This window comes from Streptomyces sp. NPDC002588, from assembly GCF_040295925.1.
Classification (GTDB): domain Bacteria; phylum Actinomycetota; class Actinomycetes; order Streptomycetales; family Streptomycetaceae; genus Streptomyces.
In genome coordinates, this window is the sequence record NZ_JBEOWF010000026.1 from 1 (window position 1) to 115,343 (window position 115,343).

79 protein-coding genes, 1 tRNA gene and 3 pseudogenes (1 of these 83 running past the window's edge) are annotated in these 115,343 nt (G+C 69.7%); 37 read left to right on the forward strand and 46 right to left on the reverse strand.

All coding sequences use genetic code 11. The features are described from left to right. Positions 1-339, forward strand: a 339-nt coding sequence (locus ABT057_RS27670) for a cyclase family protein (RefSeq protein WP_502973970.1), incomplete at its 5' end; no start/stop codon positions are given. Positions 340-400: 61 nt separating this feature from the next. Continuing rightward, positions 401-1,984 (forward strand): GMC oxidoreductase, encoded by a 1,584-nt coding sequence (locus ABT057_RS27675; protein WP_352346315.1) that lies wholly within the window; start codon positions 401-403, stop codon positions 1,982-1,984. 13 nt (positions 1,985-1,997) lie between these two features. Here the strand turns inward: ABT057_RS27675 and ABT057_RS27680 are convergent, their stop codons facing one another. The 4 genes from ABT057_RS27680 to ABT057_RS27695 all read right to left on the reverse strand — a co-directional run bounded on the left by ABT057_RS27680 (position 1,998) and on the right by ABT057_RS27695 (position 6,743). Next, the gene (locus tag ABT057_RS27680) at positions 1,998-3,038 is read right to left on the reverse strand and encodes a cytochrome d ubiquinol oxidase subunit II (protein WP_352346316.1); all 1,041 of its coding nucleotides are present in this window, start codon (positions 3,036-3,038) and stop codon (positions 1,998-2,000) included. Continuing rightward, positions 3,038-4,525 (reverse strand): cytochrome ubiquinol oxidase subunit I, encoded by a 1,488-nt coding sequence (locus ABT057_RS27685; protein WP_352346317.1) that lies wholly within the window; start codon positions 4,523-4,525, stop codon positions 3,038-3,040. Before ABT057_RS27685 ends, ABT057_RS27680 begins: the two co-directional genes overlap by 1 nt. Before the next feature lie 76 nt (positions 4,526-4,601). After that, positions 4,602-5,930 carry an NAD(P)/FAD-dependent oxidoreductase gene (locus ABT057_RS27690; RefSeq protein ID WP_352346318.1) on the reverse strand — a complete coding sequence of 443 codons (1,329 nt, stop codon included), beginning with the start codon at positions 5,928-5,930 and terminating at the stop codon, positions 4,602-4,604. A gap of 6 nt (positions 5,931-5,936) precedes the next feature. Then, positions 5,937-6,743, reverse strand: coding sequence for an SDR family oxidoreductase (locus ABT057_RS27695; RefSeq protein WP_352346427.1), 807 nt, complete (start codon positions 6,741-6,743; stop codon positions 5,937-5,939). A 479-nt stretch (positions 6,744-7,222) separates the two neighbouring features. Here ABT057_RS27695 and ABT057_RS27700 point away from each other — a divergent pair, with 479 nt between their 5' ends. The 6 genes and pseudogenes from ABT057_RS27700 (at position 7,223) to ABT057_RS27725 (ending at position 12,682) form a co-directional block, all read left to right on the forward strand. Further along, positions 7,223-9,205, forward strand: a complete 1,983-nt coding sequence (locus ABT057_RS27700) for an ABC-2 transporter permease (RefSeq protein ID WP_352346319.1) — start codon at positions 7,223-7,225, stop codon at positions 9,203-9,205. Between the two features lie 378 nt (positions 9,206-9,583). Then, positions 9,584-9,919, forward strand: coding sequence for an ArsR/SmtB family transcription factor (locus tag ABT057_RS27705; protein WP_352346320.1), 336 nt, complete (start codon positions 9,584-9,586; stop codon positions 9,917-9,919). Further along, positions 9,919-10,632 (forward strand): cation efflux transmembrane domain-containing protein, encoded by a 714-nt coding sequence (locus ABT057_RS27710; protein ID WP_352346321.1) that lies wholly within the window; start codon positions 9,919-9,921, stop codon positions 10,630-10,632. The genes ABT057_RS27705 and ABT057_RS27710 overlap by 1 nt, the downstream gene beginning before the upstream one ends. Positions 10,633-10,902: 270 nt before the next feature. Further along, a pseudogene (locus tag ABT057_RS27715) lies at positions 10,903-11,133 on the forward strand (low molecular weight phosphatase family protein); the annotation flags it as partial. An 875-nt stretch (positions 11,134-12,008) separates the two neighbouring features. After that, a complete protein-coding gene (locus ABT057_RS27720) occupies positions 12,009-12,263 on the forward strand; it encodes a type II toxin-antitoxin system VapB family antitoxin (RefSeq protein WP_062697603.1) in 255 nt (84 codons plus the stop codon). After that, the gene (locus tag ABT057_RS27725; protein WP_352346322.1) at positions 12,263-12,682 is read left to right on the forward strand and encodes a PIN domain nuclease; all 420 of its coding nucleotides are present in this window, start codon (positions 12,263-12,265) and stop codon (positions 12,680-12,682) included. Before ABT057_RS27720 ends, ABT057_RS27725 begins: the two co-directional genes overlap by 1 nt. A 205-nt stretch (positions 12,683-12,887) precedes the next feature. On the opposite strand, the gene ABT057_RS27730 is transcribed toward ABT057_RS27725, so the two are convergent. Continuing rightward, on the reverse strand, positions 12,888-15,173 hold the full coding sequence (locus ABT057_RS27730; RefSeq protein ID WP_352346323.1) for a 2OG-Fe(II) oxygenase: 2,286 nt from the start codon (positions 15,171-15,173) through the stop codon (positions 12,888-12,890). 163 nt (positions 15,174-15,336) lie between these two features. Between ABT057_RS27730 and ABT057_RS27735 the strand changes: the two genes are divergently transcribed. Next, the gene (locus ABT057_RS27735) at positions 15,337-16,506 is read left to right on the forward strand and encodes a hypothetical protein (RefSeq protein WP_352346324.1); all 1,170 of its coding nucleotides are present in this window, start codon (positions 15,337-15,339) and stop codon (positions 16,504-16,506) included. Positions 16,507-16,513: 7 nt separating this feature from the next. On the opposite strand, the gene ABT057_RS27740 is transcribed toward ABT057_RS27735, so the two are convergent. From ABT057_RS27740 to ABT057_RS27760, 5 genes are all read right to left on the reverse strand, one after another. Next, entirely contained in the window at positions 16,514-17,800 is a 1,287-nt protein-coding gene (locus tag ABT057_RS27740; RefSeq protein ID WP_352346325.1) for a hypothetical protein, read from the reverse strand. Positions 17,801-18,715: 915 nt separating this feature from the next. Next, positions 18,716-19,555: a hypothetical protein gene (locus tag ABT057_RS27745; RefSeq protein ID WP_352346326.1), complete on the reverse strand. Its 840-nt coding sequence runs from the start codon at positions 19,553-19,555 to the stop codon at positions 18,716-18,718. A gap of 194 nt (positions 19,556-19,749) precedes the next feature. Then, the gene (locus ABT057_RS27750; protein WP_352346327.1) at positions 19,750-20,253 is read right to left on the reverse strand and encodes a hypothetical protein; all 504 of its coding nucleotides are present in this window, start codon (positions 20,251-20,253) and stop codon (positions 19,750-19,752) included. After that, positions 20,250-20,717, reverse strand: coding sequence for a hypothetical protein (locus ABT057_RS27755; RefSeq protein WP_352346328.1), 468 nt, complete (start codon positions 20,715-20,717; stop codon positions 20,250-20,252). The genes ABT057_RS27750 and ABT057_RS27755 overlap by 4 nt, the downstream gene beginning before the upstream one ends. 51 nt (positions 20,718-20,768) lie before the next feature. Next, entirely contained in the window at positions 20,769-26,951 is a 6,183-nt protein-coding gene (locus tag ABT057_RS27760) for a ricin-type beta-trefoil lectin domain protein (protein WP_352346329.1), read from the reverse strand. 183 nt (positions 26,952-27,134) lie between these two features. Here ABT057_RS27760 and ABT057_RS27765 point away from each other — a divergent pair, with 183 nt between their 5' ends. From ABT057_RS27765 to ABT057_RS27780, 4 genes are all read left to right on the forward strand, one after another. After that, complete coding sequence (locus tag ABT057_RS27765) at positions 27,135-31,100, forward strand: ricin-type beta-trefoil lectin domain protein (protein WP_352346330.1); 3,966 nt, start codon at positions 27,135-27,137, stop codon at positions 31,098-31,100. 475 nt (positions 31,101-31,575) lie between these two features. After that, a complete protein-coding gene (locus ABT057_RS27770; RefSeq protein ID WP_352346331.1) occupies positions 31,576-33,294 on the forward strand; it encodes a hypothetical protein in 1,719 nt (572 codons plus the stop codon). Between the two features lie 391 nt (positions 33,295-33,685). Further along, positions 33,686-35,605, forward strand: coding sequence for a hypothetical protein (locus ABT057_RS27775; RefSeq protein ID WP_352346332.1), 1,920 nt, complete (start codon positions 33,686-33,688; stop codon positions 35,603-35,605). Between the two features lie 253 nt (positions 35,606-35,858). After that, positions 35,859-36,131, forward strand: a complete 273-nt coding sequence (locus tag ABT057_RS27780; RefSeq protein WP_352346333.1) for a nuclear transport factor 2-like protein — start codon at positions 35,859-35,861, stop codon at positions 36,129-36,131. Positions 36,132-37,318: 1,187 nt separating this feature from the next. Here the strand turns inward: ABT057_RS27780 and ABT057_RS27785 are convergent. The 11 genes from ABT057_RS27785 to bldG all read right to left on the reverse strand — a co-directional run bounded on the left by ABT057_RS27785 (position 37,319) and on the right by bldG (position 54,218). Beyond that, positions 37,319-37,395, reverse strand: a tRNA-Thr gene (locus tag ABT057_RS27785). 107 nt (positions 37,396-37,502) lie between these two features. Beyond that, positions 37,503-39,104 carry an alpha/beta hydrolase gene (locus ABT057_RS27790; protein WP_352346334.1) on the reverse strand — a complete coding sequence of 534 codons (1,602 nt, stop codon included), beginning with the start codon at positions 39,102-39,104 and terminating at the stop codon, positions 37,503-37,505. Between the two features lie 120 nt (positions 39,105-39,224). Then, positions 39,225-40,430, reverse strand: a complete 1,206-nt coding sequence (locus ABT057_RS27795; protein WP_352346335.1) for a DNA polymerase III subunit delta' — start codon at positions 40,428-40,430, stop codon at positions 39,225-39,227. Positions 40,431-40,634: 204 nt separating this feature from the next. Then, positions 40,635-44,018 (reverse strand): dTMP kinase, encoded by a 3,384-nt coding sequence (gene tmk, locus ABT057_RS27800; protein WP_352346336.1) that lies wholly within the window; start codon positions 44,016-44,018, stop codon positions 40,635-40,637. A gap of 171 nt (positions 44,019-44,189) precedes the next feature. Continuing rightward, positions 44,190-47,033, reverse strand: a complete 2,844-nt coding sequence (gene topA / locus ABT057_RS27805) for a type I DNA topoisomerase (protein ID WP_352346337.1) — start codon at positions 47,031-47,033, stop codon at positions 44,190-44,192. Between the two features lie 434 nt (positions 47,034-47,467). After that, on the reverse strand, positions 47,468-47,665 hold the full coding sequence (locus tag ABT057_RS27810; RefSeq protein WP_352346338.1) for a hypothetical protein: 198 nt from the start codon (positions 47,663-47,665) through the stop codon (positions 47,468-47,470). A 655-nt stretch (positions 47,666-48,320) separates the two neighbouring features. After that, complete coding sequence (locus tag ABT057_RS27815; protein ID WP_352346339.1) at positions 48,321-49,859, reverse strand: DUF7059 domain-containing protein; 1,539 nt, start codon at positions 49,857-49,859, stop codon at positions 48,321-48,323. A 35-nt stretch (positions 49,860-49,894) separates the two neighbouring features. Further along, on the reverse strand, positions 49,895-50,497 hold the full coding sequence (locus tag ABT057_RS27820) for a small secreted protein (protein ID WP_352346340.1): 603 nt from the start codon (positions 50,495-50,497) through the stop codon (positions 49,895-49,897). A gap of 193 nt (positions 50,498-50,690) precedes the next feature. Continuing rightward, positions 50,691-53,096 carry a sodium-translocating pyrophosphatase gene (locus tag ABT057_RS27825; protein WP_352346341.1) on the reverse strand — a complete coding sequence of 802 codons (2,406 nt, stop codon included), beginning with the start codon at positions 53,094-53,096 and terminating at the stop codon, positions 50,691-50,693. Positions 53,097-53,337: 241 nt separating this feature from the next. Continuing rightward, the gene (locus ABT057_RS27830) at positions 53,338-53,769 is read right to left on the reverse strand and encodes an ATP-binding protein (RefSeq protein WP_352346342.1); all 432 of its coding nucleotides are present in this window, start codon (positions 53,767-53,769) and stop codon (positions 53,338-53,340) included. A gap of 107 nt (positions 53,770-53,876) precedes the next feature. Beyond that, positions 53,877-54,218: an anti-sigma factor antagonist BldG gene (gene bldG / locus ABT057_RS27835; RefSeq protein ID WP_352346343.1), complete on the reverse strand. Its 342-nt coding sequence runs from the start codon at positions 54,216-54,218 to the stop codon at positions 53,877-53,879. Between the two features lie 80 nt (positions 54,219-54,298). Between bldG and ABT057_RS27840 the strand changes: the two genes are divergently transcribed. Beyond that, positions 54,299-56,806, forward strand: coding sequence for a DEAD/DEAH box helicase (locus ABT057_RS27840; RefSeq protein ID WP_352346344.1), 2,508 nt, complete (start codon positions 54,299-54,301; stop codon positions 56,804-56,806). Here ABT057_RS27840 and ABT057_RS27845 read toward each other — a convergent pair. The 4 genes from ABT057_RS27845 to ABT057_RS27860 all read right to left on the reverse strand — a co-directional run bounded on the left by ABT057_RS27845 (position 56,718) and on the right by ABT057_RS27860 (position 58,427). Continuing rightward, the gene (locus ABT057_RS27845; protein ID WP_352346345.1) at positions 56,718-57,203 is read right to left on the reverse strand and encodes an Rv3654c family TadE-like protein; all 486 of its coding nucleotides are present in this window, start codon (positions 57,201-57,203) and stop codon (positions 56,718-56,720) included. The genes ABT057_RS27840 and ABT057_RS27845 overlap by 89 nt on opposite strands. Before the next feature lie 49 nt (positions 57,204-57,252). Further along, the gene (locus tag ABT057_RS27850) at positions 57,253-57,687 is read right to left on the reverse strand and encodes a TadE family type IV pilus minor pilin (protein ID WP_352346346.1); all 435 of its coding nucleotides are present in this window, start codon (positions 57,685-57,687) and stop codon (positions 57,253-57,255) included. Then, complete coding sequence (locus tag ABT057_RS27855) at positions 57,674-57,772, reverse strand: DUF4244 domain-containing protein (protein WP_352346347.1); 99 nt, start codon at positions 57,770-57,772, stop codon at positions 57,674-57,676. Before ABT057_RS27855 ends, ABT057_RS27850 begins: the two co-directional genes overlap by 14 nt. Before the next feature lie 352 nt (positions 57,773-58,124). Further along, positions 58,125-58,427 carry a helix-turn-helix domain-containing protein gene (locus ABT057_RS27860; RefSeq protein WP_352346348.1) on the reverse strand — a complete coding sequence of 101 codons (303 nt, stop codon included), beginning with the start codon at positions 58,425-58,427 and terminating at the stop codon, positions 58,125-58,127. Positions 58,428-58,456: 29 nt separating this feature from the next. Here ABT057_RS27860 and ABT057_RS27865 point away from each other — a divergent pair, with 29 nt between their 5' ends. From ABT057_RS27865 to ABT057_RS27885, 5 genes are all read left to right on the forward strand, one after another. Continuing rightward, on the forward strand, positions 58,457-59,587 hold the full coding sequence (locus ABT057_RS27865; protein WP_352346349.1) for a DNA methyltransferase: 1,131 nt from the start codon (positions 58,457-58,459) through the stop codon (positions 59,585-59,587). Between the two features lie 125 nt (positions 59,588-59,712). Next, the gene (locus ABT057_RS27870; RefSeq protein ID WP_352346350.1) at positions 59,713-60,837 is read left to right on the forward strand and encodes a hypothetical protein; all 1,125 of its coding nucleotides are present in this window, start codon (positions 59,713-59,715) and stop codon (positions 60,835-60,837) included. A gap of 42 nt (positions 60,838-60,879) precedes the next feature. Further along, complete coding sequence (locus ABT057_RS27875; protein WP_352346351.1) at positions 60,880-63,093, forward strand: ATP-binding protein; 2,214 nt, start codon at positions 60,880-60,882, stop codon at positions 63,091-63,093. Between the two features lie 29 nt (positions 63,094-63,122). Further along, complete coding sequence (locus ABT057_RS27880; RefSeq protein ID WP_352346352.1) at positions 63,123-63,455, forward strand: winged helix-turn-helix transcriptional regulator; 333 nt, start codon at positions 63,123-63,125, stop codon at positions 63,453-63,455. Positions 63,456-63,961: 506 nt separating this feature from the next. Next, positions 63,962-64,117 carry a hypothetical protein gene (locus ABT057_RS27885; RefSeq protein ID WP_352346353.1) on the forward strand — a complete coding sequence of 52 codons (156 nt, stop codon included), beginning with the start codon at positions 63,962-63,964 and terminating at the stop codon, positions 64,115-64,117. 114 nt (positions 64,118-64,231) lie between these two features. Here the strand turns inward: ABT057_RS27885 and ABT057_RS27890 are convergent, their stop codons facing one another. The 4 genes from ABT057_RS27890 to ABT057_RS27905 form a co-directional block, all read right to left on the reverse strand. Next, positions 64,232-65,698, reverse strand: a complete 1,467-nt coding sequence (locus ABT057_RS27890) for a UvrD-helicase domain-containing protein (RefSeq protein ID WP_352346354.1) — start codon at positions 65,696-65,698, stop codon at positions 64,232-64,234. A gap of 77 nt (positions 65,699-65,775) precedes the next feature. After that, a complete protein-coding gene (locus ABT057_RS27895) occupies positions 65,776-66,246 on the reverse strand; it encodes a hypothetical protein (RefSeq protein ID WP_352346355.1) in 471 nt (156 codons plus the stop codon). Then, the gene (locus tag ABT057_RS27900; RefSeq protein ID WP_352346356.1) at positions 66,243-67,124 is read right to left on the reverse strand and encodes a DUF6083 domain-containing protein; all 882 of its coding nucleotides are present in this window, start codon (positions 67,122-67,124) and stop codon (positions 66,243-66,245) included. The genes ABT057_RS27895 and ABT057_RS27900 overlap by 4 nt, the downstream gene beginning before the upstream one ends. Positions 67,125-67,286: 162 nt before the next feature. After that, positions 67,287-67,559 carry a helix-turn-helix transcriptional regulator gene (locus tag ABT057_RS27905; RefSeq protein ID WP_352346357.1) on the reverse strand — a complete coding sequence of 91 codons (273 nt, stop codon included), beginning with the start codon at positions 67,557-67,559 and terminating at the stop codon, positions 67,287-67,289. 617 nt (positions 67,560-68,176) lie between these two features. On the opposite strand from ABT057_RS27905, the gene ABT057_RS27910 reads away from it, so the two are divergent. The 8 genes from ABT057_RS27910 (at position 68,177) to ABT057_RS27945 (ending at position 81,541) form a co-directional block, all read left to right on the forward strand. Beyond that, positions 68,177-68,734: a hypothetical protein gene (locus tag ABT057_RS27910; protein ID WP_352346358.1), complete on the forward strand. Its 558-nt coding sequence runs from the start codon at positions 68,177-68,179 to the stop codon at positions 68,732-68,734. 459 nt (positions 68,735-69,193) lie between these two features. Beyond that, positions 69,194-72,862: a KAP family P-loop NTPase fold protein gene (locus tag ABT057_RS27915; RefSeq protein WP_352346359.1), complete on the forward strand. Its 3,669-nt coding sequence runs from the start codon at positions 69,194-69,196 to the stop codon at positions 72,860-72,862. Positions 72,863-73,079: 217 nt separating this feature from the next. Further along, positions 73,080-73,472, forward strand: a complete 393-nt coding sequence (locus ABT057_RS27920; RefSeq protein WP_352346360.1) for a hypothetical protein — start codon at positions 73,080-73,082, stop codon at positions 73,470-73,472. Beyond that, positions 73,453-74,982 carry a CATRA conflict system CASPASE/TPR repeat-associated protein gene (locus ABT057_RS27925; protein ID WP_352346361.1) on the forward strand — a complete coding sequence of 510 codons (1,530 nt, stop codon included), beginning with the start codon at positions 73,453-73,455 and terminating at the stop codon, positions 74,980-74,982. Before ABT057_RS27920 ends, ABT057_RS27925 begins: the two co-directional genes overlap by 20 nt. Before the next feature lie 71 nt (positions 74,983-75,053). After that, a complete protein-coding gene (locus ABT057_RS27930) occupies positions 75,054-78,248 on the forward strand; it encodes a CHAT domain-containing protein (RefSeq protein WP_352346362.1) in 3,195 nt (1,064 codons plus the stop codon). Between the two features lie 296 nt (positions 78,249-78,544). Next, positions 78,545-79,171 carry a hypothetical protein gene (locus ABT057_RS27935; RefSeq protein ID WP_352346363.1) on the forward strand — a complete coding sequence of 209 codons (627 nt, stop codon included), beginning with the start codon at positions 78,545-78,547 and terminating at the stop codon, positions 79,169-79,171. A gap of 440 nt (positions 79,172-79,611) precedes the next feature. Then, positions 79,612-79,833: a hypothetical protein gene (locus ABT057_RS27940; protein ID WP_352346364.1), complete on the forward strand. Its 222-nt coding sequence runs from the start codon at positions 79,612-79,614 to the stop codon at positions 79,831-79,833. Positions 79,834-80,167: 334 nt separating this feature from the next. Further along, complete coding sequence (locus ABT057_RS27945) at positions 80,168-81,541, forward strand: hypothetical protein (RefSeq protein ID WP_352346365.1); 1,374 nt, start codon at positions 80,168-80,170, stop codon at positions 81,539-81,541. 248 nt (positions 81,542-81,789) lie between these two features. On the opposite strand, the gene ABT057_RS27950 is transcribed toward ABT057_RS27945, so the two are convergent. Further along, positions 81,790-82,245 carry a hypothetical protein gene (locus ABT057_RS27950; protein ID WP_352346366.1) on the reverse strand — a complete coding sequence of 152 codons (456 nt, stop codon included), beginning with the start codon at positions 82,243-82,245 and terminating at the stop codon, positions 81,790-81,792. After that, positions 82,242-84,347, reverse strand: coding sequence for a hypothetical protein (locus ABT057_RS27955; RefSeq protein ID WP_352346367.1), 2,106 nt, complete (start codon positions 84,345-84,347; stop codon positions 82,242-82,244). The genes ABT057_RS27950 and ABT057_RS27955 overlap by 4 nt, the downstream gene beginning before the upstream one ends. Before the next feature lie 516 nt (positions 84,348-84,863). On the opposite strand from ABT057_RS27955, the gene ABT057_RS27960 reads away from it, so the two are divergent. Further along, entirely contained in the window at positions 84,864-85,547 is a 684-nt protein-coding gene (locus tag ABT057_RS27960; RefSeq protein WP_352346368.1) for a hypothetical protein, read from the forward strand. Between the two features lie 25 nt (positions 85,548-85,572). Here ABT057_RS27960 and ABT057_RS27965 read toward each other — a convergent pair whose 3' ends face one another. Both ABT057_RS27965 and ABT057_RS27970 read right to left on the reverse strand, forming a co-directional pair. Beyond that, positions 85,573-88,656 carry a CHAT domain-containing protein gene (locus tag ABT057_RS27965; RefSeq protein WP_352346369.1) on the reverse strand — a complete coding sequence of 1,028 codons (3,084 nt, stop codon included), beginning with the start codon at positions 88,654-88,656 and terminating at the stop codon, positions 85,573-85,575. Between the two features lie 367 nt (positions 88,657-89,023). Beyond that, positions 89,024-89,698 carry a HEPN domain-containing protein gene (locus ABT057_RS27970; protein ID WP_352346370.1) on the reverse strand — a complete coding sequence of 225 codons (675 nt, stop codon included), beginning with the start codon at positions 89,696-89,698 and terminating at the stop codon, positions 89,024-89,026. Between the two features lie 47 nt (positions 89,699-89,745). Between ABT057_RS27970 and ABT057_RS27975 the strand changes: the two are divergent. Beyond that, positions 89,746-90,142, forward strand: a pseudogene (locus ABT057_RS27975) (MFS transporter); the annotation flags it as partial. A gap of 196 nt (positions 90,143-90,338) precedes the next feature. Here ABT057_RS27975 and ABT057_RS27980 read toward each other — a convergent pair. The 8 genes and pseudogenes from ABT057_RS27980 to ssd all read right to left on the reverse strand — a co-directional run bounded on the left by ABT057_RS27980 (position 90,339) and on the right by ssd (position 98,967). Further along, positions 90,339-90,917 carry a DUF6262 family protein gene (locus tag ABT057_RS27980; RefSeq protein ID WP_352346371.1) on the reverse strand — a complete coding sequence of 193 codons (579 nt, stop codon included), beginning with the start codon at positions 90,915-90,917 and terminating at the stop codon, positions 90,339-90,341. Then, entirely contained in the window at positions 90,914-93,010 is a 2,097-nt protein-coding gene (locus ABT057_RS27985) for a tyrosine-type recombinase/integrase (protein WP_352346372.1), read from the reverse strand. The genes ABT057_RS27980 and ABT057_RS27985 overlap by 4 nt, the downstream gene beginning before the upstream one ends. Before the next feature lie 422 nt (positions 93,011-93,432). Next, positions 93,433-94,590 carry a tyrosine-type recombinase/integrase gene (locus ABT057_RS27990; RefSeq protein WP_352346373.1) on the reverse strand — a complete coding sequence of 386 codons (1,158 nt, stop codon included), beginning with the start codon at positions 94,588-94,590 and terminating at the stop codon, positions 93,433-93,435. Between the two features lie 109 nt (positions 94,591-94,699). Beyond that, positions 94,700-94,804, reverse strand: a pseudogene (locus ABT057_RS49260) (DUF4244 domain-containing protein); the annotation flags it as partial. Between the two features lie 180 nt (positions 94,805-94,984). Further along, positions 94,985-95,770 carry a type II secretion system F family protein gene (locus ABT057_RS27995; RefSeq protein WP_352346374.1) on the reverse strand — a complete coding sequence of 262 codons (786 nt, stop codon included), beginning with the start codon at positions 95,768-95,770 and terminating at the stop codon, positions 94,985-94,987. Further along, positions 95,767-96,636, reverse strand: coding sequence for a type II secretion system F family protein (locus tag ABT057_RS28000; protein WP_352346428.1), 870 nt, complete (start codon positions 96,634-96,636; stop codon positions 95,767-95,769). The genes ABT057_RS27995 and ABT057_RS28000 overlap by 4 nt, the downstream gene beginning before the upstream one ends. Beyond that, positions 96,629-97,867, reverse strand: coding sequence for a TadA family conjugal transfer-associated ATPase (locus ABT057_RS28005; protein WP_352346375.1), 1,239 nt, complete (start codon positions 97,865-97,867; stop codon positions 96,629-96,631). Before ABT057_RS28005 ends, ABT057_RS28000 begins: the two co-directional genes overlap by 8 nt. Continuing rightward, complete coding sequence (gene ssd, locus ABT057_RS28010; RefSeq protein WP_352346376.1) at positions 97,864-98,967, reverse strand: septum site-determining protein Ssd; 1,104 nt, start codon at positions 98,965-98,967, stop codon at positions 97,864-97,866. The genes ABT057_RS28005 and ssd overlap by 4 nt, the downstream gene beginning before the upstream one ends. 580 nt (positions 98,968-99,547) lie before the next feature. On the opposite strand from ssd, the gene ABT057_RS28015 reads away from it, so the two are divergent. Next, positions 99,548-100,381: an HAD family hydrolase gene (locus ABT057_RS28015; RefSeq protein ID WP_352346377.1), complete on the forward strand. Its 834-nt coding sequence runs from the start codon at positions 99,548-99,550 to the stop codon at positions 100,379-100,381. Between the two features lie 360 nt (positions 100,382-100,741). Here the strand turns inward: ABT057_RS28015 and ABT057_RS28020 are convergent, their stop codons facing one another. Further along, a complete protein-coding gene (locus ABT057_RS28020; protein WP_352346378.1) occupies positions 100,742-101,566 on the reverse strand; it encodes a Fic family protein in 825 nt (274 codons plus the stop codon). A 100-nt stretch (positions 101,567-101,666) separates the two neighbouring features. Here ABT057_RS28020 and ABT057_RS28025 point away from each other — a divergent pair, with 100 nt between their 5' ends. After that, positions 101,667-102,647 carry an ATP-binding protein gene (locus tag ABT057_RS28025; RefSeq protein ID WP_352346379.1) on the forward strand — a complete coding sequence of 327 codons (981 nt, stop codon included), beginning with the start codon at positions 101,667-101,669 and terminating at the stop codon, positions 102,645-102,647. 68 nt (positions 102,648-102,715) lie between these two features. Here the strand turns inward: ABT057_RS28025 and ABT057_RS28030 are convergent, their stop codons facing one another. Next, on the reverse strand, positions 102,716-104,032 hold the full coding sequence (locus tag ABT057_RS28030; protein WP_502973971.1) for a polysaccharide deacetylase family protein: 1,317 nt from the start codon (positions 104,030-104,032) through the stop codon (positions 102,716-102,718). A gap of 387 nt (positions 104,033-104,419) precedes the next feature. On the opposite strand from ABT057_RS28030, the gene ABT057_RS28035 reads away from it, so the two are divergent. The 6 genes from ABT057_RS28035 (at position 104,420) to ABT057_RS28060 (ending at position 112,944) form a co-directional block, all read left to right on the forward strand. Then, a complete protein-coding gene (locus tag ABT057_RS28035) occupies positions 104,420-107,110 on the forward strand; it encodes a SulP family inorganic anion transporter (RefSeq protein ID WP_352346380.1) in 2,691 nt (896 codons plus the stop codon). Positions 107,111-107,483: 373 nt separating this feature from the next. Then, entirely contained in the window at positions 107,484-109,442 is a 1,959-nt protein-coding gene (gene acs, locus ABT057_RS28040; RefSeq protein ID WP_352346381.1) for an acetate--CoA ligase, read from the forward strand. Between the two features lie 150 nt (positions 109,443-109,592). Continuing rightward, complete coding sequence (nhaA, locus tag ABT057_RS28045) at positions 109,593-111,056, forward strand: Na+/H+ antiporter NhaA (RefSeq protein WP_352346382.1); 1,464 nt, start codon at positions 109,593-109,595, stop codon at positions 111,054-111,056. A gap of 99 nt (positions 111,057-111,155) precedes the next feature. After that, positions 111,156-111,644 carry a phage holin family protein gene (locus tag ABT057_RS28050; RefSeq protein WP_352346383.1) on the forward strand — a complete coding sequence of 163 codons (489 nt, stop codon included), beginning with the start codon at positions 111,156-111,158 and terminating at the stop codon, positions 111,642-111,644. After that, complete coding sequence (locus ABT057_RS28055; protein ID WP_352346384.1) at positions 111,641-112,591, forward strand: alpha/beta fold hydrolase; 951 nt, start codon at positions 111,641-111,643, stop codon at positions 112,589-112,591. The genes ABT057_RS28050 and ABT057_RS28055 overlap by 4 nt, the downstream gene beginning before the upstream one ends. A 170-nt stretch (positions 112,592-112,761) precedes the next feature. After that, entirely contained in the window at positions 112,762-112,944 is a 183-nt protein-coding gene (locus ABT057_RS28060) for a hypothetical protein (RefSeq protein WP_352346385.1), read from the forward strand. Between the two features lie 17 nt (positions 112,945-112,961). Here ABT057_RS28060 and ABT057_RS28065 read toward each other — a convergent pair whose 3' ends face one another. The 3 genes from ABT057_RS28065 to nth form a co-directional block, all read right to left on the reverse strand. Next, complete coding sequence (locus tag ABT057_RS28065; protein ID WP_352346386.1) at positions 112,962-114,161, reverse strand: MarP family serine protease; 1,200 nt, start codon at positions 114,159-114,161, stop codon at positions 112,962-112,964. A 120-nt stretch (positions 114,162-114,281) separates the two neighbouring features. Next, a complete protein-coding gene (locus tag ABT057_RS28070) occupies positions 114,282-115,037 on the reverse strand; it encodes an NUDIX hydrolase (RefSeq protein WP_352346387.1) in 756 nt (251 codons plus the stop codon). Between the two features lie 141 nt (positions 115,038-115,178). Continuing rightward, positions 115,179-115,343, reverse strand: the end of a protein-coding gene (gene nth, locus ABT057_RS28075) for an endonuclease III (RefSeq protein WP_352346388.1). Its footprint extends 654 nt past the window's final position; the window shows 165 of its 819 coding nt (coding positions 655-819); the start codon falls outside the window, past its right edge; it ends in the stop codon at positions 115,179-115,181.

Sequence of the window (115,343 nt, forward strand, 5' to 3'; positions counted from 1 at the left end):
CACCGCCGACGCCGCGCCGAACTGGGCGCGTGGCCCGCGGCGGACGCGCGCGCGGGGCTCCATCCGTCCGCGCTGGAGTTCCTGGCGGACCGGCGCGTCGCCGTGCTCGGCGGCGACGGGAACAACGACACAGCCCCGAGTTCCACCGAGGGCGTCGACTTCCCCGTGCATGTGCTCGCGGTCCACGCCATGGGCCTGCACCTGCTGGACTACCTGCAGTTCGAGGACCTGGCACCGGTCTGCGCGGCGGAGGGACGCTGGTCCTTCCTCTGCGTGATCGCCCCGCTGCGGCTGCCGGAAGCCACCGGCTCACCGGTCAACCCGATCGCCATCCTCTGACCGCGGTGCCCACGGGCGCTGCGGCCAGGACAGCCATCGACTACTGGAACGGGACCCTCTCATGGCCGACGACCAGCACCACTACGACGTCATCATCATCGGTACCGGAGCGGGCGGCGGTACGCTCGCCCACCGGCTGGCCCCCACGGGGAAGCGGGTCCTGCTCCTGGAGCGCGGCGACTACCTGCCCCGGGAGCGGGACAACTGGGACTCCACCGCCGTCTTCGTCAAGGGCAAGTACCGTGCCCCCGAGTTCTGGTACGACAAGCACGGCAAGGAGTTCCCTCCGGAGGTCAACTACTACGTCGGGGGCAACACCAAGTTCTACGGCGCCGCGCTCTTCCGGCTCCGGCCCGAGGACTTCGGCGAACTGCGCCACCACGACGGCATCTCACCGGCCTGGCCGATCCGTTACGAGGACCTGGAGCCGTACTACACCCAGGCCGAGCGCCTCTACCTGGTGCACGGCCGGCACGGCGAGGACCCCACCGGAGGGCCGACCAGCGCGCAGTACGCCTACCCGCCGGTCGAGCACGAGGCGCGCATCCAGCAGCTCAGCGACGATCTGGGCAAGGCCGGCCTGCACCCCTTCCACCTGCCGATCGGCGTGAACCTCACCCAGGACGAGCACGGCCGGGCCACCCATGACAGCGTCTGCATCCGCTGCGACCGGGTCGACGGCTTCCCCTGCCTGATGGGCGCGAAGTCCGACGCCCAGGTGATCTGCGTGGACCCGGCGCTGAAGTACGACAACGTCACCATGGTGACCAACGCGAACGTGCAGCGCCTGGAGACCGACCCCACCGGACGCACGGTCACCAGGGTCGTCGCCGAGCTCAAGAACGGCAATACCGAGGGATTCAGCGCCGACATCGTGGTGGTCGCGGCCGGCGCGGTCAACTCCGCCGTCCTGCTGCTGCGTTCGGCGAACGACAGGCACCCCGGCGGCCTGGCCAACAGCTCGGACGTGGTGGGACGCCACTACATGCGGCACAACAACCTCGCGCTCATGGCGGTGTCGAAGGAACCCAACCCCACCAAGTTCCAGAAGACCCTGGCGCTGAACGACTGGTATCTGGGCGCGGACGACTGGGAGTACCCGCTCGGCGGCATCCAGATGCTCGGCAAGTCGGACGCCGACCAGATCCACGGCGAGGCCCCGCGCTGGGCCGGTGCCGTCACACCCGACATGCCGTTCGAGGTACTCGCCCACCACGCCGTCGACTTCTGGCTGTGCGGAGAGGACCTCCCACTCCCCGAGAGCCGGGTCACCCTCGACGAGGACGACGCCATCCACCTGACGCTCGACGAGAAGAACAACGTGGCCGGGCTGAAGCGCCTCCAGCACAAGCTGCAGGGAATGCTCGGACACCTGGGCATGCACGAGCACCACCTGCTGGATCACAGCATCTACCTGCACAAGGGCATGCCGATCGGCGCCACCGCGCACCAGGCCGGCACCGTGCGGTTCGGTGACGACCCGGCGAGTTCGGCCCTCGACGTCAACTGCAAGGCCCACGACCTCGACAACCTCTACGTCGTGGACACCAGCTTCTTCCCCAGCATCGGCGCGGTGAACCCGTCCCTGACCGCCATCGCCAATGCCCTGCGGGTCGGCGACCACATCGCCGACCGGCTGAGCTGACGGGGGCGCGTGACTACAGGTTGTCCCCCGGTGTTCTGGCGGCACCGGTGTCGGCGGCGGTGAGCTCCTCCAGCTCACCCATGGTGTCGAGCCGGTACAGCAGCACCAGCGCCGGGCCGACCAGCACGATCGCGATGCCCGTGACGATCACCAGCCAGCGCAGGGTGTGGGCGGCACCGGCCGCCTCGGACACTGTCAGCGAGGTGGGCAGCAGGTAGGGCCGCTGCGCGAAACCCCAGGCGCCGACGACCAGGGCGACGCTCGCCACCGAGGTGTAGCGGGACCAGCCGTGGGACCGGCGCAGCAGAAGCAGCACCGTGGCCAGACCGCAGACCGCGGCCAGAATGACCAGCACCAGCCCCCAGCCCCCGGTGAGGCCGTCCCAGACGTACCGGGCGTCGTCGTGGGTGACGGGCAGGCCGATGAGCGCAAGGACCACGACGGCGCCGAAGGCGATCAGCGCCCGCAGGCGGAAGTAGTCGACGAGGTCGGACGCGCCGAACCGCAGGGCATCGGAGCAGAGGAACACCGCCCCGAGGAACGCGGTGGCCGCGATGGCCAGCAGACCCACGAGGACGGAGGTTCCATTGGCCCAGGCGTCCGCGGAGGCGGTCACTCCGACCTTGACCCGGCCGGAGGCGATGCCGCCGAGCACCGCCCCGAGGAAGAACGGCGTCACCAGCGACGAGACGGCGAACATCGCGCCGTAGATGCGTCGTTGGGCCAGGCGGCGGGCCGGCTTGCGCAGGGCGAACCCGGCGCCGCGGAGCACCAGGCCGACGGCGGCGAGGGCGAGCGGCAGCCACATCGCGGTGAACACGGCCTGGAACATCGTCGGGAAGCCGGTCCACATGATGACCAGGACGAAGATCAGCCAGACGTTGTTGGCCTCCCAGACCGGCGCCATGGCCTGGTCGATCAACCAGCGGGGCCGCTTGCCGCGATCCGCGCCCCCGGCCAGGAGGTCCCAGAATCCGGCGCCGTAGTCGGTGCCCCCGGCGCAGGCGTAGGCGGCGATCGCGATCACCAGCACCCATGCGATGAATGCGGCCATTACGACGCACCCCCCGGGGTGTGGTCGGACCCGCCGCCGGGCGCGGCCCCGGCGGCCGCGGGCTCGGGCTCGCTTCTGGGCCCGTAGGGGGTGTCGGTCTCCGGCGGCAGGTCGGCGCGCGCGGTGGCCGAGCCCTCGTCGGCGATGCGCCAGCGGGTACGCATCTTCAGGACAACCGCGAGGAACGCGCCGAAGACGGTCACGTACACGGCCATGACGATGCCGAGCATCGTCCACAGCGATCCGGCGTGGGTGCTGGTCACCGCGTCCGAGACCCTCATGTGGTGGTAGACGATCCAGGGCTGACGGCCGACCTCGGTGGTGATCCAGCCGCACTCAACGGTGACCAGGCACGCGACTCCGGCGAGCGCGGCGCAGCGGTAGAACCAGCGACTGCGTGGGTTGTCCCGATGTCTCCACCAGGACCAGGCGTACCAGAGCGCCAGCAGGATCAGCACGCTGCCGATGGTGACCATGATGTCGAAGGCCCAGTGGGCGATGGTGGCCTGAGTGGCCGTCGGGCGGTCGCTCGCGGGGACCGACGACAGGCCCGTCACCTTGGTGTCCGCGCTGAATCCGGCGAGGATCGAGTCCAGTTGGGGGATCTTGAGCCCGCCGGAGATCGTCCCGTCGGGGTGAAGCCGTCCGAACATGTACTCCGGTACGTGGGTGTCGGTCTTCCAGACGATCTCCGTGGCGGCGAACTTGATCGGCTGCTTGTGGAAGACGGCGCGAGCGGCGGAGTCGCCGAGCATGAACTGGATCGGGGTGAGGATCGCGGCGACCGTGAACGGCACGGTGAAGCCGAGCCGGTGGTAGCGGTCGCGGCGCCCGCGCAGCCAGCCGACCGCGTACACGCCGGCCACCACATACCCGGCGGTCAGGAGCATCGCGACGACGAAGTGCCAGTACTCCGGGCCGAAGATCGGTGTGAAGATCGCCTGTTGCACGTTGACGTGGACCGGCTTGCCCTGGGCGTCGAGGCTGAATCCCTGCGGGGTGTTCATCCAGGAGTTGGCCGCGATGATACCGAACGCCCCCATCAGGGCGGCCAGCGGCAGCGGTACCGCGAGCCAGAAGTGGGTCCAGGGCTTGAGCCGGCGCCAGCCGTAGAGATAGACCGCGATCAGGACGGCCTCCAGGAAGAACGCCCATGCCTCGACGCCGAACCCGAGGCCGAAGACATCGCCCCAGCGGCCCATCATGCCGGGCCACAGCAGGCCGAACTCGAAGGACAGCACGGTGCCGGTGATGATGCCGATGGCGAACTGGACCGCCATCACCGCCGACCAGCGCCGGGCGAGCAGGAGGGCGACGGGATCGTTGCGACGCAGCCCCCGGTGGTGCATCAGCAGCGTGTAGAACGGCAGTGCCACGCCGAACGGGACCAGCAGGATGTGCGAGGCCAGGGTGAAGGCCATCAGCTGGCGGGCGGGCAGGAGCTGGGGCGGGGTGCTGTTCGCCAGAAGGACGGCGGTGCTGAGCATGTGCGCCTCGATGGTCTGCCCTGCGGAGGTGGCGGGGCTGAGGAGGGACAGGATGCGAGGGGGCCGGGGGCCGATGTCAGGGAGGCGGCGGGAGCGGCGGGGGCGCCGTCGACGCGTCGCTGCCGGGCATCGTGAAGGCGCGCTCGCGCCGCGACCCGGTGGCGAAGGCCACTGACCAGCTGAGCACCGCTCCCAGCCTGCTGCGGAAGCCGGTGAGGAAGGCGATGTGAATGAAGAGCCACGCGAGCCAGCCGGTGAAGCCCGACAGATGCAGCGGGCCCGCCTTGACGACGGCCCGGCCGCGGGAGATGTAGGCGGCGATGCCGAGATCCACGTACTTGAAGGGCTTCGGCTTCTTCGTCCTGCCTTCGACCTGGTGCCGCACGCTCCGGCCCGCGTACGCGCCCGACTGCATGGCGACCTCGGCCAGGCCCGGCAGCTTGTTCAGGCTCATCACGTCGCCCGTGACGCGGATCTCCGGATGGCCGGGGACGGTGAGGTCGGGTTCGACCAGGATGCGTCCGGCCCGGTCCTGCTCGGCACCGGTGGCCCGGGCCAGCGCGGCCGCGATCGGGGGCGCCTCGACGCCCGCCGTCCACAGCACGGTGCGTGCGTCGAACCGGGTCGTCGCACCGTCATGGCCCCGTACCGTCAGGCCCTGCGCGTCGATGTCGGTGACCAGCGTGCCCAGGTGGAGCTCCACACCGAGACCCCGCAGGGTCCGGGCCGCGCGGTGGGCCAGTGGGGGGCCGAACGCGCCCAGCACCGCGTCGGACCCCTCGAAGAGCAGCACCCGGGCCTTGGCGGAGTCGATCCTCTGGAACTCCCGGTCGAGCGTGTGACCGGCGATCTCCCGGATCTGCCCCGCGAGTTCGACCCCCGTCGGACCGCCGCCGACGAGCGCGAAGGTGAGCCACTGCTGCCGTTCCCGGTCGTCCGCGGCCGTTTCGGCCATCTCGAACGCACGGTAGATCCGTCGGCGGATGTCCAGCGCGTCGTCCAGGGTCTTCATCCCGGGGGCGTACGCGGCGAACTCGTCGTGCCCGAAGTAGGACTGGCGCATGCCCACCGCGACGATCAGATCGTCGTAGGGCAGCTGAACCATCCCGCCCTCGGGCCGCCGGGCGTGGACCAGCCGGGCGGCGGCATCCACGTCGGTCGCTTCGGCGAGCACGCAGCTCACGTTGTGGTGGCGCCGCAGAACCCCGCGCAGCGGCTGGGCGATCTGCCCCTCGGACAGGATCCCGGAGGCGCACTGGTACAGCAGCGGTTGGAAGAGGTGGTGGGCTCGGCGGTCGACCACGGTCACCGCGACCGGCGACTTCCGTAGGGCGCGGGCGGCGAACAGCCCGGCGAACCCCCCGCCGAGGATCACCACCCGGCGGGGCGTGATGTGATCCTGCATCGGAGATCAGCCGCCGGTGGCGAAGCCGGGGAAGAGCGTCATTCCGCCGTCGACGTAGAGGGTGGTGCCGACGACGTAGTCGAGCAGGTCGGACGCCATGGCGACGACGGCGTTGGCGATGTCGTCCGGGTCGCCGACGCGGTGGTACGGGATCAACCGCAGGAGGTCGGCCTCGGCCTCGGGGGTGGACCAGGCGTCGCGGTTGATCGGGGTGCGGATGGCGCCGGGCGCGACCGCGTTGACCCTGATCCGGTGGGGGGCCAGCTCCTGGGCGAGGGTCTGCATCAGCATGCCCACACCCCCCTTGGAGGAGGCGTAGTTCACATGGCCCGACCACGGGACGATCTGGTGGACCGAGCTCATGCAGATGATCTTCCCGGCCGACCGGGAGACCTCCTCCACCACGCCGCGCCGGATGAACTCCTTGGCGGCCTCCCGCGCGCACAGGAACTGGCCGGTCAGGTTGACGTCGATGACCTTCTGCCACTGGGCGAGCGTCATCTCCGTCACGGCCGAGTCCCGCTGGAGGCCCGCGTTGGCCACCATGATGTCGATGGTGCCGAACTCCTCGACCATCCGCGCGACCATGGCGGTCACCTGGTCCTCGTCGGACACGTCGGCCTCGTGGGCGTAGGCGCGGACCCCGAAGCCCTCGATCTCCTTCACGACGTTCTCCGCCTCGTGCGCGCCGGCGACGTAGTTCACCACGACGTCCGCTCCGGCCCGGCCCAGGGCGACGGCGGTCGCCAGCCCGATGCCCGAGTTGGCGCCGGTCACCAACGCCTTCTGGCCCTTGAGCAGCTGCGCGGACATGGTCCCGCGGTTCTCGACCTTCGCTGCCACCACGATCTCTCCTTCGGCGTTCGGACGGCACGCCGCGGGAAACGGGCGACGCACATGAGGAAAGCCAGGCGACGGCCGCCCGCCGGGACAGGCACAGGAGCCGTCGCACACCCGGCCCCCAGACGAAAGCACCCTGCCGCGCGGGCGGGACCGACCGGCACGCTGTGCCTGCCGATTTCGGCGGGGCATGTCACACGGCCGGGCTACGGGGCCTGCCCGCGGCCCGAGCGGCCTTCCCCCCGGAGCCTGCGGTTGCTGCCGTCACCCGGTTGCACATCTCCGGATGCCTGGCGAGAGGGGCGGCCCTAGCGTGCCGGTATGGACGCGATGGGGACAGTCAGCACGCGGGCCGGTCAGCCGTTCCCACGGCTGATCGATCGCCATGAGGATTGCCGTGCTGCCCACGGCTCGTGGCACCTGGCCGGCAAGGGCCAAAGGGAGTCCGCACGGTGAAGAAGGTCTTGGTCTCACTCGGGGTGGTGCTCGTCCTGCAGAGCCTGTTCGCGCTCTGCCTCATCAGTGCCCTGCAGCTTCTGGTTCCGCGCGACATGCCCTTCGCGGTGACCGGTTCTTCCAAGGTCGTGAACGCGGTGACCTCGAAGGTGTCGCTCGAAACGATCAGCTACGCGAACGAATCCGCCGCGCTCGACGCGATCAGCCAGAGCAAGGCCTACGGCGCGTACATCCCCGGCACGAAGAGCGACACGTTGATCGTGGTTCCCGCCAAGAGCTTCTTCGCCCGCATCGAACTCGAGCAGGCGTTCGTCGAGGCCGCCAAGAAGCTCGGCAGGCCCATGGAGGTACGCACGGTCAAACCTCTGCCGCCGAGCGATCCCCTTGGCGGCGTCACGGGACTGCTCCTGGTGCCGCTGCTCATCGGTGGCTACCTGGCCACCGTTCTTGTATTCAAAACCAGCAGGACAGCGGCCGCGCCCTGGCGTGTGGCGATCCTGATCGGCTACTCGGCGATCGGCGCCCTCCTGACCGACCTGATCGCGGGACCAGGGATCGGCGCCTACGCCAACAGCCACTTCTGGCCGCTGCTGCCCTGCTTCATGCTCGTCACAGCCGCGGTCGCCCTGGCGTCCGCCGCCATCGAGCGCATCTTCGGAGCCCTCGGCACCCTGTTGGTGGTGCTCCTGTTCATCGTGATGGGCGGAGCATCGGCCGGCGGGTCGGGCCTGTCCCTCCTGCCCTCCTACTGGCAGCACATCGGAGCCGTCTTCCCGCCGCAGCACGCCGTCACCCTGATGCGGAACGTCCTGTACTTCGACGGAAACAACATCACCACCCCGGCCATCGTCCTCGGCGCGTACGCCCTGGCCGGGGCGATGATCATCGGATACCTGGGACGGTGGCGCCCCGAGCCAGTACCTGACGCTCCCCGGTCCGCCGGGGAGACGGACACCACGGCAGCCAGGTCCCCGGCCGCGAAGAACGCCGTACGGATCGTCGTCGCTCTGGCGATCGCCGCGGTGATGCAATGCCTGTTCACAGCCAACTACATGAGTTCCGCACACGCGCCCGCCGCGAGCAACCTCGCCATCGGCTCCACCGGGACCTCCCCGATCCTGACCGCGGTCCAGAAGCAGGTCTCGCTCAAGGTCACCCTCTACCCGAGTGAATCCGCCGTGAAGAAGGCGATCGACGAGGCCAAGCTCTACGGAGGGTTCGTCCCTGCCACGGAAACCCTGATCGTCGTTCCCACCAAGAGCGACATCGCACCTCTGGACCTCGCGGCACATTTCCATGCCACCGCGAAGAGCCTGGGACAACCGCTCAAGATCGAGCAGTACGTACCCACTCCGCTGGCCAAGAAGGACCCCTTCGGCATCGTCGTGTCACTGATGCTGGTTCCGCTGCTCATTGGTGGCTACGTGAGTGCGACCATGCTCAAGACGGCGACCGGAACGGCCACCGGTCGGTGGCGGGGACTGATGCTCGCCGGGTTCGCCATCGTCGCCGGGATGGTGGTCAACCTCATCGTCGGCCCCTGGCTCCAGGGATACCCCACGGACAAGTTCTGGATCGTATGGCCCATCCTGTCCCTCATCATCGCCGCGGTCGCCCTGACCGCCGCCGTACTGCAAAAGCTCCTCGGAGCCGCCGGAACACTCGTGACCGTCACCGTGATCATGCTCTTCGGCAACCCCTCTTCCGGCGGAGCCAACGGAGTGGCGTACCTCCCGGCCTTCTGGCGCGACATCGGCCCGTTCCTCCCACCCCGCAACGCCTACATCCTGCTCCGCAACACGATCTACTTCGACGGACACGGAATCACACAGGCCCTCACCGTCCTCCTGCTCTACGGTGTCATCGCCGGAGCCGCCCTCGGCCTCCTCGACTGGTTCCGCACACCCGAGATTCCCGTGTCACCCGAAACCGAGGCCGAAGCCGCCTCCGTCACCGTCCCGATCGGGGCCGCGCCGTAACCGGGCAGTTCAGGGGTTCGTGGCACCCGCTCAACAGCGGATGTCCCCCGGGCACAGCCGCCCGGCCATACACGATCCGGGCTACTTGGCCTGGGTTGTCACCAGGGGCTGCCCGAGGGGCACGCTGCAAAGGCCTCAGCCTCCTTGGATCTCATCGCTTCACCAGGGGCGGAGCCAATGACCGTTCTCGCAGGTCAGCCGTGTGACAGCGGCGTATCGCATCAACCTGACCGGACCCGACGTCACGAACCGGGCCCCATCCGGGACACCACAGCCCTGACGCATCAGCCCGTTCCAATGCACCCGGTTCCCGCGCCCAGTCGGACACCTCACCTATTCACGATTTCCTGAATTCAGAGAATCTTGTACATTCAGGTTGTGCTGACTGTTGCCTTCGACATCGACGTGCTGGCCCGGTTCGGCCGCGCGCTCGCCGACCCGATCCGCTGCCGCATCCTGCTCGCGCTGCGCGAAGCCCCGGCCTACCCAGCCGATCTCGCCGACACGCTCGGTATCTCGCGCACCCGGCTCTCCAACCACCTCGCATGTCTGCGCGACTGCGGCCTGGTCGTCACCGTGCCCGACGGCCGGCGCACGCGATACGAACTGGCGGACGAGCGCCTTGGTCATGCGCTGGACGACCTGCGTGCCGCTGTGGTGGCTGTCGAGACCGACCGCACCTGCGCCGACGCCGCCGAGAAGGGATGCTGCTGATGGCCGCGATATCCCTCGGCCCTTCTCCGGCCCGCCGGGACGCGCTCGCCCGTCGGATACGTCTGCTGGTCGCGGCGACCATCATCTACAACGTCATCGAGGCGGTCGTCGCCATCACCGCCGGCACCCTTGCCTCGTCCACCGCCCTGGTCGGCTTCGGCCTGGACTCGGTCATCGAGGTCTCCTCCGCCGCCGCGGTGGCCTGGCAGTTCTCCGCCCGTGAGCACGCCGTGCGCGAGGCGCGGGAGAAGACGACCCTGCGGATCATCGCGCTGTCGTTTTTCGCGCTCGCCGCCTACGTCACTGTCGACGCCGTCCGCGCGCTGACCGGCACGGGAGAGGCGGAACGCTCCATCCCGGGCATCGTGCTCGCCGCCCTCTCGCTCGCGGTGATGCCGTTCCTGTCAGCAGCCCAACGCCGCGCGGGCCGTGAACTCGGCTCCGCCAGCGCCGTCGCGGACTCCAAGCAGACCCTGCTGTGTACGTACCTCTCGGGCGTGCTCCTGGTCGGCCTGGTCCTCAACGCCACCCTCGGCTGGTCCTGGGCCGATCCCATCGCCGCCCTCGTCATCGCCGCCATCGCCACAAAGGAAGGTCGCGACGCCTGGCAGGGCAAGGGCTGCTGCGCACCCTCCGCGGCGGCGGTCCCGGCCATCGGCACTGAGCCGGACGACGCGTGCGGCTGCCGCCCGGGCTGCGATTGCTGCAACTGACCGTCCGCGGAAGCCCGGAGGGTGTCTTGGGTCTGACCGCGAGGCGCCCCGACGTTCAGTGATCTACGTTAGCCCCCCCAGTGCAAGGAGGGCTGCTGCGGCGGAAGCCAGGGCGAGCACAGCGAACAGGCCCCGGATAGCCGCCGAGCGGTCCGGCCGGCGTGGCTCCCGCGAATGGTGCCGGGGCAGACGCGATGGTGCGAGAGGCCAGCAGCCCGGACAGGCGTCCATATGGGGAGTTGCCCCAGCGGTCGGTGACGGCGGTAGCCCGGCATCGACATCTCCCGCGAGTTCGCCAAGCCCTGGACAGACGAGATCGTCCGCGCCGCCGATGCCGTCGTCAGCATGGGCTGCGGCGACGCCTGCCCGGTCTTCCCCGGCAAGCGATATCTCGACTGAACGCTGGACGATCCCGCGGGCAGGACCGTCGACGACGTCCGCCCCATCCGCGACGCCATCGAGCGCCGCGTCTGTGGCCTTCTCGACGACCTCGGCGTCCGGCCCAGCACTGACCACGCGAGGGCACACCTAGGCTCGGCAGCGCGGCCTGGCGCGACAGGGCGGCCGGACTCGCGAGCACCGCGTGCGCGCGGCCGTCGGCGTTCGCTCGACACGAACAGGGCCAGCCTGGAGAAGAACAGGACGAGGGTGCCGCCGATGCGTCGGACGCCTCCGACGAGGAGGCTGCCCGACGCCATGTTCCCCGTACGTTCCCCGTGGCTCACGCAACAGGCCTCTCTCGGTCTACTCCCGAAGAGAAAAGCCAGTTCAGAGACCCTGATACTGCAGATCTCGTCACAGAAAGCAAACCACCGACCTACGCATTACCAATGCGCAAGGCAATCTCGGCCCCATCTGGCCTTCGCGCGCACCCCATAGCGCAGTGGTTTAGACCACGAACCCTTCAAGGGAAAGCAAAAGCCCCAGGTCAGATACCATCCAGCCTGGGGATTCTTTGAGCCGCCTTCGGGATTCGAACCCGAGACCTACGCATTACGAGACCGTGAGGGATCGTGTTGCCCGGTGCCTCGTCGTGCTACATGGTGACGTTTTTCCTGATCAGAGCACGTGCAACAGGTTGACCTGTGCCACCCCGTGACGCACCGTCCAAAGGCGTCTGTCCACCGGCCGTCCACCAACGGGGCTGCTTGGCCAGCCGCCTCTCGCCATCCCGTCGCTTCTGATGCAACCCACGACAGGGGCGGAGCCTGACATTAGGACGACTGTCCATCTTCCACAAGGAGTGACCGCGCGGCATGTCGCCATGAACGCCGCAGCCTCCATCCATGAGAGGGACGCCCGATCAAAACGATATCTACCACAGTCGATGAATGGTATCGTTTCACTAGCGGAAGCATCTCCGAGAGGATCTCCACATGGCCAGAACCGTCATCGACCTCGATGAAGACATGGTCACCGAGGCCATGCGCATCTTCGGAACCAAGACAAAGGCCAAAGCCGTCCGCCTCGCCATGGAAGACGCCGTCAAGAGGCACCTTCGGCAAGAGGGCTTCGACGCCATGGAGGCCGGCGAGCTCGACTTCAGTGAGATCGTCGAGAACACCGGGCCCCGCAACGCGGACGGCTCCCTCAAGCGCGACGGCGACCGCGACGGAGGCCGGGCCGCCTGATGCAGGACCGCTACCTGATCGACAAGTCCGCCCTCGCCCGCTGGACGAAGCCGAACGTCAAGGACGTACTCAAGCCCCTGCACGAGCGCTACCTCCTCGCCGTATGCCAGCCCACCGAGTACGAGATGATCCACTCCGCACGGGACAGCTCGGAGGCGACACGGATCAGTACCTGGCTCCGCGCCTTCGACTACCTACACACCGACGACCGCGCCTTCGCCCGCGCCCTGGAAGTCCAGCGCCACGCCCTCAACGCGGGTTTCCACCGTGCTCTGTCCCTCCCCGACCTGCTGATCGCCGCCACGGCAGAACTGCACCAGCGGACGGTCCTCCACTACGACGGCGACTTCGACATGATCGCCTCCCTCACCGGCCAACCCACCGAATGGGTCGTCCCGCCCGGCAGCGCCGACCGTTGAGCAGGTCGAGCCTCCCACCCAATCTCGCAGGGTGGGTACATCTCCTGCGGTAGCGCGGTGCCCGGACGGTCAAGCTCGGGGGCGAAGACGGTTGCCGGTGATGACTTTCCGCGCCGGTGGCAACGCCCTGGCGGTCACCTCGGTCGACGAACCGGTTCCGATGGGGCATATCCGCGCGACGAGGCCACCCGGCCGGAGGCCGCGGTCATCCGTTCCGCAGCGACATCAGCCATGCCAGGTCCGCCGCCGCCTGACGGCGGACCGTCTGCTCACGGGTGAACAGCTCCTGGGTCTTCGTCAGCACCAGCGTGTACGGGCGCCCCTGCCGCCTGGTCTGGTGGCGCACCGGCAACTCGGCCGAGTCGATCCTCGTGTGCACATGCCGTCGCCCCTCCTTCGCCAGCGGCCATTCGAGGACCTGTCGCGACCGGGAGCCGAGGAACGCGCCAAGGGCACGGCACAGCTCACAACCGCACCCGGACCATGCCACCGACCAGTCGTCGGCAGCGCGCGGCGCCCGCTCGGACACCGCGCGAAGCCGGTCCGCGCAGTGCCGTGCGATCGCGTCGAGCCCCGCCGCGCCCCACACGGAGGACGTGCTCGCCTCCGCGGCGTGGCCCAGCAGCGGCATCAGGCAGTCCAGTACCGTGTCCCCGCACTCGCGCAGCGCTGTGAGGATCCCGTCCCGCAGCTCTTCATCGGCCGCCGCGAGTACGTGTCCGAGCGGCAGGGCCAGCTGCCGCAGCCGCGTACTGCGGGTCTCGGCAGGCCCGGTCGTCGTCCACAGCCGCAGACCGCTGTCCACCGCGGCCCAGACCCCGGCGGACAACAGCCGTGCCACCGCCGACGCCCGATGCTCACGAAGCTTCGCGCACAGCTCCGGCAACCGCTCGGTCCACTCGTACTGCATCGACTGGAGGTGGTGCTCCGACGCGAACCAGGCGTCGACGACCCGGCGCATCCACCCGGTCCCGTACCGCTCGGCCACCGCGGCGAGTCCGTCCGCGTGCTCCGGGCCGAGCGCACCCGCCTGGAACGGCTCCAGCAGCATCGCCGCGGTCTCGGCCGCATCCAGGCCCACGGCCACCCGCAACGCGCTGTCCAGCAGGTCGGGTTGCGGACGGATGCTCTTCCAGAACGGTGCCAGGGACCGGGCCTGGCCGCGCGCCCGGCCCAGGTCGCCCCGCGCGATGCAGGCGCGCAGTTCCTCCAGGGCCCACCGCGATCCGGCCTCGCCGCGTGCCGCGAAGGCCCGCTCACGCGGCCACACGACGACCGCGGCCCGCCGGTACCACCGGTCCAGCGTGTTGCCGTAGTTGCCCATGTAGCCCTCGTACTGGGAGTCGTAGGGCGTCAGGTCCGCGTTCGCGGTGCTCGCGCACACCTCGTAGTCATGAACCCGCAACGAGATCTCTTCGCCACCGGTGCCGTCCGGACCGGTCCACCAGCCCAGGGTGATCTCGTCGTCGACCAGCTCCTGCAGGACGTAGTCCCCGTCCTCACCCGCATCGCCGCTCTCCTCCTCATCGTCCTCGTCGTACCCGTAGTCGTCCCAGGGATCCTCCCCCTCGGGATGGGCGTCCCAGGTCTCCTTCACCTCGGCCAGGGCCAGCACCGACTCGCACCCGGCCTGCCCGGCGGTGGCGCGCAGCAGAGCGGCACGCCCCGCGTCGGCGCCCTTGAGCCGCTCCCAGCTCAGGCCGCGCTGGGTGTACTCGTGATCGAGCAGATACACGAGCCGGTTCGGCGGATCCAGCTCACGGGTGCCGTAACGCGGCTTGGCCGGCGAGCCGAAGTGCCGGCCGAGACTGTGCGCCAGCTCCGCCAGCGGCCCGGACACTTCGCCCGAAGTCCCCGGCTCGGCGAGCAGGTTGAAGGTGAGCGTCACCCGGTACCCGGTTCGGACCGGAGTGACCTGGTGCCGGCAGTCGGCATAGAAAGCGACAAGCGTCAGATCCGTCTTCGAGGCACGGTAGGCGCACTCCTGCCCGGCGTGCTCTACGACCAGTTCTCCCCCTGTGTGCGCCGACGGCAGGGAGAGCACCAGTGTGCCCACCATGGCGTCGTCCTTCTCCGAATCCTGGTGCGGAAGGAAGAACTGGCCCTTGCCGTACACCAGCATCGCGTGCGGCTCAGCCCGCAGCCAGGTCGCCGACGGGAGACCGAGAGCGTCCCGGAAATGCTCCAGCGCGCCGCTCAGCAGTGACGACCAGGAAGGACCGGCAAGGCTGAGCTGATCCGGCAGGATCTGCCAGGTGTCACGCACACCGGTGTCGCTCAGCGTCTGTTCGCCCCGCCCGAACAACGCCGGCCGTGCCACCGAGATCAGCCGCTTCACCTGCGGCGCCCGCAACGGAAGGCGCACCGGCCCGACCCCGGCCACCTCAAGGCCCAGGCCGGCCACCGGCGCCTCCAGCCGGGCGCTGAAAGCCCCCGCCGCCTTCGCCCCGCCGAGCAGCCCAGCCAGCCGGTCCCTCGGTGTCACCACCACACGCCTGCCCTCCGCCGCCCCCCTGCGGGCCCGTCGTTCTCGGCCCGATCCTACGAACCCGACGGCACCGCCAGGACCGTAACCGTGGACGGGGCCCCGAACGAGGGACCACATCCAGGTCCCGTGAGACGAGCCGCAGCGCCTGTCGATAGTCTGGACGGATGTGAGCGAGTACCAGTACTACGAATTCCAGGCCATCGAACGGCCGTTGACCAAGGACGAGCTCGAAGGGGTGCGAGCGCTGTCGAGCCGGGCCCGGATCAGCGCGACACACTTCGTCAACGAGTACCACTACGGCAACTTCCGCGGCGATGAGCGCAAACTGATGGAGCAGGTGTATGACGCCCACCTGTATTTCGCCAACTGGGGCTCGCGACACCTGATGCTGCGCCTGCCCACCACACTGCTACCCGCCCGCAGCGCCGAACCGTACTGCGCGGAAGACGCCTTGACCTGCTGGACCAGGAAAGGGCACCTGCTGCTCGACTTCTCCTACCAGGCCGAGGACGGAGGCGAGTGGGACTTCGAGACCTCCTTCACCCTCGCCTCCTTCACCACCCTGCGTACCGAACTCGCCGCAGGCGACCTGCGCCCCCTCTATCTTGCCTGGCTCTCCGCACTCACCCGCTGGGAGCTGGAGGAGGACCTCGACGAGGACGACTACGCCTCCACCCTCGAACCGCCCGTACCCGCCGGTCTTGCCCACCTCACCGGCCCGCAACAGAGCTTGGCCGACTTCCTGCACGTCGACCCACACCTGCTCACCGCGGCCGCCCACGCCAGCGGCGCCGCCCCTTCCCAGGCAATCGACAAGGACGCACTCGCCGCCTGGATCCGCGCCCTGCCACAACGAGAGAAGGATGCCCTGCTGCTGGACGCCGCCCTGGGCACCGCCCCACAACCGGGCCCCGCTCTGCTGGCCCGCCACCGCGCCGCGTCCCGCGGTACGGCCGAACCGTCCACCGCCACCCGGCGCCGCTCAGCCGCGGAGCTCCTCGACGCCGCCCACGAGGTGCGCACCGAGCACACACGGCAGCAGGAACAGGCCCGCGCCCAGGCCCGCCGGGCCGAACAGCGGGCCCGCGAGAGCCACCTGGACCGCCTGGCCGAGAACACCCAGCAAGCCTGGCAGGACATCACCCACCTGACCGGGCAGAAACAGCCCGGCCCCTACGACACCGCCGTCACCCTCCTGAAGGATCTCCGCGAGATCCACGACCGGGCGGGCACCCCCGAGGAGTTCACCCGACACCTGCACGACCTGCGCGAACAGCACCGCGGCAAGCCCTCGCTGATGCGCCGCCTCACCGACGCCGGCCTGACAGCCCGCTGAGCCGCGCTCAGACGCGGTCCCGTGGACCCTCGGCCACGAGACGGAGAGCGGCGAGGACGGCAGGGCGGCCGGTCGCGGACAGGGAGACCGGGGCGTCGGCGGACCGGTCCCGCTCGTCGAGATAGCCGAGTTCGCGGCCCGTGTGCCAGAACCTCCACAGCAGCCGCTCGGTGTCCTTCACCTCCAACGCGGTGCCGTCGCCGTGGGTGAAACCCGCAGCAAGCACCGGATGGACAGCATCGCGCAGGTCCTCGCGGGACCGTGGCGCCGCCCACAGCGCGCCCAAGGCGCACTCGGCCACCTGCCGCTCCGCCGCGGTGGTGCCGAGCCAGGCCAGCGCGGCCGTATGCTGACGCAGCTGGTGATCAGCCAGCTGGGCGCGCCCGGACGCCGAGAGCTTGAGCGTACGGTGGCGCTTGGTCACCAGCCGGTGGGTGCGGGCGAGTTCGTGCAGGTCGGCCAGCTGGAACAGGTCCGCCTCCGAGCGCGGTCCCTTGCCGATCGGGTACCAGTGCGGGTAGCGGGCGAACGCGGCAGCCACCACCTCCCGTGGCAGGTAGCCGGCCTGGGTCAGGGTGACACCGCCGCCGATCTGCTCCAGCAGCCACCGCAGCGGCTCCGCCGTGTCCACGGGTGCCGCGGCCGGCTCCTCCAGAGCAGGCAGGACCGCGGCGAGCAGAGCGCCGCGCTCGGCCGGGGGCGCCGCGGCCCACAACTCGCGCCGTTCACGCCGCACGGCCTCCAGCGGGGCGCGGCCCTCGAACCCGGGCTGCACGGTGGTGAGCCAGTGCTGGACGAACCGTCGGCGCGCGGCCGGGAACGTACGCACGTCCGGGTCGAACTCGCCCTCGTCCAGAGCCTGCTCCAGCCGACGTTCGAGATTGGCACGGGCCAACGCCTCCCGGACGCCCATGACCTGCCCCCAGCTCAGCTCGGGAACGTCCGGCGGAGTCGTGGGCGAGGCGGCCGCGGCCTTGTGGTAGGCCGCGAAACCCGCCTCCTCGGAGCGCTGCCAAGCCGCCAGCACCTGAACTGTGGTCGCGCTCGCACACACCGCGGCGGCCCGAACACGGCCGACTCCGGCCAGCAGATCGGCCAGGACAGCGACAGCCCTCCGCTGCTCAGAGGTGTCCGCGTGCCACTTGCGAGGCAGCTCGTACCAGCAGAACCGTTCGACCTCGGCCACCGAGAGCGCGACGAGCGGGTCACCGTCGGGCACCAGCCAACCCAGCAGGCGCCGCGCCATCGCCTCGTCCGCCACCAACGCCGCCACCTCCACCGCACTCCGGCCCACCTGCCGATCCTCCCACGGACGGGAGTCCCGTCTGCGGGCATCGCTGCGGCGAAAACACACCAATGAACGTCGTACCTCGGCAGCCCGGATTCCCCTCAGCCTGTCGGAAAAGCACAAGCCGTGCCGACCACCATTCCCAAGGCACCGGAAACCCTCGACTCCCCCAGGGTCGGCGAGGCGGCTCTGGGTGGCCATCACGCACGCTTGTCCACCGGCCGTCCACCGGCACATTCGCCCGCATGGGCACCCGAAGCGCTCAGTACATCAAAATCGCTGGTCAGAGCCTTTTCACGGCTAACTGGCAACCGAGAGCGAACCCGCGACCGACGCATTGCGATGCGCAGACCACAAGTGTCTGATGTGCCGGAATTCCAAGGTCAAAGAAAACAAGAAACCCCAGGTCAAAGGCCTGACCTGGGGTTCATCACGGAGCCGCCTTCGGGATTCGAACCCGAGACCTACGCATTACGAGACCGTGAGCGTTCGTGTTGCCGAGTGACGGGTCGTGCTGCCTGATGACGTTGCGCCTGATCAGAGCACATGCGACAGGTTGGGCCGTGCCGCCCCGTGACGCGCCGTCCAAAGGCGTCCGGACACCAGGCGGCCACCGAACCGGCTTCCCGCGGGGACAGAAGGACGATTTGGCAGAGCTTGTCGATTCCTCATAAGCACCCTCGCAGGCGTGCGCCATCAGCTTGTTCATCCGAACTCGAAGCCGACTTGCGTTCGGCGTTCCGCTGATCACCAGCGACGCCAGAATCGAGCGCCGCGTCCCCGTCCAGCCCCCGCAGTACCGCAGTGCTGTGCACGGCTTCGCCGCGACGTCCAGCGTCAGCTGCTCCGCGCCGCCGAAGAGGTACAGGACACGCGTCTTGTCGGTGCCCCGACCGACGACCTCTGCTCCAGCAGGTCAGGTCAGTGCCTCGGCGCGCCCCACCATCTCCCGTGGTGGTGACGGACACGGTTCCAGTCCGCGCCGGGGGCGTCGTCGGGCACCGCTACGAGCATCGAGTCTGCTTCGTCGCGCAGGCACTCGACCTGATCCGTGGTCAGGCGCCGGCAGCTCCACAGCAGCCGTGCCATTTCGGCCGCCGGCGGATCGTCGGGCCCCGACGTCTCGCGGAGTTCGACCGCGGTGATGGCAGCGAGGTCACCACCCGGGATGCCGAGAATGGTCGCGAAGCCTGCCACCCGGTCCGCGGTCAGTGCTACGCGGCCCCTGCCGATACCGCTGATCGTGGAGGCGGCCAGGTACACGCGGCCTTCCGTCAGAAGGGCCAGGATCTTGGCTGCGGCAGTCGGGGAGCGCAGATTCCGGTTGAGGCACAACAGGTTGGCAAGTATCGCGCCGGAGCCCGCCTCGTGCTGGTCATAAACCAACGGTGGAGGGGAGGGCGGTCGCTCGCCGTCGTCCAGCGACAGCTGATCGATGAGCTGGTGGACGTAGGCTCTCTGGTCCGTCGGCAGTGCCAGCATGATCTGGACAAGCTCCACGATCGCTGCCCCGGCGGCCGGTTCCCGGGGAGCGAGGGCTGCCGGCACCGGCACGTCAGCGATCACATAGAGGTCGGCGACGTGGAAACCGAGCGCGGGGGCGAGAGCGTCGAGCTGCGAAGCCAGCGGCGGCGTACCCGACACCACCGCGCGGAGTTCGGTCTCCGGAATACCGGCGGCGGAGGCCAGCCATGCCACATCCGTCCGGCGCCGATTCATGAGTCGGGTCAGAAGTATGCCGAAGCCTGGATGATTCGCCACGGTTCCACCCTGGTTTTCTCTCGTCCCTGGTTTTCTCTCGTCCCTGATTTCCTTCGCCCTGTCCCCATTTCTACGCGCGCCGGCGTTCTCGCTTGGGGAGTGGGCACGCGGTGGACTTCCCGCACCCGCACCGAACGGCGTCCCAGCCGTGCTCCAACTCGGTGCGAGCCAAACTCAGCGACCCGTCGGGAGGTTCAGTCGGTCAGATAGTCGGGCAGTTTGATCCGGCCCGAGTCCCGGTAAGCATGCAGCCGTTCCTCATCCGTCTCGATCGCCCTCAGGACGTAGTAAGCGTTGGCGACGATGCCAGGGGAGGCACCCGCCCACACGTCCCTGTACAGCAGCCACAACCCCTGCCGGGCGATCTCCTGGCACCTCTCCTCCGAGTACTCGCCGTCGTTGAACACCAGCGCACCGAGCAGGTCCAGGCACACGAACCTCGCCCCGGGGGACAGTTCACCCGCGAGCGCCGCCATCAGCACCGAGGCGACGGCTTCCGCCGGTGGCTGCGGGATCGACTGAATCAGGGCGTGGTTCTCGATGTGCAGCGCCCGCGCTTCCTCGATCGACTGTGCCTCGGCCAGTCGCTGCAGGTCGTCGATCAAGTGCACGGCCGATTTCATGCACCCGCACTCGAACGCCGACCAGTCGTAGCGGCCGATCTCCACATCGACCAGCCGCGTACCACGCTCTTTCACCCGGCCCGGTAATGCTCGAGCCTCGCCGGGTCCCACTCCACCATGTCCAGCACGTCATCGGCGTACCCCTTGGCAGCAGGGCTACGGGCACCGAGGTACGCCCTGTAGACGAGCCAGAGCCCGTCACGGACCGTCTCCAGACAGCGCATCTGGAGGCTGTCCTCGACGGAGTCGCCATCGACCTCGCCCGCGACCAGGGCGAGCAGCAGCCAGAGGATCTCCCTCTCCTGCGCCGCTGGCATCCCGTCCGCCAGGTGCGCCATGACGACCGCGCAGACCGCGGGCGCCGGGGGCATCAGGATGGACTGGACGAGCACGTGATCATCCAGGCTTCGCACGGCGCCGGAGGCGCCGCCGGCGAGGATGGTTTCCAGTGTGGCGAGCAGATGCCCAGCAGACTGTCCGCACCCACATGGGATCGCGTCCCAGTCATGCCGCTCCAACTCCGCACGCGAGAGACTCACCTGCATCGACCTTTCACCCAGCGATCCGAACCTCGTTTTCGGGGGCACACCCTACGGCTCGTCGTACCACACACCATCCGGCCGTCCCACGACACCCGGCCCGAAACCGCTTTGCGGATAGTCCCTTTGGCACTCCGGGCACACGTACTTCCCGATCGGCACGAGACCTGTGTCCGTGCGTAGCGCGACATAGGCGGTCCCGAACCGTACCTTTTCCCAGTCCCCGCCGAGCAGATGGACCACGTTGCCCTCGGCGCAGTACGTCAGAGCGCAGCTGGCGCCGAGGCCGGGGCCAGAGGACGCGACGGCGAGTTCGCCCGTCTCCACGTGGTATCCGGACACGTAGGAACGCTCCGCCGTCCTGGCCGTACGGTTGGCAACCGCAGCCTGGCCTGCGAGTTGCCGTCCTCGCGCAAGTCGCTCAGCGGGGTTCCAGCTGGCGGGGGGCGCTTCAGTGTGTGCGTAGGAAGGCCTGGACTTCTGTCCCGCCTCGCCACGTGAAGTGGGACCCCGGGGTGCCTCCGGCCTGGTACCCGAGGCGCCCTTGGCGGGAGCGGACGGCGCGGCTGCGGTGGCGTCCGCCTCCTCCGCCCGCGCCTGCGCGTTCGCCCGCTTCAGCGCCGCCAGGTCCGCCACGTCGGAGGCGGCCTCGTCGACGGCCTTGGCACCCGCACCCGCCGCGGCGGCCGCGTCGCCTTCGACGATTCCCTCCGCCGCCCCTTCTGCGTCGCCCACGACACCGCGTTCCGCGGCTCCGAGACCGCCTCCTTCGAGACCGCCGCCCGAGACGACACCGCCGGCCGTCTGACAGGAAGCGTCGTGGTCCGCGCCGCCGCCGCTGAGCCAGAACTCACAGTTGACCAGGTCGTACGCCGTCTTGACGAGGCTGACGACGACAGCGGCGACGAAGCTGTGCGGCGCGGGCGGGTACGGCCCCGGAGTCGGCGGCGCGCCCGGCGAAGGCGACGGAGTCGGCGAAGCACCGCTGCTGCCGCTGCCGCCGCTGGTGTCACCGCTGGAGGTACTGGTGTCACCGCCTGAGTTGCTGGACGTGTTGCCGGTGTGCTGCCCGTACCCGTCGCAGATGTCCTTGGGGCACAGGCCCGACGGGTCGGACTGCGTCGCCGGGTTGTCGCCGGCGTAGCTGTAGCCGCCCATCTGGTTGGGGTCGCCGGACTCGAAGACCGGGTCGGGGGTCAGGAAGCGGCCCAGCGTCGGGTCGTAGTTCCGGGCGCCCAGGAGGTCGAGGCCCGTGACCGAGTCGGCCGGCTTGCCCAGGTAGCCGTGGTTCTCGTCCGCCGAGACCCAGGAGGAAGGGCCGGTACCGCGCGCGTTGCCGTACGGATCGTAGAAACGGCGGGTCACGGCGAGGGTGGAGGCGTCGACGGCCGTCGTCGCCGTGCCCTGGGAGGTGGCCACCTGATAGGTGACCGACCCCGAGCTGGAGCGCGTCACCCGCGTCCCGTCCGGCCCCGCGTAGTACCGCAACGCCGTACACGTCTTCGCCGCGACGTCCAGCGTCAGCTGCTCCGCGCCCCCGAAGAGGTACAGGACACGCGTCTTGTCGGTGCCCCCAACGGACGCGGTCTGCTCCAGCAGGTCGCCGTCGGCGTCGTACAGGTAGGTGCTGGTGCGGCTGGTGGTGCCGGACGGCGTCGACACCGTCGCCGTGCGGCCCTCGGCGTCGTAGGTGAACGTCTGCGTCTGGCCCGCCGGCAGCGCGCCCGTCGTGACCGTCGTCCAGGTCTGGCCCTTGCCGCCGCAGGTGGCGGCGGTGAGCTGGGTGCCCTTCGTCGCGCTGGCACTCGGGTCGGTCAGGCACAAGGTGCTCTTGGCCGCGTTGACCAGGGTGCCCGTCGACGTGACGCGCCACTTCTGGGTGGCGTCGGTGGAGCAGGCCTCCGCGACCACGCCCGCACCGGACGTCGTCGAATTGGCCGCCGTGTCCAGGCAGAAGCCGGCCGCCTTCACCGTGCCGTCGGTGCCGATGGTCCACTGCTGGGCGGCGGCGGACGAGCTGCAGGTGTTGACGTCGACCTTCGCTCCCGAACCCGTCTCCTCCACGCACAGCTTGCCGCCGCCGGTGAGGGTGAAGCCGGTCGTCAGAGGGCCGGTGGTCTTCGTCGCCCGGCTGGCCGTGTCGCCCGCGTTCTTGCCGGTCGTCGCATCCGTGTACGCCGGGGTCTGCGTGGCCGTGCCCGTGCCCGGGTTGGTCGTCGTGGTCGCGCCCGCCTGGTCCGGGTGCGTGGCGGCGGTCGTGCCGTCGACGCCCGGGTACGTCGTCGCATGGGTGGTGTCCGCGAGCGCGTTGCCGCCGGTGTCGTGGTTCACCGCGCCCGTGCGGTCGCCCAGCAGGTCATAGGTGTACGTCTGCCAGTACGGCGCCGGGCCGCCCACCGTCTTCGTCTTCACCGGCGCCGCGCTGGTCTGCACGGAAGCCGTGGCACAGCCGCCCACCGCGCCCACCGGTGCGGTGCCGGCACCGGTGATACCTGCGGTGTCCGTCCAGGCGGCGGTCAGCCGCTGGAAGGAGTCATAGCCGAAGCACTGCGTGTCGTGGGTGGTGTTGTTCTGGAGGTCGTCCACCGCCGTGAGCTGACCGGCCTGGTCGTAGCGGTAGTTGACGACGTCCAGGGCCGTGGCCGACGTCTGGAGCATGCTGGACGTCTGGGTGGTGCGGCCGGTCGTCGCGTCGTACTGGGCGAAGGTCGCGAGCTCCTTGCCCACGGGGCCGTAGTTGGTCTGCAGAACCTGGCCGAACGGGTCGTGGACCGTGCCGTCCAGGTAGGAGGGGGTGTTGGCGGCGTTGATGTAGCCGCCGAATCCGTCGAGCGCGCCCTGCTGCGTGTAGCCGTAGCCGATGCGCTCGGCGGGCAGGCCACCGTCCGCCTGGTACTGGGTGGTCGACAGGAGGCCGACGCCGGGGGTGTAGGTGGAACTCAGGGTGTAGGTGACCGTGCCACCCGCCGTCGTCCCGGGGAAGCCGTCGGCGGACGGGATGGTGAGGGTGGAGCCCAGTGGCTGGTAGGCCGTGTTGTAGCCGGTGGCGGCCTCGGTGTACGCCTTGCCGTTCGCCCCGCCCACGTACCGGGTGGAGGACGTGGGGTAGCCCTTGGCGAGGGTGTCGTAGACCCGCGCGGTCTGCTGCTTGGCCGGGTCGGGCGTCGCCGACCAGGGGGCCGCGTATGTCGCCGTGAGCCGGTTGTCCCAGTCGTAGGCGTACGACATCACCTGGCCGCGCGCGTCGGTGGACTGGAGCAGGTTGCCGAGGACGTCGTACTTGTCGAAGGAGGCCGTACCGGTGTTGGGGTCGGTCTGGGAGGTCGGCTCGCCGAGCAGGTCGTAGCCGTACGACCAGGTGTTGCCCGCGGTGTCCTCGACCGTGTCGATCTGTCCGGCGGGTGTGTAGGTGTAGCGGGTGGTGGCGTCGGCGGGCGGGACGGCGCCCGCGGTGCCCTGCTTCCACAGCACGGACGTCCCGTTGCCCGCGACGACCGCGAGGGTGGAGTCGGCCCGGACCTGGAGGGTGGCACCGGTGGTGGCGGTCAGGCCAGTGCTCCACTTGGAGGCACCGGCGGTGGTGTACACCGCGAGGTTGCCGTCGGTGCCGAACTGGGCGTAGGCGCCCGGGTTTCCGCTCGTGCCGGAGGACCACACCGTCTTGCCGGTCGCGAGCGCGGTGAGCACCAGGTTGCCGTCGGCCTGCATGGTCAGGCGGACGCTGCCCGAGGTCAGCGAGGTGCCGGACGGGATGACGGTGCCGCCGGCCAGCGTGACCGTCGCGCCGGTGTTCTTCACCACCGACTTCACCGTCCGACCGAGGGCGTCCGTGAAGACCGCGGTCGCCCGGCCGCCTGCCGGCGGGGTGGAATCGGTCTCGTCGGCACCCGGGTAGGCGGTGGAGGTGCTCCACTGCTTGATCGCCTGGTGCCACAGGGTGCTCGTGGTGGCGCGGCCCTGACCGTCGTACGTCGTGGTGGTCTCGGCCGGGATCTCGTTCTCGTTGGCCGCGTACAGGGTGGCTGAAGGGGTGTGGTCCGGCTCCGAGTAGGGGGCGTACGACGCGCTGGGCCAGCCGTGGGAGTCGTAGAACGTGTCGGAGATGATCCGGCCGGAGTCGGAGTCGCCGTCGGCGGCCGTCTGGACCTGGCGGGGCTGGAGCATCCCGTCGTAGATGCTGACGGAGGTCGAGTAGGTCTCGTCCTCGCGCAGGGTGCGGGTGGTGACGGAGGACGGGTCGCCGGGCTGTGTGATGGTGCCGCCGGGGGCCGGGACCGCGCCGGGGTTGATGGAGTAGGCGAACGTCATGTCCGCGCTCTGCGTCGCCTTGTCGCGGCCGGGCAGCCATACGGCGGTACGGCGTCCGAGGGCGTCGTAGGTGATGTCGGTGACGCGGTCGTTGGCGTCGACGTTGCGCAGCGGCTGACCGCGCAGCGGGTCGAGCGTGGAGGTGACCCTCCACTGCTTCTGGTTGGTGGAGACGATGCTGGTGGGGTTGGTGTTGCCACCCGCACTGCTCCACTCGGGCAGGTAGTCGGTGTGGGTGCCGTTGCCGGTGGCGTCGAGGGCGTCGGTGACGCGGCCCGCGGCGTCGTAGGCGATGCCGCTGGTGGTGCGCCAGTTCTCGGTGCCGTCGGTGGCGAAGCCGGTGGCGATCCGGGTGCCCGTGACGTGCGGCTGGGCGACCGTGCCGTAGGTGCCGAGGGCGCTGACGGAGCCGTCGCCGTCGTAGTAGATCTTCTTGTCGGAGAGCAGGGTGTCGGCGCCGGCCTTGGTGCCGCACGGCCCGGAGACCGTGGTGATGCGGTCCGGGTACGCGAGCAGCATGGTGTTGCCGGCCGAGGAGGCGGGCGCGGCGTAGTCGGTCGTGCTGCACTTCTCCTGCGCGGTCACGGAGACATCGCCGTGCGCGTCGACCGTCTGGACGCGGCCCTGGTCGTCGTAGGCCGTGTCGGTGCGGGTGTGCCGCCAGGTGGCATCGGCGAGCAGGGCGTAGCCGTGGCTCTGGACGGAGGTGATCCGGCGGGCGGTGAGGTCGGGCAGGGTGGCCTTGTCCGGTTCGGTCTCGCCCGGGTGGTCCTCCTGGGTCCAGGCGGTCCATGAGGTGCGGTCTGTGTGTGCCGTGGTGGCGAAGGCGAACGGGCCGTTGACGGTGGAGGCGTTCACCGAACCGCCGGAGGCGGTGTAGGTGTCGGACTGCAGGGCGGTTCCGGCGAGTTGGTCGACGTCGGTGACCGTCTCGACGGTCTTTCCGCCGACCGTGGCGTCCACGCTGACCGAGCGGCGGCTGCCGTCGGCCTTGTAGTCGCCGTCCATGCCCTGGAGGTAGGTGGTGGTCTTCTGGGTGACCGGTTCGGGCGCCTTTCCGGTGCGCACCGTGACCGTGCGGAAGCCGCGGAACTGGTCCCAGGTGCGGTACTGGTCGTCCGTGAGGTCGGAGTCGTCACGGTGCCAGGCGGGGCCCGAGTAGGCGTATGTGGAGACGTGGGCCTCGGAGCCGGCCGGGATCTTGGAGGCGTCCGGGTTGTACTGGGCGGCAATCGTCAGGTCGGCGGTGGTGACGCTGTGGACGGTGACCTTGTTGAACCAGTCGGCGATCGGTTTGGAGGCGCCGGGGACCGTCCAGTACACGGGGTAGCAGGAGTTGCTGTTGGCATCGGCGTGCTCGATGTCGAGCGTCTTGCCCGCGCACGGGGTCTGGTTGTACTCGACGGTGATCGACTCACCGGTCTCCGTCTGGACGTCGGAGATCCGCGGCCGGTACAGCGGCGGCGCCGACGGCGAGTCGTCGTCGACCCGGTTGTCGATCTCGGTGCCGGTGAAGGAGACCTGGTTGAGGGCGATGTCGCTGTCGGCGTTGCCGTAGGTGCCCTTCCCGGTGTGGCGGATGGACTGCAGCCACATCACTGCCTGGAGGGAGCCCGCGTCCTTGGGATCGACGGTGGTGCCGGTGACCGGATCGACGGCTCCGCCCGCGTCGGAGTACACCTGACCGAGGGCGTAGGAGTCGACCGGGACCAGTTTGTCGGTGTCACCGTCCTTGACGTGCACCTTCGTGGTGATGGTGTCCAGCCGGGTGGTCGACCAGAAGGTCGGCGACGACACGACGCACACGTCCGTCGGCACCTTGGTCGCGTCGTCCGGCAGCTTCGTCTTGTCGGTCGGGTCGCAGTGCAGGTCCCAGGGGACGTCCGGCCAGTGCGGGGTCGTCGGTCGCCGCCGCCTGGCCGCCACCGAGGTCGTAGTAGCCGGTCTCGGTGGAGTAGTCGTAGCGCTGTACGAAGCCGGTGGGCGAGACGACGAAGTCCAGGTTCCAGCGCCAGCCCTCGGGCTTGTCGCAGCGGGACTTCTTGCCGTCCGAGTCGCTGTTCCGCGCTGTATCCGTCCGTCCTGCCCGGCGTCGACCTGTCGGTCTCGGTGACGGACCAGGGCGGTTTCAGTGACGTCCTGGTCGTCCACGACGCGAAGGCCGCCGCCGATCCGCGCGTGCGCAGGCTCATCGTGGCCACGGACACGGACGGCCTCGACCTGGCGGCGACACCTGCGGGCGGCATGACCGCCACCACCGCGGACGGCTCCGTGTCGTACACCAGTCCGCCGCCGTTGATGTGGGACTCCGGCACGGCGGCGGCGTCGGACGCGACGGACACGTCGTCGGGCGTCCCTTCGGACCCGACGGACACGCCATCGGCCGTTCGGCCCGCGTCGTTCGTCCGGGACGCCGCCGACGTCCCGGTGGCCCTCACCGAGGCCTCGGGGGCTCCCGCCGACACCTCCTCCACCGCCGGGCCGGGCCCAGGCGCCCAGGTCGGCCAGGTCCCGATGACCACCGTCGACGACGCGATCACCCTGGCCCCGGACACCTCGCTGCTCGACGACCCCGACACGCGCTACCCCGTCTACATCGACCCCTTCGAGAACCCGGTCACCAGCAAGTCCGGTGCCTACGACGAGGTCTACTCCAGCTCGGCCTGCTCCGACGCCCCGCAGTACAACAAGCCCCAGACCAACGGCGAGGGCGTCGGCTACCAGCGCTGGGGCGGGGCCTGCGGAGTCGGCCTCGAACGGTCGTACTACGCGGTCAACACCAGCGGACTCGACCCGTCGATGACCGTCATCAAGGCCGAGGTGAAGGTCAGCACCACCTACGCGGCCAGCCTCGACTGCTCGCACGACCAGCCGATCACCCTGCACACCACCGGTGGCATCAACGAGAACACCGACTGGCAGCACCAGCCGGGCACTCTCGACGACAACGGCTACCCGGCGGTGAAGACCACGGTCCCCAGCGGGCACAACGACAACTGCTCCAACAGCACCGCGAGCTTCCGGGTCGACGACCAGATCCAGAAGATCGCCGACGGCAACAAGTCCACCTGGACCATCGGCCTGTTCGGCAACGAGTCGAAGACCAGCTCCAACGACGACTACCTGCGCATGTCGCAGACCCTCTCCCTGATCACGAACTTCGACATCACGCCCGACGTCCCCACCAAGCTCCGTACGACACCGAAACCGCTCGGTGCGGACGGCGACTGCGTCACCGGCGCCGCCGCGACCGGCTGGATCGGCGCGACGACCTACAGCGACGCGGGCAGCAACATCCAGTTGCACTCCACGGTCATCACACACATCTCCGGCGAGCACGCCGAGGCGCACTACCACGTCTGGGACCGCACCGACCTCGACGCCGACGGCAACGCCGTGGACAAGGGCACCCCGGACAGCGGCATGGTCGCCTCGGGCCAGGACGCAGACGCTCCGATCGGGTTCACCCTCAAGGACGGCCACGAGTACGGCTGGGACGTCTACGCCCAGGACAACTCCGCCATCAAGCTGAAGTCGGCGATCAGCAACCACTGCTGGTTCGACACCGACTTCACCCCGCCGCAGACACCCGCTGTCGCCGACAACCCACACTTCCCGCCGGTGGGCAGCGGCTCCGGCGACACCCCCGCGGGCAGCGGCGTCACCACCGACTTCACCGTCTCCGCCGCCGACACCGCCCCGGCCGACACCTGCGACCCGGCCGGCTGCAAGGCCAGCGGCATCGACCACTTCCTGTGGCAGCTCGACGGGCAGCCCACCGCCACCACCGGCCACACCGCCAAGGTGACCGCCACCAGCGGCACCACCTCCACCGGCACGGTCACCGTCCCGGTCACGAACTGGGGCGTGCACACCCTGTACGTCGTCGCCGCCGACCGGGCCGGCAACCTCTCCCAGAACCCGGTCGGCTACACCTTCACCGCGCCGTGGGACCCGAAGACCAAAATCGCCCCAGGGGACGTCACGGGCGACGGCAGCCCCGACCTGCTGGCCACCACCAGCACCGGCGACCTCGAACTGATCCCAGGCGACAGCGACCCCGCCCAGGCCCCCGCCCAGGCCCAGGAAGGACCGGTCGCCGGCACCTCGCCGTCCGTCACCGGACCGGTCATCGTCTCCACCGCGTCCGGCGCACCCACCGGCGACTGGAACGACTACCTGATCTCCCACCGCGGCAACCTGCACGGCGACACACACGACGACCTGCTCGCGTACAACAAGAAGACCCAGCATCTGTACGTCGTGAGGAACGACCTCGATCCCAAGGACGACGGCTCCTTCCCGCGCACGCCGTACTCCACCTTCCCCGGCTTCGTCGGCCGCCGCTACGACCCCGTCACCAAGGACCCCTGCGAGACCACCGACGTCGTCCCCGCGAGCCGCTGCACCGAGGCGGGCTACGACCCGTCGACACCCTGGGACATCGCACAACTGGCCGTCGACGGCGACGTCTACGGCAACCCCGACCACCCGGCAGTCCTCACCGTCGAGCACAACAAGCTCTGGCTCTACCAGACTTATGGCATCAACCACCTCGGCCACCCCCTCCTCCTCGGCGACGGCGACTGGTCGGGCCTGACCCTGATCGCCCCCGGCCGGGTCGGCGGCACCTTCACGGTCGACACCGACGGCAACGGCCGACTCACGGGTGGCACCCCCACACTCTGGGCCCGCGACGACACCACGGGCACCGTCTACACCTTCCCGATCGACGTCGACGGCTCCACCCTGCTGCCCAAGCTGCTGCACGCCCCCGTCCGCACACCGTTCGTCTCGGCCGTGAAGACGTCCTCCGGCGGCACGCTCTGCCTGGAGACCGCAGGCGGCCACACCACCGACCACACCAAGGTCCAGATCCACACCTGCAACGGCAGCGCCGCCCAGCAGTGGGTCCTGCACGACGACGGCTCCATGCGCGTGCTGGGCAAGTGCCTGGACGCCACCGACGGCGGCACGGCCGACGGCACCCTCCTCCAGCTGTACAAGTGCAACGGCACCGGCTCACAGAAGTGGACCACCGGGACCTCCGGCAGCCTGGTCAACCCACAGTCCGGCAAGTGCCTGGACGACCCCCAGCAGAGCGCCGCCAACGGCACCCAGGTCCAGCTGCACACCTGCAACAACACGGCCGCGCAGAACTGGACGGGCGGCGCGACGGCGGGCTGGAACGCCCACCCGGCCACGGGCCTGGACATCGTCCTGCCCCTCAAGCAGTACCCCACCGTCGCCTCCCCCGGCGACGTCAACAGCGCCACCGGCGGCCCGGACGGCAAGCCCGACCTGTACGCCACCGACTCGGCCGGCCAGCTCACCGAGTACCCGGGTGCCACCCCCACCGGTACCACCGCGGAGTTCGCCGACCGGGTCTCCCTCGGCACGGTCACCGACGCGGCCGCCCACCGCTGGCCCCTGACCGACGGCAGCGGCCCCACCGCCGCAGACTCCACCGGTGCCCTGCCGGCCACCGTGCACGGCGCGGCCGCCTGGACGACCGACACCACCCGGGGCACGGCCCTGAAACTGACCGGCACCACGGGCTACGCCGACACCACGGCCCCTGGCGTGGACACCTCCCAGGGCTTCACCGTCTCGGCCTGGGTGAAACTCAACTCCCTCGACACGGTCAACTCCACCTTCGTCTCCCAGTCCGACGACGCGTCCGTGAACGCGACCACCGGCTTCCAGCTCTACTACTCCTCCGGCGCCGGAGTCTGGGCCTTCGGCCGCCGCGCCGGAGACTCCACGACGGACACCTGGACGGCGGCGTACGGTCCGAAGGCAGTCGCGGGCCGATGGACCCACCTGGTCGGCGTGTACGACGCCGACTCCGGCCGCCTCCTCCTCTACGTCGACGGCGGCCTCACCACCACCAAACCCTTCACCACCCCCTGGAACGCGACCGGCCCCGTCCAACTCGGCCGCCGCCTCTCGGCGGGCACCTACGGCGAATACGCCAACGCCACCCTCAGCGACGTGCGCCTCTACCCCGTGGCCCTGCCCCCGGCGGACGCGGCAGCACCCGGCGGCAGCGCGACACTGACACAGCTCAACTGACCCCCAGAAACGCAAAAATCCCAGGTCAGACAGCATCTGGCCTGGGATCGAACGGAGCCGCCTTCGGGATCCGAACCCGAGACCTACGAGGCGTCCGACCACCGGGCGGCCACCACGAGCGCCACGGCCACGAGCACTGCCGCCGTCTTCTGCCCGCCGCGGGGAGCGGCATCGGCGGGAGTTCACCGGACGTCGACGTCGTCGGTGACCCGGCGCGCTTCAGGGACCGGTTTGTCGACCGCCGGCTGAAAAGACCGTCCCTCAGGTCCGTTCCTGACCAGCTAAAAATCCCTGGCCGTCGGCCAACCAGTGGTGACAGGATCCGCAGCATGACCTATGGAATCGAGTCCTACCCCACCCGATGAGCGCCCAGGCAGGCGGTGGAGTCTCCGCCCCTTGGCCCTCTCTGTACGCGTACGCGCTGCGCCGGTACCAGTCGAATCCCGACGGTCGACTGCCTCACGGCGGCTACCCCTTGCCCGACTCGCCACAAAGGCGCGCGGCGTTGGGTTGGCGCGAGGCCGAAGCAGGTGTGCGCGAGATCCTCGCTCCCCTGCTGTCCGATCCAGACACGGTCCGTGCCGCCGACGAGATCCACCGCAGGCTGCACACGCTGGGCATTCGGGATCGTCATGTTCAGGCTGCGACGGCCGATCTGCCCCTGGAAGACACAGCGGCAGCCCGTGCTCTCGGCCGCCATCTGACACGCGCCGGCACCAGCACACTGACCGTGAACGTCGGCATCGCTCTCCTGGCTCGCCTCGGCGAGCCGGAGGACGTGCCCTACCTCAAGGTTCTCGGCCTGCTGAGGGTCCTCGCCCGTCCCGTGGTCGGCGCGCTCACCGCCCTCGACCGCCCGACAGCAGCCCTGGTATGGCTGGCCAACCATGCCGAAACCCGTGCACTGCGCCACCTGATCGACGCAATCGCCACGCGCGATGACCACGAGGCCCGCACATGGCTGATCAATGCCCCTCTCGACTCAGGTGCCGTCGGACCTTCAACTGCCCGCAGGATTGCCGAGGCCGTCCAACTCGCCGACATTCTCAGCGAGGAGCAGACCGACACCCAGGTCGTGGCCCAGGCCGGACGTCTCCTCTCCCGAATGACAGGACTGCGCGACTACCAGCCCGAGATCCTCAGCTACCAACAGGCCACCACCACCTACGACGCGTTCGTCGAACGCGCCTCCCAACTGCCCTCTACGCTGGACCACTACGCCATCCTGCTGTCCGTCGCTCTGGACCTGCACAGTGGTCCCAGCGTGCTCCTCGACTGGCGGTCGGGGCAGAGGGAAGCCCTCCTGCGCGCCCTCGAAGCCGTCCTGGGCAATCAGTCCTGGACAATCGTCGCGGAGAGCGAGCCCGAAGAACCCGCCGAACGCCGCCGGGTCCATTGGATACGGCGCGCGGCACGGCAGCCATTCGACCGCGCGACGGTCTCCCGGTTCCGGGTGGAGTCCACTGTGCGGGACCCGGCAGACCCGGACACGGTCGAGGCACGGCTGTTGATCGACGGCCGCCCCCTGGTACCCGAAGCATTCGGCAAGGGGCCGGCCAACTCCCCCGAGTACCTTCTCGACAGCGGCCGCCTGCGGGCCGCAGCCAAGCCCCGAGAGGTACAGCTCGCCGAGGCGTACTGCACCGAGGGCTGCTGCGGCGCGCTCTACGTGACCATCTGCAGGGAAGGTGACCAGGTGGTGTGGCGTGACTGGCGTCGCCCGCCGACGCGGCAACCCCGCGCGAAACTCCCTGAGTACCGCTTCGACGCGACCGACTACGACACGGAGATCGAGCGTGCCGAGAACGACCGGTCCTGGGCCTGGCCGGCTCGAAACACCGCCCGCTTGATAGCCGCGGGGCTACGCGAACAACCCGATCTCCTCACCCGATGGGACGGCCAGGTCGGCTGGATCGGCACCGACTTCCACGATCAGGACTCGACCGTGGTCTCCTTCACGTACTGGCCGGGCCTTGCCGCCGAGCAGCGGGACAAAGACGGCCCCTGGCTGCAGTTCGTCTGGAGCCTTCCCGACGACGGCACACCTCCCGAGAATCAGGCCGCTGCGGCGCTGCGGCAACTCACCGAGCAGGACCCGAAGACCTACGCGCAGGTCAGGGGAGGCAGCCGCTCGCACGCCGAGGCACTCGGCTTCCCATGGCCCGAACCAGCAGACCCGGGAGAGAGCGCCTGACCGAACTCATCCGGCCTGCGACGCGCTCCCCGGCAGGAGAAGCGGCGCGTCTCCGGGCGCGTCGCAGGCGGTCAGATGCGGTAGGACCCTGGCGGTACTTCTCCAGCCAATCCGTACGGGTGGCTACGACGTCGTCATTCGGCCCCGGTATGACGACTCCAAGCGGCCCCGTTTCGTGAAGATCCATGACGGCTCGAAGCGGCCCCCTGCCGGCATCCCGGTCTCTGCCAGAGCCTGCGAAGGCCGCCGCTGCTCAAGTGGGGCCGACTCAAGTCGCCCGGGTGGGGCCGCCGAACGACATCGCAGCCAATGACGTGTTACGCGGGGGAGAGTCGGTTGCGCCTGGGCTGAGGGCCTTGTCCCGCCGCGAGCCGGCGGGGATCATGACCGCGTGCAGCACCGAGAGGAACTACACGAACTGCTCGTACGCGCCGGGCTCACGGTCGTCGAGGACGTGCGCCCGGGCAGCCTGTTCCCGCCGGAGGCCGGCTGGCGAATCGCGCGGGGGATCGCGGCGCCGGACGGTACGGCCCGGGAAGCGCTCGATGCCGCGTGGTGGCGCCGCCTTTCCAATGTCGACGGCGAGTTCCTGGTGGCCGTCCTCGGACATCGGATCGGCGGCAACGACTCCTGGTGGACCCGGGTCCGCTACGCCGGCGGCGGTGTGCCGGGGCTGACCGGCGACCCCGGGTTCATGGCGCTCTCCCTCGACAGGCAGGTGCTGCTGGCGGAGGTGCCCGGCGCGGACGGGCCTCGGGTGACGGCCCTCGACCGACTGCCGGAGCGGCTGGAGGAGGCCGCCGCGGCCGCCGGGCGCGAGACGGAGGTCGAGCGCGCCGAGGTGTGGGCGGCGGTGCCCGGCCAGCCGGCATGGCCTATGCACTGGGCGGAGGGGATCGGGTCCAATCCGGCCGCGCCGGACGAGCTGCTGATCCGGCTGCTGGATGTGGAGGCGGGCTTCCTGCACGGCTGCGACCGGCCCGCCGTCCTCGACGCCGCTGTGGCGCACCCCGATCCGCGGGTGCGATCGACACCCGCCGACACCTTCCGGCCCAAGCTCACGTCCGATCAGTGGGTACGCCTGGTCCGTGCCGAACCGTCGCCGAGGCGGCGCGTGCTCTGGGCGGAGCATGCCCGCATCTGGGGCGCCGAACTCCCCGAGGACCTGTACGACGACCTCCTCGCCGGCCCGTCCCGCGCCCTGGCCGCCGAACTCCCGGGGCTCCCCGCACACCACCTCTCCAGCCTCGCGGCCGACGCCGATCCCCGGGTGCGGACGGCGGCCTGCGGCCGGTGGGATGACCTCGCCGCGCCGCTGCGGGAGCGGCTGCTTGCCGACACCGACAACGCGGTGCGCACGGCGGCGCTGCTCGCCCACCACACCGGCGTCCCCATGCCCCGCGAGGTCTTCGCCGCGCTGCCCGCGCCCCGGCGCACGCTCGAACAGTGCCGCCTCGAGCCCGAGTTGGAGGCGGAGCTGATCCGGGACGGGGACGCGGAGGTACGCCGGGCGCTGGCCGCCAACCCGGTCCTGGGCGCGCACGGCGTCGCCGTCCTGGCGGAGGACCCGCACGACGACATCCGCTCCGCGGTGGCGCTGCGCCCCGACCTCACCGAGGAGCAACGTGCCGCGGTGCGCTACGACTTCGACCCGATGTCGATGTCGCACACCCTGCCCTGGGTCGCGGACCTGCACGGCGACACCGACGCGATGCGCCGACTCGCAACGTCGTCCCATCCGCTCATCCGCCGCAGTGTGGCCCGTGCCCGGCATCTCCCACCAGACATCGTGGAGCGTCTGGCGCGGGACGAAGACCGGGCGGTCCGCCTGTTCCTCGCCGAATCGTGCGACGACGCGCCGGCCGACATGCTGTTGGAGGTCTGGCGCTGGTGGGACGGCAGCTTCAGTCACCCCGACCGCCCCCGCAGCCACCCCCACTTCCCCCGTGCGGGCCTGCTGCGCTACGCCGACGACCCCAGCGGGCGGATGCGCCGCCTGGCCCTGGACGATCCGGAGTCGACGGCGGCCGACGTCGCGTGCCAGGCCCGGGACCCCGAAGCCGAGGTGCGCCGCCGCGCGGCCGAGGACCCCCGGCTTTCACCGGCCGATGCCGTGCGGCTGCTGGACGACCCGGCGGCCCACGTCCGCGGGACCGCGATGCGCAATCCGCGGCTGCCGGCCCGCGTCCTGGCCGGGCTGCTGCACGACCGCGACACGGCATGCGCGGCGGTCTCCAACCCGGCGATCCCGGTCCCCGTCCTGCACCGCATCCTGGCCGCGGCCGTGGCAGCCATGGCAGCCCCGCGCTGAGCACCGACACCCCGCACGGCGGCCGTGGCGGCCTGACGCTGAACTCCGGCGCGCCTTACGACCTTGGGGGCAATGGGACCGTGTCCGGTCAGGCCGTGACGTGACAGGGGCCGCACAGGTTGTTCATGACATGGAAGAGAGGGCGTACCAGACGCGTCTTGAGCGGATCCTTGGAGTTCCGCTAGCCGAGAGTGCAGTGCGGCAGTGGCCGCAGAGTGGTGAACTCATCCGCGGCAGAGCCCACATCGCGGACGTGGAGTCCCATTTCGTCGGCCTGAGGCTCGGTGTGGGCAGGCGGCACGTCTGCGGCGACACCCTCGTCGTGGAGTGGAGCACGGATTACGGCGACGGCCGGGTGTATCGGAACGTCTCCGTTGCTGAGCTGGTGGCAGGGGAGGCCGTCCGGGTGACCGACTACTGGGGCGAGCCGTTCACGCCGCCGGAGTGGCGGCGGCCACTGTCCGAGCAGCTGGAAATGCCGGGCAACGGTATCTGGCCGGCCGCCGACACCCTCACCCAGGACTGACGGGTCGGGCGCCCTCTGAGACCCTTGACGGCAATCGCGGATTGAGCCGTTCCACCTGGGCTCGGCCGCGTCCTCAATACCAACCACGCACAACGACTGGGGCTTGGGCAATGGCATCGGGCCCGGTCAGGCCGTGTCGTGACAAGGGCCGCACGGGTTGGGTGAGTTGTGAAGCTGACCTGGGCCCGTGCGGCCTGTGCCCATCCTGCCCTGTCCGGGGTCTCCCGCGCACACTTCGGCGAGTTGCTCGAAGAACTCGCGCCGAAATGGGCGGCGGCCCGGGAGTCCGCGCTGCGCGAGCGACGCGGCGGGGACCGCCAGCGGGCCGCCGGCGCCGGGCGTAAGCAGAAGCTATGGCCTGGGCGAGTCTGGGGGCCATGTCGAACACGGCCCGCTTCTACTCGTCCTCACCCACGTCCTCATCTTCTTCTCTCTGAGCCGCATCCCGTCGGGGAGACAGCCCCAGTTCCATACGACGCTCCTGCTCATAGGGCAGCGCTTCGCCGATGCTCAGCAGTTCGTCGTCACCGTCACCGGTCTCGCAGTAGCGTCGGATGACGACTTCGTCTTCAGCAACGACTCATGCGGAACCGTCCCCCTGGGCACCGTAGTAGTTCGCCTGGGCCCGGCCGTAGCGCGCGCTCAGGGCTCTCGGACATCGCGTCGGTGCCGGCACAGTCGTCGCCGCACTCGGGCGCTGGCCGACTTCACCGGAGGCGGACCAACAGAGGCCGAGAAGGTGGTTGGACCAGAAGCCGGCCTGCTCCAGCAACGGCTCGCCAGGCATCACCGGACCGCAGTCGTATCCCCTAATCGGCACAGGACTGCAGTCTGCCAGTGCCCGGCAACCGCCCAAACGAGGAGCAGGTTGAACGCGCGATCGTCGAGATGCCACAACAGTCGTTCCCCTGTGTACCTCCAGTTGCGCGGCTGATCGGGAGCCGGCCTGCACGGTGGCTGCACGCTTGGCCACCAAATGGCCACCACGCCAATCCGAACAGACCAAGGCGGGTCGACAGCGAGGGGAAAAAGGCCAGCTCACGGCCCTACAGAACGGAACCACCACTGGCTGTCAACCTCGGACCTACGCATTGCGATGCGTCGACCACGAGTGTCCGATTAGCCCGAATCTCAAGGTCAACGAAACGAAGAAACCCCAGGTCAAAGGCCTGACCCGGGGTTCACCATGGAGCCGCCTTCGGGATTCGAACCCGAGACCTACGCATTACGAGTGCGTTGCTCTGGCCATCTGAGCTAAGGCGGCGCGCTGTCCGCACTATGGTGCGATCAGCAACGTCGGTAAGTCTACACAGTTTCCGAGGGTGCTCCGCACCACCCCCGGGCGCGGTGGTTCCGGGGGTGGTCGCAGGGCTATGAGCAGCGCTTTGTCTCCGCCGGGGGCGTGCCGCGGAGCAGGTAGGCGTCGATCTCGGAGTCGATGCATGTGCTGCCGCGGCCGTAGGCCGTGTGGCCGTCGCCGACGTAGGTGAGGAGGCTGGCCGAGGAGAGCTGGCGGGCGAGGGACTGGGCCCAGCGGTAGGGCGTCGCCGGGTCGCGGGTGGTACCGACGACGACGATCGGCGCGGCGCCGTTCGCCTCGATGCGCTGCGGTCCGCCCGTCGGTCTCACCGGCCAGTACGCGCAGTTCAGGGACGCCCAGGCGAGACCCGCGCCGAAGACCGGGGAGGCCTTGGCGAAGGACGGCAGCGACTCCTCCACCTGTTCGGGGGTGGTGAAGGCGGGCGGGAGGTCCAGGCAGTTCACGGCGGCGTTGGCGGACATCAGGTTCGCGTAGCGGCCGTCGCCGTCCCGCTCGTAGTAGCTGTCGGAGAGGGCCAGCAGGCCCGCACCGTCCTTCTCCTTGATCGCCGAGGTCAGCGCGCCGCGCAACTGCTCCCAGGTGCTCTCGTCGTACATCGCCGCGATCACGCCCGTGGTGGCGAGCGCCTCGCCCAGCGTGCGGCCGCCGGGGTCACCGGTGGGAACGGGGTGCGCGTCGAGGCGGGTGAAGAACGCCTTGAGGTTGCCGCCCACCTCCCTGCTCTTCGTGCCGAGGGGGCAGTCGGGGTGCCGTACGCAGTCCTTCGCGAACGACCGGAAGGCCGTCTCGAAGCCCGCCGTCTGGTCCAGGTTCAGCCGGCGGGCGGGCAGCGAGGGGTCCATGGCGCCGTCCAGGACCAGTCGGCCCACGCGATCCGGGAACAGGCCCGCGTACGTCGCTCCGAGGAACGTCCCGTACGACGCCCCCACGTACGTCAGCCGCTCGTCCCCCAGCACCGCCCGCAGGATGTCCATGTCACGGGCCGCCTCGACCGTGGAGACGTGGCGGAGGAGTTGGGGTGCGCGGGCACCGCAGGACTCGGCGAACTTCTTGTACGCGTCGACGAGTTCGTCCGTCTCCCGCCGGTCGTCGGGGGTGATGTCCGTTTGTGTGTACGCGTCCATCTCGCGGCTGTCCAGGCACTCCACCGGCTCGCTGCGGGCCACGCCCCTCGGGTCGACGGCGACCATGTCGTAGCGGGCGCGGATGTCGGCCGGGTAGCCCATGCCGGCATAGGCCTGGAGGTAGCCGACCGCCGAGCCGCCCGGGCCGCCCGGGTTCACCAGCAGGGAACCGAGCCGCTCACCCGGGCCCGTCGCCTTCTTGCGGGAGACCGCGAGCCGGACGTCACCCGCGCTCGGGCGGGCGTAGTCCAGCGGCGCCGTCATCGTGGCGCACTGGAAGTCGGGGACACCGCAGGAGTGCCAGTTCAGCGTCTGTCCGTAGTACGGCGCGAGCGCCGACGGGGTGGCCTTCGGCAGTGCGGCCAGCTCCGCCAGCGCCGCCGCGCCGGCGGAGGTACTCGTCGAACCGGCGGGGGAACAGGCCGATACGGCGAGCAGGGCTGCGACGGAGAGGAGCGTGACGCCTGCGCGCGATCTGCGGGAGCCACGAGGCCTGCGGGACCTGTCGGGGAAGCGCCTGAGGTACATCCCGCGAGCGTAACTCTGTGCAACTGGTCGAGCGCATTACGTGCGCGATCTGCCACGGACGAGTGAACCCCGTCAGCCGACAGCGGTCACCGCGCCCCGAACTCCGGCCGGCGGCAGCCGTCAGCCCGCTCTCAACGCCATCGTCATCGCCTCCACCGCGAGCAGCGGAGCCACATTTCGGTCCAGGGCGTCTCTGCAGGCGCCGATGGCCTCGATGCGGCGCAGGGTCGACTCCGGGCTGCTGCCGCGGGCGAGGCGCTCAAGGGTGTCCTCCGCGTCCGCGTTGGCGATCGCGACGCGCGAGCCCAGCTGGAGGGCGAGGACGTCGCGGTAGAAGGCGGTGAGGTCGGTGAGCGCGAGGTCCAGGCTGTCGCGCTGGGTGCGCGTGCGGCGGCGCTTCTGCATGTCCTCCAGGTCCTTCATCACGCCCGCCGTTCCGCGCGGCATCCGACCGCCCTGGGCCGCGCCGAGCGCCGCCTTCAGCTCCTCGGTCTCCTTGCCGTCCCGCTCCTCGGCGAGCACCTTGGCGTCCTCCGCCGCCGCGTCCACCAGTTCCTGGGCGGCCCTGAGGCAGCCGCCGACGTCCTCGACCCGCAGGGGCAGCTTGAGGACGGCGGCGCGGCGCTCGCGGGCGGCCGGGTCGGTGGCCAGGCGGCGGGCCCGGTCGACATGGCCCTGGGTCGCGCGCGCGGCGGCCGCGGCGACGGCGGGCTCGATGCCCTCGCGCCGCACGAGCATGTCGGCGACGGCGTCCACGGACGGCGTCCGCAGGTTGAGGTGCCGGCAGCGGGAGCGGATGGTGGGCAGCACGTCCTCCAGGGAGGGCGCGCACAGCAGCCAGACCGTCCGTGGGGCGGGCTCCTCGACCGCCTTGAGGACGGCGTTGGCCGACTTCTCGTTCAGCCGCTCGGCGTCCTCGACGAGGATGACCTGCCAGCGGCCGGTGGCCGGTGAGGTGTAGGACTTGCGGACCGTGTCACGCATGTCCTCGGCGAGGATCTGGGTGCCGACGGCGGCGACGGTGGTGACGTCGGCGTGGGTGCCGATGAGGGCCGTATGACAGCCGTCGCAGAAGCCGCAGCCCGGGACGCCGCCCAGCGCGCGGTCCGGGCTCACGCACTGCAGCGCGGCGGCGAAGGCCCGCGCCACCTGGATGCGGCCGGCGCCGGGCGGGCCCGTGAACAGCCAGGCGTGCGTCATCTTCGACGCCTCGGGCGGCGGGGTGTGGGAGGTGGCCGCGGTGACGAGCGCGTCGGCGTCCCGGGCGGCGGCGGCCAGCTGCTCGCTCACCTTCTCCTGCCCGACGAGGTCGTCCCACACGGTCATCGGTCACGCCGCCCTTTCGTCACGTTCCACCATGCCGGTTCCATTGTGCGGGCCACCACTGACAACGGGGTCACCGAGCCGAGCCGGGCCACGCAACGCGGGCACGGAACCCGGACGGGCGACGCGGACACGAAACGCGGGCATGAGGCGCGGGCATGAGGCGCGGCCCTTGGAAGCGACGGCCGCGCAGGGCCGTCGGGTCCCTCAGCGCCGTCGGCCTCGGCCCCGGCCGCCGCCCTGGCCCTCGTCGGGCCCGTCGTCGTCCCGGTGCGGGCCCAGCAGTTCGTCCGCGAGCGACGGCAGGTCGTCGAGCGGCGTCTCCTCGGCCCAGTCCGGCCGCGGCCGCCGACGGGGCGCGCCCGCCTCGTCGACCTGCGGCAGCTCGCGGGTACGGTCCTCGGAGCCGTCCGGGCCCGTGCCCGCCCGCTCGTCACGGAAGAAGCCCGGGGGCACCCGGTCGGCGGGGCTGTCCGGTCGTACCGGCGGAAGGACGGCCGTCTCCTCCGCGGTGTCCGCGTCCCGCACCGGTGGCAGCACCGCCGTCTCGTCCGCGGCCCCGGCCGGGGGCACGGGCGGCAGGACGGCCGTCTCGTCGGCCGCTCCGGCGGGGGGCGCCGACGGCTGGGGCAGCTCCGCCGTCACCTCGGCGTCGGAGCCCTTCCCGGAAGCCCCGGCCGCCCGCTCGGACGCCCCGGAGGGCTCGTCAGGGTCCTTGTCCATGCGCACGCGGGGCAGCGGAGTGGTCTCGTCCACCGGCTTCTTGTCCATCACCGGCTTCTTGTCCGGGCGCACCGGCGGCAGCACCGCCGTCTCGTCCACGGGCCCGCCCGACGCGTTCGCCGGGGTGACCATCGGCGTCGGCACGGTCGCCGCGTCCGTCGCGACCGACGGAGCCTTCGGCCGCTGCGGCCTGGGGCCCATCTGTGCCGCCGCCGTGGCCTGTTCCGCGGCGCGCCGCGCCTCCTCGGCCCGCAGCAGTGCCTCCTCGGCCTTCCGCTGCTTCTCCAGCCGGGCCGCCTCCGCCTTGCGCTGTTCCTCCAGACGGGCCGCCTCGGCCTCGGCGCGCCGCCGGGCCTCCTCCTCGGCCAGCTTGCGGCGCCGCTCCTCCTCGGCCCTGCGGCGCTCCTCCTCCACCTTGCGGCGGGCCTCCTCCTCGGCGCGGGCCTTCTCCTCGGCGAGGAGCCGCTGCCGCTCCTCCTCCGCACGCCTGCGTGCCTCCTCGGCGCGCTGCCTGGCCTCCTCGGCCTGCCGCTCGGCCTCCCGCCGCTGCGCCTCCTCCAGCTCCCGCCGCTTGCGCTCCTCCTCCTCGGCGCGCAGCTTGGCGAGCTGTTCCTGCCGCTCACGCTCGAGGCGCTCCTCCTCCGCCTTGCGGGCGGCCTCTTCCTCGGCCTTGCGGCGGGCTTCCTCCTCGGCCTTCTTGCGCGCCTCCTCCTGGGCCTTGATCTCGGCCTCGGACAGCGGCAGCATCCGGTCGAGCCGGTGGCGTACGACGGTGGACACCGCCTCGGGTTCCTGCGCGGCGTCGACCACCAGGTAGCGGCCGGGATCGGCGGCGGCCAGGGTGAGGAAGCCGGAGCGCACACGCGTGTGGAACTCGGCCGGCTCGGACTCCAGCCGGTCGGGCGCCTCCGTGAACCGCTCGCGGGCGGCCTCCGGGGAGACGTCCAGCAGCACCGTCAGATGCGGCACCAGGCCGTCGGTCGCCCAGCGCGAGATGCGCGCGATCTCGGTCGGGGACAGGTCACGGCCCGCGCCCTGGTAGGCGACGGACGAGTCGATGTACCGGTCGGTGATCACGACCGCGCCGCGTTCCAGGGCGGGCCGGACGACGGTGTCGACGTGCTCCGCGCGGTCCGCCGCGTACAGCAGCGCCTCGGCGCGGTGCGAGAGGCCGGCGGACGACACGTCCAGCAGGATCGAGCGCAGCCGCTTGCCCACGGGTGTGGCGCCCGGCTCGCGCGTGAGGACGACCTCGTGGCCCTTGCCACGGATCCACTCGGCGAGCGCCTCGGCCTGGGTGGACTTGCCGGCGCCGTCGCCGCCCTCCAGGGCGATGAAGAAGCCGTTCGCCGCCGTGGCCACGGCCGGGTCGTCGCCGCCGCGCAGCGCGTCCCGCAGGTCGTGGCGCAGGGGGACGCCGGAGCGGTCGTCGACCTTGGCCAGCACCAGCGCGGCCACCGGCAGCAGCAGGGCGCCGACCAGCATCAGCGTGAAGGCGGCGCCGCCGTGCGCGAACACGAACTTGCCGTTCTCCAGGCGGTGCGGGCCGATCGCCGCGGCGAGCAGGGGTGCGCCCAGCGCGGCCAGCGCCACGAAGACCCGCACGACCGCGTGCAGATGCTCGGTCGTCCGTGCGCGGCGGTGGTCCTCGGTCTCCTGGTCGAGCAGCGCGTGCCCGGTGTTGGCGGCGACGCCCGCGCCGGCACCGGCCAGGCCCAGGACCAGCAGCACGCTGGTGACGTCCGGGTCCAGCCCGGCGGCCAGCAGGGCGACTCCGGTGAAGGCGATAGCCAGCGCCAGCAGCCGGCGCCGCGACAGCGACACCAGCACCTTCGGCGCGGTGCGCACACCGACGACGACGCCGCCGGTCAGCGCGAGCACCATCAGGCCGTACAGCACCGGGCCGCCCCCGAGGTCCTTGGCGTGCAGCACGGCCACAGCGACGGCCGCGGCGATCGCGGTCGCGACGGCGGCGCAGGCCAGGACCAGCAGCGGGATCGCGCCTGTCCGGCCGGCGTCGACGCCCGCGGCCGTCCTCGGCCGGCGCAGCCCCTCCAGGGGCGACCGCGCGCGCGGGGTGCGCACCGAGGGAAGTTCCAGGAAGACCACGACGGACAGGGACCCGGCGAACAGTCCCCCGGCGACGTAGGACGCCAGGGCCGCCTGGTGCTGGGCGAACCAGTCGATTCCGGCGCCCAGAAGATTGTTGAACAAGGCCGCGACGACCAGGGTGACGGCGGCCAGCGGGATCGCCACGAAGCCTGTGCGCAGCGACAGCCGGCGCAGGGCGTCCATGTGGTCGGGCAGCGGCCGTACCGTCGCACCCTCCAGGGGCGGGGTGGGCAGCAGGGCGGGGGCCGCGCTCTCGCGCGCCACGGTCCAGAAGCGCTCGGCGACACCGGTGACGAACACGGTCACCAGCAGCAGGGCCAACGCGTTGTCAGGTGTCCAGTCGATCCACAGCGGCGCGACGAGCAGCAGCGCGGCGCGCAGGCCGTCGGCGCCGACCATGGTCCAGCGGCGGTCGAGCGGGCCGTCCGGGGAGGTGAGTGAGGTCAGTGGGCCGAGGAGGACCGCGCCGAAGAGGACGGTGGCCAGAATCCGTACGGCGAAGACGGTCGCCACTGCGAACGCCACGCCTCGGTAGCCGCCCCCGAACGAGCCCTCGGCGATGGCCGCCTGGAGGGCGAGGAGGACGAACACCAGGAGCGCGAGGGCGTCTGCGATCCCGCCCACGAGCTGCGCGCTCCACAACCGCTTCAGCTGTGGTTCGCGCAACAGGGCGCGTACGGCTCGCTCGCGGGAGTCCGCCACCAGGGCGTCGTCGGGTGCCGGCTGGTCGGCCGTCGGCTGCTCGGCTCGCGTCATGCATTCAGCCTATCGGCAGCGACTGACGGTCCGGGGCGCACGTCCGGACGTACGACCGCCCCGACACCAAAGTGATGCCGGGGCGTTCACTTCGTGAAGCCGACGTGGGGAAACCGTGGCCGGAGTCAGTCGTCCGACATGGACACGGTCAGTCGTCCGACACGAGCGCGGTCAGTCGTCCGACGTGGGCGCCGTGGACGACGACGTCCTGGCCGCCGTCGTCTTCTTCGCGGCCGTCGTGGTCTTCTTCGCGGCGGTCGTCTTGGCGGCGGCCGTCTTCTTCGCCGGGGCCGCCTTCTTGGCCGTCGCCTTCTTCGCGGGGGCCTTCTTCGCGGGCGCCTTCTTCGCCGTCTTCTTGGCGGGGCTCTTCGCCCGCTTCTCGGCGAGCAGCTCGTAGCCGCGCTCCGGGGTGATCTCCTCGACGCTGTCGCCGGAGCGCAGGGTCGCGTTGGTCTCCCCGTCGGTGACGTACGCCCCGAAGCGGCCGTCCTTGACGACGACCGGCTTCCCGCTGACCGGGTCCTGGCCGAGCTCCTTCAGCGGCGGCTTGGCGGCCGCGCGGCCACGCTGCTTGGGCTGGGCGTAGATCTGCAGCGCCTCTTCGAGGGTGATCGTGAAGAGCTGGTCCTCGGACTGCAGCGAGCGCGAGTCGGTGCCCTTCTTCAGGTACGGCCCGTAGCGGCCGTTCTGCGCGGTGATCTCCTGGCCCTCGGCGTCGGCGCCGACGACCCGCGGCAGGGACATCAGTTTGAGGGCGTCGTCGAGCGTCACCGTGTCCAGCGACATCGACTTGAACAGCGAGGCCGTACGCGGCTTGACGGCGTTCTTGCCGGTCTTCGGGGTGCCCTCGGGGAGCACCTCGGTGACGTACGGGCCGTAGCGGCCGGCCTTGGCGACGATCTGGTGGCCGCTGACCGGGTCGGCGCCCAGCTCGAAGTCGCCGCTCGGCTTGGCGAGCAGTTCCTCGGCGAGGTCGACGGACAGCTCGTCGGGCGCGAGGTCCTCGGGGATGTCCGCGCGCTGGTGGCCTTCCGTGTCCTTCTCGCCGCGCTCGATGTACGGGCCGTAGCGGCCGACCCGCAGCACGATGCCGCTGCCCACGGGGAACGACGACACCTCGCGCGCGTCGATCGCGCCCAGGTCGGTCACCAGCTCCTTGAGGCCGCCGAGGTGGTCCCCGTCGCCGTTCCCGGCGTCGGCGGCGCCGCCCTCTCCGGTTCCCTCGCCGAAGTAGAACCGCTTGAGCCACGGCACGGCCTGCGCCTCGCCGCGGGCGATGCGGTCGAGGTCGTCCTCCATCTTGGCGGTGAAGTCGTAGTCGACGAGCCGCCCGAAGTGCTTCTCCAGGAGGTTGACGACGGCGAAGGACAGGAAGGACGGGACGAGCGCCGTGCCCTTCTTGAACACATAGCCGCGGTCGAGGATGGTGCCGATGATCGACGCGTACGTCGACGGGCGCCCGATCTCGCGCTCTTCGAGCTCCTTGACCAGGCTGGCCTCGGTGTAGCGGGCCGGGGGCTTGGTGGCGTGCCCGTCGACCGTGATCTCCTGGGCGCCGAGCGGGTCGCCCTCGGCGACCTGGGGCAGGCGGCGCTCGCGGTCGTCCAGCTCGGCGTTCGGGTCGTCGGCGCCTTCGACGTATGCCTTGAGGAAGCCGTGGAAGGTGATCGTCTTGCCGGAGGCGCTGAACTCGACGTCCCGGCCGTCGGCGGCGGTGCCGCCGATCTTCACCGTGACGCTGTTGCCGGTCGCGTCCTTCATCTGGGAGGCGACGGTCCGCTTCCAGATCAGCTCGTACAGCTTGAACTGGTCGCCGGTCAGACCGGTCTCGGCCGGAGTGCGGAAACGATCACCCGAGGGGCGGATCGCCTCGTGCGCCTCCTGGGCGTTCTTGACCTTCCCGGCGTACGTGCGCGGCTGGGCCGGCAGGTAGTCGGCGCCGTACAGCTGCGTGACCTGGGCGCGGGCCGCGGAGACCGCGGTGTCGCTCAGGGTCGTGGAGTCCGTACGCATGTACGTGATGTAGCCGTTCTCGTACAGCTTCTGCGCGACCTGCATGGTGGCCTTCGCGCCGAAGCCGAGCTTGCGGCTGGCCTCCTGCTGCAGCGTCGTCGTACGGAACGGGGCGTACGGCGAGCGGCGGTACGGCTTGGACTCGACGGACCGGACGGAGAAGCGGGTGTTCTCCAGGGCGGCGGCCAGCGCGCGGGCGTTCGCCTCGTCGAGGTGGAGGATGTTCTCGCTCTTGAGCTGTCCCAGGGAGTCGAAGTCGCGGCCCTGCGCGACCCGGCTGCCGTCGACGGACTGGAGGCGGGCGACCAGCGACGACGGGTCCGAGGGATCCCCCGCGCGGCCGGTCGCGAAGGTGCCCGTCAGGTCCCAGTACTCGGCGGAACGAAACGCGATGCGCTCGCGTTCCCGCTGGACGACGAGTCGCGTCGCGACCGACTGCACACGGCCGGCCGACAGCCGCGGCATGACCTTCTTCCACAGGACCGGCGAGACCTCGTAGCCGTAGAGGCGGTCGAGGATGCGGCGGGTCTCCTGGGCGTCGACGAGCTTCTGGTTGAGCTGGCGCGGGTTGGCGACGGCGGCCCGGATCGCGTCCTTGGTGATCTCGTGGAAGACCATCCGCTTGACGGGGATCTTCGGCTTCAGGACCTCCTGGAGGTGCCAGGCGATCGCCTCGCCCTCCCGGTCCTCATCGGTGGCGAGGAAGAGCTCGTCGGACTCCTTGAGCAGGTCCTTGAGCTTCTTGACCTGCGCCCGCTTGTCGGCGTTGACCACATAGATCGGCGCGAAGTCGTGCTCGACGTCCACGCCGAGGCGGCGGACCTCGCCGGTGTAGGTCTCCGGCACCTCCGCGGCGCCGTTCGGAAGGTCGCGGATGTGCCCGACGCTGGCCTCGACGATATAGCCGGGGCCGAGGTAACCCTTGATCGTCTTCGCCTTGGCAGGCGACTCGACGATGACGAGTCGGCGGCCGCCCTTCGCGGTCTCGCTGGTCGGGGACAACTTCGCTCTTCTCTCCGGTCGACGCTGGGGCCTCCCCAGGCCTTGCTCCCGGGGTCGGGTCATGGTGACGCTGCGGAGTGTGACGGTACATCCCGCCCCCGTGTCAAACGGGAAAAGCCCGCAACGGCCACTCGAACGGTAACCCGACTACCGCCATTCCTGCCGCCCGGAGTGCCGACCGGTCCTTTTCCGCCTGACCGGAAGGGAGCCTCTCCTTTGGCACGGCGCCCCTGCTTACGCGTATCGAACAGGGGTCCCGGCAACATCCTGGAAGGCGGACCCGGAGACGGTGAGAACGTGATCCGGAGGCCGCCCAGAGGTTGTGCGCAGGCAGTCGGAAGGCGTTCCGGAGGGGGCCCGAGGGCCGGCCGGCAAGAATCCGGCGGGGATCCGGAGTCGATCCGGAGGGGGTTCGGAGGAGATTCGGACGGGGGTCAGATGTGGGTGAGGCACCACGTTCCGACGGCCAGCGCGACGACCGCGGCAAGCGAGGCGAGGGTCGCCGATGCGACAGGACTCACACCTTGGGCGACGGGTTCGCGGTGCCGCACACGGACCGCGGTCCACACCAGCAGCACGCCTCCGAACAGTGCGAACACCATTCCCGCGAAGATCGCCGGCCCTCGCTCCATGATCGCCCCGCCCCTTTTCTCCCGACCGCGCGTGCGTCGCCCCAGCGAGGCTGACACGCGCGGGCGGCGGCCGGGCGAACCCGAGGTGAACGGCCGGTCTACGGAAGGGGAGCGGCGGACCGCCGGGCAGGGTGGCCGCCGGGCGCTCCTCCCCCGGCCACGACCCCGTCACGGCCCTCCCTGAACGCGCCGGGCCGACCGGCCGACCGGACTGCGACGCGTCTCACACGGCCGGGGAGGCCGATCACTCGATTCGTGCGCGGTTTGGCGCAATCCGTGAGGAGCGGCTTGCGGCCCTCCTCCAGGTCCTCGAAGATCCAGCGGTCGCCGACGCTCATCTGTCCGATCCACGGGTCGACACCTGCCGACCTCGACCCGAGCGGCGAGGGCGATCCGCCCACGACGGCCGCACCGGCCCCGTAGCCCGCTGTCGGCGCACGGGGGCGCCCGCGACGAAGAACGGCCCGGGGTCGCCGACAGGCCGGGCCAAGCCCACGCCCGCATCCGGGAACCCGCGGCCGCCCCCGCCGCCCCACCCCGGCGGCGTCCCGCCTGGCGCCGTCCGCAGCACCTGCCCGAGCCTCCGGGCCACTGCCTCCGGTGAAGCTCTGCGCGTCTCAGCCGAAGGAGGCCGGGCGCGGCGAGCCGAGCGGGATCACTGCGCCGGTTCCAGGAAGCCCTGCTCCACCAACAGCCGGATCTGGGCGGGCGTGCGGTCGCGCAGCAGCACCGGGTCCTCGCCGACCAGTTGGGCGATGGCGTCCAGGATGCGGCCCGCGCTCAGCGTGCCGTCGCAGACGCCCGCGAAGCCCGCCCCGACCGTGTCCACCTTGGTCGCGCGGCGCATCCCCCGGTGCTGGCGCAGCACGACGTGCTCGGGGTCCTCGGCGCCGGGCATGCCGACCTGCTCCTGGACGATCTCGCGGGCCAGCCTGAAGTGCCCGCCGAGCAGGGCCGCGTCGTCGTGCGCCCGCAGGTAGTCGAGCCGCTCGAAGTGGGCGCGGACGGTGTCGCCGAGCGGTTGTTCGACCGGGTGCGGCCACTCCTCCACGGTGACGACGGGTTCGGCGGCCGTCGTCCTGCGCAGGGTGATCCAGCCGAAGCCGACGGCCTTCACCTTGCGCGCCTCGAACTCGTCCAGCCACGCGTCGTATCGCGCCTGGTACTCGGTCTGGTCGCCCCGGTGGTCGCCGGCGTCCCTCAGCCACAGCTCGGCGTACTGCGTGACGTCCTGCACCTCGCGCTGCACGATCCACGCGTCGCAGCCGCGCGGCACCCACGACCTGAGCCTGTCCTGCCAGTCCTCGCCCTCCACGTGCTGCCAGTTGGCCAGGAACTGTGCGAACCCGCCCTCGTTCAGGCGCTCGCCCGCTCCCTGGACGAGTGAGCGGCAGAGATCGTCCCCGCCCATTCCGCCGTCCCGGTACGTCAGCCGGGCGCCGGGCGAGATCACGAACGGCGGGTTGGAGACGATGAGGTCGTACGTCTCGTCGCCCCGGAGCGGGTCGAAGAGGGAGCCCTCGCGCAGACTTGCGGCGGGGGCGCCGGAGAGGACGAGGGTGAGCGCGGTGATGTGCAGCGCGCGCGGGTTGAGGTCGGTCGCCGTCACACGCGTGGCGTGCCGGGCGGCGTGCAGCGCCTGGATGCCGGAGCCGGTGCCGAGGTCGAGGGCCGCGGAGACGGGCGTGCGGACGGTGATCCCGGCGAGGGTGGTGGAGGCGCCGCCGACCCCGAGGACGACCCTCTCGTCGCGGCTGCCGATGCCGCCGGCCCCGCCGACCGCACAGCCGAGGTCGGACACGATGAACCAGTCCTCGCCGTCTGGCCCGCCGTACGGCCGTACGTCCACGGTCGCGGTCACCTCGTCGGTGCCGGCCCGCGCCAGCCAACCGCTCTCCACGCACGCGTGTACGGGAAGAAAATCCTCCACGCGCGCGTACGGCACGGGCTGCTGGAGCAGGAAGAGGCGGACGAGGGTCTCCAGCGGAGTGTCCCCGCGGGTCGCCCGGAGCGCGGGCACGGTCTCGCCGCGCGCCAGAGCCGCGTAGGCGGGGGCACCGAGCAGGTCGAGCAGGCCGTCGGCGGTGAAGGCGGCCGCGAGCAGGGCCTCGCGCAGCCGGGCGGCCACGTCGGGGCGGTCGGCGGAGGGCAGGACGGACAGGGGGGACAGGCTGGCGTCACTCACGCCCTCCATTGTCCCCGCTCACCCTCCCCGCGGGTGCTCGGGACTCAGCTCCTCGTCGCGCGGGCCGACGCGGAGGCCGCGACCTTCTTGCAGCTGTCCTGCTTGGCCATGGCGTCCTTGACGTCGCCCTGCTCGAGGTTCTTCAGCGCGGTGTTGCCGGTCTTGCTGAGCGTGCCGAGCTGGGTGGCGATGTCCGCGAGGCCGTCGGCGAACTTCCCCTGGTCCTTCGTGTCGAGCGCGTCGACCTGCTTCTTCAGGTCCGCGTAGGAGGTGGAGAGCGTGTTGAGCGCCGTGACGGCGTCCTTCTGCTTCTTCGCGCCGCCGTCGACGCCCGGCGGTGTGCCGGCCTTCTGGACGGCCTGTGCGAGCACCGCGTAGGCGTCGGACATGTCCTGGAAGGCCTGCGAGTCGGTCTTCTGGACGTTCTCCGGGGCGTTGTTGTCCGTGGCGGCCTGCTTGATGGCGGCGTTGGCCGCGTCGACCTTCGCGTCCTGCGCGGGCAGCGAGTCGCAGACCTGCTTGGCCCAGGCGTCGAGTTCCTTGTTGCCGTCGTCGCTGCCACCGCATCCGGACAGCGCCAGTACCAGTACCGCACCGCCGGACAGTGCGGCCGCGAGCTTCTTGTTCACCGGTTTGGTCCCTTCCATGGCTCTCGGCCCCGGAACATACACGCCCACGGGGCGCCAACCCCAGAACGAATGTCCACTCGATGTGCGTTTGAAGCCTTTTGCACCAAGAGAGAGAAGGCTCACGGCCCGGGCACACGGACAGCACAGCGGGCGGGGGACGCGTCAACACACGTCTCCCGCCCGCCCTTTGAGCTGGGCCCCGTCGGCAGGCCTACGAAACCACCGCGGGATCGACCGACTTGGACGACGAGTCGGCGTTGTCCTCGTCACCCATGGCGATGCCGCGCCGCTTGGAGACGTACACCGCGCCGACGATCACCAGGAGCGCGAGGAGCGCGATCGCGATCCTCACCCCGATGCTCTTGTCCTCGCCGTAACTGAACTTGATCACCGCGGGCGCGATCAACAGCGCGACCAGGTTCATGACCTTCAGCAGCGGGTTGATCGCAGGCCCCGCGGTGTCCTTGAAGGGGTCACCGACCGTGTCACCGATCACCGTGGCCGCGTGCGCCTCACTGCCCTTGCCGCCGTGGTGGCCGTCCTCGACGAGCTTCTTGGCGTTGTCCCACGCCCCGCCGGAGTTGGCGAGGAACACGGCCATCAGGGTGCCCGCACCGATCGCGCCCGCCAGGAACGAGCCGAGGGCGCCGACCCCCAGGGTAAACCCGACGAAGATGGGCGCCAGCACGGCGAGCAGCCCCGGGGTCGCCAGCTCCCGCAGGGCGTCCCGGGTGCAGATGTCGACGACCTTGCCGTATTCCGGCTGCTCGGTGTAGTCCATGATCCCGGGGTGCTCGCGGAACTGCCGCCGCACCTCGAACACCACGGACCCCGCCGACCGCGACACCGCGTTGATCGCCAGCCCCGAGAAGAGGAAGACGACGGCCGCGCCCGCGATCAGGCCGACGAGGTTGTTCGGCTGCGAGATGTCCATCATCAGGTTCATCGGCGCGCCCGGCCCGGAGAGCTTCTCGCCGACGTCCTGCGCGCCGGTCGTGATCGCGTCCCGGTACGACCCGAAGAGCGCCGACGCCGCGAGGACGGCGGTGGCGATGGCGATGCCCTTGGTGATCGCCTTGGTGGTGTTGCCGACCGCGTCGAGGTTGGTGAGCACCTGCGCGCCCGCGCCCTCGACGTCGCCGGACATCTCGGCGATGCCCTGCGCGTTGTCGGAGACCGGCCCGAAGGTGTCCATCGCGACGATCACGCCGACGGTGGTGAGCAGGCCGGTGCCGGCCAGCGCCACCGCGAACAGTGCCAGCATGATCGACGTTCCGCCGAGCAGGAACGCCCCGTAGACGCCCAGGCCGATGAGCAGGGCGGTGTAGACGGCCGATTCGAGGCCGACGGAGATACCGGCCAGGACGACCGTCGCCGGGCCCGTCAGGGACGACTTGCCGATGTCCCGGACCGGACGGCGGGTGGTCTCGGTGAAGTAGCCGGTCAGCTGCTGGATGACGGCGGCCAGGAGGATGCCGATGGCCACCGCGACCAGCGCGAGGACGCGTGGGTCGCCGCTCTTGCCCTGGATCGCCGCGTCGGTGACTCCGTCGAGGTCGGCGTAGGTGCCCGGCAGGTAGACGTAGACGGCCACGGCCACCAGTACCAGCGAGATCACCGCGGAGATGAAGAAGCCCCTGTTGATCGCGGACATGCCGCTGCGGTCGGTGTGACGGGGGGCGACGGCGAAGATGCCGACCATCGCCGTGAGCACGCCGATCGCCGGCACCAGCAGCGGGAACGCGAGGCCCGCGTCGCCGAAGGCCACCTTGCCGAGGATCAGCGCGGCGACCAGCGTCACGGCGTACGACTCGAAGAGGTCGGCGGCCATGCCCGCGCAGTCGCCGACGTTGTCGCCCACGTTGTCGGCAATGGTCGCGGCATTGCGCGGATCGTCCTCCGGAATGCCCTGCTCGACCTTGCCGACCAGGTCGGCGCCGACGTCGGCGGCCTTGGTGAAGATGCCGCCGCCGACCCTCATGAACATCGCGATCAACGCCGCGCCGAGTCCGAAGCCCTCCAGCACCTTCGGCGCGTCGGCCGCGTACACCAGCACCACACAGGAGGCTCCGAGCAGTCCGAGGCCCACCGTGAACATGCCGACCACGCCGCCGGTGCGAAATGCGATCTTCATTGCCTTGTGCGAGACGGCGGTGAGATCTTTCTGCGGTTCACCGGCCGCCGGAGTGGCTTCCCTGGCCGCCGCGGCCACACGCACATTACTGCGCACGGCGAGCCACATGCCGATATAACCGGTGGCCGCCGAGAACGCGGCGCCGATCAGGAAGAACACCGACCGCCCGATGCGCTGATTCCAGTCGTCCGCGGGCAGCGTCATCAGCAGGAAGAACACGACGACGGCGAATACGCCGAGCGTGCGCAGCTGCCGTGCCAGATAGGCGTTCGCCCCTTCCTGGACCGCCGCGGCGATCTTCTTCATGCTGTCTGTGCCCTCGCCGGCCGCCAGAACCTGGCGCAACAGGACGCCGGCGACGACGAGCGCAGCCAGTGCGACGACGCCGATGACCACCACGAGGAGACGGTTGTCGTCGGTCAGCACTGCGGCTGCGAGGGTTGTGGAGTGGTCCAACCGATGAGGGGTAGAAAGCCCCGTCATTCGTCCTCCTTGACGCTTGGCTGAGCTCAAGATGGTGGACGGATTGTAGATACCGGAACCTGATCAAAACAGTGCGCGGCAAACGGAATTCGCCGAAGAGCAAAGTCACCAATGATCGTGAATTCATTCACGATATTCGGTGTGAATCTTGAAACCACTGTAAGCGCCGGTGAAGAGGTCCGCACATGCCGAAGGGCCCTACGAGGTAGGGCCCTTCGGGGTAATGATCGCGAGGCTCGGCTCAGCTCAGCGTCGCCGCCACCGGAGTCCTCGGCCAGGTCATCCGGATCAGTCCGCCGTGCTCCCCGGCGGTGACCTCCACGTCGTCGACGAGGCCGCTGATGACCGCGAGGCCCATCTCGTCCTCCTCGGCCTCCACGTCGTCCGCGCCGGAACCGGAGGCCCGGTCTCCGGGGGCGGTGCGTGGCGCCTCGTCGCCGACCTCGATGGAGAACTGCTTCTCCTCCTCGATCAGCGCGACCTTCACCGGAGCGGTGATACCGCCGTTCTGATGCAGACCGACAGCGCGGGTGCAGGCCTCGCCGACGGCGAGCCGCACCTCGTCGAGGACGGCCTCGTCCACTCCGGCCCTGCGCGCCACCGCTGCCGCCACCAGTCGGGCGGTCCTGACGTGCTCGGGCAGCGCGCTGAAGCGGAGTTCAACGGTGGCCATGCGTCCCCCTCGGAACTACGGGCGTGCTGTCGAGGGGCCGGGCCGCCGAAGCCCGGTCCCCCGGTGTTCAACTGGGCCGTCCGGGTCACCGGACCCGGACGGGTGGGTCAGTCGGTGGCCTGCACCGCTTCCTCGACCGAGGTGTGGATGGGGAACACCTTGGTGAGGCCGGTGATACGGAAGATCTTCAGAATGCGCTCCTGGTTGCAGACCAGGCGCAGCGAGCCCTCATGGGCACGCACCCGCTTCAGGCCTCCGACCAGCACGCCGAGCCCGGTGGAGTCGAGGAAGTCCACGCCCTCCATGTCCACGACGAGGTGGAAATTCCCGTCGTTCACCAGCTCGACCAGCTGCTCGCGCAGCTTGGGCGCGGTATATACGTCGATTTCGCCACCGACCTTGACGATCGTGCGATCGCCGACGGTTTCGGTCGACAGGGACAGGTCCACGGATCCTCCAGCACCTTGCTATCGAGCGGTCGCCCCTCGGGACACCTCGGCAGAGCCCCCTGGACGGTTCGCCAGCCGCGATGGCATTCAATCACTTACCGGCAGGCGTGTACGACGCCTTGGCTCCATTGTCCGTCACGCCGGTGACACACTCGGTGCCGATGGCCAAGAATCTCCGATCCGATCGATCCTCGGCACAGCCCGCTCCGCGCCTGTCGCCGAGCGCGCTCCTGGACCGGCTCGCCCCGGGCCCGAGCCGGGCGTCGCGCATCACTCATACGGAGCACTTGCCCCCGCGCGCGGGTCGCCATGCCGTCTGGCCTCACCGGATTCGCCCGGAAGTCGTCGCGGCGGTGCAGGCGTGCGGCATCGAGCACCCCTGGGCCCACCAGGCACTCGCCGCCGAGCACGCCCTCGACGGCGACTCGGTGGTCGTCGCCACGGGTACGGCGTCCGGCAAGTCCCTGGCGTACCTCGTCCCGGTCCTCTCCACCCTTCTGGACGGCTCCGAGGCCCCGAACGGCCGAGGCGCCACCACTCTCTACCTGGCCCCCACGAAGGCCCTCGCTGCCGACCAGTGCCGGTCCGTGAAGGAACTTTCACAACCGCTGGGAAACGCCGTGCGCCCGGCCGTGTACGACGGCGACACGCCGTTCGAGGAGCGCGAGTGGATCCGCCAGTACGCGAACTACGTCCTGACCAACCCGGACATGCTGCACCGCGGGATCCTCCCGTCCCACCCCCGCTGGTCCTCCTTCCTCAAGTCGCTGAAGTACGTCGTCATCGACGAGTGCCACACCTACCGCGGCGTGTTCGGCTCCCACGTCGCCCAGGTGCTGCGCCGTCTGCGCCGCCTGTGCGCCCGCTACGGCGCCTCCCCGGTCTTCCTGCTGGCCTCCGCGACGGCCGCCGAGCCCGCCGAGGCCGCCGGCCGCCTCACCGGCCTCCCGGTGGTCGAGGTCGCCGACGACGCGTCACCCCGCGGTGAACTGGTGTTCGCCCTTTGGGAGCCCCCGCTCACCGAGCTGCAGGGCGAGAAGGGCGCCCCCGTCCGCCGTACCGCCACCGCCGAGACCGCCGACCTGCTCACCGACCTCGCCGTGCAGGGCGTGCGCACGGTCGCCTTCATCCGCTCCCGGCGCGGCGCCGAGCTGATCTCGGTGATCGCCCAGGAGCGGCTGGCGGAGGTCGACCGCTCCCTCGCCCGGCGTGTCGCGGCGTACCGGGGCGGCTACCTGCCCGAGGAACGCCGCGCCCTCGAACAGGCCCTCCACTCCGGCGAACTCATCGGCCTCGCCGCCACGACCGCTCTGGAGCTCGGCATCGACGTCTCCGGTCTGGACGCCGTCCTGATCGCCGGTTACCCGGGCACCCGCGCCTCCCTGTGGCAACAGGCCGGCCGCGCCGGACGGGCCGGGCAGGGGGCGCTGGCGATCCTGGTCGCCCGCGACGACCCGCTGGACACCTTCCTCGTCCACCACCCGGAGGCGCTGTTCGACCGCCCGGTGGAGTCGACGGTCCTCGACCCCGACAACCCCTATGTCCTCGCCCCGCACCTGTGCGCGGCGGCCGCGGAACTCCCGCTGACGGAGGAGGACCTCGCGCTCTTCGGTCCCGAGACCGAAGCCCTGCTCCCCCAGCTGGAGGCCGCCAAGCTGCTGCGCCGCCGGACGAAGGCCTGGCACTGGACCCGCCGGGAGCGGGCCGCCGACCTCACCGACATCCGCGGCGAGGGCGGCCGGCCGGTGCAGATCGTCGAGGAGGGCACGGGCCGGCTGCTCGGCACCGTCGACGCCGGCTCCGCCCACACCACCGTCCACGAGGGCGCCGTACACCTCCACCAGGGCCGCACGTATCTCGTCCGCTCCCTGGACCTGGAGGACTCGGTCGCCCTCGTCGAGGAGGCGGTCCCGCCGTATTCGACGGTCGCCCGCGACACCACGTCCATCTCCGTCCTGGAGACCGACGTCGAGATCCCCTGGGGCGCGGGGCGCCTGTGCTACGGCTCGGTCGAAGTCACCAACCAGGTGGTCTCCTTCCTGCGTCGTCGTCTGATCACCGGTGAGGTACTGGGCGAGTCGAAGCTCGACCTCCCTCCTCGTACGCTGCGCACCCGCGCGGTGTGGTGGACGGTCACCGAGGACCAGCTGGACGCGGCCCGCGTCAACCCCGAGATCCTCGGCGGTGCCCTGCACGCCGCCGAACACGCCTCCATCGGCCTGCTGCCCCTCTTCGCGACCTGCGACCGCTGGGACATCGGCGGTGTGTCGGTCCCCCTGCACCCCGACACCCTGCTCCCGACGGTCTTCGTCTACGACGGCCATCCCGGCGGCGCGGGATTCGCGGAGCGCGCCTTCCACACGGCCCGCGCCTGGCTGACCGCCACCCGCGAGGCGATCGCCTCCTGCGAGTGCGACGCCGGCTGCCCGTCCTGCATCCAGTCCCCCAAGTGCGGCAACGGCAATGATCCGCTGCACAAGCGGGGCGCGGTACGACTGCTCACGGAGCTGCTTCGGGGGGCCCCGGAGGAGGCACCGGAGAGGCCTCAGGCGGCGACACCGGCCCCGGAGGGCCCGCCCGTGCCCTGACCTCGACGGTGAAGGGTCCTTGGCCGGACGCCGCCGTCACGTCCGAGATCTCTCCCTCGATCGCGCATTGCACCAGCCGCGCGCCCTGCTCCCGAGCCACCCGTCCCGCTCGGGCGCAGGCCTCCTCCTCGCCGTCCGGCCAGTGGTCCGCCGCCGCGAGCGCCGCGAGATCCGCACCCCCGGCAGCCCGGTGCCGGGCCACGACGGCCTGTCCCAGGGCGAGCACGACGCCGAACACCACACAGATCACGGCGATCGCGGCGAGGCTCCAAACGGTGGCGGACCCCCGGTCACCGCTCGGGGCACTGCTCCGGTCACGAGATCGGTCACTGCTCCGGTCACGGCATCGGTCGCAGCCACAGCCCCGCTGCCGCGCCCGGACGACACCACCCCTCACGGCCCACCTCCCCCGCCCCTCGACGTCTCCACGGCCCTCTCAGCCACCCTCACGGCCTCCTCCCGGCCACGCTCGCGCCCTGTGTGTCCACCGTGTCCGCCGCCACCGCGTCCTCCGCCGCCACCGCGTCCTCCGCCGCCGCCACGGCCTCCTCCCGTACCTCGAAGGGCAGCCCCCGCAGAACCGGTGGCCTCGCCACGACGACCACGCGGACCTGGTCGCCCTCTCTGCTCACCGTGACCCGGGCCCCGCGCGGGGCCGCCGCCCGGGCCAGTGCGACGACCGTGCCGACCGGATCCTGCCGGGCCGCCGCCCGGGCGCCGGTCCTGGCCGCGTCCACGCACTGGATCTGAGCGGCCACCACGAGCAGCCCCCACACCAGCGCCATGGCGAACGCCACCAGCACCGGCAGCACCACGGCCGACTCCGCCGTCACGAACCCCCGGTCACAGCCGAACCTGGGCCGCCGCTCACATCCCGGCACTGAGCGCCCGTTTCACGATGTCCTGCAACTGCGCGGTGACGGCGTCGCTCGTGACCACCTCGTAGAGGAGCACGGCGAACCCCACGGCCGCTTGGGTTATCTAGGGTTGTCAAGTGTCCTAGCAGGTCGTGCGACTGATCTGATGTAAGGCACGTTAGGGACGTTATCCGGCGCACGGCTACAGGAGAGGTGAGCCGATGGTGGCGCCTGGCCTCAGCCGGACTGGAAGTACCGGGAAAGATCATGCCGAAGATCTAAATGGGTCGAGCCTGTGGACAGAAACCGCCAGCGTGCGGCCGCCAGGAAGGGTCATGCCTCCCACCTCCTTCCCGGGCTCCTGCGTCATCTCAGCAGGCCCGGGGCCTGGCAGCAACACACCCTGCGGGACTGACAACACCCCTCCTGCAGAGGAGAGTCCGCAGGTCGCAAGGGGTAGTTCAGTCCAAGGTGTCGACGCTAGGGTCGTCGGCAGCGTGAAGATCGCTTTGGGGAGGCAGGCGGACGGACGCGTACAGCGTGTCGAGCGAAATTCCCAGCTCGGTAGCCAGAGCGGCGACGGTGAAGAACTCTGGTGTGGACGTACGTCCCTTTTCGATACTGCGCACGGTCTCGACGGAGATCCCCGCACCGCGGGCGACAGCCTCGGCCGAGCGCCCGGAGTTCCGCCGGGCCTGCGTCAGGCGGGAGGCCAGCATCTGCCCGCGCCGCCGTGCGTCGGGATCAAGCCTCCTCCGCGACATGGGTGTAACTATACCTGTATCATTACCCCATGACGGTGAACGCGGCGGCCCCTTCTCCCAGTTGGCCTGAGGACGCGCTGCGGCTGAACGCTGTCTGCCCCTACTACACGATGTTCCCCCTGGACTTCCCGCTCCAGCAGCTCGCCGCCCATCCCGAGGCCACCCGAGTGCTGGACCCGTTCTGCGGGCGGGGCACCACGCTGTATGCCGCGCGTCTGGCAGGGCTGCCGTCAGTGGGCATCGACATCAATCCGGTGGCCGCCGCCATCGCCCAGGCCAAGCTCATCCAAGTCACGCCCGGCGCGGTGGTCCGCCTCGCCCGGCAGATCCTCGACGGCGACTCTCGGGGCAAAGTGCCCGACGGTGATTTCTGGCAGTGGTGCTTCGAGCGGGAGACGCTGCGCGAGCTGGTGACACTGCGCGAGGTACTGCTGGAGATGACCACGCCGACGGCGGCCATGCTGCGGGCTGTCCTGCTGGGCATCCTGCACGGCCCCCGCAACAAGAACCTCCCCTCGTACCTGTCGAACCAGATGCCGCGCACCTACGCCTCCAAGCCCGCTTACGCGGTGAAGTATTGGTCCACACGCGGCGTGAAGCCGGTACGTGTCCCGACCCTGGAGGTCATCGAGCGGCGGGCCGCACGGCTGCTGGACGCGGCCCCGCTCGCCCACGGCGGGAAGGTCTACCTGGGCGACTCCGTCGAGACCCTCAACGGCCTGCGGCAGAAGTTCGATCTGGTCGTCACCTCGCCTCCGTACTACGGCATGCGCACCTACGTGGCCGACCAGTGGCTGCGTTCCTGGTTTCTCGGCGGCCCTGCAGAGGTCCCCTACGGCACCCACGGGCAGATCGCCCGCCAGCCAAACCAGGAGTCCTTCATCCAGGCGCTTGCCGAGGTATGGGCCGCCGCCGCCCGCCGCTGCAACCAGGGTGCCCGGCTCGCGATCCGCTTCGGAGCCCTTCCCTCGGCTCGCACCGACCCGGAGGCCATGCTGGTGGCCTCCGTGAAGGAGGCGAAGGCCGGATGGGTCGTCAGGGATGTCCGCCAGGCCGGCGTTCCGCCGAAGCGCACACGGCAGGCCGAGCAATTCGGCAAGGCCGGTTCCGCCGTCGACGAGATCGACCTGATCGCCGAATTGGTCGGACTGCCCCGCTGAGCAGGTAACCCGGTTACTTCCCACAACTTCATAACTGATTGTCAGTGCCCCGTGGCATGCTGTGTGGGCCAGATGAGTGAACCACTCACCTGTGACAGTCAGAGCGTGGTGTTGGGGAGAAGCGCATGTTCGACGCGGACCAGATCAAGCAGCTCAAGCAACTGATCGGCGAACAGGTCGAAGCTGGCCGCGCGGAGCTGGACAAGCTGGTCGAGCAGACCCACGCCATCCGCTCCGAGGTAAGGGTGATCAAGCCGCGGTCGGCGACGTCGGTCGCGCTGATGGCATCCGACGGTGGCAACAACAAGGTCGCCTTCAACCCCTTCTACCTCCAGGTCGTTCGCGTCGTGGACTCCAGCGGCAAAGAGCTGTGCATGGAGGTGGTCTCCCCGATCTCCGACATCGACGCCCTGGGCCGCCACCAGTTCCACGAGGACGGCAGCCCGCGCACCGCGCTGGGCCGGATGATGCACGGCCTGGGCGTCGACCGCCTCCAGGACCTCTCCCCCATGATGTCCGGCAAGTCCCCCAGCTGGGTGCAGGTCTTCCGCGACCTGTGCGAGTGGGCCACGCTGTACGACCTCATCTGCCACCGCGACTACGCGGTCGACACGCTGATCGTCCGAGACGGCCTGCTCCGCGCCAAAATTTTCAAGGGCGAACTGTTCGTGAAAATGGGCGAGTTGATGTACAACGCCATAGAGCGCATCCGGCGTCAGGACCGGCGCAAGGTGTGGCTGGTGGGACTGGCGAAAAACACCCAGGTCCTGGAGTACTACCGGCTGGCGATGTCGCTCTCGGGGGTGTTCAACAACGGCTCCCCCTGCTTCGCCAAGGTCCCCGCCGCGATGCTGGACGAGGTGTACCTCTGGGATGAATACACCCGGGACATCGAGGACGTCTCCACGGGCGAGAAGCCGAAGTTCAATATCGGATCGATGTACTTCGTGCGCTTCGGCCCGCACTCCGGCGACCCCATCTGGACCGTGGATGTCATGTCCCGCCAGGACAAGGAAGCCCAGGCGATCTTCGGCTACCTGCAGGCCGACGCGGTGGCCGGTTTCCCCATCCCGTTCTACCCGAACTGCATCCAGCAGGCCGACAGCTACTCCCGCGTCGCCGACCTGGACATGGACATCATCGAAGACCAGCTCGTCGACGCCGTCCGCGACCAAGTCGGCGAGGACAAGGCCCCGATCATCGACGCCCTGCGACTGGCCTCCGATGTGGCCGCCCGCCGCTACGAGTAACGCACCCTGGCCGTTCTGAATCCTGCGGAGTCACGAACCATCATGAGCCTGTTCGAGCGCGACAAAATCGTCGGAACCTTCCGCGGCTTCGCCGAAAGCGGCATGGAGTTCCACGCCGATCTCGTCCTGCCGCACCACGACGACTTCCAGACCATGGCCATGCACGGCCAGTTCGTCCTCGTCCAGCTCGAACACGAGCGGGAGGCGATCCTCGGACGGATCACCACCATCTCTTCCCAGGGGCGCCTCGTCTCTCCCATCGGCGAGGACTACGCCACCCGCGCCGTGCGCGACCATCGGCCTATCCCCGACGAACTACGCGAGCGCTACCTGAAGTACAAGGTCGACATCCGCATCCTCGGCGTGCTCCGCCAGGAAGGCGACAAGCACATCTTCGTCCCCAGCCACCGCCGCCTCCCGCATGTCGGGGCCCAGGTCGCGCTGTTGGGCGACGACCTGCTCGCCGAGGTCGTCAACGCCAACGACACCGACGGAGGCGCGGTCCCCATCGGCTACCTCGCCTTCGGCGAGTTCGTCTACGCGGGCAACGACAAGCGCGTCGGCGACACCTCCTGGATGCAGATCCAGCAGCCCACGATCATGCCGACCTTCCAGATCGACAAACTCGTCGCCCGCCGCAGCTTCGTCTTCGCCCGCGCGGGCTTCGGCAAGTCCAACCTGGTCAAGTTGCTCTTCTCCGCCCTGTACGAGGAACAGCCCACGGTCCCGCGGCGTAACGGCGAAGCGCCGGTCGGCACGATCATCTTCGACCCCGACGGCGAGTACTTCTGGCCCGATTTCAAGGGCCGCCCCGCTCTGTGTGACGTACCCCATCTGCGCGACAAGCTCGTTGTCTTCACCAACCGGAAGGGCCCTAGCCCCTTCTACCAGTCCTTCGTCGTCAACGGCGTCAAGATGAACATCAAGGAGCTGCAGTCCTCCCGCGTCCTGGGCATTGCCCTGCCGCCGGAGAAGCAGGACCAGCAGAACGTCGTCAAGCTCAAGTCCCTCAGCGGCCCCAAGTGGAGCCGCCTCGTCGACCTGATCCACCGCGACAAGTACGGCGCCGACCGCGACCAGGTCCGCGAAATCCTCAACCTCGATCCCGGTCAGGAGGCGGAGACCAACGCGGCCATCGGCAACATGACCCGCGTCGTCAACGCCCTGCACGACCCCGACAGCCAGCTACTCAGCGCACTGAAGGACTGCCTGTCCCAGGGCAAGCTGTGCGTCGTCGACATCTCCCAGATGCGCGGCTCCCAGGGCCTCCAACTTGCCGGCGTCATTCTCGGCGACATCTTCGAGCACAACCAGAACCAATTCACCGAGGCCGAGCCGAAGTCCATCCCCACCATCGCCGTCATCGAAGAAGCCCAGTCCGTCCTCGGCGGCTCCAGCCAGAGCGAGGACGGCCCCTTCGTCTCCTGGGTCAAGGAAGGCCGCAAGTACGACCTCGGAGCCCTGCTGATCACCCAGCAGCCCGGCAGCCTCCCGCAGGAACTCCTCAGCCAGGGTGACAACTTCTTCGTCTTCCACCTGCTGTCTCAAGGCGACCTGATCTCCCTGAAGAAGGCCAACGCCCACTTCTCCGAAGACCTCCTGGCCACCCTCCTCAACGAGCCTCTCGTCGGCAACGGGATCTACTGGTCCAGCGCACCCGGCACCGACCGCCACTCACGTCCCTACCCCGTGTCCGTACGCGTCCTCAGCTTCGAGGACTCCTACAACATGGCCGACCCCGACTACGCGCTCCCGGCCCCCGCCAGCTTCGCCGCCCAGGCCCGCGCCGCCGTCGAGGAACGCCGCTCCGAAGCACGAGCCGCTTCGGCCAGCCTGGCCGCCAGCCACCCCCAGAACGAAGGACCCACCCTCGACGATGGGGACGCGCTGGCGGCTGACGACACCGCCATTGCTATCGCTCACCTGAGGGACAAACCCGAGTTCCAGCGGAAGATCCAGACCCCTGAAGGGATCAAGTGGGGCCGGATCGGCTTTCTGCTCGCAGAGAAGGCGCCTGCTCACGCACAGCGCACCGACTCTGCGAAGGATTGGGGATTTGGCCTGGTCAAGGAGGCATTGGATCGTCTCTACCCCGGCAATTGGGAGTCCGTACCGCGGACGGAGCCCGGCAGCACCGAAACCCGCAAGTGGGTCGTTCTCAAGGAACACACTCCGAAGTCTGAGCCGCAAGCGGACACGAAGAAAGACGCCAAACTCTTCGACACCGTAGAGGTTGAAGAGGAGCCCCCCTTCTAAACTCGTGCCACCGCTGAGGAAGGAGTGGCATGACCGCCGGCAACAGCAGCACCCCGCTGACCCGGGCCGAGAGCGACCTCCTTCAGGCTCTCTCGGCCCGGTGGACGATGCACATCCTGCTGGCACTGCATACCGCCGACGGCTTGGGACGATTCGGCGAGATCCAGGAAGCCGTCTCCGGGATCTCCAACCGCGTGCTCTCCAGCCGTCTTGCGGATCTGGAGGAACGTGGGTTGGTATCCAGGAACGTGACCGCGACCCGGCCGGTCACCATCACCTACCGGCTCACCGACCTCGGCCAACGAGTCGCTACCGCTCTGACCCGCCTACGCGAGGTAGCGAAGCCCCCCTTCGACGCTTAGCCGCAGCCCTCGCCTCAACGTCTCTGGAGCGAAGGGTGCGGCTAACCTCGATCTTTCGTGAGGGTCCGTCAGCTTGCTGACGGGCCCTTTCGGCTCGTTCGGGGTGGAGATTCCTGCTGGTGTGCAGGCTCTCGCCTGGGCGAGCCCCCGGTGCACGTCCAGGGAATAGGCCCCGCTTACGGGGGTGTAGTGGCCCTGCAGGAGCCACTGGTCGGCCCGGTGCTTCTCCGTCAGCTCGACCACAAGGCTCACCAGCAGCGGCGTCAGCGAGGCCGACGCGATCGCCAGATGGAGGTCCAAGGTCGCGCGCAGGTAGCTCTCGAAGGCCGGTGCCGGAACTATGCGGAGCGGGGTTATCCACAGGGATCCGCAGGGTCGGCCGATGAGCCCTACCGTGTGGTTTTCACTGATCACGAGCACGGGGGTACACAGTGCCGTACCAGGTCGACCTGGCCGTTCGCGTGGAGGACGCACTGGATGAACTACCGCAGGAGGGGCGCCAAGAGGTGATGGAGACAATTGCATCGGCTCTCGTGCGGCCGGGCGACTGGCCGCAGCCCGGCGGCTGGCACGGGACGGTTGTCTTCGGACGGCGCTCGTGGGTGTGCTTCACCGCGTTCCTCGGTGGCATCGAGGTGATCGACGTCGGCTGGGCGGGCTGATGCCGGTCAGCCCCCGGCACGCATGGGGGTGCGCTCGGAAGCGGTGGAGGGGGGCGGGCCACGCTGTCCGCGGCCCGCTTGCGGCACCGGGCCACTGGTCGGGGCCTCGGGGCTTCACCCGCCTTCTGTCTGCTGCGTGGGGGCGTTCCAGGCGAGACCGCCGAGGTCGAGTCGGTGCCGGGCACGGGTGACGGCAACGTAGGCAAGGCGAGCGTCCGCGTCGCTCACCTGTTCTGCAACCTGGTCGGCCTTGCTTGCTCCGGGATCGGTGCTCTTCGGCTGGGGAAAATCGTTGCCGATCCTGACGGTCGGCCATTCGCGCCCCTTGGCCTTGTGGGCAGTGGAGACGGTTACGTCGGCATGGTTCTCGGCGGCGAGGTCGGACACGGCGGCGAGGATGGCATCGGGGCCGTGAGTGTCGACGAGGTCGACGAAGGGCTGCAGGTCGCGGCCGGCCGGATCGTAGGCGGAGTAGTCCTGCAGGTCGCCCCAAGTCGCAAACAGCACCAGCTCGGGGTGGTGGGTGCGGCGGCCTTCCTTCAGATCACGTGCGGCGAGTGCGAGTTGGGCGAGCTGCTGGCCTCCACGGGTGAGGGCAACGCGGTGTCCCTCGCGGAGCAGGCGCATGACCTCGGTCATCGCGCCGATGTTGGTCCGGCACAGCACGGCATCGGGGTGGTCGACGCTGGTGACCTCCGCAGGAATGGCAGTGGTTCCCGTCAGGCGGATGGGGGCGTCGGCGAGCGCGAGCCATCGGTTGGCCTCGTCGGCGATCTGCGGGCCGAACCGGAAGGAGCGGGTGAGGGTGAGCTGTTCGGCGTCGAAGCCGGTCATTACGTCGGTTGCGCCCCGCCAGCCGTAAATGGCCTGGGCCGAGTCACCGACCATGACGAGCTGGGCGTGGTCCCGTTGGGCGGTGAACACCTGTTCCAGCACCGGGTTGGTGTCCTGGGCCTCGTCAAGGAAGAGGAAGTCAGCCTCGACCTTCGGGCCGGTCAGCGCCCACATTTTGAGGTAGTGGTCGTGTTCGAAGCGGACGATGCCCATGTCGGGGCGTTGCAGGTCTGCCCAGGCCTTGTCGGCGAAGGGGAGTACGAGTTCGGCGAACTGCCGGTGGTCGGCGGGAGTGTCAAGGCCGCGCAGGCGCGGTACGTGGTGGCGGGCCAGTGCGCTGTCGGCGGAGTGGCAGAAGCGGGTGACGGTGCGCAGCACGTTGTGGGACAGGGTTCTCTGACTGATCTCGTGGTCGGCGATCCGTACGGATCGGAGGATGCCGAGGCCCTGACCGATCCTCCAGGCGGGCTGGCGGGGGCTGTTGAGACGGTTGCTGTAACGGTGGCCGAGCGCGGCGAAGGCGGTGGCGTGGGCGGTGCGGCACTGCACCGTGGACGGGAAGCGGGTCGCGGCGTCGCGCGCGATGTCCTTGTTGAAGGCCAGATAGCGGCCGCGGCGTTTGGTGTCGGCGGCGAGCAGGCACAGGGTGCTGGTCTTCCCGGTTCCGGCTCCGGCCTGCAATGCGAGGTGTCGGCCGGCGCGGAAGGCGTCCGCCGCGTGGACCTGTTCGTGGGTGGGGGTCTGCAACAAGGGCTCCGTGGGGTGGGAACGTTCAGGCCGAGGCGCAGCTGGTGCCTGCGGCTGTCGGGGAGGCGGCAGTGGGTTCAGCCAGACGGTTCCGCCTGGAGGAGGCCTGCTACGCAGGCCAGGATTTCTTCCGGGGTGTGGTCGGTGAGGAGGCGCTGCAGCTGCGAATCGAGGCGCTGACGCCGTTGGCGTTGCTCGCACGCGAGGCGGGCCGTGATCCGCTCGCCCAGGACGTCCCGGGGCCGTCGGTCGCGGGCTGCCGCCTCCCGGCGGATGCACGCATCGGCGCGGCGGCTGAGGACGACATTGAGCAGGACGCGGCCCTCTCGGTCGGGGTAGTGCGTGCTGAGCACATCGATCGGCAACACCGTGTCCAGGCGGCGGCGCAGCCGGTGCAGGGCCCTGCCTGGGCTCTTGCCGCTCTCCACCGTCATCAGCCGGGTGCGGTCAGCGCTCGTAGCGAACGTCGCGCGGTGGCGGGCCCGGTGAAGCTCCCGGACGGAGGCGGGCCTCGTCAGCAAGATCTCGATCGCGTACTGATGCGTCACGGCCGGGCCTGCCGCGGTGCGTGACCGCCGGACCGGCGCCCGCGCGAGGGCAGGCGGGTGCGGATGTGCTCGTGGTGGCGCAACGGGTCGAAGGGCTCCCAGTCCGCGACGGCAAGGTCACCAGCCGTGGTCGCGGCGGCATGCTGGTCACACCGCTGGGCGCGCCAGCGCAGCTGTTCCTCATACGGCAGCCCGGACAGGCTGTAGACGGCCATGACATCCGACGGCAGAGCCAACTGACCGTGGTGCGCGCTCACGGGCACCAGAGTCCACACACCGCGTAGGGCGCCGGGGCCGAGAACCTCGGCAGTGCAGCGGGTACGGCGCCGGGTCTGGGCAACGCACTGGATCTCGTCGACGGGGCGGGAGGCAAGGTAGCGGACATACAGCAACTGCACAACGGGCCGAGCTGGACGGCAGACGACCTCGTCCGGTGGCGGGTCGTCGGACGACGTGGCGGGCGGAGCGAGGACTCCTGCGTCGAGCAGACGGCGCGTGCGCAGGGCGAGAGACCGGCGCAGCCCGGAGAGCTCCGGCGCGGCCATCGGTGCCGGGTGGGCGGGGCACAGGAGGGTATGCGCCAGCCGGCACCAGTTGCTCCCGTCACCCGTGGGATGAGCGATACCGCAGCTGACGTGCCAGCGGCAGGGCTCCGGTACCCAGGCCACGGGCAGCTCGTGGGGATGAAGACCCACCCTGTGGTCATCGCCCCGCAGATACCACTCGACCGGATTTCCGCACGCGCGGCAGAAGGCGCTTTGGCCGCAGCGCAGCAGTCGACTGGCGCTGTCGGGGGCGATCCGCAGGGACCGCCGCGGGGTCGCGCTCGCACGGCTGTCGTCCCAGCGCCGCGCAAAAGGAGAAGAAGCGGAGTGCATACGGGCGAACCTGCCAGCCGACACGCCGCGCAGACAGCACCCGCCCTGCTGCGTCCCCCAGCCAGAGCAAAACAGGGAGACAACAGTGCGAATGACTGCTCGCGCATTCGATACGGCGTTGCCGGTTCGGGTGATTTCCCTGCCGGCGCCGGAGGCCCTGGATCAGCTGTCGGAGCTGTCGACAGCTCCGGGCAGGTCGTGCTCACGGCAGAGGGTGGCGAAGAGTTCGTCGAACGGAGTGTCCAGGGCGTGAGCAAGGGCGTGCCATGTCTTCAGGGTGCCGATGGTCCGGCCCTGCTCGATCTCGATCACAGTGCGCCTGGCCAGGCCGCTACGGGCGGCGAGCTCGTCGTAACTCCACTCGCGCTCAGCCCGCAAACGTCCCAGTTCCAGCCGGAGCGCGTCGAGGTCCGGATCGGGCGGCAAGATCGTCACCCGACCATCCGACGGTGCAGACACCTGCCCTGTCAGTGCAGACCTCTGCCCTATTTCTCCCTCGGTGGCCGCCCGTAGGAGGGCAGGAGTCTGCACTACGGTGTCGGCCGCCCCGCCGTACAGCGCGGGGGAGCTGGCGCCAGATCAGGAAGGGAGGGCGCAGGCCCATGAGGCTGCGCACCGTGTGTCCTCACGCGTCGCGGACCTGGACGGTGGAGTTGAGGCGTCAGACCGGTGAGCTGGTGCTCGTCTGCCAGCAGTGTCCTCAGGGGCGCCAAAGGGTCGCGGCGGAGTCCGCGCGCTCGGCAGCCCTGGCTCACCTGGCCCGGCATGCCCGGGGCGATCTTAGACCGCCTCACTTGCGGACCTGCGAGTGTCATGAACGGGGCTGCCGCTGGCACCGTCGTCACCGTGGGTGCGCCGGGCCCGTTCGGCTGCTCCTGGCCTGCGAACGCGGTGGCCGCATCTGGCGCCTTGCTGATGCCTGCGGTGCCTGTGCCGCGGCAACAGCCCAGGCCGCCATTGTGCCCGACACCGTGCTGGCCACACCGCGTCACCTGCCCTCGGCACGGCCGCGCCGCCCCCGGCGCTCCAGAGGGCCGGGAGATCGCGTCCGGGTGGCGGAGATCCTCAGCTACCTGGCCGTGGCTCTGCCGGCGGACATTTCCGCCGGGGCGAGGCTCCTGGCACTGCAGTGCGCGCTGCGCATGAACGCCTACATGCGGGTCGAGCTTCCTGCTGGCCTGCTGCGCGGCCTTCGCATCAGCGTGGTGGAGGCCTGTCACGAGCTGGCGCAGGCGGGCTGGCTGAGTGTCGTGGACGGCCCCGGACCGGCCGGGATCGCCGCGGAGATTCGTGACGTACTCACCCAGTCACCAGCCCGCCCTGATCGAAGGCGCGCTGCCGACTGGGCAATGCGCAGAGGATGCCCTGCACGGACGGGGGCGACAGAGCCCCAACTACGGCTGCTGGGCGTCTATCTCAGCGCACATGGTGAGCCATCCTCGGGAGAGGGGCTGATCGAGTCCGACCGGGTCGTCCGCGGCTGCGGTATCCGCGAGCAGGAATTCCAGGGAGCACTGAGCCGCCTGACGGCGAGCGGCTTTCTGAACGGGTGGAGGATCTGCCTGGAGTCGGAAGACCTGTACTGGACGCTCGCACCGGGTCAACGATGAGCGTTCCACTCGACTGTTCTGCGTGTGAGGCCATGCGCCGGTAACGGCTGCGGCAGATGGCCAAGGAGTAGGGCCCGCGCCGGGCCGGAGCGGCTGCATACAGCGGCCGACGAAGTCGTCGTACAAGCCGTCGGTGCCAGCCGCTTCACTCCCCGGTCGCCGCGACAGGGTCGGCACGCCACGGGATGCCGAGAAGGGTGTGAGGACCGGTCCACCGTCATGACCGACGCACAGCCGACCGCGCCCGCCAAGAGCACGGTCGGCCATGCGTCCGTGCCGGTCCGTACCGCTCTCCGCCAACGACAAGGCCGTCCCCGTGAATGCAGGCGCGTCCCGTTGTCGGTGCTGCCGTTTATCGTGTTACCCAGGTGAAGTAACGGCGCATACCGTGCACTTCAGGGGGACGAGGGCACAGAGCCCGAAAGCGGGGCAGCAGTGGCACTAAGAGATAGCAGCCGGATGGAGCCGGACGACCTGATCCAGGACCGCGAGGTCGACAACGCCCAGAGTGACCGGCTGGCCCACAGTCACATCGCCGAGCAGCTCAATGACGTGGTGCTGTCAGTTCCCACACCGACAAATATCGCGGTGTGGGGTCCTTGGGGTTCCGGCAAGTCGGGCGTGGCCAATCTCCTGAAGGGGCTCCTCGAGACGCAGCGGGACGTGCGGTTCGTGCGGTTCGACGCCTTCAAGTACGCGGAGAACCCACTGCGCAGGAACTTCATCATCGCGGTCGCCACCGCCCTCGGGATCAAGGACGCGAAGTTCCACGAGGAGTTGTACGGCGGGCGAGCCGCCGTGAAGCTTCAGTTCGAAAAGGGCGACGTGCGACGCCTCCTGAAGATGTTCGGATGGATGTTCGGTGCTGTCGTCGCGTTCTTCGCCGCCGCCATGGCGTTCTTCGCCTGGCTGCACGGAGGGGCGTTCCGGCCCACGTTCGCCAGCATGGCGGCCGGAGCGCTGAAGGCAGGGATCGCGCCGGCCGCGCTGCTGACCTCCTTGATGGTCTTGGTCTCGCGCACTCTCACTCGCGAGCACAAGACGGAAGCCGCTGACAGCGACGAACAGTTCGAGAAGCTCTTCGGCGACCTCGTCAAACGCTCCCGAGTGGAACGGCTTGTCGTGTTCGTCGACGAGCTGGACCGGTGTAAACCCTCCGACGTGGTAGCGACCCTGGACGCTCTGCGCACGTTTCTGGGCGTTGGCGGTTGCGTCTTCGTCGTCGCCGCCGACCAGCAGGTCCTGGAAGAAGCACTCACCCGTGCCCTGGAACAGGCCACGCCTACCGACACCGTAAACCCGTACTACAGCAGCGGAAGCGGCTACCTGGACAAGGTGTTCCAGTACCAGCTCAGTCTCCCTCCACTGCTGGTGCCCAAGGTCACCAGTTTCGCCGCCGACCTGGTGCGCGGGCGGGGCGGCGTGTGGGCGACGGTGGACGTCAATCTGGTGGTGAGCGTTCTCGTGCCCTCGCACGTGCGCAGTCCCCGCCGGGTCAAGGCGCTGCTGAACACCTTCGTTCTGACGTACCGGCTGGCTCAGCGGCGGGCCGCGGACGGGCTGCTGGAGATCGACCCAGCCACGCGGGTCGAGGAGATCGCCAAACTGGTCTGCCTCCGGGTGGAGTTCCCGCTGTTCGCCCGGGATTTGCTGCTCGACCACCGGCTGTGCGCGTTCGTACTGGCGCTGGACGCCAACCCCGAGGCCGACCTGGCCTTCGCCGTGAGCGAGCAGGCCAAGGAGGCCGCCCGCCGCTACGCGAACCTCGACGCAGCCGTCGACCAGCACCTCAGTGGCCCTGAGGGCCCTGACGAGATCGAGGACCAGGATCAAAAGGCGGCCGATGTCCGAAAGCATCACGGCCAGCAACTCGTTGCCTATCTCAAGAAGACACGGATCGTGCCGGGTCCGGGCCGTGACCTGATCTTCATGGAGACCAGCGGCAGCGTGTTCGGACTGCCCTCCACTGTGGCCGAGACACTGGAGCAGCAGGCGCAGAACGCCGAGCTGGACGCGGTACTCGCCTCCGTCGGCGGTCTTCCTGCCGAGGACCGCTCTGCCGCGCTGGCTCTCCTCCTCCAGCAGGCCCGGGACGCGATCGGTCTGGAGGAGGAGAACGTCGCCTACACCGTCCTGGCCGTCTGCGGTGACGCAGCTCTCTCCCTGAGCGGGATGGCGGACACTGCGGTCGAGACACTCACACCAATCCTGACGAACTCCCCGCATGCGCTGCCGGACGAGGTGCTGCCCGGATGCTGGCGGCTAGCACTGGCCAGTGACCGTCCGGCAGCAATCGAAATGCGTACGATCGTCCTGCGGCACTCCGCCGTCCGAGACAGTGCCTCCACAGCCGCCATGGCGATGCGCCATGCCGAGCCGGCCCTGACGGCAGACCCCGGCCTCGTGCAGCAGCTGGTGTCACACCACCTCCTGGGCGAAGAGGAGGACATGGCCGAAATGCTCGCCGAACTTCCCCCAGCTCAAGCGGCGATCCTCATGGAGCAGGTCGGGCCCCACATTGCCAAGGAACTGCGGGCGCTGATCGAGGAACACGAGGAATGGAAAAGAGCGCTCGCCCAGCCGGCAGCCGTCCCGTCGGCTCCGTCTCCGGAGCCGAGGAGTCCCGACGAGGCGCTGCGGAGGCTGGAGGAACTTCTGGAGCACTGGTGCGAGGAGTGCTCAGAAGCGGCACACTCCGTCGTAGGACTGCTGCTGGCGTCGGACAGCAAGCCGGGCCGGGACATCGTCGAACAGCACGCCGACGATATCCCCACCGTGCGGGAGACCGCCTTGGCTCGGGCGGTGCTGTCGAGTTCCCACCGGCGTTCACTCCCCTACTGGCCGGCGTGGCTCGGACTGCTGGATCCACGATCAGCTATCCCCGAAATGACCGGCGAGTTCGACACCCTGCTCAAGAAGCTGTGGGCGCTGGTCAGCAGCCCCACCAAGACTCCAAAACCGGAGGAGGTCGACCGCGCTGCGGGCAGCCTCATGCGGCTCTTCGACCACCAGCCCCCGGGCCAACACCCGCACATCACACCTTTCGTGCTGCCCGCGCTGTCTCATCCCTCTACCGACGAGGAAGCCGTGGAGCAACTGCGGCTGCTCGACGTGCTGCAGCCACTGGAGAACAGCGGTCTGCTGGAGCGCGCAGCCTTCGTTCGTCACCAGGCGGCAGTAGTCACCGAGTTGCTCACCGACGGGGATGACCTCCTCGTTTCACACGACAGCGCGATCTTGACCTACATCGAGTCCATCGTGAACGACTGCCTGCGTGACCTGGACGCTGCCGGTCCCGCTCCGTTGAACCCCAGAGAAGCCCGCGCTCTCGTAAATGCCCTTGACCAGAGCGGCTGGCTGCCCGAGAACGAGCACACTCGCCTGCGGGTCCGCGCACACCATCTGCTGGCGACCGGCGGCATCGACAGAGACGGACTTCAGCCGCTACCGACGGCAGCGGCCATGGCCGATCACACCCGGAAAAATCCCGATCACGCCGGCGAAACACTGGCCGCGTGGATCACGCTCGAAGAACCCTCGGCATCAGAGCTACTCAAGGCCGTATCGGCAGGACTGCGCCAACAGTCGCCAACCCACTCCGACGCGGCATTGCTTCAGGCGGTCGCGTCACGGCTGGCCGCTCTGCCAGCGCAGGACCAGGCCGGCTTCTGGAAGGACCTGCTGGCAGGCCCAGGCACTCGTCTGCCCATGCAGACACTGACCTCGGCCGGATGGCCGTCGCTCCCGGACGCCCTTACGGCCGAGCTGCTGATCGAGAGGTACGACCGCGCATCCCGAAATCCCGACCGCCGCGCCGTTCTCGACCTGTGGCGGGCCGCGAACGTCACGAACCCATCCGCCCGCCGTGACCTGATCCAAACGATCCTCCTGCCCATGCTCGAGGCCAACCAGGGAGCCGCGGAACTCGCCATCCAGTACCTGCCGCAGCTCATGGAGTCCGTCCCCAAGGGGATGGGGAAGGCCGTGCGCGAGACCGTCGAAGCCAGCGGCAAGAAGTGGCGCAGTCTTGACGAGCGCGGCATCAAGGCATTGACAGCCATCGGTTATCGCACCGAGCGCACCGGTCTACTGAGAACACGCCGCATCAGCCGCAGCAACGACAGTTGAAGTGTTACCGGAGGCCAGTCACCCCTGCACGTCACCATGCAGCGATGAGACCGAAGGATGCCGAGCGCGGCGATACTTACCGTCCCCTTCTCGGCTTTGGGGTAATTTTCGCCGTTCGCTAGGTGGGTAGGACGTCGTGGGCGAATCATGGTGAGACGCGAAGGATCCCGGGGCGGGAGGCACTGAAGCCCCTCACGGGGGGGAGGATGAGGGCCGAATGGATCGCGATGTCATCAGCGCGCTGCGGCAGTTGGAAGCCGAGGTCGCTGAGGTTCTGGGGGCCGCGTGTGCCAAGGATCGGTGGCGGCAGATCGTCGGCGTCCTGAACCGGGCTCGGTCCGGTGTCCGTGCCGGCCACGTGCCTGATGCCGTTCAGGTCCGGAGGTGGGCGGGCGAGTTGGAGGACCTGTGCGCGGACCTACGGGCCCGGCGGCTCTCGGAGCCGGCCGTGGCGGCTCCCGCCTCCGTGCAGGAGAGCGCGCACAGTCTGGTGCTCGACATCGCCGCCACCCTGACGAGCCTCACCGGCGATCCGGCGCCCCCCTCTGGAGAGCCCGCGCACCGCACGCCCCGGCAGGGAGGGGGAACGGATGCGGGCCGGTCCGCGTGAGCGCGACCTGGTGGTGCACGTCTTCTACGCCGCGGCGCGGTGCACGCCGGGCGGCCCCGCGGACGACCACCTCAGGGCGGTCTGGACCGCCTGCCGTGACCGGTTCGGCATGGACGCCCCCGCCCTGGTCGGGGTGCCGGCGGATCCGCCCGCCGACCTGCCGGCCGTGCTCTCCGCGACCGGCTCCGCCGTACGGGTGCTGGCTGCCGCCGAGGACAGCGCGCGCTCGGGCGACTTCCAGGCCGTGCTGTACGCCGTGCACGAGATGGTCGGCGTGACGGTGGTGCTCACCTGTGGCGGCGACCGTGCCTGGGCGGAAGCCGACTCCGCGTGGCGGGCCGCAGTCCCCGCGGTGCCTCAGGACGCGGCGGTCTCCGGCGTCCTCCAGGCCGTCCGGGTGTACCGGGGCGTGAGCCCGCACACCCCGCTTGTTCCCGCCGACGCCGACGAGGCGGTCGTCGTCCTGCGCGCGGAGTTGCCAGCGGATGCCGTCGCCACGGTTTCCGGGCCCGTCCACCGGCCCCTCGGCGATGCCGGTCCGGCCGTGCGGGAGATCGGGACCGACGGGCACACCGCCGAACGGCGGCTGCTCGCGCTGGCCCCGGACGGCGGGCGGGAATCGCTCGACGCGTGGACGTGGAACGACGGAACCGGGCGTCTGGTACCCCTCACCCGCTACCTCCTGCACGCCGCCGCCGTACGACATCAGGAGGCCGTGTACGCCGCTGCCCGCGCCCCGCTGGCCACCGCGCGCACCCGGGTGGAGCAGGCCGTGGAACGGATTTCGGCCCTGCACCCCGCGGTGCTCGGTGGCACCCTGCCTCTCGGCGTCCTCGTCGACGCGTCCACGGAACTGGCCTGGATCCAGGGCGGCTCCGCCGGGCTGATCGACGCCCTCGGCAGGATCCGCGTCATGCGCCGGGGAGTGGAGACGTCGACGGAGGCGATGGCCGGGGTTGCTGGCACCAGCGCGGGATCACTGGGCGAGGGCGACCGGGTCGCGGCACAGCTGCTGCTGGCCGCGCTCGACGACACCGCCGCCCACCTGGAGGTGCTGCGGCAGCGGGCCGACGAGATCGCGCGGGTCACCGACGGCCTGGTCACCCAGCGCCTCAACGGCCGGCGCCAGCAACTCCTGCAGGTCCAGGGGGCAGTGATCGGCGGTGTGCTGATGGCGCTCACCGCCGTCCAGGCCTTCGGGTTTCAGGTCCCTCTGCCGACGCGGCTGCAGGCCCCGGTCATCGTGCTGCTCTTCGGACTGGCCGTTGCCCTGCCCGGGACGGTATTGCGCTGGTCCGGCGCCGACGATCCGTTCGCCCGGTCCACGGGCGTCGACCGGGCCGGGCTCGCCGCCGCAGCAGCCGGCAGCGGATGGCTCGCGGTGGCCGCCGGATGCCAGCTCGCCGGTGTCGCGACGAGGCCATTGCCCGCGCTCGCAGCTGCGGTCACGGCCGTCGCTGTCACCCTCCTCGCGGACCGCCTCCGCACCCGGTCGCGCCGCCGCGCATGACGAGAGGACGTGCCCCCATCAGCAGTCCGCAGCACCCTTCGTCCTCATCCCTGGTGGGGCGGTTGCGCCGGATGGCCGCCCGTTTCGGGATCCGGCGGGGCCCACAGCCTCCGCTGCCCGTCCCGTCCGACGTCCCCGCGGGCCGACAGTCCTCCCTGCAGGCCCTCCCGCTGCGCCGCCGCATCGACCTCCACATCGCTCCGCGCACGAACGCCGCCTGCGACGGCGCCGACGACCCCGGTGGTCTGCTGGATCCGCGGGCGGAAGCGGAGGCACGGGAGGTCGCCGCCGTGGCGGTGGCTCCGCAACCAGGGCCGCCCGGCTGGCGCATGCATGAACCGGACGTGCATCTGCTGGGAACCTTCCACTGGTTCCGGTGCGAGCTCCTCGACGGCCCCGACGCGGACGACGAACGGGCGCGTGCGTGCGCCTACTTCACCTTGCTCTTCCAGGACCACCCGGGAAGCGTCCCGCCACCGGTACTGGCCTCGCTGCGAGCCGCGGTCGCCGGAGTACCAGCGTCCGACCTGCGCAACGGACCCGTCTTCTGGAGGCGGTGCGCCGCGGCCCCGGTCCGGGCAGCCAAGAACGGTACGGGCGCCCGCGGCGCGCTTGCCGGCGCCCTCGTCCTGATCCGGCTGGCGGTGGCAGCCACCGCCCCGGGAGACCCTGAGCACGGCCGCAGCCTCGGCCTGCTGGTCCGGGCCCTGACCACCGACCCCGAGTGGGCCAGCGATCCGCATACCTCCGCCGGGATCCTCGACGCGGCCCGCCGTGCCGTCGCCGCGTTTCCTGCGGGGGACGCCGAGGGTCTACTGCACCAAGCCGTCCTCTCCACTGTCCTGACGAGCCTGTGGGAGGCCACCGGCGACCCGGACCACCTGGCAGAGGCCCTGCGCGCGTCCGCCACGGGAACGATGCACTCCGGCGTGGCACCTCCGTCCGCCGTCCACCGCATCCCGCTGCTCACCGCCACCGCCCTCGCTCTGCACGCTCGTTATTCCGCCGAGGACTCTCTCGCCGACCTGCGGGCCGCTCTCGCCCAGGAGAAGGAGGCCGTACGGCTGGCCGAGGCAGAGGAGCCAGCCCTGCTGCCCGGACTGCTGCCGGTCATGGCCGTATCCCTGGTCGACCTCTACAGCCGTACCCGGGACGACGCCTATATCGGGCAGGCCATCGACGCCCACCGGCGGGCACTGGACCTGCCGGACCCATCGGCCTCCGAGCACAACGAGACGTCCTTCCTCCTGGCCGCCGCCCACACGCTCCGCTACCGGTACCGCCACGAGCCCGAGGACCTGGCGGCCGCCCGTCAGCTCATCGGCGCACTGCGGCGAACGCCCGCCCACGCCCGTCGCCTCGGCGTGCGGCTGATCGAGCTGGACGCCCTGCTGCTGCGCGAGCAGGGCGAGGCCGAGCAGGACGAGGCGGTGCTGCGCCGCGGCGAGCGCGCCCAGGCCCGGGCCCTGCGCAAACTGGTAGCATCCGGCGTTCCCGAGCGGGACCTAATCCGCCCCCTCACCGCCCACGCGGGCGTCCTCGGCGCACTGCACACCCTGACAGGCAAGCGCACAGACCTCGAACAGGCAGCTGCTGTGTACGAACGCGCCGCCGGGATCACCGCGGCGCCCCCGTTCGATCGGGTGCTCGCCGCGCTGGGCGCCGGGCGTGCCCTGGGCGCTCTGAACCGTCCGGACCACGCGCTGCCCCGGTTCCGCGCGGCCCTGGAACTCCTGCCCGCCGCCGCCTGGCACGGACTACCGCGGGCCGATCGTGAGCACATCCTCTCCGCCCTCGCCGGAATCGGCGGCGAGGCCGCGGCCGCCGCGCTGGACACTGGTGACCCTGCCCTGGCCCTCGAACTGCTCGAACAGGGGCGGGGCGTGCTGCTGCGCCAGGCCCTAGACCGACGGGCTGAGCGCCGCCAGTTGCGTGTGCACCACCCACAGCTGCTGGCCCGCCTGGACCGGGCACGGCAGGCGCTGGACCGTCCCGAGGACGGCATGACGGCCATCGACGGCCCGTCGGCCTTCGAGCCCGATCCGCAGCGCGCGGCGGAGCAGGAGTGGGACGCACTGGTCAGGACCGTCCAGCAGGAGACAAGCCTGCCGTTCCTGACCGGGCCACACACCACTGAACTGCTGCGGGCGGGCGACGAAGGGCCGGTCGTCGTCGTCAACTGCGCCCGTACCCGCAGCGATGCCCTGATCGTGCTCCCCAGCGGGATCACCGTGGTCCCGCTGCGCGGACTGTCCCCTGAGTACGCCGGCGAACTCGCCCGCGGGATCGACCGCGCCGCCGCTCTCGCCGAAGACGATCCCGCAGCGGCACATCCGCTCGTTGACGACGTCCTGGCCGAACTCGGCACCCGGGTGGCCGCGCCAGTACTCGACGCCCTCGACTCCCTTCCCGGCATCGGTGAGGCCGACGCGACGGCCGGCCCCCTCTCGCACCGGCTGCCCCGGCTGTGGTGGTGCCCGACAGGCCAGGCCGCATTCCTTCCCCTGCATGCGGCCCGACTCCCCGACGGGACATGGCTCCCGGACCGCTGGGTCTCCTCATACACAGTCACCCTGCGGACGCTGTCGGAGTCCCGCGTCTCGAGGGCCGCGGCCACCACCGGCCGCCTCGCGGAGTCCGACCCGATGCAGGCGGCTGCTCCCCCACTGATCGTCTGTGTCCCCCGCCCTGGCGAGCAGGACCGGCTGCTGCGGCACGCCGACGACGAGGCCCTGCGTGTCCTCGCCCATCTGCCCGGGGCGGATCTTCTGCCGGGCGACAAGGCAACGCCGCAGGCCGTGCTCGCCGCCCTGCGCACCGCCCGCTGGCTGCACTTCATCGGCCACGCCGAACAGGTGCCGTCCGCCGAGGGCGGCGCCCTGCTCCGCTGCCGGGACACCGGCGACGGGCGGGAAGGCGCGGTCACCGCCGCAGAGATTGCCGACCTCGGCGCGGCCGAGGCCGACCTCGCGTACCTCTCCGCCTGTGAGACGGCCACCGGCGACATCGACCTGCCCGACGAGGCTGCCCATCTGGCCGGGGCACTCCAGATGGCCGGGTTCCGACATGTCATCGCCGCGCAGTGGGCCGTGAGCGACCGCCGTGCACCCGACCTCGCCCACGCCTTCTACGGCCAGATCACCGATGCCGAGGGCCCGCACGCCGATGGTTCCGCGCGCGCCCTCCACCACGTGGTGACCACGCTTCGCCGCGCCCGCCCGGACTCCGCGGCCCTCTGGGCGCCCTACGTGCACGTGGGCCCCTGACGCCCAGAGCCGTGGCCCTACGCGCCGCATGGCCAGCAACAGAGAACTCCTCACCCACGTGGGGCCCATGAAGTCCCGCTCCAGACCGCTAGGTGGTGCGGGACATGACGTTGGCGGCACCGGTCGATGCCAGTGAAACCGGCCTCGACAGGCGTCGGTCGGCGTGCGGGCCATGTCGAGTCCTGAGTCAGACAGGGCGGGGGCTTTCGGGCACGCCGACGATTACCTAGTGTTGTCAACTGTCCGTACAGGCGAACGCGTTGGCCAGATGTAATGGAAGTTAGGCATATCTGGAGGTGCTCGGACCTGACCGACGGCAGCCGGCGTGGCAGCGGCGGGCCCTGCAATCCTCGGGAAGTAGCGTCGGCCAATTCTCCCTCCACCCGGCCCCCGCCGGCTGGTGCTGCGCGAACCATGACCATGCCCTTGACCTCTCGCTGGAGACGGACCGTCAGGGTGCCGCCGTCCACGAGGCCGGTCACACGACGGCGGCCTTCGTGACGGGCATCGACGTCACCGAAGTCGTCCTGACGCCGGAGCAGACGCAGCACCCGTGCGATCCGACCGCCGGGGTCTCGGGCATCACCGGCGTCAGTCGTATCGCCGTCCCGGTCGGCGACTACCTAACGATGCTGGCGGCCGGAGAGGTGGCCCACCAGCGGTGGCTTCGGGACTCCGGCTTGTCCACCCCGGCCCGGGCCTGGGCGGTCGAGCTCGGTGCGATGGACGACGTGGGCAAGGCCGTGAACCGGCTGCGGGAGTGGGTCCCTGGGTACGAGGAGACCGGATGCCGTCAGCTCTTCTGGCGGTACAGGCCCGCCGCTGCGGAGCTCGTGGACGCCCGCTGGGAGAGCGTGCGCGCGGTCGTCGGCGGCCTCGCCGGGCTCCCGAACCCTCCCGAGCCTGCGGCACCGCGCGACTGATCCCGGGATCAACGTGTTCATGGCGAAGGCCTGATGTCTCCACCAACGGCCAGTTTTCTGTGACCTCGATCACATGGCCTGCTGCATCTTGGATGCTCCAAGCGGTCACTTGGAAATCCAAATTACCGCAGGTCACGCACGGGAATTGCCCGCAGACGCCTCCGACCTTGAATTCGCCGCAACGGCGACGGCGACGGTTGGCGTAGCCGCAGCTCACGACGGGAACTTCTGGTCGCTGAACTGTGCTCTCGGGCGGAATCTCGAAGACGAGCCGTTTTGCACGATGGGCGCTCCACGACCCTCCCTGACCTGCGGTTCACTTAGCCGAGGCGGTCAGGGCCGCCGGAAACGGAGAGGGGCCGCTCCATGCCCGGAGCGACCCCAGATGTCTCCGTGAATCGGACGAGGGTACGAACGACACCACTGGAGGCTTTTCCATCATGGCAGAACACCCCTTCAAGATCGCCGGACCGGACCGGCGCGAGGGCAGCGACTGGTTTACCTTCCGCGTCCCGTCGCATGCCGCCCAGGGGCTCTTCGGGCTCGCCTCGGTCCAGGCGGCCAACATCGCGGGCATCGTCCCCACCGGACGGGCGGAGGGCCTGGCCGTGTTCGCGGCCGCCGCCCTGGTCCTCCTCAAGGGCTGCGTCTACCGCCGCTGATCAACGGCGGGGGCGTCGCGCTCGGCGCCCCCGCTGCGCCCCGTATCCGACAGGCTAGGCGGCCACGCCGCCATCCGCGGAGTCCGGGGCGAGGGCGGCGCGCTTGAGGGCTTCGCGGGCGGCGATGGACTCAGGCCCCTGGAACGGACTCTCCCGACGAGCAGTCGGCTGCCATGCCGAACAGCTGAACTCCCATCCCCCATGAAAAGCAGCGTGGTCCTGAGCGCCGCCGGCGAACCCGTCACCCTGCAGAGAGACACCCAGGTACACATCGGTGTCGACCGTCGACCGGGCACTTCCTGGGACACTCGGGTGAGATAACGAGGAGGTGCCGGTGACGGACGTGGAAAATCTGATTGCGCAGGTCTGGAACCCGGACACGCGACCGCTCGCAGAGGAAGCATGGCGCTGCTACAACTCCGGCGCCATCCGCGCAAGCATCGCCGCAACCTGGACGACAGTCACCGCAGACATCATCACCAAACTCATCCAACTTGCCGACAACGGCGATGCTGGGGCAAGCGCATTCCGCACCGAGGTTATGAGTGCACAGGAAAAGGGCATCACTCCAGACGGCGTTCGCGCGATGCAAAACATCGAAGCCAGCTTGCTGACCAAAGCAGTTGACTTCGAGTTGATCGACTCGATCGGCCAGCGAGAACTCGAACGCATCCGCGAAGACCGCAACCTCTGCGTACACCCGTCACTGCGCAGCTTCAGCGAAGTCTACGAGCCTCGCCCTGAAGTCGCCCGTGGACACCTCGCGGTCGCACTGACAACGCTGCTGACCCATCCCGCCACCCAGGGTGGGAAAATCTTGGACGCGTTCCTCGACTACACCTGTGACCCGTCGTTCGTACCGGTGGTGTCCCACATTCAGACCAACTTCTTCGACCGCGTACGCAAAGCTGCCCGCAGCAACATCGCCAAGCTCGCTGCGAAGCACGCCCTTCGCGAACTCGATCCCAATAAACGTTTGGCGGCCATCGAGTACGCCGACAGGTCCGCCCTCGTGCTGCTCGCGTTCGCGCAACGCGACAGAGAGCTTGTCCGTTCCGCCGTAGCTGGACAGCGCGAAAGCTTTCAGACACTCGACGGCGAGACACAGCTTCGCGCCCTCGTCCGCCTCTGTGACCAGGATTTCTTCTGGGAGATGGTGGACGAACCACTCCGTGAGCGGCTTCAAGGTTTGCTGACCAGGAACATTACCGCTGCCGTCTGGGAACCTCTTCGAGCCGACATCGCAGCAAGCCTGGCAGTCGTCAGCAGCAGCTACGCGAGAGAACGGATTCCCGCGCTCGAACAACACTTTGCCGACCTTCCCGAGTTGCATCGGATGAACGTCGTGGCAACGCGTCCGCACCCGTATTTCGTCCCCGCAGTGCTGCAGTTCATCGAGGAAGCCGGAAGTTGGCGTACGGGGGAGCAGGCTGGTCAACTCCTCGTCCAGCACGGCGCCTTCCTCAGTATCAAGGATCTCGGGGCAGCGTTGACGACGTGGGCGGACAACCACGAGTGCCGCACCGCCGCCCAGATGCCTGATCTTGCCGTGGCCCTGTTCCGTAACACGGCGCATCTTGGCTTGGCGCAGCCCGCGGAATTCGTCTCCTTCCTCTCCCGCGTTCAGTCCATGGCCGAGGAGAGGGATAGCTTCTACCGGTACCCGGCGCTGGAGGCGGTATTGCGTGCTGGTGGCCACATTCAGTGACACCACGATTTGTCAAGCAACTCTGCAGTACAGAGCTGTAGAGCCCAGTAGGCAGGTCAGGCACGTGGTGAGCCAAGCCCGTCACAGGTGCGCTTCAAGATGCCCTGCAGGCAGCGCGTGTCCCCACCCCGGAGGCAGATCTCCCGAAGGGTGACTATCTGGGCAGGCTTTGGCGCACCACGCCCTTGGACGGCGAGGGCGGGCGTGGGTCCGGGAGCGCAGCGGTCCCGGACCCACGCCCTACGTGGTCACACCACAGGTTGACAGCCGACGAGCAACTGCCAGTGGGTGGACGACGGCCAGGTGCGGTGCGGCATCCGGGCACGCAGATCCAGCGCGTCGGCAGCCCAGCCTTCGGCGGCCTCCAGAGCGGGCCGGGAGATCTGGTCGTAGGCGGAGGCGACCCAGACCCGGTGGAAGACGGCGTGCTTCCAGGGCTCGCCCAGATGCGTCCTGATCCGCCCGGTCACCCCTTGGTCGCCGGCCGCCATCCCGAGCCAGACGATGCGTCCGTGGGCGTCGGCGACGAGGTAGAGGCCCGGACAGAAGGCCTCGACAGTGTCGACCAGTGACCAGTACGGGGCGCTGCTGCTGTAGCCGCCCAGGGCGCGAGCGAGAAGCTGGACGTGCACTGGCCGCAGGACCGGGCCCGACGGCGGCGCGGCGTCCTGCGCCAGACGCGCCCCCGGCAGGAGGCCGCTCACTCGGACTCCTCCGCCGCGAAGGCGAAGTCGGTGATGTCACCGCTCGTGGCACCGGTGTCGGCAGGCCGGTACCGCAGCTTCCTCAGGTACTCGCGGGCGTCGTCCAATTGGGACTTCACCGTGTCGAGCTCGTCCTCCCAGGACTGCCGCTCGTCGGCGGTCAGATCCCTGCCCGGCCCCACGAGGGAGTGCATCTCCTTGAAGTGCGTGGAGAGGGCCGTCATGGACTTCTTCGCGGCCGTGACCCGGCCGAGGGTGTCCTTGACCTTGTCCGTCCATTGCTCGCTGTCGGAGAGCCTGGACGCGGTGCTCGCTCCCCCGCCCGAGTCGGAGTTGTTGTTCTCCACCGGCCAGTGCTTGGTGAACCACGCCGAGTCGGCAAGCTTGTCCGCGTCGTCGGTGTCCCTGCTGACCACCTTGCGCAGGCGGCCCGGCGTCGCGCCCGCCTGCGGCGTGATCTCGCGGCCGGCGCGCAGTTGCATCACCTCAGCGAAGGCGTCGATGGCCTCGACGAACAGCTTGATCCCCTCGTCGGTGACGCGGGCCGCGGCTAGCTTGGTGGGAACCGTCCGGCGGTCGCCGGTGGAGCCGTAGGAGCCGAGCAGCACCTTGCCGTTGACGAGGCCCGGTACCGCGATGTGCGCCAGCTCGGTGCGGGCCGCGTCGCGGCTCTCGCTTGGCTCGGCCGCCGTCGCCGCGGCAATCAACTCTTGGGCGGACAGCCCGGTGGTGGCGATGCCGTTACGTACCGTGCCGTGGTGGGGGGTGTCCATGGCGGCGGCCGGGAGATCGACCCCGCCGACGGCAGCCGTGAGCAGTGCGCTGCGGATCTCGCCGCGGGTCTGGGCGTGCTTGGTCTGCAGGCGCGTCGGTGACGGCTCGACGAGGACCTTGGTTGTCCGGCGCAGGCTGGGGATGTCGCTGGGGAAGACCACCCGGTCCGCCAGCCGGACGATGTTCACCACGGCCTCGCGCGGGTCGTCGTGCAGGTCTGCGGCCGGGCGGGCCCCGGTGAGAACCGCGTGCTCCAACTCCGTGATCGCGTCGTCCGCGAACGCGTGGTCGACCAGCGTCCGGCCGGACGCCATGGCCTGGTTGGGGCCGGAGAAGTCGAGCGGGCCGCGCAGGTGGGTGCGCAGGTTGGTCGACGCGAGCGCGGCGTCGAAGTCCGGACGGTTGCCGGCGGCCGGCACGTAGCCGATGACAAAGACGGCGCCGGTGGTCGCCACCGGCAACGCGGAGGCCGCAAGTTCAGCCCAAGCACGGGCCTCCTGCGCCTCCTTGGCCTTCTCCGGGTCGTCCGCCGGAATCTCGATGTCCTGGGGATCGACACCGTCGTACCTGTTGAGCTGCGCGGTGTAGCGGTCCCGCCAGTCGGCCGGGTTGCGCCAGCGCTGGCCTTCGGCTCCGCCGAGGACCTTCTGCGGCAGGCCGAGCAGTCCGACGGCGGGCTGGAGTCCGAGCAGGCTGTGGCGGTGCAAGGTGCGGTTCGTCCCGGCCGTCGAGACGGTGACGTACCAGACCTGGTCACCGAGTCGGTAGCGCACGATGTGGTAGGTGGCCGGCTCGGTCTGGCCCGAGACCGCGAGGTCCGCCTTCAGGTCGTACTTGCGGGCCTTCTCTGCCGCGCTCAGCCGGCCCTCGATGAAGGTCAGGTGCTCCAGCAGCGCTTCCTCGGAGGCGAACTCGACCTCCAGAACCGCCAGTTGCCCGCCATCCGGCGACGAGAGCGGGGTCACGCGCGGGGTGGTGACGGCGGCGTTCTGGGCGACGTCGTAGGCGAAGCGGATGTTGAACTGGTTGATCGCACTAGCGATCCCTGGCTGCTGGACCCTCATCTGGTAGAGGGTGCCGTGCTCGGTGACCACCGGGTGCACGGCGGAGTCCTTGAAGCCGTGGACGACCACGCCGGTGGCCTTGTTCCCGCTCGCCGCGATCAGCGGCTTGAGATTGACGGCATCGGTGGCCATGCGCTCCAGCGCGCCCCGGTCGAGCGTGCACCGGGGATCGGCCAGGCCGGCCTCGACGAACTGGGCCCGGTACTCGGGATCATCGAGATAGGGAAAGTGCCCGACAGGGCGCTTGGGACGACGCGGTGACATACCGCACCTCTGCTTTCGTACGCAGGGAAGGGCTTTCGCCGCATTCCCTGAACGGATCGGGACGCGGAGTGGGTCCGCCTCCCGCGGGTGCAGAGGTGGGTGCCGGCGCTGTACCGCCTCCCCGCCGCTGCGGGGCACTGGGCCGTTGCGACCACCTTGGACAGATCACCATCACCAGGCCACCGCTGAATCCTCACGGGAATCGCGGTACTGGCCACCCCGAACCGGGATCGGTCCACTGAGGTTGGTGCGGGTCACCGACATCGGTGCGCTCCACCACCCAGAGTACGTGCCGGAACCGACAGTTGTCGGCCCGTCAGACGCAGCGCCCCGAGCGGGGTCCGTTTCCGTGAGGAACCGTTCAGACTGCCCCGACCGGCCGATCACCGTCATCCTCGCCCGCTGAGCGCGAATCCGGCTCGCCGCCACAGGGGAAAGCGGGGGGCCGGAACCGTAAGCGAAAGCGCGAGGACCAAGAAGCTGACCCGGCGCTTCGGGGTCAGATAGCCTGGCTGAGTGGATTCGTTCGAGGTGCCGGTGCCTGTGATGACCTTCGACGAAATAGCCCTAGTGCAGAGGCCAGTACTGCACGGCATACCTGGTCATCACCTCGTCAACGATCGCGTCTCCCTGGGTAGGCCCCAAGTGACGCCACTCAATGCGGCTGGAGTGGAACGCTGGGCCGGAGAGGAACTGGGTGAGCATGCACGGCACTTGTTCGGCAGCGCGCGGTTCTGCCTCCTGAGTACAGCAGTTAACTTCCATCATCACGACCGGGAGCCGGTGGAGAGCGCGACGCTCCAAGTTCGGCTACGTGCGCACTCGGCAGGTGTAGCGCAGCAGCCCCTGGCCTGGGACCTTAGCCCAATCCGTGCGGTCAGCACAGCCAAGCAGAACTCCTCACTGAAGCTGAACCTGAACCTGAAGTTCTTCACTGCTGAAGTGGCCAAGAACCTCGAAGAGCAGGGTGAGGACCCCTATCTGGAAGCCGAGGGGGTCGACTGCAGCGACGCCCTGTGGGTCTTTACTCGAACGGCCCGGCAGCGGCTTTCCGGTGTGCACCGACTTCACATGGTCATTCGACTTCCGTTCACCGGACCGTGCGGGGCGGAGTTTGCCCTAGCGGCGGATGTCCGCATGGGGCGGATCATCTCGTACGATGCACAAATGCTGCCCCGTGTGCACTCAGTGGACCTGTGATCGCCTGCCGTAAACGGCTGAGAGCTTACAGACCCCCCGTGAAGGTGAAGGCCGCCCAGTCTCGGTAGCTGGGGAATGCCGAGCGGGTAGCCTTTTGAGCCGTTCGAAAGGCTTCGAGCTTCGTGGCTCCCCGCAGTAACTCGCCGTAAAGCCGTACGAAGAAGTGGTCGGCCACATCAGGACCGACGGGCCACAGTGCACCGATGACGGTAGCTACCCCCGCCAGCATGAAGGCAGCAGGCAGCCCACGAAGATTGTCGTTCAGGTCCACTCGACCCATGGCGGACTCACAGGCACTGAGCGTCACCAGCGAAACGTTCCGTAGATCGCACCCAACGATGTCTCGGGCGAGGAGCCGGCCGTCGTTGTTCGCGCCCCCGTCGCCGTTGAGATACAGACACTGGAACCATGTGGCCTCCGCGTCGTGGGAACCATGCGCCGCGACGTGCAGGTGCGTGGCCCACGAGATCTCTTCCAGCAGCCGAGCCGGTGTCGCCTTGGGACCGTCTAGCAGTCGGGAGTCGGGGAAACTCCCCGCCAGAGTGCGCGCGTGGGTACGCCCAAGGCCTCCTCCGTCGCCGGTGGTCCTCTCCAGATCTGCCCCGACCACGAGCAGCCGCGGCTTGGTGGGGGGTGACATCGAGCGGTAGAGCACCACATCGGAAGGGACCGTGGAAACGGTCCAGTCGTCGGCGAGTGGCTGTCCGTTATGTTCGAGTACGGCATACGGAACATAGTGCAATGGTCCGTGAGGCCAGAAGCACAGGTGACGTTTCCCCTGCTTAGCCCATTGTGGGAGAAGGTCGCCGATGGGACCGCCGAGCCGGGCGTACCACTCTCCGAGGAGCCGCTTCGCCCTCGACGTTGCTGGCCGGCCGAAGGTGTTGGCTTGGACAGCCTGCCGAAGCGCAGCCACCGAGGGCGCGACTGAGTGAAGATGACGGGCCTGATCCGTATGAGGATTATGGTGGGTCCCGGCAGAGCCCGCCTCGACGGTGTTGACTGCCCAGCATCCCTCCTCCTCCCGGGTGAACCACGTTGCGGTCGTGCGCAGCCCGGCTGAATCCCCACTGCTGCGCGTCACGACGTCACGTTCACCCAGAAAAAGCGAGATGAGGACCATGTCTTCGGGTAAATCCTCTTGTCGGGGCATCATGAACCCAACAAGAGGGTTGTCCTGCCTCTCAGATGCGGTGAGCATGACCTGGTGGGAGGTAGCGCGGTCGATCGCCCGTCGTAGCCGATTGGTACGTACGCGAGGTACCGATGTGCCAGGCCGTTCGTCCGTGCTGGCGTAGGCAAGGTCGTATACCTCTGATGGGAGGGAGGAGCTCAAATCGAGGGGTTCAGTACCTGGCACGTAAGGGCCCTCGGCGACTTCGAGTTGCCGCAGTTTGGCCATCAGACGCTCGCTAGGCTCGTCAAAGGTGGACGGGCCGGGAGTTGCGACGGCATAGGCGAAATCGGCGCCTTTGAACAACCGGTGGTGAAGATAACGGGTCATCGGAAGCGCGAGGTGTTCGCCCTTCCACATCAAGCGTTCGATCAGAACTCCGAGAGACCAGTACAGACCTGACCGACCTTCATGGAAAGTGGCGGGAAGCTGCGGTACTACCGCGTGGGCCACGGACACCGCACTCATAGCGACACGTAGTGCGTCCGTATCTTCGCAGACACGCAGACACGCAACAACATGCAACAGCAAGGCGTGGGAAATTTCGCTCCAGGCCCATCCACGAGTCAGGCGGGCCGTCGCGTGAGCGCCCATGGCGTAACACTCAAGAGCCTCTGCTACATGGCCTGACTGTTCGCTGCGCCTTCCCCGTTCTAAGGCTGTTGTAGCTTCAGCATAGTCAATACAGTCAAAGTAGCGTACTGAGATTTCCGGGGCCAGTTCTCTGCTCTGCTGAAGCAGCGACATAGCCTCCCCGATTCCTGGACTCTCCACGGCCAGATGGATCAAAGAGGTCGCCTTTGCCTCTCGTGAGAGGCGGTCATCAGCAACGATGGAAGCGGCCAATTCTTCTGTTCTCGCAACGGACCCGCGACACTTCACGACGCTTTCCGGAAAATTGTGCAGCAGCGTCTCGCAGACCGCGAATTTTGCGTAGCCGTCGAGGTTCTCACCCAAGGCCGCGACGCGCTGCCAGAGAAGTGCCAGGAGTTGCGGAGACAGGCTGCTGAGTGCGGGTGCCAGCGCGAGAAACGTCTGCAGCTGGAGTCTCGCTTCGGTCGCGGTGCGGGGACTAGGGAGCAGCGTGCGCTGTACCACATCCTCCACCGTCGGATAGTCCTCCGAGGCGCCGCCGAATCTCTCCCGGAACAGAACCATGCGGGCACTGACGTGAGGATCTTTTCCTGGGTCCAAGTACAGGATGGCCAGAGCAGCAAGGTCAGCGAGTTCTTCCACCATGACGGGCTCGCCCGAGAATAATCCGTGGTAGAAGACGCACTGGGCAAGGAGTGCCAAGCTCAGGCCTTTCACATGACCCGCACCCACGGTGGCGGCACGTTCGAGGTGATTCTTAGCTTCAGCCATGGCGTCCGCGGGTTTAGGCATCTGGACGAGTCGCCCGGTGTCATAGGCCGCGGGGGAAGCGATAAAGGAGAGCTGCTCGCTGCTGAGCCAATAGTCGAGTGACTGTGCTCCGTATTGAGCGTACTCAATATATGGACCAAGCAGTAATCCACCAGCCACCTTGAGCGTCTCCGCGTATTCTTGAAGCTCGCCGGGCTGGTATCTCCCAGGTCCAGACGGGCCGCAACGCTCAGCCATGATCGCCAGTTGACGCTCAACCACCGTACGGGCCTCTGCCAAATAGCGGCCATGGGGGTTCTTGTGCAGCAGCCTTCTTGTGGTTTCGACGAAAATATCTGCAGCATTCCACCACGGCGAACCCCAAGAGGCCCCCGCATGATATCGCGCAGCCGTCTCCGCGAGCTTCGCCATTACCCAGCCGAGTGTGTAGCTGTCCCTCCGCCGCGCGTCTTCGATGGCAAAATCAAGCTCTGCAAGTTGCTGGGAGTCGAGCACTGCACCTGTAGAGATCCACTCCCCGACAGCTTCGTCCTCTGTGACGACGCCGGCGGTGACATCCACCGCAAGCATGAAGAGATCACCTACAGGTGGTCCGATGTTCAAGAGATCCCCCGGCTCGTCATTGGGCGGCGTCCCGAGAAGCGGAATCGATCATTCATTGCGCTCGATTCCGCCCCCTGTCCTGTATCCATACCCGATTCACGAGGTGGGTGCAGCAGATTTTGCGCAGCCTGGGACAAATCCAGTGAGCATTTTCGACACGGCTACTGATTCCAAGGCCATCGTCATTAATTCCGACACGGAGACATGCCGCCCCTGCCGGGTGCGCGACCAGTGCATCCGCTCGAAGACCGGCGGCCGGCCCTGGCCGGCCCCTTCGGGAGGGTCGGCGCCGGAACCGCAGTGCAGCTCCGGGCCGCGAATTCACCCTCGTGGGCTACTCATCACTCGGCCAGGGATCCTTCCCCGTCGACTGACTGACCTTGGAGGCGACATGCTTTTCCGTGCGGTCCACAAGACGCTTGAGATGGTTGTAATACTCGTTGACCTGCGGCTTTGTCACACTGTTGGCCGCTGACCCGCGGTGCGCAATCTCGCCACGGAGTGTGATGAAGTCGTCGAGCTTCTTCTTCGCCCGCTCAACGGTCATGCCAGGCCAGTACCAGGCCTTTGAGACGTCCTCGATACCCACCGCGCTGCTGAAGAGGGTCTCGATCTGAGGGGTCTTGGGTGTATTGAGCTTGCGGTTGCGTTCTTCCTGAAGTCGCTGAAGGCGAGAGGCCAGTACGGTGCGCCATCCGTCACCGGCCAGCTGCCAGATCGCGAGGTCGTGCTTCTCCGCCTTCAGCTCCTTGGCCACCAGTTGCTGGAGCGGGCCTGGAAGAGCGCTCGCCTTCGGGGCGTGATCAACAAGATGCGTCAGGGCCTCGGCCGCGAGATCTTCGCAGAATGCCTCCCAGAAGGCGGTCAGGAGCACGATGGCGGACTTGTGGAGGGACTCGACCTTCCAGCGCCGGCCGGGTGCGTCGCCGGTGATGTCGGTGTGTATTTCGAGCAGGCGGTCGACATCCTCACAGTTCTTGTTGAACGCGCTGCGGGCCTGGCTGGTCATCGGCTCTCTCCTGCTCGTGCCCCGTGGATCTTCATCGTGCGTAGTTCACCGTATGCGGGTTCGTCCACGTGTTCCTGTCAGCCCACGCCTTGGGCGCTGTCACCGAAAGCTTCGCGGTCCTGTTCGCGACCCGGGTGGTCGCAGCGCTCGCGAACGCCGGGTTCCTCGCCATCGCTCTGACGACCGCCGCCGCACTGGTCCCTGCCGACCAAGAAGGGGCGTGCGCTCGCCGTGCTGTTGTCGGGCACCACAGTGGCCATGGTCGCCGGTGTCCCCGGGGGATCGGTGCTCGGTACCCACCTCGGCTGGCGGACCACGTTCTGGGCCGTCGCGGCGCTCTCTCTGCCCGCAGCCATCGGCGTCCTCACCGGCATCCCGGCGCGCCGTGGACAAAAGGACGCGGCTGATGCATCGAGGCGGTCGCGGATCCACATCGCGGTGGTGCCCTTGAGGTTGGCCGCGCGGGCAACCCGGGCGGCCAGCGGTGGGATCTCGGCTCCGGAGCGAGGTGAGGGGGGACACATCGGGCTCCTGGGGAACGAGGGCAGGACGTTCGAACGAGTCTGACGCAACGTCATGATCGTTAACGGCCGTCCTCAAGATTCCGACAGAGCCCCTCAGTAAGCGAAGCAAAGATCAATCAACTGCCCTCTGGGGCCACGTTCTCCGCACGGATCATCCGGCGCAGACTGGATCGGGCAGCGGCGAGGTCCTCCTCTGTCTCGGCCAGTCGCTCTTCCAGATCGGTCTTGTCCCGCCGCAGCGCATCGCGCTCAGCCGTAATTTCCTCGTGTTGACGAGTGAGTTCATCCACCCTCGCGACCAGATCGGCGTTTGCGACCTGGTCCAGTTGGTGCCCGAGCTGTCGTTGAAGCGCCGCCTTGAGGTGGTCCCGCTCGTCCCGCAGAGCGCGTACCTGCTGTTTGGACAGCTCCAGATCGGTGGCCAGGCTCGCCGCGCTCGATGACCGGCCCACCTGGGCCTCGCGCCGTGGCTGGCCTTCCTGCCGCTTACGGGCGGCCTCGATGTGCTCGCGCACTCCCTCCGCGTAGACGAGCCAGTTCGACACCCCGGCCGCCTTGGCGACCGCGGCGAACGTCACCGCGTCGCCCCGGTCCACCATCTCGTCCACGAACGCCAGCACCTTCGCCCGCTTCTCACAACTGTCTCGGCGGCGGGACTCCGCCAGCACTTCTCGCGGTGTGCGCTTGGCCGTCATGTGCTCGACTCGGTGCGGTTGATCACGGTCAGCGGAAGCATGCGGCCCCGGGCGGCCCGGGACTTCCTCAAGACCTTGACGGACTCCATCAGTTCCTCTCGCTCTTGCTCGGGAAGTGCTTCGATCTGCTCTCGCATGTTCGCAGCGACCTTCTTGAACGAGTTGATCTGGTCCTGGATGTTGCGGATAACGTATTCATCCACGTCCATGGCCAGCGCGGTTTCCTTGTCCGCCTTCAGATCCCGGATCTGGTCCTCAATCGCCGCCAGGTAGGACGGGTCGGGACGGTAGAAGCCGCAGCCGGCGCACTGGAAACGGATCGGGCAGGCATGACCGCCCGCCTTGACGTTGGACGGCTCGGTGCAACCGCCGAACGGCACCGCCACCGATCGCATCTCATAAGCCCTGTTCGACGCCATCGGGGCAGGGTTGCCGTGACGGTCCACGACACGCAGCCGCATCGCCTTCACCGCCTCCTGCTTCCGCTTCAAGGAGACCTTGTAATACCGGGCCGTGGTATCGGCACTCCGGTGATCCATAAGCTCTTTCAGCACGTCGATCGGGGTGCCCGCATCCGCGTGACGCTGAGCGTAGGAGTGCCTGAAAGCGTAGGGGTAGATCTTGGCTCGGTCGAAGGGGACCGGGCTGCCGTCCCGTGCGGTGCCCTCAGAGTGGATCTTTGGAATCAAGTCCACCCACAGTCGCAGGGCCCGCGCGAAGTTGTTCGTCGTCAGATGAGGGTGCCGTCCCAGCCCGGTGATCGCCGGGAACAGATACGGAGCACTCTCCACAGGCACGGTCAGACCGCTGCGGCGTTCCTCCCACGCTTGGATGATCTCCTTGGTGTCCTTGTCGATCGGCAGCCGGCGCCCGTGCCGCTTGCTCTTCTGGTTGTTCCAGATCAGGAAGCAGTCGCCGCCATCGAACTCGAGCATGCCGCGCTTGAGGCCGCAGACCTCGTGCGGGCGGCGGCCGGTGTCCCGCAGCACCTGGTAGGCGGTCTGGAACATGGCCTCGATGGCGTCCGGCTCCAGCCCGCTGTAGGAGAAGTCTCGCCCCATGGTGCCTAGGTGGCTGTCGAGCTGGTGGATCACGGACTCCGGGACGGCCTTGCCGATCTCGTCCTCGTTGCTCTCCTCGACGACGATCCGGTGCGAGCTGTGGCGGGCGAAAGTGCCGTGCAGCGTCTCGAGCAGACCGGCACTGCGGCCGAAGTCCAGGATCGTGTAGAGCCCGGCGAGGGTGTCCCTTTGCGACTTGCTGCCCAGCAGAGTGACCCCGTCCGCCCGCTTCAGCTGCTTCATCGCCTCGACCACCAAGGTCATGTCTGCGAAGCGGACGGCATGGGGGTCCATCCCGCCGCCCGGCTGCCGACTCAGCACCCTCGATGCGATCGTGCAGGCCGTCAGGTGCGTCTTGAACCGTTTGCTCTCTGGGCGGGTCGAGCGGGCCCACTCCATCAGCGCCTCCCGCAGCCAGGGCTGGGTGACCACGGAGAAGTCCACCAAGCCCGCACGGCCGGTCGACTTCCCAGCACGCCGGGCGGGCGACAAGAAGGCCGTGGCCCTCTTGTCCCAGACCACCTTCTCGGTCGGGTCGATCCCGCGGAACCGGTCGTAGCCCTGTGCCACCTCCCAGGCCAAGTCCCGGATCATGATCCTGACGTTGCGCTGCCTCAGCTCGTCGGGCACCAAGTCCTCCGGCGCGGCCGTCACCAGGTTCTCCACCCCGACCAGCCGCGCGAGCGCATGCCGGACAGTCGTCGGGTCGAGATTCGGCGCCACCTGGTCGCGCTGCTGGAGCGCATAGAGCACCTCCAGGCGGGCCAGGTCACTCAGCGCGGCCAGGGAGAACTGTCGCACCGACAGATACGGCGTCTCGTGCCGCAGCCAGTGCTCCAGGTCCGGGACACGGTCCTCCGACTCGTGCAGAACCCGCCAGCGGCGGTAGTGAATCCGGCAGAGTCCGCCCTCCAGCGTTGTCCGCTCCAGGGGGCAGCCCAGGATCAGACAGGGCGGAAATGCCTCGTAGGGGATGGCGACATCGCGTATCCACTCATCCCGTGTCCCGCCGAACTTGTGGCGTACCCGCACCCGGGACGCCTTGATCCAGTCCGTGTGATGGCGGCGGCACAACCCCGTGGTGTGGTACTCGCGCTGGCAGCGCTTCCCGTCCCGCTCAACAGTGCAGGTGTCCGTGTGGCTGTAGACCCGGTTCGGGTCCGGCCGGTAGGCGGCCTTGAACTCCACCTCGCTCAACCCGCTGGTCTTGAACGCCTTCCGGCAGCCCGTGCACCAGCCGTGCCGGATCCGGGAGACGGAGTTGCAGGTGTCGATGATGCAGTACCAGGCGCGAGTGCGCGGGCCCCCCAAGTCACCGGTGAACAGTAGTTTCTCACCATCCCACTCATCCGGACGCCAGTCCTCGATGAGCTGGTCCTTCAGCCAGGCCGTCCACGCACTCAGAGCGATCTCAGAGCGCTCGCCGAGATCAATGACTCTCGCAAGGTTCCCGCTCACGCCCGCACCAGGCCCTTCCGCAGTGCAGCCACGCGTTCCACGGCATCGCGTTTGTCCTGGTCAGTAGAGTGCACATATGGCTCCATCGACGAATCCGCGACGTGCCCCATGAGATCCTTCACGACATCCCGCGGAACCTTGTTGCGCACCCACGTAGTCGCCGCTGTGTGCCGCAGCATGTGAGGGCGAGCGGGGAAGCCGGCCCGCTTTGCCAGCCGGTCGAACAGGTCTTTGGCGTTGTGATAGGTCATCGCCCTGCCCAGCGGTGCCCGGAATAGATTGACGAACACCATGTCGACGTCGGCTGCCTCCGGCACTTGGTCCCGCTCGAAAAAGTAGTCGGCGTAGAGCGTCACCAACTCGTCCGTCACTGGGATCGACCGGGGCATACGGGCCTTGGCCAGGGCACCGTTGGAGTTCTGCCGACGCCGCACGTGCACGTGCGGTCCGGCGACCTGACAGCCCAGGGCGACGGAGTTCGACAGCAAATGCATGTCCTCGCGCCGCAGCCCGAGCGCCTCACCGATCCGCATACCAGTGCCGCCCAGCATCGCCACCAGAAAACGGTCCCGGGCCCGCCGCGCCTGCCCGAGAAGCTGGGCGAACTGTTCGGGATTCAGCCACTCATAGCCCTCGACGGCGACCTCGAACTTGATCACCTTCGCCCTCACAGCGCGGAACTGCCCCTCCTCGCCCGGGTTGTAGCCAGGCGGCAGGTAGGCGAGGTACTTCTGCTCGGACAGTTGGGCGACCGTTTCCGGTGCCACCCAGCCCTGCTGAGCGCAGAATCGCAGGTAACCGCAGACCGTCGTCATGATGTGGTTCGCGGTCTTCTTCGTACGAAACCGTGGTCGCGCCGGCTTCTTCTCGCCCTTCGGCGGCAGCGGCTCATCCACGAGCCAGTGCAAGAACCGTGCCAGCCATGGCAGTCCGGGCTTCCTCCAGTCCAAGCCGTGATCCACGCAGTACGACAGGTACAGGGCAACACGGCCCGCGTACGTGCGCTCCGTGTTGGCCGACCGGCCCGCCATCCGGAGACCCGCCAGGAAGGCAACTGACTCCAAGTGGAGCTCGTAGCACGAGGAGATGACCACCCACGACACCGACCCGTCACGGGGGGAGATTGCGCGTTCTGCCGTGTATGTGCGGGACATGGTCGCGAACGTACCAAACGTGCCAGCCACCTAGTAGATACCTCTCAGGATAGGAGATCTAGAGCCCCAGCACTCATGTGCCTGAAGGTTATGAACTCCTAGAGATAACCACGATCCCCATCGCGTACTCGGAGGTCACCATTCCCGCGTCCCTTCGCGCGCCCCGCATCCTGCACACCAGAGCACCCAGCCGTGCCCGTACCGCCTTGTACATCTCAACCCCCGTGAGGTCAGGTCCTGTTGGTCGTTCGTCATCCGCTGATCCGTCTGCCGCTGATCCGTCTGCCGCTGACCCGTCGGCCGCTGGTCGTCAGTCGCTGGTCGTCAGTCGCGGATCGATCTGCCGTTCGGTCTCGCGTCGTTCGTCCACTCGCCGTGGCCGCTCAGTGCCCTCTCATGGCCCACCTCCTCCCATGGCCCCGCCCGCGAGCCCGATCACCACGGGCAGGACACCGATCGCGATGAAGGCGGGCAGGAAGCACAGCCCGACCGGTGCCGCGACCATGACGGCCGCCCGCCGGGCCCTGGCCGTCGCGGCCCGGGTCCAGTCGGCGCGGGTGTCCGCGGCCAGCCGGGCCACCGGTCCGGACGCCGGCAGTCCCGTCACACCGGCCTGTTCCAGCAGCCGGGCCAGGGCCTCCGCACCTGGCGCGGAGGCCAATCTCCGCCATGCTGTGGCCGGTTCGCCGCCCAGCCGCACTTCGGCCGCGCCGCGCGCCAGCCCTTCCCCCACGGGTCCGCCCAAGGCCTCGCCCACCGCCTGCGCCGCGAGGACCGGACCCGCGCCCGCCACGATGCACGCGGACAGCAGGTCGGCGGCGAGCGGGAGTTGCCGTGCCGCGAGCCGTGCGTCGGCCTGACGCACGGGGTCCGCCGCATCCCGTCGGCGACGCAGCCGCCACAGCCCCACCGCGCCGGCCGCGCCCGCCACGATCCCGGTGATCCCGCCGATGACCACCCACCCGACGCCCGTCACCGCCGCCGCGGGCAGCCACTCGCGTACCGCGTCCCGAAGTGCGCCCCGCGGCGGATCCGGCGCCCGTCCCGGGGCCAGCAGCTCGGCCGTCCGCCGACGGGCCCGGCGTTCGTGCCGCAGCCTCCCCAGCCCGTGCGCCACCGCCCCGACGGCCAGCGCGATCCCCACGGCCGCCCCCAGCCTGTGGACAACCTCCGTGCTCACGCCGCCTCACCGCCCTCCGCGTTCCGTACGATCCGCAGCGCCCACCACGTCCCCGCGGCCTCCAGCACGCCGCCGAGGAGCAGGCAGCCCAGCCCAGCCCCGGTGTGCAGCAGGACGCGCAGGGGATCGGCGCCGAGCGCGGCGCCGAGGAGGAGGCCCAGCACGGGCAGGCCCGCGAGCATCACCGCCGTGGCCCGAGGGCCGGCCAACTGGGCTCGCAGGTCGGCCCGTTGGTCGCGCTCCGCGCGCAACGCCCCTTCCAGACGGTCGAGGCCGGCCGCGAGCCCCGCTCCCTGGTCCACGGCCACCCTCCAGCACGCGGCGAGTCCCAGCAGCCCGCCTGCTCCCGGCTGCCGTGCGGCGGCGGTGAGCGCCTTGGGCACGTCCCCGCCGAACCGCGCGGCCGCCAGCACGGCCGCCCGCGCCTCACCCAGCCCTCCCGAATCCCGTGCGGCCCACTGCAAGGCCTCTCCCGGCTGACGGCCGGCCCGCACCTCCCCGGCGAGCGCCGCGCACAGCGCGATCACGGCATCCCCCCGGCGTTCCCCGGCCCGCCGGGCCTCGGCGGCCCGCCGCACCCGGCGCAGCAAGGGCACTCCGGCCGCCCCCGCGACGACCGGCAGCACCGAGGCGGCCAGTAGCGCCGTGACCAGCCCGGCGACCGGCGCCCACCACTCGGGCCGCCACCGCCGCCGCAGCCTGCGCAGCTCGAGGGCCATGTCCTGCCACGTCGGGGGCCCGGCGGCGACCACCCCGCCCCCGGCCAGCAGCAGCTGCGCCCGCCGGGCCCCCGAGTACGGTCCGCCCGTCAGCCACACCGCCGCCCCCGCGCAGGCGACGGCCGCCGCCATCGGCACCTCACCCATCACGTACATCGCCCTCACCGCTTCCTTCGCTCTCGTCACGCGCGAGGCCCGCGTCGCCCTCCTGGCCTTCGTCGCTCCGCAGCAGTCCCCGGAGCCGGTCCCAGCCGCGCTCGCGGGCGAACGCGTCCACCTGCCAGCGCAGCGCCGGGACCGTCCGCACCAGCCCCGAAGGGTCCCGCTCCAGCACGTGCACCTCCGCGATCCGCCGCCGCCCGGCCGGGTCGCGGACGAGGTGCAGGACCACCGAGAGCGCGGCCGCCAACTGGCTGTGCAGCGCTGCCCGGTCGAGGCCGGCCGCCGTGCCGAGCGCCTCCAGCCGGGCGGGCACGTCCGCCGCCGCGTTGGCATGGACCGTCCCGCAGCCGCCCTCGTGGCCCGTGTTGAGGGCGGCCAGCAGGTCCACGACCTCCCGCCCGCGCACCTCGCCGACCACCAGCCGGTCCGGCCGCATCCGCAGGGCCTGCCGCACCAGGTCCTCGAGGGTCACCAGCCCGGCACCCTCCTGGTTGGCGGGTCTGGTCTCCAGGCGGACGACATGCGGATGGCTGGGCCGCAGCTCCGCCGAGTCCTCCGCGAGCACGATCCGCTCCCGGGGTCCGACCAGGCCGAGCAGCGCGCTCAGCAGGGTCGTCTTGCCGCTGCCGGTGCCCCCGCTGACCAGGAACGACAGCCGCGCTCGCACCAGCGCCCGCAGCACCCGGTCCCCGCCCGGCGGCACGGTGCCCGCGGTCACCAGTTCGTCGAGCGTGAACGCCCGGGGCCGTACCACTCGCAACGCCAGGCAGGTGCAGCCGACGGCGACCGGGGGCAGCACCGCGTGCAGCCGAGTCCCGTCCGGCAGGCGGGCATCGGCCCAGGGCCGCGCGTCGTCCAGGCGCCGTCCGGCCACCGCGGCCAGTCGCTGCGCGAGGCGGCGTACGGCCGCCGCGTCCGGGAAGGAGACGGCGGTCAGCTCCAGGCCGCCGCCCCGGTCGACCCAGACCCGGTCCGGGGCCGACACCAGCACGTCGGTCACCGAGGGGTCGGCGAGCAGCGGCTCCAGCGGGCCGCTGCCGATCAGTTCGGACCGCAGGTGCCGTGCCGCGCCGAGGACCTCGGCGTCCCCGAGCACCCGTCCCTGCTCGCGCAGTGCCTGTGCCACGCGCGCGGGCGTCGGTTCGGCCCCGCTCGCGGCGAGCCACTGCCGTACGCCGTCCAGCAGCGTGCGTTCCAGCGCGGGTGGTGTGCTCATGCGGCGCCCGCCTCGGTCAGGGCCCGCTCCCAGAACTGCTTGCAGAAGCGGGCGAGGGGCCCGCGCGCTGCGGCGCCCGGTGGTGCCTTGCCGCCGTCCGGGCGCAGCAGTCCCTGGTCCACGGGCACCTCACCGGCCAGCGGCAGTCCGAGCAGTCTGGCCACTTCGCGGTCGTCGAGTCCGGGCGCGTACGGGCCACGTACCGCCACCCGGAGGTCGCGCAGGACCATGCCGACGGCGGAGGCCATCCGGCCGCCCGCCGCGACGGCGCGGAGTTCGGCCGGGACCACGAGGAGGCCGACGTCGACCTGGGCGAGGGCCTCGGCGACGCCGTCGTCGATGCGGCGCGGCAGGTCGACGACGACCGTCCCGCCGCGACGGCGGGCCGCGGCGAGCACCGCCCGGACGGCCTGGGGCGGGATGGCGACGCAGTCGCCGCGGTCCCAGCTGAGCACCCGCAGCGAGTGCAGCTCGGGCAGTGACTCCTCCAGGGCGCCGCCGCCGACCCGCCCTCGCGAGGCCGCGAACGCGGGCCAGCGCAGCCCCTCTGCGGTCTCCCCGCCGAGCAGTACGTCGAGGCCGCCGCCCAGTGGATCGGCGTCCACCAGCAGGGTGCGCAGCCCCTCGCGCGCGGAGGTGACGGCGAGGGCGCACGCGAGCGTGGAGGCTCCGGCGCCGCCGCGACCGCCCATCACGCCCACGGTGAGTGCGGGCCGGCCGACGCCCTCGGCGACGTCGGCGATGCGGTCGACCAGCCACTGTTCGCCGTCGGGCAGCATCAGGACGTGGTCGGCGCCGATCTCGACCGCGCGGCGCCACACCCCCGAGTCGTCCTGGTCGCGTCCGACGAGGACCACTCCGCGCCTGCGGGCGGCCCCGCGCACCCGGTGGACGGCGTCGTCGCCGATCAGGACCAGGGGCGCGGCCTCCCAACTGCCACGGCGCTCCGGCACCGAGTGGTACACCTCGGGTGTGGCGCCGGCCGCGGCGCACAGCCGCAGCAGGTCGTCGAGCAGCTCCGCGTCCTCCGTGACGATGAGCGGCTTGCCCTGCCGGCCCGGACCGCCGGGTGGCGGGTCGTGCGTGACGGCTCCGGTCATGGTTCTCGTCCCCCTCTGCTGCGGGTCGCGCAGCACCTTCAGCCCCGCGAATCCCAAACGTGTGAAGAACCGGGCAACCGGTCTCCATATGAACGGCCGGCAGAAACCGGCCGTGTGCGTCCGGCGAACGGAACCGACCATGAACTCGGCCCGAGCGGACGTGTCGGAATCACGGTGCAGCGAACCCGGAAAACGTGTGGATCTTGGTGGAAAACTGTGGACGGGCAGGCCGTTGTGGATATCGCCGCCACCCGAACCGGTGACCCCCGCACCGTCTCCTGCGCGACTTCCGCAGAGCAGCCCGACGACTACCCACCGTGACGGGTCGCGGGCATGCGAAAGAGGCGGCCTCGGCCGCCTCACCAGCGCGGTCGAGCCGCGTACAGAAGGAGAAAACCCACCCGGACATGCGACGACCCCCGCCGGGGGGGAGAGCGGGGGTCGTCTCCACGGCCGACTCGGGGGGGGAGGAGCCGGACCGGGTTAGCACGGTCGCGAACGATCCGTGACTTCCATGGTGTACCCGAGAGCCCTCTCAGGCAAACCCACACGCCCACCTTACGCCGAATGGGCTGCCCCTATGCTCTTGCCTGTGGAAAACCACTCCTTGCCCCGCACAGCCGCCTTCTTCGACCTGGACAAGACGGTGATTGCGAAGTCGAGCACGCTCACCTTCAGCAAGTCCTTCTACCAAGGCGGGCTGATCAACCGCAGGGCCGCCTTGCGGACCGCCTATGCCCAGTTCGTCTTCCTCGTGGGCGGTATGGACCACGACCAGATGGAGCGGACCCGCGCGTACCTCTCCAAGTTGGTGCGCGGCTGGAACGTCCAGCAGGTGAAGGAGATCGTCGCCGAGACCCTGCACGACCTGATCGACCCGCTCATCTACGACGAGGCCGCCTCCCTGATCGAGGAGCACCACACGGCCGGCCGGGACGTCGTGATCGTGTCCACGTCCGGCGCGGAGGTGGTCGAGCCGATCGGCGAACTGCTGGGCGCGGACCGGGTGGTGGCCACCCGGATGGTGGTGGGCGACGACGGCTGCTTCACGGGCGAGGTGGAGTACTACGCCTACGGTCCGACGAAGGCGGAGGCGATCGAGGAACTGGCCGCGTCGGAGGGGTACGACCTGACGCGCTGCTATGCCTACAGCGACTCGGCGACCGATCTGCCCATGCTGAAGGCGGTGGGCCATCCGCATGCCGTGAACCCGGACCGGGCGCTGCGGCGCGAGGCCGTCGCGCGCGGGTGGCCGATTCTCGATTTCCACCGGCCGGTGCGGCTCAAGCAGCGGATCCGAACGTTCTCGGTCCCGCCGCGCCCGGCACTGGTCGCGGCGGCCGCGATAGGGGCGGCGGCGGCCACGGCGGGTCTGGTCTGGTACGCGAACCGCCGCCGGGCGGCGACCGCTTGACCTCGATGCCCGATTAAAACGCTCTTTGCGAGTGAAATCCTCTTTGAGAGTAAAAGTAAAGAACCGACGCCAGGGCTTCCACTTGTCCTGGCCCAGGAGTACAAAGGACTCAACGGCCCGCGAGACCAAGGACATCCGAAAGGATCACCTTAATAACGCATTTGGCCCCACGGACCGGTGCATGAACATTGGGCACCCACGCGACGTCGACCCGTCGATTACGGGCCAGCCGCACCAGGTGACGGGCAAAGAACCCGACCTGATGGGCAACATATCGAGGACGCCTGGTAACCCGGTGAGCATGCCAGCGGCGGTACGAGAACTCGTACCGCCGCAGCCCGTGTCCGGGGGGCTTCCGCGCTACGCCGCCCCGCGCTGCAGCGCCTCGCACACCGCCGTCGACTCGCGGGCACCCAGTCCGACCGCCCGGCCGCAGTGCGCGATCCAGGCCGCCATGCCCTCCGGAGTGCCGGAGGCATAGCCGTCCAGAGCCGCCACATAGGCCGCCCGGCCCTGCTCCGCGTGACCCACCTCGGCCGGGCAGACCGACTTCGGGTCCAGTCCGCTGCCGATCAGCACGATGCGCTCCGCGGCCCGCGCGATCAGGCCGTTGTGCGAAGTGAAGGGGCGCAGCGCGAGGATTTCGCCGTGCACGACGCCGGCCGTGACCAGGGCGGGCGCGGAACTGCCCGCGATGATCAGCTCGGACAGCCCCTCCAGACGGCCCGACACCTCGTCCGCGCCGGGCGCCGGCAGCTCGATCAGCGGCTCGTCCACCGCCTCACCGGCCTGCCGCGGCCGCCCCACCTCGTCGCCGTCGCTCGCCGCCGCCACCAGATGCAGCCGCGCCAGCACCCTGAGCGGCGACTGACGCCAGATGGACAGCAACTGCCCCGCCTCCGCCGTCAGCCGCAGCGCGGCGCCCATGACCCGCGCCTCGTCGTCCACACCGAAGTCGCTTCGCCGGCGCACCTCCTCGAGCGCCCAGTCCGCTCCGGACAGCGCCGCCGACCCCCGGGCGCCGCGCAGGGCGGCCTCGGAGGTGATCTCGGTGCTGCGGCGCCGCATGACACGGTGTCCGTAGACCCGGTCCACGGCCTTGCGCACGGACTCCACGGACTCGGCCACACCGGGCAGCGAGCCCAGGGCCGCGAGCGGATCGGCGGACGCGCCTGTCGTACTCATGAGTACGACATTACGCAACCACGGCCCACACCCCTCGAAGGAGTGGTCTTCTTCACGACGCCTGCCACGTACAGCTATCGTCGCACTACCCTTGGTGAACATGAAAATTGCTTTCGTCGGGAAGGGCGGCAGCGGCAAGACCACTCTGTCCTCCCTGTTCGTCCGCCATCTCGCCGCCCTCGGTGCCCCCGTGATCGCCGTCGACGCGGACATCAACCAGCATCTGGGGCCCGCCCTCGGACTCGGCGAGGCGGAGGCGGCCGCGCTGCCCGCGATGGGCGAGCGCCTCGCGTTGATCAAGGAGTACCTGCGCGGCTCCAACCCGCGCATCACCTCCGCCGAGACGATGATCAAGACGACCCCGCCCGGCGAGGGTTCACGGCTGCTGCGGGTGCGTGAGCACAATCCGGTGTACGACTCCTGCGCCCGGCCGGTGGAACTCGACGGCGGCACCGTCCGTTTGATGGTCACGGGCCCCTTCACGGACGCCGACCTGGGGGTCGCCTGCTACCACTCCAAGACCGGAGCGGTGGAGCTGTGTCTGAACCACCTGGTGGACGGCCGCGACGAGTATGTCGTGGTCGACATGACGGCAGGCTCGGACTCCTTCGCCTCGGGGATGTTCACCCGCTTCGACATCACGTTCCTCGTCGCCGAGCCGACCCGGAAGGGGGTCTCCGTCTATCGCCAGTACAAGGAGTACGCCCGCGACTTCGGCGTCGATCTCAAGGTCGTCGGCAACAAGGTGCAGGGTCGGGACGACGTCGACTTCCTCCGCACCGAGGTCGGCGACGACCTGCTCGCGACGGTCGGGCACTCGGACTGGGTGCGTGCCATGGAGAAGGGCCGGCCGCCCCGGTTCGACCTCCTGGAGGAACCCAACCGGGACGCCCTGCACCTGCTGCGTACGACCGTCGACGCGTCGTACGAGCGGCGCGACTGGGAGCGCTACACGCGGCAGATGGTGCACTTCCACCTGAAGAACGCCCAGTCCTGGGGCAATGAGCGCACCGGGGCCGACCTGGCCGCACAGGTCGACCCCCACTTCGTCCTCGGCGAAAGCCTCGCGACCGCCGGGTAGGACACCGGTACGGAAGACCAGTGCCGGACACCGGTGCCGACAACGGCCCCTCCGGAGCGCCCCGGTCCCTACCGTCCGGCCGTCGGCGCGCCGGGCACTCCCTTCGGGGCCGGGGCGGGGCGGCCGGACAGGAAGTCCTGCCAGCCCTGCTTCGGGGCTTCGCCGACCTCCAGCGAGCGAAGCTTGGCCAGGGTCTTCGGGTCCTGGGCGTCCAGCCAGTCGGCCAGCTGCCGGAAGGAGACGCACCGCACATCGGGCTTGTTGCAGACGTTCTCGACGACCTCCTCGACAGCGCGCATGTACGTGCCGCCGTTCCAGGACTCGAAGTGGTTGCCGATGATCAGCGGGGCGCGGTTGCCGTCGTAGGCCCGGTAGAAGCCCCGGAGCAGGCCGTCACGCATCTGGTCGCCCCAGTACCGGTACTTGCCGGGGTCGCCCTGGGTCCTGGTGCCCGACTGGTTGACCATGAAGTTGTAGTCCATGGTGAGCTGCTCGAACGTGTGGCCGGGGAAGGGCACGAGCTGCATCGACAGGTCCCACAGGCCCAACTTCCTGCCGGGCCACACCTGGTCGTCGACCCCGCTGGTGTCGTAGCGGAAGCCGAGTCGGCTCGCGGCCCGCACGAAGTTCTTCTGTCCCTCGAGGCAGGGGGTGCGGGCGCCGACGAGTTCCTCGTCGTAGTCGAAGGGCAGCGGGGCCGCGTCCTTCATGCCGGTGTTGGTCTTCCAGGTCTTCACGAACTGCTTGGCCTGGGCGATCTCGTCCATCCACTCCCCGACCGACCACTCGCCGACGCCGCCGTTGCTGCCGCAGAAGTGGCCGTTGAAGTGGGTGCCGATCTCGTTGCCCTCCAGCCACGCCAGGCGCAGCTGCTTCACGGTGTCGGCGATGCCCTGCTCGTCGTTGAAACCGATGTCGGAACTGCCGGGTGAGTGCTGGGGCGGCTGGTACAGGTCGGCTTTCTCCGCCGGCAGCATGTACACGCCACTGAGGAAGTACGTCATGGTCGCGTGGTTGGCCTTGGACACCTCGCGGAAGTGGGAGAACAGTTTCTGGCTGTCCTCGCCGGCCCCGTCCCAGGAGAACACCACGAACTGCGGGGGCTTCTGACCCGGCTTCAGCCGCTGGGGTGTGGGCAGGTGCGGCTGCGCTCCGGTGTACGCGGTGGAGCCGTCCCCGATCAGACGGACGACCTTCTTCTTGTGCACCGGGGCCTTCTGCGGGCCCGGCGCTCCCTGATCACTGCCGGTTCCCGTCGCACAGCCGGCGAGCGACGCGGCGAGCGCCGCGACGGCCACGGCGCCGACAGCGATCCTGTGGGGGGCGTCGATGGTGCGGGGCGCGGCAGTCCTGCGGGTGGCGGCGATCGTGTGGGTGGCGGCCATGTTCCGTCCACCTTCTTCCTTCTCTCGGCCCACGCCGACGAGGGCGCTGTGTTGTTGGCCTGCCGGGACGAGCCGACAGCGCCGCCAACGTCGCACGGGAACGAGAGGGAATTAGTACGACAAGCCGATGAAATGTCCGCACCGCACTTATGGGTGATTCATTGCCCCATTTGCCACATAAATCCATGCCTGGCCTTTACTCTGCATTACGATCGCTTTACTGAGCGTTGAGCTTTGTCGATCGTCGAGCTTCACCGAGCGTTGAGCTTCACCGAGCGTTGAATTTCATCCCGCCGCTGCACGCCGTGACCCACGGCCGCGTCCGCCCCCGCCATCGACGGGGGACCCCAGTTCCGCGACCGCGCTGCCCCGGAGGAGACGGGAAACATGTCAGCCTGCGTCCCCACTCGTGCTTCCGACTCGACGCGCACCAAGCGCGTCCACCCGCCCCACAGCCCCCCACCCGCCCCGCACCGCCGCTTCCGCATCGCCGGCGCCGACGTGTCCGCCTCGATCGCGGTCTTCCTGATCGCTCTTCCCCTGTCCCTGGGCATCGCCCTGGCCACCGGTGCCCCCCTCCAGGCCGGCCTCGTCGCCGCCGCCGTGGGCGGGATCGTCGTCGGCCGGGTCGGCGGATCCCCGCTCCAGGTCAGCGGTCCCGCCGCCGGTCTGACGGTGGTCACGGCCGACCTCATCCAGCGCTACGGCTGGCGGACGACCTGTGCCGTCACCGTCCTCGCCGGACTCGCCCAACTCGGCCTCGGCTGCCTGCGCGTGGCGCGCACCGCGCTCGCCGTCAGCCCCGCCGTCGTGCACGGCATGCTCGCCGGCATCGGTGTCACGATCGCCGTCGCCCAGTTGCACATCGTCCTCGGCGGCACCCCGCAGAGTTCCGTCCTGGCCAACCTATGTGCGCTGCCTGCCCAGTTGGCGAGACTGCACCCCGAAGCCGTCATCGTGAGCGCACTGACCCTGACCCTGCTGCTGCTCTGGCCGCGCATCCCCGGCCGGGCGGGGAGGATGCTGCGCAAGCTGCCCGCCGCGCTCGTCGCCGTCGCCGGAGCCACGGCCGTCGCCGCCCTCGCCGACCTCACCCTGCCCAAGGTCGACCTGCCCTCGTGGCGCAGCCACGCCCTGGCCGGGCTCCCCGAGGGGCCCGTGCTCGGCGTCGCGGCCGCCGTCCTCACCACCACGCTGGTGTGCAGCGTGCAGTCGCTCCTCGGCGCGGTCGCCGTCGACAAACTCATCGCCTCCCGCCCCGGTCTCATCACCTCCTCCGCCGGCCGCCCGCTCCGCGTCGGCCGCTCCGACCTCGACCGCGAGCTGCTCGGCCAGGGCGCCGCCAACATCGTCTCCGGCTCGCTCGGCGGACTCCCCGTCGCGGGGGTGGCCGTGCGCAGTTCGGCGAACGTCCAAGCGGGTGCCGTGAGCCGGAACTCCACGATGCTGCACGGCGTTCTCGTAGTGGTCGCCGCGCTGCTGATGGTCCCGATCCTGGAGCTCATCCCGCTGGCCTCACTCGCCGCCCTGGTGATGGCCGTCGGCATCCAGATGGTGTCCCTGCACCACATTCGCACGGTGACCCGCCACCGAGAGGTGCTGGTGTACGCCGTCACCACCCTCGGCGTGGTGTTCCTCGGCGTCCTGCAAGGCGTCACGCTGGGCGTCGCGGTGGGCGTCGCGGTCGCCCTGAACCGCCTCGCCCACACCCGCATCACCCATGACGAGCGGGAAGGAGTCCATCACGTACACGTACGAGGCCAGTTGACGTTTCTCGCGGTGCCCAGACTCAGCCGCGTCCTGCATCTCGTCCCCCAGGGCACCCCTGTGGTGGTGGAGCTGGACGGCTCCTTCATGGACCACGCGGCGTACGAGTCCCTGCAGGACTGGCAGAAGACCCACACCGCACAGGGCGGCAGGGTCGAGCTGACCGGCCGCCGGGTCCGCTCCGGAGCGGGGACCGGCGCGAGCACCGATGCCGGCACGAGCGCCACCGTCCGCGCGGGCGTCGGCGCCCGGACCGGTGCCGGTGCCGATACGGTCGCCGAGCCCGACACGGACACCGCTTCGGAGTCCGGCGCCGACTGCCGCTGCCGCCCCTGGACACCCTGGCGCAACCATCAGTGCGCGGTCCCGCAAACCGGGTCCGGACACGGGTCCACGTCCGGGTCCACGTCCGACGGGCCCTCCATCGGTCCTCCGCCCGGCGATCCACGGAAGGAACCGTCCGCGGTCCGGCTCGGCGCGCATCCCGAGGGAGCCTCCGCGGAGCCCACGGGGACCGGCCCTGCGGAGGCCGCAACAGACCACACCTCCGCCGAGCCCGGATCCCCACGCGCCGAACCCGGATTCACCCCCGCACCCCACCCCGACGAGCCCAACAAGTCCACCCCCGACCCCACCCACGGCGGTCCCCATCAACTGGTCCGCGGGATCAGCGCGTTCCAGCGGAACACCGCGCCGCTGGTGCGAGGGGAGCTGGCGAGGCTGGCGCGCGAGGGGCAGCGGCCGACCCAGCTGTTCCTCACCTGTGCCGACTCCCGGCTGGTCACCTCGATGATCACCTCCAGTGGTCCGGGCGATCTGTTCGTGGTGCGCAACGTGGGCAATCTCGTGCCGCCGCCCGGTGAGGAGAGCGGGGACGACTCGGTGGGGGCGGCCATCGAGTACGCGGTGGACGTGCTGAGGGTGCGGTCCGTCACGGTGTGCGGGCACTCCGGGTGCGGGGCCATGCAGGCGCTGCTCACCTCCGGACCCGGTGGCGGCCGGACCCCGCTCCAGCGGTGGCTCGAACAAGGGCTGCCGAGCCTGGAGCGGATGGCCGACGACAGCCGCCCCTCGGTCCGGCTGGCCGGGCGGGCGCCCGCGGATGCCGTCGAGCAGCTCTGCCTGACCAATGTGGTCCAGCAGTTGGACCATCTGCGTGCCCACGAGTCGGTGGCGCGAGCCCTGCGGGCCGGGACGCTGGAGTTGCACGGGCTGTACTTCCACGTGGGCGAGGCACAGACGTATCTGCTCACCGGCGGGAGCGGGGGCGAGGTGTTCGATCACGTGGGGGTGGCGGACCTGACGGCGTGACGGCCCGGCACCCGCCGAGCCCCTCTCCTCGGCGGGTGCCCCGTGCGGGCAAGCGGTGTGAAAGGCGTTGCACCGGCTGAACTCGGCCGGTTTCCCGTCCGTGGGTACGGATGACCCGACCATCCGGGGCCCCGGTCCCACCCGGCCGTCCCCGAACCCCGCCCGCACGCCCCTGCACCCCCACTCGCGCGCCCCCGCACCCCTGCTCGCGCGTACCCTGCGAACCGCAGTCTCCCGTGCCCCCGACCCCCGCTCGCCCACCCCAGCAGTTCACAGGTCTAAACCAATTTTCCGTCGGCCCTTGTCACCGGCCCCTCGCTTCTGATGAGCTGTGGCCTGGGACACAACGGACACCCTTCGAGAGGGAGATGTCGTGAGCAACGAAAGCCTGGCCAACCTGCTCAAGGAAGAGCGCAGGTTCGCGCCGCCCGCCGACCTGGCCGCACACGCCAACGTCACGGCGGAGGCGTACGAACAGGCCAAGGCTGACAGGCTCGGCTTCTGGGCCGAGCAGGCCCGTCGGCTGACCTGGGCCAAGGAGCCGACGGAGACGCTGGACTGGTCGAACCCGCCGTTCGCCAAGTGGTTCAAGGACGGCGAGCTCAACGTGGCGTACAACTGCGTGGACCGCCACGTGGAGGCCGGGCACGGCGACCGGGTCGCCATCCACTTCGAGGGCGAGCCGGGCGACGGCCGCGCGATCACCTACGCCGAGCTCAAGGACGAGGTGTCGAAGGCCGCCCACGCCCTCCTGGAGCTGGGCGTACGCAAGGGCGACCGGGTCGCGGTCTACATGCCGATGATCCCGGAGACGGCGATCGCGATGCTGGCCTGCGCCCGGATCGGCGCCGCGCACTCCGTCGTCTTCGGCGGGTTCTCGTCGGACGCGCTGGCCACCCGCATCCAGGACGCCGACGCACGGGTCGTCATCACCTCCGACGGCGGCTACCGGCGCGGCAAGCCGTCCGCGCTGAAGCCGGCGGTCGACGAGGCGGCCGCCAAGGCGGGCAACGTCGAGCATGTCCTCGTGGTCCGTCGCACCGGCCAGGAGGTCGCCTGGGACGACAGCAAGGACGTGTGGTGGCACGAGATCGTCGAGCGCCAGTCGACCGAGCACACGCCCGAGTCCTTCGACGCCGAGCACCCGCTGTTCATCCTCTACACGTCGGGTACGACGGGTAAGCCGAAGGGCATCCTGCACACCTCGGGCGGCTACCTCACGCAGGCCGCCTACACCCACCACGCCGTCTTCGACCTCAAGCCGGAGACCGACGTGTACTGGTGCACGGCCGACGTCGGCTGGGTCACCGGGCACTCGTACATCGTCTACGGCCCGCTGGCGAACGGGGCGACGCAGGTCATGTACGAGGGCACGCCGGACACCCCGCACCAGGGCCGCTTCTGGGAGATCGTGCAGAAGTACGGGGTGACGATCCTCTACACGGCGCCGACCGCGATCCGGACGTTCATGAAGTGGGGCGACGACATCCCCGCGAAGTTCGACCTCAGCAGCCTGCGGGTGCTGGGTTCGGTGGGTGAGCCCATCAACCCGGAGGCCTGGATCTGGTACCGCAAGCACATCGGAGCCGACCGGACGCCGATCGTGGACACCTGGTGGCAGACCGAGACCGGCGCGATGATGATCTCGCCGCTGCCGGGGGTGACCGAGACCAAGCCCGGTTCCGCGCAGACCCCGCTGCCCGGCATCTCCGCGACCGTCGTCGACGACGAGGCGAACGAGGTGCCGGACGGCGGCGGTGGCTACCTGGTCCTCACCGAGCCGTGGCCGTCGATGCTGCGCACCATCTGGGGCGACGACCAGCGGTTCCTTGACACCTACTGGTCGCGGTTCGAGGGCAGGTACTTCGCCGGCGACGGCGCGAAGAAGGACGACGACGGGGACATCTGGCTCCTCGGCCGCGTCGACGACGTCATGCTCGTGTCGGGTCACAACATCTCCACCACCGAGGTGGAGTCGGCGCTCGTGTCGCACCCGTCGGTCGCCGAGGCGGCCGTGGTCGGCGCGGCCGACGAGACGACCGGGCAGGCGATCGTCGCGTTCATCATCCTGCGCGGGACGGCGGACGCGGAGGACGAGAGCCTCGTCGCCGACCTGCGCAACCACGTGGGCGCCACGCTCGGCCCGATCGCCAAGCCCAAGCGGGTCCTGCCGGTGGCGGAGCTGCCGAAGACCCGCTCCGGCAAGATCATGCGGCGGCTGCTGCGGGACGTCGCGGAGAACCGTCAACTCGGTGACGTGACCACGCTGACCGACTCGACGGTGATGGACCTGATCCAGGCGAAGCTCCCGGCGGCGCCGAGCGAGGACTGAGTCCCTGCGCGGGCGCGTCACCGTCACGGGCACCCGGCCGATCACGCCGGGTGCCCGTTTCGCGCATCTTAGGTAAAGTAAACAAAACAGGTGCGCCGGGAAGTCTGGTCGGCATGTGCTTCGTGCTGCCCACCGACCGGAGGTGTCCCCGTGACCGCGCCCCGCACCACCGCCGCCGCCCGCAAGGTCTTCGGACGGCTGTCGCTCCCCGAGCGGACCTTCGTCGCGGACGCGCTGCGCACCGAGACCGTCGGCGGTGTGCTGCTGCTCGTCGCCGCGGTCGCCGCGCTGATCTGGGCCAACGTCCCCGCACTGCGGGACAGCTACGAGAGCGTCAGCCACTTCCGTCTGGGCCCCGGGTCCCTCGGACTGCACCTGTCGGTCGAGCACTGGGCGGCCGACGGCCTCCTCGCGGTCTTCTTCTTCGTGGCCGGTATCGAACTCAAGCGCGAACTGGTCGCCGGGGACCTGCGTGACCCCCGGGCCGCCGCGCTTCCCGTGGTGGCGGCGCTGTGCGGGATGGCCGTACCGGCCCTGGTCTACTCGCTCACCAACCTCACCGGCGGCGGCTCCCTGGCCGGCTGGGCGGTGCCCACGGCCACCGACATCGCCTTCGCGCTCGCCGTGCTCGCCGTCATCGGTACGTCCCTGCCGGGCGCCCTGCGCGCCTTTCTGCTCACGCTGGCCGTGGTGGACGACCTGTTCGCGATCCTGATCATCGCCGTCTTCTTCACCGACAGCATCGACTTCGCGGCGCTGGGCGGCGCCGCCGCCGGGCTCGTCGTCTTCTGGGTACTGCTGCGGTCAGGTGTACGCGGGTGGTACGTGTACGTGCCGCTCGCGCTGGTGATCTGGTCGCTGATGTACAACAGCGGCGTCCACGCGACCATCGCCGGTGTCGCCATGGGCCTGATGCTGCGCTGCACCACTCGTGAGGGTGAGGAGCACTCCCCCGGCGAGCGCGTCGAACACCTGGTGCGGCCGCTCTCCGCGGGCCTGGCCGTGCCGCTGTTCGCGCTGTTCAGCGCCGGGGTGGCGGTTTCGGGGGGTGCGCTGGGGGATGTGTTCACCAAGCCGGAGACCCTCGGTGTCGTCCTCGGTCTCGTGGTCGGCAAGGCGGTCGGCATCTTCGGCGGGACCTGGCTGACCGCTCGTTTCACCCGGGCGTCGCTCAGCGACGACCTCGCCTGGGCGGACGTCTTCGCCGTCGCGTCGCTGGCCGGCATCGGCTTCACCGTCTCGCTGCTGATCGGGGAGCTGGCCTTCGACGGCGACCGGCTCCTGACCGACGAGGTCAAGGCGTCCGTACTGCTCGGCTCGCTCATAGCGGCCACCTTCGCCACCGTGCTGCTGAAGCTGCGCAACGCCGAGTACCGCAGGATCTACGAGACCGAGGAGCGCGACGAGGACAGCGACGGCATTCCGGACATCTACGAGCAGGACGACCCGGCGTACCACCTGCGGATGGCCGCGATCCACGACCGCAAGGCCGCCGAACACCGCCGTGTCGCCGAGGAGATCGCCCGGAAGCAGAACGAGGCGAAGGACGGGACGGGTCACGTGGCCGCCGAAGTGCCGGGCGGGGCGGGCGAGGACGGCGGGCGTCCGGCATGATCTGACGGGACGGTACAAAAGAAGTCAGAGGACTTCGAAGTCAGAGAAGTACAGAGAACACGGACCAGCATCACAGTGCAGCAGAAGAGGGAGACCGCGATGAGCGCACCCGACGGCAGCCCGGTCGGCGCCGAACGCAGCATCGGCCAGCTGTTCGCCTCGGCCACGACCGAGTTGTCGGCGCTGGTGCACGACGAGATCGCGCTGGCGAAGGCGCAGCTCAAGCAGGACGTCAAGCGCGGCGCGACGAGCGGCGGCGCGTTCTCGGCGGCCGGCGCGGTCCTGTTGTTCTCCCTGCCGATGCTGAACTTCGCGCTGGCGTACGGCATCCGGACCTGGAGCGACTGGAACCTCGCGATCTGCTTCCTGCTGTCGTTCGCGGCGAACGTACTGGTCGCCGTGGTCCTGACGCTGATCGGTGTGGTCTTCGCGAAGAAGGCCAAGAAGAGCCAGGGACCGCAGAAGGTGGCCGCCTCGATGAAGGAGTCGGCGGGCGTTCTGCAGAAGGCCAAGCCGCATCCGCGGCCCGAACTCGCGGAGGGGCGGACCCCGGAGGCCATCGAGGCTGTGGCACGCTCGTCGTCATGACGGACCCCGCCACCCCTTCGGCGCAATCCACCTCGGTCGTACGGCCTGATGTCGCCGCCGGCACCAAGGTGACCCATCGCGAGGTGGCCGCGAACGGCGCCCGCTTCCACATCGCGGAGGCCGGCGACGGCCCGCTGGTCATGCTGGTGCACGGCTTCCCGCAGTTCTGGTGGACCTGGCGCCACCAGATCGGCGCGCTGGCCGACGCGGGCTTCCGGGCCGTCGCCATGGACCTGCGGGGCGTCGGCGGCAGCGACCGTACGCCCCGCGGCTACGACCCGGCCAACCTCGCCCTCGACATCACCGGCGTGATCCGCTCCCTCGGCGAGCCCGACGCCGCACTGGTCGGCCATGACCTGGGCGGCTATCTGGCGTGGACGGCGGCCGTGATGCGGCCCAAGCTGGTCCGCCGGCTCGCCGTCGCCTCGATGCCGCACCCCCGGCGCTGGCGCTCGGCGATGCTCGCCGACGTCCGGCAGTCGACCGCGAGTTCCCACATCTGGGGGTTCCAGCGGCCGTGGATCCCCGAGCGACAGCTCACCGCGGACGACGGCGAGCTGGTGGTCCGGCTGATCCGGGAGTGGTCCGGGCCGCGGCCGCCCGAGGACGAGGCGCTGGAGACATACCGGCGCGCCATGTGCATCCCCTCCACCGCGCACTGCTCCGTCGAGCCGTACCGGTGGCTGGTGCGCTCGATGGCCCGGCCGGACGGCATCCAGTTCTACCGACGCATGAAGCGGCCCGTGCGCGTGCCCACGCTCCACTTGCACGGATCCCTCGATCCGGTGATGCGTACCCGCAGCGCGGCGGGATCCGGCCAGTACGTCGAGGCGCCGTACCGCTGGCGCCTGTTCGACGGGCTGGGCCACTTCCCGCACGAGGAGGACCCGGGCGCCTTCTCCACCGAGCTCGTCAACTGGCTGAAGGATCCCGAGCCGGACCGGTGAGCCGCGTCCCGATCGGCTGAAGGATTCCGGACCCGATCGGTGACCGGGCCATCGCGCCCGGTGTCCGGATCGGAACACCTGTACTACGAACGGCCACATGCCCGCCGCATAGGCCAATTGGCCGCTCTCCGGGCGGTTATCGACCTTGGGGCGGGGGCAGACGTCGGGGTATGGGCTGGACGCACGACTACAGTGACGCAGCACGCAACCGCCGCTCGGCCAGTGGCCTGAGCCCCCACCGACGAGGCACCGACCCGCAACTGCCGGGCTCCGACCTCCGGGTGGGCATTCCGCGCATCCTGCGCCGCCGGGCCCGCTGGGTCTCGGTACGCCTGCGTCACCCGCGAGGCTGACCGCCGGGCCCCTGGGCCTACAGGGCGCAGTTGTCGCTGTCCACCTGCTGACCGGCGGTACGGCCTTCGGTGACGTCCGGCTGGATCTCGTCCGCGGTGAGGGCGTACCCCGTGTTGGCGTCGTCGAGGGACTTCGCGAACACCACGCCGTACACCCTGCCGTCGGGGGTGAGCAGCGGACCGCCGGAGTTGCCCTGGCGGACGGTGGCGTACAGCGAGTACACGTCACGGCGCACGGTGCCGCGGTGGTAGATGTCCGGGCCGTTGGCGTTGATGCGACCGCGCACGCGCGCGGCGCGCACGTCGTACGACCCGTTCTCCGGGAACCCGGCGACGATCGCACCGTCGTTCGTCGCCGCGTCCGCCGGGGCGAACCGCAGCGCCGGCGCGTCGAGATCCGGTACGTCGAGTACGGCGATGTCGCGCTTCCAGTCGTACAGCACCACCGTGGCGTCGTACTTGCGGCCCTCACCGCCTATCTGGACGGTGGGCTCGTCGACACCGCCCACGACGTGCGCGTTGGTCATGACGCGGCGCTCGCCGAAGACGAAGCCGGTGCCCTCCAGGACCTTGCCGCAGCTCTCGGCGGTGCCCACCACCTTGACGATGGAGCGCTGTGCCCGCACGGCCACCGCGCTGTTCGCGAGCGCCGGGTCGGGCGGCTGGACGTCGGTGATCGGCTCGTTGGAGAACGGGCTGAAGACCTGTGGGAAGCCGTTCTGCGTGAGAACGGCGGAGAAGTCGGCGAACCAGGTGTCGGCCTGGTTCGGCAGCGCCCGGGAGACCCCTTGCAGCACGTTGGAGTTACGGACCTCCTTGCCGAGGGTGGGCAGGGTGGTGCCGGCCAGCGCGGAGCCGATCAGCCACGCCACCAGCAGCATCGCCACGACGTTGACGAGCGCGCCGCCCGTCGCGTCCAGCGCGCGGGCCGGGGACCAGGTGATGTAGCGGCGCAGCTTGTTGCCGAGATGGGTGGTGAGGGCCTGGCCGACCGAGGCGCAGACGATCACGATGACCACCGCGACGACGGCCGCCGTGGTGCTCACCTCGGAGTTGTCGGTGAGCCAGTCCCAGATCAGCGGCAGCAGGTAGACGGCGACCAGACCGCCGCCCAGGAAGCCGATCACCGACAGGATGCCGACGACGAAGCCCTGGCGGAAGCCGACGACCGCGAACCACACCGCCGCGACCAGCAACAGGATGTCCAGCACGTTCACGGCTTGGCGCCTCGCCTCATCGATTCGCGGTCACTACAGGTCGGCCGGGGGTCGGGCCGGCCGCGAAGCGGCATTGGAACACAACGGCCCCCGGGCAGGCACAGCACGGTGGACACCCTGTCATGACCGCCAGTCGAGCGGGACCTGCTTCTCGCGGTCCCAGGTGCGCTCCCAGCCCGCGAAGTGCAGGAGGCGGTCGATGATGCCGGCGGTGAATCCCCAGACGAGGGCCGATTCGACCAGAAATGCCGGGCCTCGGTGGCCGCTGGGATGGACGGTCGTGGCCCGGTTGGCCGGGTCGGTGAGATCGGCCACTGGGACCGTGAAGACCCTGGCCGTCTCGTTCGGGTCGACGACGCCGACCGGGGTCGGCTCGCGCCACCAGCCCAGGACGGGTGACACGACGAAGCCGCTCACCGGGATGTACAGCTTGGGCAGGACGCCGAAGAGCTGGACGCCGGCCGGGTCGAGGCCCGTCTCCTCCTCGGCCTCGCGCAGCGCCGCCCGCAGGGGGCCGTCGCCCTGCGGATCGCCGTCCTCCGGGTCGAGGGCGCCGCCGGGGAACGAGGGCTGTCCCGCGTGCGAGCGGAGGGAGCTCGCCCGCTCCATCAGCAGCAGCTCGGGGCCGCGCTCGCCCTCACCGAACAGGACGAGGACCGCGGACTGCCGGCCCGCGCCGTCCTCGGGCGGCAGGAAGCGGCTGAGCTGGCGCGGCTGGACCGTCGCCACGGCGTGCACCACCGGGTCCAGCCAGCCCGGCAGCCCGTCCTTGCTGAGCCCGACGGCAAGCCGCCGGCCGCCGCCCACGACGCCCCCCTCCGAAGCCCTCGCCTCAGCCCTCGCCGAATCCCTGGCGGTATCACTCGCTCGTGTCATCGCCACGCCACCCCCGTTCTGCCAGGTTCGACGCGCGAGCGCCCGTAGATCGTTCCACGACCGGTCCCGCGGCCGCCGCGCCCGCACAGCGCCGCTCGGCCGCCGCGACCGCGGCGGAGCGGGCCGTGCTCGCCGCCTCCCTCATCCGGCCCCCAGGGGCGGGGCCGGCCTGCCGCCCGCGTCCAGGTAGGCCTGGGGCGGGTTCAGACGCTGGCCCGGGAAGCCGCCCTTCTCGTACTTGAGGAGCTTCTTCGCCTTCTCGGGGTCCGTCTCGCCCTCGCCGTAGGCCGGGCACAGCGGGGCGAT

Coding starts and splice junctions, on each gene's coding strand:
- ABT057_RS27675 (WP_352346315.1), top strand. CDS start 401: ATGGCCGACGACCAGCACCACTACGACGTCATCATCATCGGTACCGGA.
- ABT057_RS27680 (WP_352346316.1), bottom strand. CDS start 3,038: ATGGCCGCATTCATCGCATGGGTGCTGGTGATCGCGATCGCCGCCTAC.
- ABT057_RS27685 (WP_352346317.1), bottom strand. CDS start 4,525: ATGCTCAGCACCGCCGTCCTTCTGGCGAACAGCACCCCGCCCCAGCTC.
- ABT057_RS27690 (WP_352346318.1), bottom strand. CDS start 5,930: ATGCAGGATCACATCACGCCCCGCCGGGTGGTGATCCTCGGCGGGGGG.
- ABT057_RS27695 (WP_352346427.1), bottom strand. CDS start 6,743: ATGTCCGCGCAGCTGCTCAAGGGCCAGAAGGCGTTGGTGACCGGCGCC.
- ABT057_RS27710 (WP_352346321.1), top strand. CDS start 9,919: ATGGCCGCGATATCCCTCGGCCCTTCTCCGGCCCGCCGGGACGCGCTC.
- ABT057_RS27720 (WP_062697603.1), top strand. CDS start 12,009: ATGGCCAGAACCGTCATCGACCTCGATGAAGACATGGTCACCGAGGCC.
- ABT057_RS27725 (WP_352346322.1), top strand. CDS start 12,263: ATGCAGGACCGCTACCTGATCGACAAGTCCGCCCTCGCCCGCTGGACG.
- ABT057_RS27790 (WP_352346334.1), bottom strand. CDS start 39,104: ATGTACCTCAGGCGCTTCCCCGACAGGTCCCGCAGGCCTCGTGGCTCC.
- ABT057_RS27795 (WP_352346335.1), bottom strand. CDS start 40,430: ATGACCGTGTGGGACGACCTCGTCGGGCAGGAGAAGGTGAGCGAGCAG.
- tmk (WP_352346336.1), bottom strand. CDS start 44,018: ATGACGCGAGCCGAGCAGCCGACGGCCGACCAGCCGGCACCCGACGAC.
- ABT057_RS27810 (WP_352346338.1), bottom strand. CDS start 47,665: ATGGAGCGAGGGCCGGCGATCTTCGCGGGAATGGTGTTCGCACTGTTC.
- ABT057_RS27815 (WP_352346339.1), bottom strand. CDS start 49,859: ATGGAGGGCGTGAGTGACGCCAGCCTGTCCCCCCTGTCCGTCCTGCCC.
- ABT057_RS27820 (WP_352346340.1), bottom strand. CDS start 50,497: ATGGAAGGGACCAAACCGGTGAACAAGAAGCTCGCGGCCGCACTGTCC.
- ABT057_RS27825 (WP_352346341.1), bottom strand. CDS start 53,096: ATGACGGGGCTTTCTACCCCTCATCGGTTGGACCACTCCACAACCCTC.
- ABT057_RS27830 (WP_352346342.1), bottom strand. CDS start 53,769: ATGGCCACCGTTGAACTCCGCTTCAGCGCGCTGCCCGAGCACGTCAGG.
- ABT057_RS27840 (WP_352346344.1), top strand. CDS start 54,299: ATGGCATTCAATCACTTACCGGCAGGCGTGTACGACGCCTTGGCTCCA.
- ABT057_RS27860 (WP_352346348.1), bottom strand. CDS start 58,427: ATGTCGCGGAGGAGGCTTGATCCCGACGCACGGCGGCGCGGGCAGATG.
- ABT057_RS27865 (WP_352346349.1), top strand. CDS start 58,457: ATGACGGTGAACGCGGCGGCCCCTTCTCCCAGTTGGCCTGAGGACGCG.
- ABT057_RS27870 (WP_352346350.1), top strand. CDS start 59,713: ATGTTCGACGCGGACCAGATCAAGCAGCTCAAGCAACTGATCGGCGAA.
- ABT057_RS27875 (WP_352346351.1), top strand. CDS start 60,880: ATGAGCCTGTTCGAGCGCGACAAAATCGTCGGAACCTTCCGCGGCTTC.
- ABT057_RS27880 (WP_352346352.1), top strand. CDS start 63,123: ATGACCGCCGGCAACAGCAGCACCCCGCTGACCCGGGCCGAGAGCGAC.
- ABT057_RS27900 (WP_352346356.1), bottom strand. CDS start 67,124: ATGCACTCCGCTTCTTCTCCTTTTGCGCGGCGCTGGGACGACAGCCGT.
- ABT057_RS27915 (WP_352346359.1), top strand. CDS start 69,194: ATGGAGCCGGACGACCTGATCCAGGACCGCGAGGTCGACAACGCCCAG.
- ABT057_RS27920 (WP_352346360.1), top strand. CDS start 73,080: ATGGATCGCGATGTCATCAGCGCGCTGCGGCAGTTGGAAGCCGAGGTC.
- ABT057_RS27925 (WP_352346361.1), top strand. CDS start 73,453: ATGCGGGCCGGTCCGCGTGAGCGCGACCTGGTGGTGCACGTCTTCTAC.
- ABT057_RS27930 (WP_352346362.1), top strand. CDS start 75,054: ATGGCCGCCCGTTTCGGGATCCGGCGGGGCCCACAGCCTCCGCTGCCC.
- ABT057_RS27940 (WP_352346364.1), top strand. CDS start 79,612: ATGGCAGAACACCCCTTCAAGATCGCCGGACCGGACCGGCGCGAGGGC.
- ABT057_RS27955 (WP_352346367.1), bottom strand. CDS start 84,347: ATGTCACCGCGTCGTCCCAAGCGCCCTGTCGGGCACTTTCCCTATCTC.
- ABT057_RS27965 (WP_352346369.1), bottom strand. CDS start 88,656: ATGCTTGCGGTGGATGTCACCGCCGGCGTCGTCACAGAGGACGAAGCT.
- ABT057_RS27970 (WP_352346370.1), bottom strand. CDS start 89,698: ATGACCAGCCAGGCCCGCAGCGCGTTCAACAAGAACTGTGAGGATGTC.
- ABT057_RS27980 (WP_352346371.1), bottom strand. CDS start 90,917: ATGACGGCCAAGCGCACACCGCGAGAAGTGCTGGCGGAGTCCCGCCGC.
- ABT057_RS27990 (WP_352346373.1), bottom strand. CDS start 94,590: ATGTCCCGCACATACACGGCAGAACGCGCAATCTCCCCCCGTGACGGG.
- ABT057_RS28000 (WP_352346428.1), bottom strand. CDS start 96,636: ATGGGTGAGGTGCCGATGGCGGCGGCCGTCGCCTGCGCGGGGGCGGCG.
- ABT057_RS28005 (WP_352346375.1), bottom strand. CDS start 97,867: ATGAGCACACCACCCGCGCTGGAACGCACGCTGCTGGACGGCGTACGG.
- ssd (WP_352346376.1), bottom strand. CDS start 98,967: ATGACCGGAGCCGTCACGCACGACCCGCCACCCGGCGGTCCGGGCCGG.
- ABT057_RS28015 (WP_352346377.1), top strand. CDS start 99,548: ATGCTCTTGCCTGTGGAAAACCACTCCTTGCCCCGCACAGCCGCCTTC.
- ABT057_RS28020 (WP_352346378.1), bottom strand. CDS start 101,566: ATGAGTACGACAGGCGCGTCCGCCGATCCGCTCGCGGCCCTGGGCTCG.
- ABT057_RS28025 (WP_352346379.1), top strand. CDS start 101,667: ATGAAAATTGCTTTCGTCGGGAAGGGCGGCAGCGGCAAGACCACTCTG.
- ABT057_RS28030 (WP_502973971.1), bottom strand. CDS start 104,032: ATGGCCGCCACCCACACGATCGCCGCCACCCGCAGGACTGCCGCGCCC.
- ABT057_RS28035 (WP_352346380.1), top strand. CDS start 104,420: ATGTCAGCCTGCGTCCCCACTCGTGCTTCCGACTCGACGCGCACCAAG.
- ABT057_RS28050 (WP_352346383.1), top strand. CDS start 111,156: ATGAGCGCACCCGACGGCAGCCCGGTCGGCGCCGAACGCAGCATCGGC.
- ABT057_RS28055 (WP_352346384.1), top strand. CDS start 111,641: ATGACGGACCCCGCCACCCCTTCGGCGCAATCCACCTCGGTCGTACGG.
- ABT057_RS28060 (WP_352346385.1), top strand. CDS start 112,762: ATGGGCTGGACGCACGACTACAGTGACGCAGCACGCAACCGCCGCTCG.
- ABT057_RS28070 (WP_352346387.1), bottom strand. CDS start 115,037: ATGACACGAGCGAGTGATACCGCCAGGGATTCGGCGAGGGCTGAGGCG.